Genomic DNA, 81282 nt, shown 5'->3' with positions numbered 1-81282 from the left:
CGGGATATATCTCTTTGTGCCTGTAGATTCATGAACAACTCCTGAAAACAGTTTCAATTTATCAAAACTGTCAACCGAAGTCGTCATATTCATATCTTATGCTATTTTCTTACACCTTTCCTCGCTCCTCCGCACATATCAAATACACTCAAACTCCTTCCTGATTATTCATAGCACTCGTAAGCTAACTCGGCCCATATCCGGTCAATGGCGAACAATGCCAAGGCGGGTCCTGGTAACCGGGGGGGTGCTGCTGCAAGGATGCCAGTTTGGAACAAAATTTCCACTTTCTCGTTCGCTAGATATCTAGCGCTCCCCTTGTCGTTAACAGGCGGTGTGCAATCATTCATTCCTGCTGCTCTGTTGATCTGATCGAGGCCTGATAATCATTCTCAAGGATTGATCTTTGGTGAAAAAAGCAACTACCCAGTTTGATAATGTCATAAACCGGTTGCGATAAGTGACAAGAGAAAAAAGGTGTACAAATAACCAGATTACCCATGCCATGAATCCCTCAAGATGCAAGGCGGGTTTGGGAAAGTCGGCCACAGCCTTGTTTCTCCCGATAATAGCTAGCGATCCTTTGTCATTGTATGTAAACGCTGTCAAAGGTTGGTTACGGATGACGGCAACAAGATTGGCAGCCAGGTTTCTGCCTTGCTGAAGCGCTACTTGTGCAAGCTGGGGATGTCCCTGGGGAAAATTTCTATCCGAGGTCAGCAGGCAAGTATCGCCTATGGCGTGGATGTTCCCTGTTCCGCTGACTTTGTTATATTCATTTACCAGCAGGCGGTTACCTCGTCCATAACATTCCTGAGGCAGGCCTTCGAATATCCTCCCAGTCACGCCTGCAGTCCACAGCAGGATTTGCGTCTCTAGGGTTTTTCCGTCGGAGAAAATCACTGTATCGTTTATGTAATCCTTCACCTGGGTATTTAGATGTATTTCAACGCCCATTTTCAGCAGCACTTCGTAGGTATATTTTTGCGATTGAACGCTCATGGCGCCCAATAGAGCGGATGCACTGTCAACAAGATGAATCCGTGGCTGGAGACCGGTCAATTCAGGGTAATCCCTGTGCAGAATTCTCTTGCGCATCTCTGCCAGCATGCCCGCAATTTCCACTCCCGTCGGACCACCCCCGGCAATCACGACCGAAAACAGTTTTTTCCTCCTCATTTCGTCAAGCTCAATAGTTACTTCTTCCATTTTTTGAAGCATGTAATTTCGTATTTCTATGGCATCATCCGCCGTCTTCATGGGTAACGCAGTCCGGCGGATATTTTCGATGCCAAAATAATTGGGCTCGGTGCCCGTAGCGAGAACAAGATAATCGTAGGCCAACTCGCCCGTGGACAGGAGTACCTTGCTGTCTTCAGGCATCACCTTTTGCAGCTTGCCCAGCCGGAAGTGGACATTCGCCTTGCCATGGAAAAATTTTCGGAAGGGGTACGCAATATTGGACACGTCCAGGAAGCCGGTCGCAACCTGGTACAGAAGCGGAGGAAAAAGATGATAGTTATTCATGTCAACCAGCGTCACATCAAATTCCTCTTTCCCAGCCAAATGCTTGACCAAGTTCAGTCCAGCAAAGCCGCCACCGATAATAGTGATTTTGGTTTTCATCATGGGGTAATTGACAGAGATGAATAGGAAGGCAGCTTCAGTTTTCTATCAATGCCGCAATCTGGAGCAGAAGATTCGAGCATGATGCGTAGTTTTTTGATCTTGATCCACTAAAAAATCAGGAGTGCCTGTTTGAAGCGTGTACGGTACCGTACAGAATTAGTCAAAAAACACCTGTAGGTTTTAATTTCCCAATTCGGTTAAACAGGGTGAGGTAGATTATGAGATACGATTTCGTTTTTAGAAATTTGATACGATCAATTTTGATCACGGTTATGGCGTTTGGAGCCACCACGTTAGTCCAAGCCGAGAAGAATCCTTCCACTGACAGCGGTAGTTCGTCATCCGGCTCGTCTAAAAAGGAACAGAAATCTGGGGATCAATCAAAGACTACGCAATCCAAAAAGCAAGGCAACTCCGCACAAGCACAGGACAACTACACTTACGGCAAAGACCAGACAGCCGACTACTGGAAGGCACAAGGCATCAGCGCTCATACATATGGCAAGGACGCTGCGAGCGACTACTGGATATCTCAAGGGAAGACGCCAGCCGGATCAACTCAAAGGGGTTCTGCTGGGGGGGATCAAGTTCTTCCCAAAGTGATTACGATTGAGACCGCGAGGAGTTTGGCGTTTATCGGACTTTCTAGTGGCAGGTCAGTGCCGCAAGGTTACGTGTAAATCTGTGCATCTGGAACCCTGAGTTCTTCAACAGATAAGAGTGATGCGAGTAGCATATCCTGTTTGAATGTTGCGCGAATTTCTGGGCAACAATTAAAAAAGTATATCTTGGATATATGGTTATATAGATAACCATTGAGGGATTGAGCGAGGTGGGGCATCGAAGAAACCCAAGCCCCTATAGGACAAGGGGCTTGGGGTGGGTAGATAATGGCGTCATGTTATCGTCCCACATGCCAATACTATCCTTTTGCTAATTATCTTATCGGTGAATAAAAGTCGCTTCAGCGGTGCTATTCCATGGATTGATTCTCTTCTAAAACTGCAAAAAAAGCCCGGCGTGAACCGGGCTAGGGGAGTTGCATTGGATTCGTTTCCCTGTTTTTGGGAGGAGGGAAACGAGTAGGAAGTTTAACCGTGCGAATAAAATATTACCGTTAAATAATTAACACAACCTGAAAAAACCGGTGGAAGAATGTGGAGGCAATAAAAAACCTGCCGAAGCAGGTTGCGGTTATTTCTCATTTTCAAGTACTGTCACTCTTTTATAGTCGTCCGCTGCTTGTTTGGTGAGGGCATTTCAATACTGACGCTTTTCCGCGAGGGTGACGGTCTTGCTCTGTCCGATATTCTCCACCTCGGGGTTGAGACTGGCGTTCTCGATGCCTACTGAACGGTGCGATGTGATGTGTACTGCACCCGGGACTTGCGACCGGTAGACAGGTGCTGTCAGCGTACACTTCCCTGAATTGCAGCAATTGCAGCGTGCGTCCGCCTGCGTGGGAAGTTTTCGGAATGGAGAGATTTTTCTTCACAGCCTTCTGTCCTCGCTGCAATTCCTTCTCTCTCCCTTTTCCAAAACAGCTTCTCATTTTCCTGTGAAACTTCGTTACAAGAAGCCGATGCTCTCGCTTCTTGAGCTTGAGCATCGGCTGATTGATTTGAGCGAACTTTGAGTTCTAGTATTGTGGATCAGTATTATTTTTCTCTCCGTCCTTCCTTGGACATGAAATACCAAGCAGCAACAGCACCTATACCTACTACGAGAATTGCCATTTCCATGATAACCCCCTTTCAGAATTAAGATGATATGCTAAAAAATACGATCAACTTGATGACCAGCCAAATAATGTCAGGCCACCAATATCTACACAAGCGGACATAAAAAAAACGACGGCCCGCATGATATTTGATGCGAGCTCAGAGTAAAAAGTTTCTATATTTTTATAAGTTTTCGTAAAAAATGTGAGTTCAATCCAGACAAAGATCAGCGGGATTGATAATGATTTTTGCTGGCAAAATTGGGTGAGGGGTTTTGCATAATTGGAGCCCCAAGAAGATAAAGGACTGAATTTATAGCTGATCTTTCCCCTGCGCTTAAATCCTATTCTATGAGAGTCCACATATTGAGAATATCGACTACCTGGTTTTCGCGCAGATTATTTTTTCCGGATAACGCAGAAACGCGGTCGTATTCCCATTTCAACGCCCAGGGGTGATCATAGGAAATCGCATTTTTCACAAGCGTCGGGTCAATACTGTCCTCCACCTTAAGTTTTTCGAAGACCTCGCTCAGCATTAATAGAATAAGTTTTTCACCATCACTCAGCTTCATTCCCCCCCTTGCTCTGTTAACACGCTTTCATCTTATAGAGTTCAAGACCCATTACCATTGGTCTGAAGTACATCGTACGGAAGTACAACATCTTCCCGTTGAAGGCTACGGGGTATACCGAGGAGAGATGAGCGCGCTCCTTGCAGTTTTCGCTATGAATGCTGTGGGGTGCTGTTGCCGAGGACTGTTCTCGCTTGCGGTCTTGTCTTCTGAGCGGGTCTGTGACCGAGGGTGCGTTAGCGCACTGAGGATTTCAGAGAAAGGAGTATATCTATTGTCCCTGCAAGCGTATTGCAGGCTGGCCAGAATTCGCCAGCCTCCCGCTTGGAGGATGCAATGTTAGAAAGCATTATCTGTATTCGTCACCCGAAACTTGCACTATTTCATCTGCCACCCATTTACTTATAGGAGTTCGACATGAATAAACTCACATCGATAGTTGTTCTGGCGTCCTTCACGGCGGTTTGCAGCTTCAGCGCGCTCGCTGGATCGCATGATTCGGATAAGGGAGCAATGGACAAATCTTATCAAGACATGGGCAAGAAGGACAAGAAGGACGTCGACAAGAACGCGCCCAGCTCAACCTCTGAGATCACGCGGGAGAAGATGCCCAAGAATTTACCGGAGGGAGTGAAGCAGGAATACAGAGATCAGGAAGTAATGAACAAGAAACCGTATAAGCAGCCGCACCAATGATATAAAGGATCAGAGGCGATCGTTTCCTGAGAAACCGCCTCTGATTTTTTCAATTCTTTACGGCTTGAATTTTCCGGGTTTGCCTCGCCACGCACTGTGAGATAACCTGCTAACCCTTTCTCCATACGCGACAGCGCGTGATCAACCAGAATATAGCGGCCTGGATAATCGACCTTGAATTCCACAATGGTGGCACCGCCGGGCGGAACGAGCGTAGTTTGCACATCGACAAATACCAGTTTACCCTCGCCGATGTCCGTACGAAGGGTAAAGGTAACATCGGGTCGGTAGGTAACACCAGTGTTGCTGCCCTGTTCGGCAGCGACCGAGGACAAGTAACCGAACATTGCGCAAACGGCCGTAAGCAGTAAAAAGGTCCTTCACGTGCTTTTTCTCCCAGTAAACGGATACAAAGACTGCTAAGCTCGTACGGGCAGCAGGATGTTCTTCCTGCAATGTTCCCCGATATTCCGGGCCACGTGCGCTGCAGGCCGAAAGGCGTGGTCAAGGCCGGGGAACACATCGAGCGACCGCAAGTCAAAGGAGGTTATACTTGATCAGCTTACACTCGGCCGGTGCAACTGATGTGGGCCTGTGGCGGGATAACAATGAGGATAGTTATCTGATCATACCACAGGCTCGCGTCCTGGCACTCGCAGACGGCATGGGTGGTGCGGCGGCCGGCGAGATCGCCAGTCAATATTTTGTCGACATGGTGCGAATCGCATTTTCCGAACTGGCTTCCCCCCCGGAAGAGACCGTTCCTGATCGCATTCAACACGTATTCGAGTCGGCAAATGAGCGCATGCTCGAACACATCATTCAGCACCCCGCCGATGCAGGAATGGGATGCACAGCAGATCTTCTCGTGTTCGACGGCGAGCGGTATATTATCGGCCACGTGGGCGATAGCAGAGTTTATCTGCTGCGCGACGGAAGACTGCAGCAGTTGACTAAAGATCATTCGCTGGTACAGTCACAGGTGGATAGGGGCATGCTTACGCCCGAGGAGGCGAAGCATCACTTCCGAAAAAACATTCTCCTGCGCGCCGTGGGAACCGATTCGTCGATGGCATGCGATATCGTGCAAGGAGCGGTAGTCGACCGCGATATTTTTTTATTGTGTTCGGATGGATTGACCGACATGGTGGAGAATGCAGACATCGAAATTGTGCTCGCTTCCGCGGAATCTCTTGAGCAAAAAGTGGAGAGACTGATCTCGGCAGCTTTGGAAGCTGGGGGAAAAGACAATGTCACCGTGATTCTCTGTGAAGTAGAGGATGTGTAGATTGCGATTGAAAGCGGCAATTATCGGCAATTGCTGGCAATTGTCCGTTGTTACCTGTAATCCAGAGGGGCAGCTGCCGTTCGACCGGGCGAGGAAGCAGGATGTTCAACCTCTGCTCCTCTCCTCGTAACGCCAACACAGCTATTGAGCTATACTCCCTATTCACGTCGTTGGAGGTATCATGAAAATCCATGAATACCAAGCCAAACATATCCTGCATCAGTTTGGTATACCCATACCTCGAGGGCATTCCTGCTTCAGCGTGGATGAAGCAGTAGCAGCCGCTAAAAAACTGGGTGGAAGCACATGGGTGGTCAAGGCCCAAATCCATGCAGGGGGACGCGGGAAGGGTGGCGGGGTGAAGATCGCCAGATCGCTTGACGAGGTGAAACAATTTGCCGGGAAAATACTCGGCATGACGCTTGTCACGCCGCAGACGGGTTCGCAGGGTCAGGTTGTACGACGGCTGCTGATCGAACAGGGCCTTGATATCAGGAAGGAATTTTACATCGGGCTGGTGGTGGATCGCGGTCGCCGCCGTGTCTGCCTGATGGCGAGTGCCGAAGGGGGGATGGACATCGAGCAGGTCGCTGCCGATCATCCGGAAAAGATCCACAAAGTGTATATTGATCCGGAGGCGGGACTGACCGCTACGGAAGCGGAAGATATCACGAACAGGATGGGCTTTTCCGGTGCGGCAGTGGCGGAAACGACTGCACTGTTGCAGAATTTATACCGCGCTTACGACAGCACGGACGCATCGCTCGTCGAAATCAATCCGCTGATACTTACCGGCGAAAATCGCGTTGTCGCGCTCGATGCGAAGATGAATTTTGACGATAACGCGCTGTTCCGGCACCCTGATATCGCCGACTTGCGTGATCTTGACGAAGAAGATGCGGCAGAGATCGAGGCGTCCAGATACGGTCTTTCCTACATTTCGCTCGATGGCAATATAGGTTGCCTGGTAAATGGAGCCGGTCTTGCGATGGCTACCATGGATATCATCAAGTTCTACGGAGGAAATCCAGCCAATTTTCTCGATGTGGGGGGAGGCGCAACCACTGAAAAAGTCACGGAAGCATTCAAGCTGATGCTGCGCAATCCGAGGCTGCAAGCCATACTGATCAATATATTCGGTGGCATCATGAAATGTGATGTCATCGCAGAGGGAGTAGTGACAGCAGCGCGTGAAGTGAGGTTGAATGTTCCCCTGGTGGTTCGTCTCGAAGGCACGAATGCGGAGATCGGGAAAAAAATCCTGACCGAATCAGGTCTTGCCATCATTTCAGCCGCGAATATGGCGAATGCCGCGGAAAAGGCTGTTACCGCAGCCGCATCAGCCGCCTCGGCCGCCTGGGCCGCCATGCCGGCCACAGGGTCATGAACAGAATCGGCAAACGAGGGAAATCAGTATGTCGATCCTGATCGACCGTAACACTCGTATCATGACGCAGGGGATTACCGGCAAGACCGGGCAATTCCACACGCGGATGTGTCGCGATTATGCTTATGGAAAAGAATGCTTTGTTGCCGGAGTCAATCCGAAGAAAGGGGGCGAGGATTTTGACGGCATCCCGATTTTCGGCACGGTAGAGGAAGCAAAGCAGGCAACAGGAGCCACCGTTTCTGTAATCTATGTACCGCCACCGTTTGCCGCCGCCGCAATCGATGAAGCGGTGGATGCGGAACTGGATCTGGTAATCTGTATTACCGAAGGTATCCCTGTGCGCGATATGATACGTACCTGCCACAGGATGGAAGGACGAAAAACGCGGCTGGTAGGACCGAATTGTCCCGGCATCATTACGCCCGCCGAGATCAAGATCGGCATCATGCCAGGTTACATTCATCGGAAGGGACGCGTCGGCGTGGTCTCCCGTTCCGGGACACTGACTTACGAAGCGGTGGCGCAACTGATGGAGCAGGGATTGGGTCAATCCACCTGCATCGGTATCGGCGGCGACCCGGTGAATGGGTTGAGGCACCTGGACGTGATGAAGCTGTTCAACGAAGATGACGAAACCGAGGCTGTTTTAATGGTGGGAGAAATCGGCGGTACCGATGAGGAGGATTGCGCCCGCTGGGTCAAGGAGAACATGCGTAAACCAGTGGTAGGATATATCGCAGGTTTGACAGCGCCTCCGGGCAGGCGCATGGGCCACGCCGGCGCCGTTATTTCGGGCGGCCGAGGAACCGCTCAGGAAAAGCTTGCGGTCCTGGAAGAATGCGGAATTAAAGTCGCGCGAAATCCCGCTGAGATGGGCAAGGTTCTCAAGTCCGCATTGAATTGAATAATGCTTATCCCTGAAACTGCTTTGAAGGAAAGCAGCATGATTTTCTCGCAATGAATTTTCTTTCGTTGATTTTTGCTCTTCTGCTGGATCAATGGCGCTCCGGCAGTGCGCGCAAACATATTGTTTCCTCTTTCCTTTCCTATGCCGATTCGCTGGAGCATCATTTCAACACCGGCATCCATCGGCACGGCATCATTGCCTGGATGGCCGCGGCAGGACCTTTCCTTATACTCTCCCTCCTGGTTTATTATTTATTATATGGAGTCAGTCCGCTGCTGGCATGGGCGTGGAATGTGGCAATACTTTATCTCACCACGAGTTTTCGCCAGTTCAGCTATTCCCTGACTGAAATAAAGGAGGCGCTCAGGAACGAAGATTTGCCGCTTGCACGCGATCTCTTGAAGGAATACTACGGGATGGAGGCGGAGAGTGCCAGCAGTGAGGATATTTCACGGATTGCCATCGAGCTGGGGTTGATCCATGCTCATCGTAACATGCTTGGCGTCATCGTTTGGTTCGCCTTGCTACCTGGACCGCTCGGGCCCATGCTCTACCGCCTTGCGGAATTATTGAATGACACTTGGGGAGAGCGCCCGGATGGTTTTGGTGTTTTTGCGGTAAAGGCGTTTTACGTCATCGATTGGCTGCCCGCGAGGGTAACAGCGCTGAGTTTTGCCATTGCGGGCAACTTCGAGGATGCGGTTTATTGCTGGCGCGCGCAGGCGGCATCGTGGGCGGATCAGAACCAGGGAACCATTCTTGCCAGTGGGGCAGGTGCGCTTGGCGTGCGCCTGGGAGATCCGTTGCGGGAAGAGACCGGCGCATATCACCGTCCCGAGGTAGGCGTGGGTGAAGAAGCTGACATGGATTTTCTGCAGGGCACCGTCGGCCTCATCTGGCGTACCCTGGTACTATGGCTCGTCCTGTTGCTGTTGCTAGAGATCGCTGGCTGGACGAGGTGAGCAAGTAAGGAAAAACTGATACAGTTCGCATAAAGCCAATATACAGAGCTTGTAAGCCGATTTATGAGGGCACTATGGCACAACCGTTGCTGATCGCGCAATCAGACCATCCCGTGGGTTTATTGCCTGGCTTCGCCAACCGGCATGGCCTGATCACGGGCGCGACCGGCACAGGCAAGACCGTTACGCTCCAGGTGCTGGCAGAACGCTTCTCGTCGATCGGCGTGCCCGTATTCATGGCGGACATAAAGGGTGATCTGGCGGGCCTCTCCTTTTCTGGCACTGATTCAGCCAAAATGAAGGAGCGGCTTGCGCAACTCCACCTTCCGGAACCTGAATGGACTGCATATCCAGTTACGTTTTGGGATATTTATGGAAAAGCCGGCCATCCCGTGCGAACCATCATATCCGACATGGGCCCGCTGCTGTTGGGTCGATTATTCAATCTGAACGAAACGCAGCAGGGTGTGCTGACACTGGTATTCAAGATTGCGGATGATAACGGGCTGCTGCTGCTCGACACCAAGGATCTGCGCGCGCTGCTGCAATTTGTCGGTGACAAGGCGAAGGACTTCACGGTGCAGTACGGTAACATTTCCGCCGCCTCGATCGGTGCCATCCAGCGTTCGCTTCTGCAGATCGAGCAGCAGGGCGGCGATATCCTGTTCGGCGAGCCGATGCTCGATATTCATGACCTGATGCAGGTGGACAGCAGAGGGCGGGGGATGATAAACATTCTCGCAGCCGACAAATTGCTGAACGCTCCCAAGTTGTATTCCACCTTTCTGCTGTGGATACTATCAGAGTTGTTCGAGCATCTTCCTGAAATAGGCGATCCCGAGAAACCGAAATTGATATTTTTCTTTGATGAAGCCCATTTGTTATTCAATGATGCGCCCCGCCCTCTCCTGGAAAAAATAGAACAGGTCGTGAGGTTGATACGATCGAAGGGGGTGGGGGTGTATTTTGTAACACAAAATCCTCTCGATGTTCCTGAAACCGTTCTGGGACAGCTCGGCAATCGCGTGCAGCACGCCTTGCGCGCGTTTACACCGCGCGATCAGAAGGCGGTGCGATCGGCTGCCCAAACCATGCGGGCGAATCCCAGTCTGGATACCGAAAAGGTGATCAGTGAACTTTCGGTGGGTGAAGCGCTCGTTTCGTTGCTGGACGAGAAAGGCCGTCCCGCCATGGTTGAGCGGGCGTTTATCTTGCCGCCTCAATCGAGGATAGGACCGATCACCGATGCGGAACGCGCAGGTATCATCAAATCCTCGATAATTTTCGGCCATTACGAGCAACAGGTGGACCGTGAGTCCGCATACGAAATACTCAGAAGCCGGGCTCCGATGACCCAGAATACCGGGAATGAGGGAGCCCCCATCCGTGCCAGGGCAAAAAAGACCGAATCCGAAGAGGGTATGATGGATGCGCTGGGTGATATGCTGCTCGGCAAAACCGGTCCGCGCGGTGGATATAAACCTGGCATTCTCGATACCGCCGCACGCAGCGCGGCGCGCTCCATCGGTTCGCGTGCCGGCCGCGAAATCTTCCGCGGCATTCTTGGAGGCATGTTCGGCGGCAGTAACCGCAGACGTTGAAAAAACAGAATGCGCAACGAACTCAAATGCCTGCAAAATATCTCATTCTGAACGAGGGAAGCACAATGCGAGCAATCGCGGCAATTCTTTTGGTCACCACAATTCTGGGTTGCGCCCCTACCACTACAGGTCAGAAGGACTCGCAACCTCCATCTCCGCCTCCGCCGTCACCTCCGACTTCGACGGCACCTCCGACTTCGACGGCGCCTTCATCCCCGCCGCCACAACCTACCCGCCGGCCGGTTTACAACCTTACTGGTTATTCGCCGGGCTTCAAGGATGGCTATATCGACGGTTGTGAGACTGCGAAGAAGACTGCAAATGGAGCGAAGGATGAGCAGAGGTTTGCAGAAGACAAGCAGTACCGGCTGGGATGGAGCGACGGGTTCAGTTTGTGCGGGCGTAACCGCGCTGAAAAATAGGATCGGCAAGTCCGTCCGGAGCGAGCATTTCTAATTCGCCCGTCCTGCTGAAGAGCCGTGGGCGGCCTGCAGCCGTGCGGAATAACCTTTGACTGATTCAGAACCCCGGCGGATAACGTCTTCGATATGGCTGGGATATAATAGCGCTTTTTTGCAGATCGCCATGAGACGCTTGCTTCCAATATCGCTGTGTCTGCTTGCCCTGCCACTGGCTGCTCAGCAACCCCAGTTTCACGCGCCGCCGCAAACTCTCTCCGTCGCCGCCAAGTCTTATATACTTGCCGATCTTCAGAGCGGACAGGTGCTTGTAAGCAAGAATGCCCATGAACGCGTCGATCCGGCATCGCTGACAAAGCTGATGACGGCTTACGTGGTTTTTGTAGCCCTGTATCAGAAACGTGTTACCTTGACGCAAGCTGTGCCAGTCTCGACACGTGCATGGCGCGCGCAGGGCTCCCGCATGTTCATCGAGCCGAAGAAGCCGGTAACGGTCGATGAATTGATTCGTGGCATGATCGTGCAGTCAGGAAACGATGCGTCCATTGCGCTGGCGGAGGCCGTTTCAGGGTCAGAGGAGGCATTCGCTCAAGCGATGAACAAGGAGGCGGCGCGCATGGGCATGAAGAACACTCGTTTTGCCAATTCAACCGGACTTCCGGACCCGGATCATTACACCACCGCGTATGATCTCGCCTTGCTCGCAACCGCCATCATCCGCGATTTTCCGGAATATTATCCACTCTATTCCCTCAAGGAATATACCTATAACAAAATCACTCAGGCGAACCGGAACCGCCTGCTCTGGCTTGACCCGAATGTCGACGGGATGAAGACAGGACACACTGACGCAGCTGGTTACTGCCTCATTACTTCAGCCAGGCGGGGACAGCGTCGGTTGGTTGCGGTAGTGATGGGAACCGCCTCGGAGAGCGCGCGCGCGATGGAAAGCCAGCGCCTGCTGAATTATGGTTTTCAGTTCTACGATACGGTTCGTCTCTATCCGGGAGAGCGGGAGGTGGTTGCCATTCCACTATGGAAAGGCGCCCAGGACAAACTCAGGACGGGATTCGGAAATGATGTTTATTTTTCGCTTCCCCGCCATCAAACTGACAAGCTCAAGGCAAGGATGGAATATAAGCAGCCACTTCTCGCTCCTGTCGCTGCGGGTCAAAAAGTTGGCACAGTGAAGTTTATGCTCGAAGGGAAGCAGGTGGTTGAACATCCGCTGGTAGCGCTCGAAACCGTCAGCGCCGCGAATATTTTTGGCCGGGCATGGGATAGCATGCGGCTTCTGTTTAACTAGAAGCAAGAACCCGGAGCTATCCAGGCTGATCATGATCTATCTCAACGGCGATTTCCTCAGAATTGAAGAAGCACGCATCTCTGTGCTGGATAGAGGTTTTATTTTTGGTGACGGGGTATATGAGGTTATTCCTGTCTATTCCCGCAAACCTTTCCGTCTGGCGGAGCATCTGCGCCGGCTCCAGCACAGCCTCGATGGCATTCGCCTGCAAAATCCGCATTCGGACAGCGAATGGACACATTTGCTGGAACAAATCGTCGCCTTGAATGAAGGTGAGGATCAGTATATCTACCTGCATATCACCCGCGGTGTCGCCCGGCGCGACCATGCCTTTCCACAAGGTGTCGCCCCCACCGTCTTCATTATGAGCAATCCGTTGCTGACCCCGCCCCCCGGGTTGCTGCATACTGGCGTGGTGGCGATTTCGGCCGATGATAACCGATGGTTGCGCTGCGATATCAAGGCAATCTCGCTCCTGCCCAACGTATTGCTGCGGCAGATGGCGATTGATGAAGGCGCCCTGGAAACGGTGTTGTTTCGTGACGGTTTCATGACTGAGGGGGCGGCAAGCAATATCTTTGTCGTAAGAAGTGGAATTCTGCTGGCTCCGCCCAAAAATCACCTGATGCTGCCGGGCATCACCTATGACGTAGTGCTGGAACTGGCACAGGCGAATGGCATTCCCCATGAAATTCGCGCGATTACGGAACATGAGGTGCGCACCGCCGAGGAACTTTTGCTGACATCCTCAACCAAAGAAATCATGCCGATTACCCGTCTCGATAACCAATCGGTGGGTGAGGGAAAACCCGGCAAAATGTTTGAATTGTTTTACCAGCTCTACCAGAGTTATAAACAAACCACCATGCGAGGCAACTCTTCGATATCCTGAAGGTCGTGAAACCTGTGACTTCGTCTGACGAGAGCACCCTGATCGAATATCCCTGCGATTTCCCGATTAAAATCATGGGACGTGTCGGATCGCCGTCCGGTATTCCACCCAGTGCCGCAACACTGGAATACCGGCGGCAGGATTTTTCACAGAACGTACTGGCGATTGTGAAGCGCCACGCCCCGGATTTTGACGAGGCGACCATGGAGGTAAGAATCAGCAGAAAAAGCAATTATCTCAGCCTCACGTGCACGATTCGCGCTGTTTCTCGCGAACAACTGGATGCGCTATATCAGGAACTGTGCGATCATCCCACCGTGGTAATGGTACTTTAGCGAGTTTTTTATTCCTGTTCCGCGATTCATGTTCCGGATTCCGGAAGCTTCTATCCGTGATACAGCCCTTAGCCTGGAGTCTGCGCCCTCTCCTGTGCAGAGGATTACTTCAGGACTTGAAATCAGATATGCTGCTGTGGTGGATTATCTTTCCATCTGGCAGGCGATGAAGGCGTTCACGGCAAGTCGCACCCAAAATACCCCTGACGAAATCTGGTTGCTGCAACATTGGCCGGTCTATACCCAGGGTGTTGCCGGCAAACCCGAGCATTTGCTCTACAATTCAGGCATTCCCGTAGTACGTACGGATCGGGGTGGTCAAATCACCTATCATGGTCCGGGTCAGGTTATTGCGTATCTGTTGCTGGATATGCGGCGCCTCAAGTTAGGCGTGCGCGACCTGGTCAGAAAAATGGAGGGCGCCGTGGTAGACTTGCTGGATGAGTATCGTGTCGATGCCTGCGGCAACGAGGATGCGCCGGGTGTATACGTTGGCGGAGCAAAAATCGCGGCACTGGGGCTGAAGATAAAAAATGGATGCTGCTACCATGGCCTGGCTCTGAATGTCAGCATGGACCTCACCCCGTTTATGGCTATCAACCCTTGTGGCTATACAGGGTTAAGGGTTACGCAAACCAGCGATCTCGGTATAACCGACGAGCTGGAAACGCTGCAAGGAAAGCTTGCCGAAAAACTGAAGGCCAGGCTGAAGCAATGATTTCGAGAATATTTTAAAGATGGATTATCAACCGATCCGGATATTCCGGATTGATATGGATCAATATCAAGAAGACGTTTCTTCCTTATCATGACAATTGAAAGTCGCCAGAAAGGCGTTGCAAAAACCGCGCGCAATCCGGTCAAAATCGCGCCGCAATCTCCCGATCAGTTGCTGCGTAAACCTTCCTGGATCAGGGTGCGATCCTCCAACAGCCAGGAGTTTTATGAGGTCAAGCGGATTTTGCGGGAGCAGAAGCTGCACACGGTATGTGAGGAAGCTTCCTGTCCCAACATCGGCGAATGCTTCGGCAAAGGTACTGCAACTTTCATGATACTGGGCGATCTCTGTACCCGTCGTTGCCCTTTCTGCGACGTGGCGCATGGCCGGCCGCGTCCTCCGGACCCCGAAGAACCTCTGCACCTCGCGCAATCCATTGCCGCCATGAAGTTGAAATATGTAGTTATCACGAGCGTTGACCGCGATGACCTTAGGGATGGCGGAGCTCAGCATTTCGTGGATTGCATCCGCGAGGTTCGAGCCCATTCGCCTCAGACAAAGATAGAGATCCTGGTGCCGGATTTTCGTGGGAGACTGGATATTGCGCTGGAAAAATTATTCGTCTGCCCGCCCGATGTTATGAACCACAATCTCGAAACGGTACCCCGACTCTACCGGCAGTGCCGTCCGGGTGCGGACTACACGCATTCGCTCCGGTTATTGAAGGAGTTCAAGGCGCGTTTTCCGGGCATCCCCACCAAATCCGGGTTGATGCTGGGACTGGGAGAAACTGACGAGGAGATCCTCGACGTGATGCGCGACTTGCGCGAGCATGATGTCGAGATGCTTACCATTGGCCAGTATCTGCAGCCAAGCATCGGACATTTACCTGTCATGCGTTATGTCAGCCCGGGGGCATTCAAGGAATTTGAACGCGCCGCGATCGAAATGGGTTTCAGCAACGCCGCGTGCGGGCCCATGGTCCGGTCCAGCTATCATGCGGATCAGCAGGCGCATGAGGCAGGCATCATACAGAGGTAGCGGTTTTAGCGAAGAGAATCAGCGAGGAGAGGAATTTCAAGGCCGGTTATGCAAACCCGACAGGAGTTACTCCAATGCGCATCATTCCTGCTATTGTTGTCTGCTTTTTCGTTTCTATCCCTGTTTCCGCTGCAAGTGACACCCTTGCAGATGAAGAGGCCGCCGGTCTGAAGCAAGCACTTACACTGAGTGTGAATGCGGCAATAGATATACTGGGAGTTCCAAACGGTTTTCTCCATAACCCCAAAGCAAAAATCCCGTTACCCGTCTCTCTGCAGAAAGCAGAGGGTTTGATGCGCTCCGTGGGTATGAACAAACATGCTGATGGGTTGATCGCGGCCATGAACCACGCCGCCGAAACGGCGGCGTCGGAAGGACGGGCCCTGCTGATAGATGCGGTGCAGAATATGCCTGTAGAAGATGCGAAAGCGATACTTGCAGGCGGAGACGATGGAGCGACGCAGTACTTTCGTAACACCTCATCCGACTCGCTTTCCGATCAATTTTTGCCGATTGTAAAAAAAGCCACCGAGCAGGCGGGCGTGCTGAAAAAATACAATGACTTTGCCGGGAAGGGTGCGAAGCTCGGATTGATTTCGGAAAAGCACGCAAATATAGAAAACCATGTCACGGAAAAAACCCTGGACGGAATTTATTTGTTGATGGCAGAGAAGGAACAGGCCATACGCTACAACCCTGCGGATCAGGATAGCGAACTAGTCCGCAGGGTGTTTGGTACGCTCAAGTAGAGGGATCTGGAGCTGCCTGCTTATCTGAGGCTGGTTTGTGTCTTCCTGACGTTGACGTATTTGCTGAAGATATCTTCGAGCTTTTTCTGGTAGATATCGGCCTGCGGGTTTTTCCTGTACGCATCGGCGAGATCGAGGATCGCCATGTTAAAGGACTCATCACCAGGGACAACCGATAGCGTAATCGCCCCATGAGTGGCGAACTCGTTTTCCCACCGTTTGCGCACATCTGCCCAGAAGGCGGAAGTATCGTTCCAGTAGTTTACCGCAGGTTGAAAGTCATAGCCTTTGATCCGACGGTATTCATTGAAGCCGAACTCGCGTACCAATACCGCATCCTTATCATCTTTCGTCTGGATAACCTTGGTATTGTCCTGCTCATGAGTCCACCCCTGAGGTGCAATGGTATGGCGATTCTCCGTACTGATGATCTGGTAGTCGCTGCGCTTGGTGTACTCGCGGCGCGGTAATGGCCGCCAGTTGCGCTCCGAAGTCCAGGTCGATACATCGTATCGATGGTTCCATTTGCCATTGCCCGAGTAGCGGGGTGCGTCGTTTACTTCGTAAACCAGTTGTGTCCATGTTCCCGGTATTTCAGCAGGATCACGCTTTTGTTGCTCGAATCGCTGGCTGCCGGTGTAGACCCAGCGCGTCGGCGCTTCATAGATCCAGTCCTGGCGCCAGTGCTTGGTGACTGTGCCACCCCCCATCACCAGGATGTGTTGCAGTGAAATCTTGCGGCCAGTATCTTCCACTAAGAGCACGAACTCGAACCCCATGCTGCGCTTCGGTTCCGAACGCTTGTAGCCCGGTTGCAGTACGACGGTTTCGTCGAATTTAAACTGGACCTCATATCCACCCTGCATAGCGAGTATAGCGCGCCGGTCGCAATCAAAAGGCTTTTCACCCTCTGCGCATCCCGCGACCAGCCGCTCTATGGTCGGATAGGCGGATTCAGCGGATTTTGTGGATGGGCTGCTTTTCAGCAGGGGAACCTTGCCTGCGCAAGCGCTGAGCAGTGACAGCGCAAGCAAGCTCGCGGCCAGAGTAAGCGAACGTTTCATAGATATTTCCTCATACAAATGCAAATGTGGTACCTGAAAGATGACGTTTGAGGCTTAAAGGCGTTCAGGCTGACAGGGCGACAGGTTAGCAGTTTAAACCGGGTTTGTGTCTGATTCCCGTACTCGCGCTGTCATACCAGCTGCTCGTTATGATAAAGGCATGGGGGATTTTGCAGCGGGGGAGCGGTGTGACTGGAGCTCCGTGCTTGGGGCGAATCGAGCGGGGAAGCAGCAGATGCCGGAGCAGAGGCCATTTGGCCATGAGTCTCAGGCTCATGAAAAACATCATCCTTCCGAAAAACCTTCCTTTCCTTTATCTCGAAGTTCCTGCTCAAGCCATCCGATCAGGCTTTCAATCAACTGATCGCTTGCCTCCGTAAGGGCTTTTACGGCGCCCGCGGCATTCGCCGTTGGCGCGGGCAGCTCTACCCCAAAGCTGCGCTGGGAAACTGCGTAACGGGTGGCGCGATCGATAAGGCTGGCGCGAAGTCTCACAATGGCGCTGCTTCGGGAAGGCGTATCGAACACCTGGGCAAATTCTTCGAGGTCGAGCCGCAATGTGTAATCTGCGCGCGTACCTTCGCCAGTGTTCATCACTCCCCGTTCATTAATGGCGGCAATGCGTGTTCTGACGCGTTGCGTGAGTAACTTTGCAGGTGTCGAGGCCCAGCGGCTGCTGCGATAAGCGAGAAACCGTGTGGGGTCATCGTAGGCTAGCCGGTAATGAATCGCCGTGCTATCGAGCCAGGCAGGTGCAATGGTCTCAGCGACCAGCAGACTTGTCCGCAGTTGCTTGTTTCCCCCCGCATCGACCGCACTGGGCTGGATAGGGAAGGGCTGTAATCCAAAATCATATACCGCTACCGGCGCTGGATTACGAATAGCGGCGCACGCTGTCAGCGCTGCAATTGCCACTGCAAGAACCAAGTATTTTTTCATCTCATCTACTTCCTGGCGGCACAAAACCTGTCTCACCGGGACCCGGTGGCGGGGGAGGACGGCCAAACAGCAGGCTTGTCGGTTGATCTTCCAGCTGGAGTAGCACCCGGTCGACACTGCGGGTGGTATTTTTGATACCTTCCGTTGCTTCCCGCAATGATCGCATGGTTTCGCCCAGCTCTACCGTGGCTACGGAAAGGCCATCGATGGCTCCTCCTTGCCGGTTCAGCCTCGATGTGATCTGGTTGAGGTCGACTACAAGCTGGTCAGCATTTTTCATTACGGAACTTGCATCGGCAGCGAGTCCCGGGATTGCCTTGAGCCCCGGCTCCAACTGGTTGAGAACCCTGGAGAGGCGGCCCGTCGCCTTTTCCGTATTTTCCAGTATATGCATGAATCGCGTTCGATTCTCATCTTCGAGGAGGAGATTCATTCTTTCGATCAATACGCTGGCAGTACCGAGCAGGTGCTGGCCCGAACTGGTGATGCTGTCGAATAACGAGGGGCGCAGGGGAATTCGCGCGGGTTCATCCGAATCAGTTTCCAGTTGTTCGGTTTCACCGTCCTCGTCATTCAGCTGCACGTATGCCAGGCCCGTCAAACCCTGATAGCCCAGTTGGGCAAATGCATTCCGGGTCAAAGGCACGTTCTTGTCCACTGCGATCTGAATCAGAATCTTATGCGGATCCTTTTTATCCAGCTTGATGTTCTCGACTTTACCGACCGTTACTCCCCGGTAACGTACTATTGCCTGAGAATTCAGGCCCGAGACCGGAACCTCCGACACGAGCATGTATTTGTTGCGCATCATGGTGTCCCCACCGAACCACAGGACGGCAGCCGCCAGCGCTGTACCTAGAATAATTACGAATAAACCAGCCGCAAGGGCGTGGGCCCGGTTTTCCATAATCGCCCCCCTATAAGATACTGTTGTTTTCCAAAGTTTTCCTGCCGCGCACGCCGCAGAAAAAATTGGAAATGAAAGCGTGTTTGGTGTTTATTACCTCTCGCACGGTTCCCAACGCCACCAGACGTTTGTCGGCCAGCACCGCGACACGATCGGAAAGCGCAACCAGTGTGTCGAGGTCGTGAGTCGCCATGATGATCGTAAATGTCAGTTCGGATTGCATCGTCTTGATAAGGCTGACGAATCCCTCACTGAGCTCTGGATCGAGCCCGGCCGTTGGCTCGTCCAGAAACAGGAGCTCCGGATTAAGCGCCATCGCGCGCGCCAACGCGATGCGTTTGATCATGCCGCCGGAAAGCTCGGCAGGCATCTTATTTGCATGGACAGGCGCGATTTCCACCATTTCAAGCTTGAGCATCACGAGATCGCGAATCATCTCTTCGTCCAGCGTGCGCAGCTCGCGCATCGGCAAGGCGATATTGTCATAGACCGACAACGCGCTGAACAGGGCGCCTTTCTGGAACAATACCCCGCAGCGGTTTCGCATGTTCTGTATCTGCTGGCGATTTCGGTCGCGCAATGGTTCTCCGAAAACCTTCACCGTGCCTTGGGCGGGGGTTTCGAGGCCGAGCATCTGCCGCATGAGCGCCGTCTTTCCGCTACCTGAGCCTCCGACCAGCGTCAATACTTCTCCACGCTGCACGCAAAGTCCGATATTTTCATGCACGACGTGGTTGCCGAACTGGGTATACAATCCCTCCACCTCGATAATGCAGTTATTTTTCGGCATGCGCCTCCCGCTTTATCTTAATCCCACATCCGAAAAGATCACGGCAAAAATTGCATCGATAATAATTACCACGGTAATGGATGTGACGACCGAGTTCGTTGTACCTTCGCCCAGGCTTTCCGTATTTGATTTGATCCTCAAACCGAAGTGGCAAGAGATCAAGGCAATTGCCATCCCGCATACAATCCCTTTGCCCAGCCCCAGCCATAAGTTGGAAACGGCCACGGCATCCGGAAGCCTGCTCAAAAAAAACTTGTAGCCCAGCCCAAGCTGGAACTCGGCAACGGTCATTCCTCCTATCAGTGCAACAGCACTGGTCCATAGCACAACGAGTGGCATCGCAAGACCGAGGGCGATCACTTTCGGCAGGATCAGCCGAAGACTGTGGGGAATACCCATGACCGTCAGCGCATCCAGTTCCTCGGTTACCCGCATCACACCCAATTGTGCGGTCATCGATGAACCGGAACGGCCGGCAACCAGGATAGCGGCAAGCATGGGTCCAAGTTCCCGGATAACGCTGATGCCCAGGATGTTGACGATGAAGATATGCGCTCCAAATATTTGCAGTTGCCGGGAAGAGAGATAGCTCAATACTACACCGATGAGAAATCCCACCAGGGCCGTGATACCCAGCGCCTGCGCCCCGGTCCGGTACAGATTCGCGGAAATTTCGCGCCACGGTATTCGCGAGGGGTGGCCTGCCAGATACTTTATTTCCAGCACCAGCTGGCCCATCAGAATTACGAGGCCGACCAGATGCTCCCACAACAGGAAAACTGCCTTTCCCAGCACCATGATTGGCCACAGCCGATCCGGTGTTGCTTCAGAAGGAGGGGTCCAGGTTTCTTCCAGCCGATCGAAAAGCCTTTCATGCTCAGGTCTTACAAACAGATACCGAGGCCGCTGATTACCCCAGCCCCGCCATAGGAGAACGGCTCCTGCGTCATCCATCCGGGCTATCTGTGTAAGATCCCACCGCAGTTCCGGTGCGGTAGCGTACTCGGAAAGCTCCGCAGCAATCGGTCGAATTCGCTCACCTAAAGCAGTGAGAGTGCAGTTCCCTTCAACAATCACGCGCGGAATTCCATCAGCGCCGGTAACGCGGCGCAATACCATCGGTGAATTGCTGCCTTGAATCTCCGACATCATGATTATCCTCAGGAAACGCTTGTCAGGATAAGCTTTTCCGCTCTTTCTGGTGTCAGCCTTTGCCCGGTATTGGTTACTTTATTCCTCGTGGCGCAGTTTGTCCCTATAAAGTATAGCTGAACAGTTCCGCTGCAATACCACCCATTCTCCTAGTAAAACGCATTCGGGCTTTTGAGGCAAGCGAGGGGCGAACAGAAGCAGAAAGAGAAATAGCGAAGTTCATGGAAGGAAAATGAACGAATACGCCTCCAACGAAAGCTTGAAGGGAAGCTGCGGTTTTTTCCGCTTTTGCCAGCCAGTATGACCAGATGGACCCACTATTTGCCGAAATTTCTTACACTTGTACATCTTGAAAATAGAGGTTTATAGATAACCATTTGTTTTAAAAATATTTAAATAACTGGCACGGCATTTGCTTATTATATTATTAGCTCCCTTTTAATAACAGGCGTACTGAACGTGTTCCATGGCTTCCCAAGTGCCTGATCAACTTCAGGCGACGAGAGACAAGAAGCGAAATGGGCAGTATACGCCTCGTCCTCGGCAGATTTCTCGAAGCTGAATGATGGATAAATACAGAGGAGGGGAGCAGTAATAACAATAACTACGACAATAATAATAAATAGAAAATCAGGATCGGAGCAGTATCTTCTAAAGCTGAAATACAGCTCTGATTCTGATTATTTTTTCCTTATTACCCCGATCGCATGGATTCATACGCGACCGCTTTCCTGCTGCCGGACAGCAGGTTTATCTCCTTCATGAAGGATGGAGGGGAGCAAAGCGCAGATCATCATTCGAAATTATTCTTCATCGAATTTCATATCGCCTGCTCTAATTCTACGCAGCTCGCTTGGTTTGATATGCTGGTTTGAGGTGCTGGTTGCGTTGATGTAAGTGGGTTAAATTGAGCGCTTCGTTCGTATTGAAGCCTGACTACCAACCCGGCAAAGTTGGCGTCCTCGAAAAATTCTGCTATGCTGATATCATGTCGCCCGCGGTAATCCTCTCGAAGATATTACCATCCTCGAAGATGCCTCCTTCATTATGAAGAGCGGCAAGATGTACCGCAGCGATATCGCAAAGTAACTTAGGAACGGCTGAACAATCCTCCGTCGTGCCTATGAGGGTTTTGTTCAGCGCTTCCTCAGGCTAATGGTGGTCGTGAAAATGTTCTGCCGCTGGTGCACCACCTGAGGGGACATTTGACTGCTCTGTGAGGCGAATCTGGTAAGTGACATGGCAAGTGGAACACTTCATCATCGATTCGCTTAATTGCCGCAAGGTATGCCGCGAGTCTTTCCGGGACTCGGCATCAGCGGCGATTTCGTCGAACGCCTTGTGCACGGACATGCCAAGTTGCATGAATTCCTTAGGCAGCACCGACTGGAGATGATTTTCCCCCTTATGCGCCATGCCCATACCCAGTGCGCGAGCATGCCCTGCTACCGCCAGCATGTCTTCCTTGGAGAGGGCCTCGAGAATACGTTGAGTTCCTGATAGCAGGGCGCGCATTTCCGTTAATACGTGATCGCGCTGAAGCTCATTCAGCGTGAGGACCTGACGTTTGTCGATTTCACTGGCGGTGGCAGTAGCGGCTATAAAAGCCAGTAGAGCAGTAAAAACAGCCAAAATCTTTTTCAACTTGATCTCCCGTCCGTTCGGTTTCTACTCACTCACCTGTTATTGCGTCATGATTCCTGCAATCAGCTTTTACCGGGATTATCGCTCTAATGCTGAGCTTGTCAACCGATAGCCACTCGAGATTCCTTACGTCCAGTTGTCGCTGACCTGTCGCGCGTGCAGATCATGCGCGTCGGAGCGGGTAATTTCAACTTCAATAAATTCACCCGGTTTTACGTTTTTTGCTTTGTCGATATAAACCAGGCCATCGATTTCCGGAGCGTCGGCAGTACTGCGGGCGACAGCCTTGTTTTTGCTTATGTCGTCTGTCAGTACGATCATGCGTTTGCCGATTTTGCGGGCCAGGCGTTCAGCACTGATTTTTTCCTGGGTTGCCATGAAGCGCGCCCGTCGCTCTTCTTTCACCTCTTCCGGCACAGGATCGGGGAGCGCGTTCGCCGCCGCGCCCTCGACAGGTGAATAGGCAAAGCAGCCCACACGATCGAGTTGCGCTTCCTCGAGAAACTCCAGGAGCTGTCCGAATTCCGCCTCCGTTTCTCCGGGAAAGCCGACAATGAAAGTACTGCGCAGCGTGATATCCGGGCAGACTTCACGCCATCGCCGAATGCGGGAAAGATTGTTTTCGGAGTTGGCCGGACGTTTCATCGCCTTCAAGATACGCGGACTGGCGTGCTGAAACGGCACATCGAGATACGGAAGAATTTTCCCCTCGGCCATGAACGGAATCACTTCATCGACATGCGGGTAAGGATAAACATAATGGAGGCGAACCCATACTCCTAATTCCCCCAGCGCGCGCGCCAGTTCGGTCATCCGCGTTTTCAGCGGCCTGCCTTGCCAGAAACCGGTACGGTATTTGACGTCTATCCCATAGGCGCTCGTATCCTGCGAAATGACGAGCAATTCCCTGACCCCTGCGTTTACCAGGTTTTCCGCCTCCTCCATGACCTGATGGATGGGGCGGCTGACGAGGTCTCCGCGCATCGAAGGGATGATGCAGAAGGTGCAGCGGTGATTGCAGCCTTCGGAAATCTTGAGATAGGCGTAATGCCGGGGTGTCAGCTTTATACCCTGTGGAGGAATGAGACTGGTATAGGGATCGTGTGGCTGGGGCAGATGCATGTGGACCGCAGCCATGACTTCGGGCATGGCGTGAGGTCCTGTCACCGCCAGTACTTGTGGATGGGCTTGCTTGACCACATCCCCACCTTCTTTTGCTCCAAGGCAACCCGTGACGATCACCTTGCCATTTTCCGCCAACGCCTCGCCGATAGCGTCGAGTGACTCTTCCACCGCGCTATCGATAAAACCGCAGGTATTGACGACTACAAGGTCCGCATCCTCATAGGTAGAGGAAGTTTCATAGCCTTCGGCACGCAGCTGGGTAAGGATCTGCTCGGAGTCCACCAAGGCTTTCGGGCAACCGAGGGAGACAAAGCCGATACGGGGAGTCTGTTGTTTCAGAGATGCCATTTGATTTGTAATATCGCTTTCCTCGAAGGAAAGTCAGAGTGAGAAGAATGATGTATTTTTGCAGAGACAAAATATCTGGATAAGGATTCCCCGGAAGATTGGGAATGCGCTTCAGGATTTTTGTGGAGTGAGAAGGGCTTGAGCAAATGAAGCTCACGCATGATGAGCAAACAGGTTTCCAGCTAACCAGATCGAACTGATGCCGAGCGTGATGAGGGCGACCTGCTTGATGGTCGCGTCGATTTCCGGGCGCCTGTGCAAACCCGGTATGAGATCCGACATTGCCACATAAATCATGGCCGCCGCTGCGAGGCCCAGCAGCGACGGAATCAGGTGTCGCATGTCCTGCAGCATGAAGTAGGCCGACATGCTCCCAACCAGGGTGGCCGCGCTGGACAGCAGATTGAAAAGCAGTGCCTGTTTTCGGGTATAGCCGGAATTGAGCAGTATCAGAAAATCGCTGGCTTCCTGGGGAATTTCATGGGCAATGATGGCAATGGCGGTGACAATACCCAACTGTATGTCGGCCATGAAGGCGGCAGCAATCAGTATGCCGTCGACGAAATTGTGAAACGTGTCGCCCAGCATGATCATCATGCCGCTGCGGCCGTGATCGTGCTGATGTGTTCCGGCGGCGATTACGCTGCGGGTAGGATCATGGACTTCACATTCTTCCGAATGGCAGTGACGCCACAATACCAGTTTTTCCAGAATGAAGAATAGCAGGATACCGAACAGCACCGTGGCCGTCATTTGCCCCGGGTTTTTCGAAAGTTCGAGCGCTTCCGGTAGTGCGTTGAGGAAAGCGGCCCCCAATAGCGCCCCGATGGCATACGAGATCAATATCTGAACCCAGGAGGCGCGCGTGTTGAGCGTCAGCACGGCAGCGAACAGTACGCTCAGGATACCCCCGAACAGGCTGGTGACGATGATCCAGGCAAAGGTCGACATCGATGCTATTGAGACACTCGCGGGAAAAGGCGCGATTATACGCTGTTGCGCCCAAATTACGGTGACGGCGCGAGTGGATCCGGCCACAAGACATTCCAATCGGCATATTATCGCCGTTATCGCTGCTGTACCGGCCGATTTATACCAGCCAGATCAGGGCGGCCATACGCCCTGTGCTGCCATCGCGCCGATAAGAAAAAAACCTTGCGGGATCGCTGAAAGTACATTCCCCTCCGCCATATACCTCGGTAATACCGGCATTCTTCAACTGCTGCCGCGCCAGCAGGAAAAGGTCGGCATACCATTTCCCCTTGTGGGGACCCGGGCGAAAGGCGAGGGCGGCTTCTTCATCGCGCCGGGTAAAAGCCAGGCGCACTTCCTCCCCGACTTCGAAATGCCTTGGACCGATTGCCGGACCGAGCCAGGCCATAAGAGAAGACGGATTTGTTCCCATCGCAGATATGGCCTGTTCCACGATTCCTCCGGCCAATCCGCGCCACCCGCCGTGAAGCGCGCCCACCGTGGTTCCTTCGCGGTCACACAACAGTATGGGCAGGCAGTCGGCTACAAGAATCGCGCAGATGTGACCGGAGCGCTCACTGAATGCAGCGTCGCCGCAGGATGAGGACGTGCAATCATTGCGGTCGATACCGATCGTACTCGTCCCATGCACCTGCTTCAGCCACCGAGGTTCGGCGGGTAAAAACCGCCGCAGCAGGGCGCGGTTTTGTGCGACCGCTTCCGTTTCGTCGCCCACATGCCCCCCCAGGTTAAGGCTGGCATAAGGGGAATGACTCACTCCACCGTTGCGTGTAGTGAACAATGCTTTGACATTGGGCGGGGCTGGCCAGCCGGGAGTGATCCAGTCGTTCATTTGATCATGATTGGAATTGCACGGGATTCTTTATCATGCGCTTTCTGAAGCATCAGCAGCAGATTGCTCATGTCTTCCGGCAATGGCGCTTCCCATCCCATTCTCTGGCCATTCTGCGGATGCGTCAATTCCAGTCTGTGGGCATGCAACGCCTGTCGGGGAAAAGCAGCCAACTGCATCGTCGCACTGCTGCCTTTTTTTGCTTTGCCGCCATACAACGGATCTCCCACCAGGGGATGGCCGAGAGACTGCATGTGCACCCGTATCTGATGGGTGCGCCCTGTCTCCAGGCTGCACCTGAGCAACGTGCAATCGGTGAATTGCTCCAATACCTCGTAACGTGTACGTGCTTCCTTCCCACTCGCGACTACTGCCATTCTGGTCCGCTGTACCGGATGGCGGCCGACTGGTGCGTCAACCCATCCGTGGGAGGAAATACTGCCCCAGACCAGCGCCAGATAATCCCGCTTGACCGTGTGCTTTTGCAACTGCCGCACCAGGCTGGTTTGGGCCTCCAGGGTTTTTGCCACTACCAGGAGACCGCTGGTTTCCTTGTCCAGGCGGTGAACGATACCGGAGCGCGGTATGCCGCTTAATTGCGGAGAATGGTGCAGCAATGCATTGAGCAGGGTGCCCTGCCAATTTCCGCTGCCGGGGTGGACCACGAGCCCTGCGGGCTTATTGATGATAATGATGGCGTTATCTTCGTGGACAATATCCAGTGCAATGGCTTCCGGCGCGTGGGCCGTTTCAGCAGAATCACGTGCGGGATAGAGCTCGATCTTTTCCCCACCCCACACTTTCTGCCGGGAAACGCTGCTTGCGCCATCTACTCTTACCCTCTTTTCCAGAATCCATGATTGCAGCCGACTGCGAGACCATTTGGGCAACAGTTGCGCCAGGGCCTGATCCAGGCGGAGGCCGGCGCAATGGTCGGGAATGATCAGTTCGACAACCCTCTCGGGCGATTCGGGCGTCGGATGCGCGGGTTCGGGCACTATTGGCTTTGGGCTATAATGGTTATTCCTTTTTCCTGGCACTGAATTCATCATGTTACGTAGTGTAGCTTTATTTCTCGCATTGCTGCTATCGGCATGCGGTCTGTTTCCCAAGGAAATGGAGGACACCAAGGCGTGGTCGGCCAGTAAATACTATACCGAGGCAAAGTCGGAATTGAACGACGGCAATTACGCTGCCGCCATCAAACTGTTCGAAGCGCTGGAAGCGCGCTACCCTTACGGGCGCTATGCGCAGCAGGCGCAGCTGGAAATCGGCTATGCGCATTACAAGGATGGCGAGCAGGCGCTGGCGATTGCGGCTGCCGATCGTTTCATCAAGCTTCATCCAAACCATCCCAATGTGGATTATGCGTATTACCTGAAGGGTCTGGCGAATTTCAACGATGACCTGGGGTTGATGGGTATCGTCACGGAAAAAATTCTCAACCAGGACATGAGCGAGCGCGATCCCAAGGCATCGCACGAATCATTTGAAAATTTCAAGGAGCTGGTGAATCGTTTTCCCAAAAGCAAGTACGCGCCCGATGCAGTGCAACGCATGAAGCATCTGGTCAACGTCGTGGCGCTGAATGAAATACAGGTGGCCCGCTACTATATGAAACGGGGAGGGTATGTTGCCGCAGCCAACCGCGCCCAATATGCCTTGAAGGAATATCCGCAAACACCGGCGACGGAAGAAGCCTTGTTCATCATGGTGAAGGCCTACGACGCCTTGGGCATGGCTGATTTGCGCGATGATGCCGATCGTGTCATGAGAAAAAACTTTCCAAACAGCCGTTTCCTATCCGACTCGACAGGGGTCAGCGGCGAGCCCTGGTGGAAATTCTGGTGATGCCGGCAATGTCACTGAGGCGGTTGAATAACTGAGTTGCAAAATAGAGGGCTAGGAACGTCTGAACAAGTTTCCCCGAGGGTGACGGAACTTTGCAGGATGGAATGCGCTAAAGGCAACGACGCAAAGGTGTGGTTTGGTAGCGGAATATCGGCAACAAAGTGGAGATGGGATGGAACCGTAGTCATGACGATCCCAGTTTTGCCACTTCGTGCGCTCCTTTGTACCGTAGTCCGAGTTATGACCTTCGTCGCCTGCCTTGTGATCATCCTAATTTTGATAACAACGTACTCTGCGAAGCTTGTTCAGCGTTTCCTAGATGTAGGGCAACAGCTTACCTTTGCGTCGTTCCCTTTATTTGTTCGAGTACGATTTGATCCAAGGCACTAGAAGTGCTCCTCGCCGTACAGCTTCCAGTTCCGCTGGCAGCTTGGGTACCTAGAACATCTGCAGCAATGTTACATACGGCAGCAGCTACAGAAACAGGTGCCTGCACAGTGACCGGGATCTGGCTGACATCAACATTGATGTTTTTCGCAATATTGTTCGCGACGTTTCTGATGTCCACACTGATCAGGCCAGATTGCGCTTGCGCAATTGTACTTGGCCCCATACTGAACAGTACAGCTGCGCCGATTCCTGCTAGTACCGTTTTTACAGTTTTCACGATAAATCTCCTTTTCCCTCTCTTATATAAAGATTTCTTAGCTATTCAAAAATCATAGCCAGGGATGCAGCTTCCAGGGCTTTTTTAGGTATAGCACCTCATACCCGGAGCGCAAGAGAACAATTCGAAATTATTTAGACTAGGATGCCAGGGGATCGAGCGCTGATCTCTCCAGTATCGGTTCCTCGCTCGTTACCTCATCCTGCAGGCGAATGGCGATAACATCGCATTTCGCATGATGGAGAATGCTGTTTGCTGTCGATCCCAGCAGTAGTGCAAGGCCGTGGCGTCCGTGCGAGCCGACAACAATGAGGTCGACCTGTTCCTGCTCTGCTACGCGAACTATTTCCTGTGCGGGCACGCCCCATACCAGCCAGCGCTGGCGGACATCCACTCCCAGACGGTCAGCCACCTGTTCCAGCTTCTTTTTTTCCGCTTCCAGCAACTCGTAAGCTGAATATTCCTCGAGGGGGACAATGGTTCCATAAGCCATGTCAGGCATGGGAATGTTATCCAGCACATGAATGATGCTGAGCTTTGCCTGAAATGTTTCCGCCAGATACCTTGCTTTTCGGATAACGTGATTTCCGTGCTCCGAAAAGTCCACTGCCAGGAGAATATGTCTGTAGCTACCGATCATTTTCTTTATTCATATTCGCAGGGCGAAAACTTACCAAATATTGATTTCCGGGTCCTCTCCGATGATGCTATTCCCGATAAGGCTTGAGGTTACATTACCTCAATTTTTGAATAGCGACAAACTCCGCAGGCAAGCGGATTCCAACCGGTGGCTTCACCGCGCACCCGGAGAATCGTAAGCAAGCGGTGGTGAAGATTTCTGGGGAGCCGCGAGCATCGTTTTCAACACTTTCCAGACATTTTCCACGATTTTTTCCTGGGCCCGAGCGGTGGGATGTATTCCATCTGCCTGAAAAAATTCGCGTTTGTTACCGAAGCCATCCAGGAGGAACGGCACGAGTTTGATGTCGTGGCGTTTGGCGAGTTGAGGGTAAATATCCTGAAACTTTTGAGTATATGTTATGCCATAATTTGGCGGCAATTGCATTCCGGCCAACAGTACAGTGGCATTGTTCCGCTTGCAGGCTTCAATGATGGCTTCGAGATTGTCCCGGATGGATCCGATGGATGCTCCTCTCAGCCCATCATTACCTCCCAACTCGACAATGACGATGTCAGGACGATGGGTCTTGAGCGCTTTCTCGATCCGGTTACGTCCTCCCCATGCGGTTTCGCCACTGATGCTGTTATTGATCAGATATGTCTGTGATTGGGTTTGCAGCCGGTTCTTGAGCAGATTGACCCAGCCTGCATCCGGAGGCAAGCCATAACCGGCAGATAAACTGTCGCCGAATACCATAACGGTCGTGGTTCCGGAGGTGGGTGCAGGCGCCGGCCCCACGGTTGCGCCCAAAGAGGGGGTAAAGAATGCCGATACCAGATAGAGAATAACCAGGAAATTTTTCATGACAGATAATGTTGTAGTACGGCCCATCGTGCAGGCGATTGGATTGACCAAGCAAGTGAATACCGGCGACGAACAACTCACCATTCTGGAGAACATCAATTTAAGCGTTAATGCTGGCGATTCCGTCGCCGTAGTAGGAGCGTCGGGTTCAGGAAAGTCGACATTGTTGGGGTTGTTAGCAGGATTAGATACGCCTTCGAGCGGTAAGGTTCACCTCGATGGCGAGGATATTTTTCTGTTGGACGAGGATGCCCGGGCCGCACTTCGCGGACGCATGCTGGGATTTGTCTTCCAGTCATTTCAACTGTTGCCGGCGCTCACTGCGATCGAAAACGTGATGTTGCCCCTGGAGCTTGCAAATATATCGGACGCAGGCAGCGCATCGCGCGAATTGCTTGAACGAGTGGGGCTTGGACAGCGTCTAAAGCATTATCCGCGCCAACTCTCAGGAGGAGAGCAGCAGCGCGTCGCCATCGCGCGCGCCTTTGTTACCCAGCCTCGACTGGTATTGGCAGATGAACCGACAGGCAACCTTGATTCTGCGACGGGCGCCCAAATCATAGAGCTCATGTTTGAACTGAACCGCGAGCGCGGGACAACGCTCATTCTGGTAACACACGATGAAGCCATCTCCAGCCGTTGTGCAGAGAGAATACGGCTTGCCGGAGGAATAATCGTGGATTGAAGAAGCCGAGAAGTATCTTCACGGTGCGGGCAATTGATAAGACGGTGCTTCCCGCTGTACTTCTTGGTATGCTCCTCTCCCTTTCCGGATCATAATTCGATCGCATTCGGCTAAGTCTCCCTGATGGAAGCTATTTCTGAAATAAAAAGGGTTACGCCTGTCCGGCGCCTGAGAGTCACAATCCTTGGTCTTATACTCGCTGCCCTGATAGCAGGGGTCTGGGTGTGGCGTAACCCGAGTGGAGCGACCGAGGCGAAGAAGAAGACTTCGGAACCTACGCCGGTAATAACAGCGGTCATCAACCAACAGAATGTACCGGTGCAACTCGCTGCCAACGGTACCGTGTCTGCGCAGCAGACGGTGGCCGTGCGACCCCAGTTGAGCGCAATGATCAGCGCCGTGCATATCAGGGAAGGTCAATTCGTTCGAAAGGGCGAGCCGCTTTTCACGCTCGACGCTCGCACCGAGGATGCCAATGTGCGCAGAACAGAGGGGCAACTGGCGAAGTCACGCGCCGATCTGAGAAATGCGGAACGTAATCTTGAACGCCAGCGGGAACTGTTCCGGCAGGGTTTTATTTCGCAGGCGGCCCTGGATGTGGCGGAGAATCAGGTGGATGCGCTGCGCGCCCAGCTTACGGTCGATGAGGCTACAGCTCAGGCGAATCGAATCGCCCGCGGTTTCAGCGAAATCACTGCCCCGATCTCTGGTCGTTCGGGCGCCATTTCGGTATATCAGGGCAGCCTGGTGCAGCCCAACGATGCTTTGGTGAGTATTACCCAGATCGATCCGATCAACGTCAGCTTCACTTTGCCGGAACGCGAGTTCATACCTTTGCAGCAGGCTTTTGCGAAAGGCGAGGTGCTGGTAACCGTCGAACTGAATGGGCCACAAAAACAGACAAGAACCGGCCGTCTGATATTCATCGATAATACCGTCGATACGGCAAGCGGTACAATTCGTCTCAAGGCAGAGTTTCCCAATGCGGACAGGCACCTGTGGCCAGGCATGTTTGTCATGGTGTCGCTCGCGCCCCAAACTTTGATCCATGCCCTGACGGTGCCGGTGCAGGCCGTGCAGAATGGACCGGAAGGAAAATTCCTGTATGTACTGGACGAAACCGGAAAGGTAAAGCCTTTTTCGGTCGAGGTGCGCCTGGTACAGGAAGGGTTTGCGGTAGTAGAGGGAAAGGCTATTACTTCCGGGATGCATGTGGTGGCGGAGGGGGCGCAGAATCTCCGTCCGGGCAGCGCCGTAACGGAGGCGAGTTCCATCAAGACCGGTGCCGGGCCAGCGGGTAGAAACTCCGGATGAGCAAATTGTTTTGGCAGGACCGATCTGCAACCCGCATGAAGTCAGCGCGATGAATCTCTCGGAACTGTGTATTCGCCGTCCCATCATGACGGTGCTGTTATCAGCCTCGGCTATTCTCGCCGGCATTATGGCTTACGGTAATTTGCCTATTGCTGCCCTTCCCAGTTATGACTCGCCCACCATTTCGGTGGCAGCGGTATTGCCGGGTGCCAGTCCCGAGACAATGGCTTCCTCTGTGGCCACGCCACTGGAGCGACAATTCTCGACGATCTCCGGTCTTTCGGTAATCAGCTCCACCAGCACGCTTGGCAATACCGCGATTACCCTGGAATTCGACCAGAGACGGGATATCGACAGCGCGGCAATTGACGTACAGGCGGCCTTGCTGCGAGCCGAGCGCGCTCTCCCGATTGAGATGACGTCGCCACCCTCGTATCGCAAGATCAATCCTGCGGATTCGCCCATCCTCTTCCTTACGCTGACATCGCCTTCGATGTCGCTGTCGGAACTGAACAGTCTTGCCGAAGACCTGATTGCTCCCACTTTGTCAACGCTGTCGGGCGTTGCGCAGGTCCAGATCAACGGCCAGAAAAAATACGCCGTACGTATCCATGTCAATGCGGAAGCGCTTGCTGTCCGCAATTTGACGCTGGACGATATTGCCACTGCGCTGGGGACTGCCAACGCCAACACGCCGATCGGCACTCTCGAGGGTCCGCGCCAGACTCTTACCATTCAGGCCAACCGCCAGCTCGGAAACGCGGCAGCCTTCGCGGATCTGATCGTGGCGACCTCTGACGCAGGCAACCCCGTGCGCCTCTCGGAAGTAGCGGAAGTTGAAGACAGCGTTCAGTCGGTCAAGACCGCAAGCTGGGCCAATGGCGAGCGGGCAATAACCTTGTCGGTGCAGCGCCAGCCGGGCGCGAATACGGTGGCGACCGTGGATGCCATAAAAGCTGCCCTGCCGACGCTGGTCGCGCAAATGCCTTCATCGGTGCAACTCAAGCTGACCAGCGACCGCTCGGTTTCGATTCGCGACTCGATTCATGATGTGCAGGTCACGCTGGCGGTAACGATCGTACTCGTTCTGCTTGTGATTTTCCTGTTCCTGCGGAAGGCTTCCGCCACGCTGATTCCGGCGCTGTCGCTGCCGATCTCGCTGCTTGGAACCGTAGCGATGATGTATCTGCTCGATTACAGCCTGGACAATATTTCGCTGCTGGCAATCACGCTTGCGGTCGGCCTAGTCGTGGATGATGCCATTGTAATGCTGGAAAATATCGTTCGTCATATCGAGGAGGGGATGCCGCCCTTGCAAGCGGCTCTGGTGGGGTCGAAAGAGGTGAGTTTTACCATCATGTCGATTTCCCTCTCGCTGGTGGCCGTCTTCATCCCGATTTTTTTCATGCCCGGAGTAATCGGCCTGCTTTTTCACGAGTTTGCAGGAGTAGTGGGCATCGCCATCATGATGTCGGCGCTTGTCTCGCTCACGCTGGTGCCCGTGATGACAAGTCGGTATATCGTCCAGCACGAGCCCGAGGGCAGAAGTCTGAAGTGGACTGCCTGGTTCGAGCGGGGATTCATCCGTACCCTGGGAGTCTATGAACGCTTCCTCGATCTCGCATTGCGTCATCGCCGCACCGTGCTCGGCATTGCCATGGGCACCTTCATTGCCACGGCAGGCTTGTTCGTGGTCTTGCCCAAAGGTTTTTTCCCTACGGAGGATATCGGACAGGCGCTGATCACGGTGGATGCGGTTGAAGATATTTCCTTTCCGGCCATGACGGAATTATTGCAGCGAACGGGGGAAATCATGCGCGCCAATCCAGCTGTTGACACACTCATCGTCAATGCGACCGAAAGCAATAGCGCGCGGTTGTTCATGACCTTGAAGCCGCGGAGCGAACGTCCCCCTCTCAACAAGGTAATGGAAGATTTGCGGCGCGAGGTCAGCGCTATTCCCGGCGTCAACGTTTTCATCAATCCCATTCAGAATCTCAGGCTGGGAGGGCGCACCAGCAAGAGCCGTTATCAGTATGTCATGCGCAGTGTGCGCGCGGAGGAATTGCGCGGTGCGGCAGAGGGTCTGATGGCGCGCATGCGTGCCGATCCAATATTCCGCGATGTCACCAGCGATTCCCAGTTGAAGGGCCTGCAGGCGCAACTCAATATCAATCGTGACAAAGTCAATCTGCTGGGCGTGCAGATGTCCGATATCCGTTCTCTGTTGTACAGCGCGTTTGGTGAGCGCCAGGTGTCGACGATCTATACCTCCAGCGACAGTTATCCGGTTATCCTGCAGGTAGCCTCGGAGGACCGCGCTGACGAGAGTGCGTTCGATAAAATCTACCTGCGTGGCAAGAACGGCATGCTGGTGCCACTCTCCAGCGTTGCATCGGTTGAACGGCAGGTGGGACCCCTTGCGATCAACCACTCCGGTCAGCTCGAGTCGTTGACCATCTCGTTCAATCTCGCGCCCGGGGCCGCGCTGGGGGAAGCCTCTGTCCGAATAGAGAAGTTCAAGCGTGAACTGAATGTCCCCGCCAGCATTCTCACGAGCTATGCGGGCGATGCCGCGGCATTCCAGTCCTCACAGGCAAGCCAGGTGATACTCATCATCGGCGCGTTGCTGGTCATCTATGTTTTGCTGGGTGTGCTGTATGAAAGCTATATCCATCCCGTCACGATCCTTTCAGGATTGCCATCGGCTGCGGTTGGAGCTTTGGGAATGCTATGGCTGTTCAATATGGAACTCTCGATCATCGCCATGATCGGCATCCTTATGCTGATCGGCATAGTTAAAAAGAACGCCATCATGATGATCGATTTCGCGCTCGATGCCCAGCGCAACGAAGGGATGACACCTCAGGAAGCGATCAGGACCGCTTGCCTGCTGCGATTCCGGCCAATCATGATGACCACTCTGGCGGCCCTGATGGGCGCGCTTCCTATCGCTCTGGGATTGGGAGCAGGCGCGGAATTGCGCCAGCCGCTGGGCCTTGCCGTGGTAGGTGGGCTACTGTTTTCTCAGGTGATCACCTTGTTCATCACACCGGTGATCTATCTATACCTGGACCGATATTCCGGCAAAGGACCATTGAAGCTCGAGACGGGGGACCTGGCGGGACAGCGGGCGTAGATCGTATCCTTATCTCGTGATCCATGGCGGTGAGGTCACAAGGAATCAATGGGGTCCGACTCTGAGCTATCCCCATAAAATATTTTTATATGGCAAGGGCTTATGATATACACTTAATCTGAAACTGCGAGTGCATGAAACTTTTTCCTGAATACATACTTTTCAGGAGGTCCCATGCACTCTGTCGCGATATTACACAAACACCCTCAAAAAGCGGTACCGTCCATCCACCGTACCCGCCTGCAAACATTAATGGCTGCTGTCGGCGCGGTCTTATGCGGCGCTCAGGTATCGATCACGTCCTTAGGCCGCAGCCTTTCCAGTGCGGCTTTCGTCAAACACAAGATCAAGCGCATGGATCGTTTGATCGGCAACACCCGGCTCTATCAGGAACGCTGGAGTCTTTATACTGCACTGACTCGATGGCTGGTACAGGGGTTGTCCCACCCCATTATTCTCATCGACTGGTCACCCTTGCGCGCTGACCAGGAGCATCACGTATTACGTGCATCGTTACCGGTGAGAGGCCGGGCACTGACATTGTATGAGGAAGTGTATCCCCGCTCCAAACTGGGCAATCGCAGAGTCCAACAGGACTTTTTAGCAACACTCAAAACCATGCTGCCGCTGGCGAGTCATCCGATCATCGTAGCGGATTCCGGGTTTCGTGTGCCGTTCTATCGTTACGTCGAACACACACTGGGCTGGCACTGGGTGGGGCGTATCCGGAATCGTGATTTTATCAGTTGGCAGAATCCCGCCGGTGCATGGTTCAGTGCAACGTCGCTGTATGCGAAAGCCACCACCAAACCCGCTGACCTGGGCACGGTTCAGTGGGTGCGGCGGCAGCCGCTGCAAGCTTTTCTCGTTTTGGTGCGGCAACCCAAAAAAGGGCGGCAGCGGTGCAACCAATCGGGCCGCCAGAGTCAGTCACACCACAGTAAGAAACAAGCCAGGCGCGAAAAAGAACCTTGGCTGCTGGTGGCCTCCCTCTCGCTGCAAGCGTTCACCGCCAGGCAGATCATGAAGCTGTACCAAGCGCGGATGCAAATCGAAGAAGGCTTTCGCGACAGCAAAAACTATCGCTATGGCTTGGGCGTGGCCCACGCCAATCGCATTGGCCAGCAGCGCCGCACGAACTTGCTGTTGATCGCCGCATTGGCTGCCTTCCTGCTCTGGTGTATCGGCGTTGCCGGAAAAAACCAACCGGCCAGCGCACACTTCGCTAAGTCCGCCAAGTCCAGGAATCCATCCTCGTTATTTCACCTTCATTCCGGGACGTGCACCTTCATCGGGAGAGAGCAGATGAGGGCCTTCACCGTCTCCCACGGTCCGCACCATTTCCTCGAATCAATAGGGCCGGAATAATTTACATCCAGTGAGATCAGTCGCCTCGCGAAATTTCTCTTTCGCCTCTTCAGGTCGATTCAGTTTTTGGAGAGCATTGCCCCATCCGTTATAGGCCGGAACATACTCTTTATCGATATAGATAGCCTTTTCATACTGTTCGATTGCTTCTTCGGGCCGATTGAGGTTTAGGAGAGCATTGCCCCATCCATTATAGGCGGGTGCATACTTCTCCTTGATATCGATGGCCACTGTTTGATCGCATCCTTTCGACGCCCGAGGTCTAGGAGAACGTTCCCTAAGTTGTAGTAGGCTTGGCCGAATTTCGAATCGTGCTTGATGGCCTTTTCATACTGTTCGATTGCTTCTTCGGGACACTTGAGGTCTAGGAGAGCATTGCCCAATCCATTATAGGCGGGTGCATACTTCTCCTTGATATCAATGGCCTTTTTATACTGTTTGATTGCTTTCTCGGGTTGCTTCATTACTAGGAGAGAGTCGCCCCAAAGGACGTGGATTGGGGAATCACCTGTCTTCGATGGATGATTTAAGCAATACTCAAAGATCTCCACAGATTCGCGATACTCTTTCTCCTGATCCGTGGAAGACGCTAATTTGTGATACCTGTATTGGGCAAGAACTAACGGGTTCGTGAGCCGCCACAGAGCCTCTCCCCCTTTTTCGAATAATTGCTCGACTCGCTCGACTCGCTCGACTCGCTCGACTCGCTCGACTCGCTGAGGAATACGCACGTGTGGTATCTCCGGGGACATGTTTCGCAAGGTCAAAACAAGGCCACCTTTCTCATGCACGAGGTCACCGCGAATATGAACGAGCAAACCAAGCTCTTGCCGAATAAATCGTGAGATGGTTCGCATTGAGAATTGTGTTCCGGGTACCGATATATCCTGTATACGGGCGCTTATTTCAAATTGTTGCAGATTTATGTTCTTACCCCGCCCTGTGAAGGAAGTCTTACCTGGCTCTTCGACGGAAGAGGAGCGCTCGACTCCGCGGTAGGAAAAAGCTTTCTGCGCGTGCAATTCATGCTGGATATTAAGCGCTGCATCCGCAAGCTTCTCGGCAACAACAATGCCCGTATATCCTGATTTCGCAATATCCTCAGGTACCTCTATAGGATCTAAGAAAACCTCGAGTCGCCACACCTGATGGATCACTGACCAGATTCCAAAAGACAAACCAGCAATTAAGGTTAGATCAAAGATAATTTTCCGGCAGCATGAAATCCGTCTCGCAGATAAGGTTTTTTTGATTAGATCAAAGATAAATTTGCAGCAGGATGAAATCCTTCTCGCAAATGATTTTTTTTTGATAGGTTTTTTATCTCTGGGGACTTCTACAGGATCTGGAATTACTTGGGCGCGAACTGCTTGCTTGAGCTTGATAAGGGAACTGAAGCCGAAAAGCAGCAAAACAGTTAATCCTAGACCTCGAATAGGTTTTCGGAATGAAGAAATTCTCTGTCCAACTCCAGTTTTTTGGTAGGTTTTATCCACCTTTGCTTCGATATGATCTTGAGAAAACAAACTAGTAGAAGCCCCGAATTTCTCCTATTTTCTGAGAGAGCAGGAAAACCTATATTGATGAGGAAAATGAGATGAAGTATTTTAGCTCGCGGTGGAGGTCCTCCCCTTTATGCGTCACCTGCGGTTGAGTAAACTTTCATTTCGCTAGCAGATGAATTTCGCCCCAAATTCAACCTGATTCAACCTTTCATACTATCTAAATACATCATTCTGACGAAAACGCAAGAAAATAAAATCAAGGTTCATAGGACCATGATTTCGACACGGATTGACATTCCCGGCTTAAAAGCTTCTCAGGAAGTTTTCCAATTCGTACCTGTATGATATCGAAAGCATCCATACCGCATGAAATTGCTCATTCCTTACGTTTTTCAGAGTTTCTGCTAATTGTTAAATAGTAATTTACGATGAGCACCAGTTTCCGCACAGGCTTTTAAAGCTGTTAAACAAGAGCAAAAGGAGACGCAATAATGACGAAAATTCATCATCGTAGTCGTTCACTTTTCCTTGGGGGTGTACTGGCACTACTGGCTAGCGCCTGTGCTACATGAACGCGGTGAGCGACGTGACGTTGCAGGGGGGCGACAGACAGGCTGGAAGCTTTTCAAAAATACCAAATTAGGCCTTACACGTCGCGCTCTTCAATCGCTGAAGGAATTACTTAGAAGAAATGGAGTTGCTCCAACCAATGACCTGACGCTAAAAATCGATCCTGACGGAGCTTCCTGCACGGCAAAATGTGCGGGCGGAGCGTCGCAAAATTGCGATTCGTCGGAATGCGGAGCGGTTGACGGGGCGGGTTGCTGGGAGCAGGGCGCAGGAGGTAACCCGAACTTCAAGCTTTGCATAACTGCCGAGCCGCCGCCCCAGTAAATGGATGAGACTGTCTAGCGGAGTTATTTAACTTTCATTCCCGGCCGGGCGCCTTCATCGGGAGAGAGCAGGTAAGGACCATCACCGTCTCCCGCCGCCAGTACCATTCCCTCGGATACACCGAACTTCATCTTGCGCGGCGCCAAGTTAGCAACCATGATGGTCAGGCGTCCCTTGAGCTGCTCGGGATCATAGGCGGATTTTATGCCCGCAAATACGGTTCGCTGCTCGGATGCGATATCCAGGGTGAGCTTGAGCAGCTTGTCGGCGCCCGGCACATGCTCCGCATCGAGGATTTTCGCGACCCTGAGATCGATTTTGCCGAAATCCTCGATGGAGATGGTCGACGCACTGGCTTGACCTGCTTCTCCTGCTTTTGCAGGCGCAGGTGTGGCGGAAGAGTTTTTTTCCATGGTTTCTACAGCTTGTGCAGCCTGCTGTGACTCTGCGGGCGCCAGGCTTTCCTTGTTTGCATTGGTAAGCATTTCGATCTGTTTCGGATCGATCCGGGTCATCAAGTGCTCGTAATCGTTGATCCGATGTCCCTCCGGCAATAATCTGTGCTGCGAATTTGCATCCTTCCATGTAAGAGGATCCAATCCCAGGAACTGCTCCGCTTCCATCGCAAGCTTCGGCAACACGGGTTTCAGATACACCGTCAGCATCCGGAACATATTCAACGCGACGCTGCATACTTCATGCAATTCCCTGTCGTTCCTGCTGTCTTTCGCCAATACCCAGGGTTTCATCCGATCCACATATTGGTTGGCCACATCCGCCGCCGACATGATTTCCTTGATCGCTTTGCTGAACTCCCTGCGTTCATAGAAATTTGCAATGGACATATGACGACCGAGGAAAGTATCTCCCTCTCCCAGTTCGCAAAAAAGAAACTGATTGAACCATTTCCGGCTTGCTTCCGAAATGTTGTGCGTAAGCTCGCCACCGAATTTTTTGATGATGAACCCTGCGCATCTGCTGGCGATATTGACATATTTCCCTACCAGATCGCTGTTCACGCGCGCGACAAAATCCTCGAAGTTGAGATCGATATCCTCCATGCTGTCGTTGAGTTTGGCAGCGTAGTAATAACGCAACCATTCCGGATTCAGACATTGCTTCAGATAGCTCTCAGCGGTAATGAAAGTCCCCCGGGATTTGGACATTTTCTGGCCGTTGACGGTGAGAAACCCGTGAGCATAAATCTGAGTAGGGGTGCGATATCCCGAGAATTCCAGCATTGCCGGCCAGAACAGGGCGTGAAAGTAGAGAATATCCTTCCCTATGAAATGCACCATTTCCGTATTGCCACCAGGACGCAGGAATTCATCGATCTCGGCCTGGGTTCGCTGGTTCTGCTTGAAGTAATTCTTGAAGCTGCCGAAATAGCCGACCGGCGCATCCAGCCACACATAGAAAAATTTCTTTCCGCCGGTATGTGGAATAGGGAAGCCGAAATAGGGTGCATCACGCGAGATATCCCAATCCACGAGGCCCGCTGAAAGCCACTCGTTCATTTTATTGGCAGCTTCAGGTTGAAGTCGCGGTCTCGTTTCCAAAGCGACGCCAGGTTGAGCCGGAATCGATTCAAATATCCAGTTTTTGAGGAAAGTTTCGCAACGCACATCCGAGAGTTTGAAGAAATAGTGATTCGAAGTGCGGCGCTCCGGTTTGGCGCCGGAGACGGCAGAGTAGGGGCTGATCAGGTCGGTGGGCGAATAGGTGGCTCCGCAAACCTCACAGGAATCTCCATACTGGTCGCCGGCATGACACCTTGGGCATTCGCCCTTGATGTATCGATCCGGCAAAAACATCTGCTTGACCGGATCATAAAACTGTTCCACCGAACGTTTGGCAATCAGATCCCTTGCCCTGAGCTGACGGTAGATATCTTCGCAAAACGCCTGATTCTCAGGCGAATCGGTAGTGTAATAGTGGTCGAAGCCAATATGGAAACCATCGAAATCCGCCTTATGCTCATGCCATACGCGGTCTATCAGCTGTCGTGGAGTGATGCTTTCCTGCTCTGCGCGAAGCATGATCGGCGTGCCATGCGCGTCGTCCGCGCAAACATAATGGACCTCGTGCTCTTGCATTTTCTGGAAACGAACCCAGATGTCAGTCTGTATGTACTCCACCAGATGGCCGAGATGGATGCTGCCGTTGGCATAGGGCAGGGCCGAGGTGACGAGGATTTTCCGTTTGTTCATCAAGCGATTAAGAAAGGGGTTCGGAATGATGCAAAATGATAATTGTAACAAACTGTGGGGCTTGCGGTCTTTGGGGCTGACGAAAAGGATTTTCAGCACCCGGATTTCCAGCACCCTGGCTCATTTCTGTTTACCTTGCACCTGTGGCCCTTGACGGATTTATCCTGATGGCGTTCCTGTCTTCGACAAGCCTGTCCTGAGCACGGGTCGAACTCGATCTCTCGACAGACTCCGGATCAGGACGAGCGGGAACGAAGGGCTCAGGGGCGCATAGAGGATGAAGGCTTCAGGTCGAGGGGGACGAAGGTTTAAGGCGGAGGGGGCAAAGGGTTGCCTGACGGTATGAGCAGCAATACTTGCTACTCGAGGCACTATCCTCCCCCCCAGCATAACCCCAGAACCCTGTTCCGCTTCAGGAGAGGGAAACGTCCCCTCTTTTCGGAATGAGCACTGCAGCACCTGTCAGCTTTCCTTCCCCCAACCTTGTCAAAGCCGTATTCGCCTCGCTGAGTGGAAAGGATTCCGTAGTCACGCAAATTGGCACTTGCGGTGCCAGTTTTAAGAATTCCTCGGCGTCCCGCCGGGTAAGATTGGCAACGGAAACCAGACGTTTTTCGCGCCATAGGATGTCATAAGGAAAAGCGGGAATGTCACTCATGTGAATTCCCCCGCAGACGACGATTCCGCCGGGACAAATAGCGCGCAGAGCGATAGGCACAAGGGCTCCTACCGGAGCAAAGATGATGGCCGCGTCGAGTTCTTCGGGGGGCACCGTATCCGAACTGCCCGCCCAGACTGCACCCATCTTGTGGGCGAATTCCTGCGCGGTCGCATCACCCGGGCGTGTAAATACAAAAAGTTTGCGCCCTTGGTAATGCAGAATTTGAGCGACAATGTGTGCCGCAGCGCCAAAGCCGTAGATACCTACCCGCTCGGCATTGCCGGTCATCTTGAGTGCGCGGTAGCTGATCAATCCCGCGCATAGCAACGGAGCAGCTTCCGAGTCGCTATAACGGTCCGGAATGCGAAAACAATAGCGGGCGCCTGCGACGGTATATTCCGCATAACCCCCGTCGATCTGATAACCGGTGAATCTGGCATTCGGGCACAGATTTTCCCGCCCATCGAGACAATAGCGGCAATGCCCGCATGTCCAGCCCAGCCAGGGAATACCAATCCTTTCTCCCACTGCGAAATCCCGAACATCCGCTCCGCGTGCAATTACGCGTCCAACGATTTCATGCCCCGGGATAATAGGCAGTTTCGGGTGAGGCAATTCGCCATCCACTACGTGCAGGTCGGTGCGGCAGACTGCACAGGCGGCAATCTCGATCAATAACTGATCAGGACCCGGCTGGGGGCGCGGGATACAGCGCATCTGAACCTTTTCTCGGGGGGCGTCCAACACCATTGCCTGCATCAAGCCGTTTTGGTTTTGCATAGCCATTCTCAAAAAAACAGAAAGCTCAGGATGCTGAACCTGTCCCTACAATAGCGGTTCTATTCACCAATGTGGCGGCACAAGGACGCCTCCCTTCAAGCCCACGTTTGAATAATCTTGCAGCACCGCTTCGGAAATCTGCTGCAATGACCCTGGCTTGCATAAGGCGACGCACGCCCCCCCAAAGCCTGCTCCTGTCAAGCGCGCTCCATAAACATCAGGATGAGCCTGAAGCAGCGTCACCAATTGATCAAGTTGAGAAACCGAGACCTCATAATCGTCGCGCAAACTGGCATGGGATGCGTTCATCAGCATGCCGAACTCCTCGGCGTTGTTGCATTCCGCCGCTCGCAGTACGCGCGCGTTCTCGCTTACGATATGGCGCACTCGTCGGCTCAGGGGCTCAGGCAAAGCATCGGCCAGTGATACATCCTGGAGGTCACGAAGTGTACTCACCCCAAGTTGGCGTGCCGCTTCCTCACACTCGGCACGCCGCTGGTTGTAGCCGCTTCCGGCCAGTGTCCGTGCAACGCCCGAATCGAGTACCAGCACAGCTGAAGCGGGCGGTAAGGGAACCAGCCGTCGCTCAAGCGTAAGGGTGTCCAGCAACAAGGCCTCCCTGGTTCCCGCAAGACTAGCTGCCATCTGATCCATGATGCCACAGCGCACTCCTGCGTACTGGATTTCCGCGCGCTGAGCGAGTTGTGCGATTTGCACATCATCCAGGGGAAAACCGGTCAGCACACGCAGGACTCGCAATGTAGCTACCTCAAGTGCTGCGCTGGAGGACAGGCCGGCTCCCATCGGCACATCTGATTGAATGTAGATATCCAGCACCGGCACCTTCACCCCAACCGCACGAGCTTCCATCAAACATCCATATACGTAGGTCGCGAAGTGCTCAGTTGGAGATTTGCCGAGAGTAAAGTAAACGATGTCATCGAGCGTTTCCGAATACAATGCGTACTGCTCGCTGTTGCTATGACTCACACTCACGCTGACGCTCGTTTGCTGCTCGATCGCAATCGGCAGTACATAACCTTCGTTGTAGTCGGTATGCTCTCCCAGCAGGTTAACGCGGCCCGGCGCACGTGCCACAACCTCAGGCGAATTTCCAAATACAGCCTCGAAACTGCTCACCCCGCCTCCGTAAAATCTGAGCTGCATTGCTTGTCTCGCCGATTTCGAGCCTCAAAGAAAATTCCAGATCGATTGTCGGGAGAACGGCGAAATATATTCATTCGACAGTAACCTCTACCTGCTGAAGCTCGCGCGCTTTTTCCTCAGGCAACGCGTCCATCGCAAAGAAGCCTGCTGCGATTTCTGTACCTGCAAGATATTTGAGCCGATCACGGGTGCGATAGGGGGGATAGAATTCTGCGTGCAGGTGCGATTCAGGATGAGTTTTTCCATCGATCGGGGCCTGGTACCACGCCATCAGATAAGGAAAAGGCCTCTGCCAGAGGCCTTCATATTTGAGCAGAACCGTCTTCAATGCTCGCGCCAGGTCTAACCGTTGATCTGGCGTGAGGTGGATAAAACTTTCAACCGGTTCCGTTGGTGCGACCCAGACCTCATATGGATAACGCGCGCATACCGGGACGAAGGCAACGGCGTGTTCACCCTCATAAAGCATGCGCACACCCGCCTCCCGCTCCCCGGTAATGAGATCCTGTAGCACTCCACTGCCTTTCGCTTCATGGTAGCGTTGCGCCTCCTGCTGCATGCGGCTAGGTACAGGCGGCACAAGGGGGTAGGCGTAAATTTGACCATGTGGATGGTGCAGTGTTACACCAACCTCTGCACCCCGGTTCTCGAATGGCAATACGTAAGCTATATCTCCCCGCTGCGCCATCACAGCGGTACGGTCTGCCCATACTTCCATCAATAATTCGATATGAGCGAGCGGCAAGGCACCAAGCGAAGCTTTGGCATCTTTCGTGAAAACTACTACCTCGCAATGCCCTACAGCCGGCGCGCTTGGCACGATAAGCAAGGGAGGCTCTCCTATTGGCCCCAGGGACGGGAAACGGTTGTCGAAGACAGCCACATCCCAATCACCGGCAGGTACCTCGGTGGGATGAGCGGGATCAGTTGTTATGCCGAGCGGATTATATTCAGGTGGTGGCAAAAATGTCCGCCCCTGCCGATACGCTGCATACGTTACCCACTCTCCGCGTAACGGGTGCCATCGCAGGTGAGGGTGCGCGTTCAGCGGCTCCGCGAAGGGGCTGGGCGCAACGATATCAGGATTAATAGCCTCACGGGAATACAGGGTCAGCCGGCGGCCATCCGGTTTGGTGAGCTCAAGCGAATACACCTAAACACCCCCAGGTATGTAGGTGGGTGAGATGCGCGTGACACGCGCGATTTGTTCAATGGGAATCTTGGGAGTACGATCCGCGCACAGCAGCCCGTTCGCTTCCTGAAAGGTATCGGCAAACTGAGTATAGCAAAAGCCGCTGAAGAGAGCCGTGTGAATCACTGTATGCATCAACTCAGTATACATACGTGCAAATTCCTCTTCGGTGTGGGCAACAGTATAGCCCCAGGTATGCTCGACGCCCGGTTGCGGGCACTTGGCGAAAGCAATCCCGCCGAACTCGCTTAACATGATCGGCTGGCCCCTGTGCGGGTAGCCATCAAGGGTTAGAATTCGCCCGCCCGGACGCCGACGGTCGAACAACTGTTCAGGCTTTATTTCGGCGCCATAACGCTGACGCAGGTGTTCAACGTTGGCGTCATAATCGTGAATACCGATGATATCCGTAGCGCTGCTTTCCCATCCATCGTTACCGATTACCGGGCGCGTTGCATCTAGCGTTTTCGTCAAGTGATACAGCGCTTCGACCGCGTGCCGCTGTTTACCCACCGCGGTAAGTTCGGGTACTCCCCAGGATTCATTGAAAGTTACCCATACAATGACGCAGGGATGACTGTAATCCCGCTCGATAGCTTCAGTCCATTCCCGCACCGTCCTCTTGATGGCGCTGCGAGTGAAACGATATGCGGAAGGCATTTCTTCCCATACCATCAGCCCAAGCTTATCCGCCCAATAGAGATAGCGCGGGTCCTCTATCTTTTGATGTTTGCGCACTCCGTTGAAGCCCATCGCCTTTGCAAGTTCCACATCGCGGCGGAGCGCGTCATCACTCGGCGCGGCTAGCAGTGTCTCCGGCCAGTAGCCCTGGTCAAGCACGAGTCTCAGCGTATAGGGGCGTCCATTTAGCATAAAGCGATCGCGCAAGATGTTGACGGAACGCATTGCAGTGTATGAGACGAACTCGTCCAACACCTCCTCGCCCCGCATCAACCGTACCACTGCATCGATCAATGTGGGACGTTCCGGGCTCCATAGCAACTCATTACGAAAATCATCAATTCCAGGGTCAGACAATATGATGACGCGGTCTACTTCCCGTTCGACTACCCGATAGCGGTCATGCGCGAGCAACTGATCCCCATGGCGCAAACATACGTCTACTGCCAGTTCGTCGGCCTCTTCTCCTATCACGCGCGCTTCGAAGCCTATCGCATATATCTCGACCTGGGGCGTCCACCGAATCTTTTCAATGTAATTTTTGGATACCCGCTCGATCCAGACGGTCTGCCAGATGCCGGTGGTACGGGGATACCAGATGGCATGAGATTCGAGCTGCCAGTCCTGCTTTCCACGCGGCTTGGCCAGTTCGTGCGGATCGTCCTCCACCTGTACCGTCACCTTCTGTTTTCCGGACGGATCGAGCAGAGGGGTGATGTCGCCCCAGAATGGGGTATGCCCCCCTTCGTGGCTGGCGGCAAAACGATCGTTGACCCATACCTTTGCGGAATAGTCTACGGCACCGAAATGCAGGATTACCCGCTCCGAGGAGGGCTCGAAATCAAAATCGCGCTCATACCAGCAGAGTGAATGAAAACTGCGGTCACCGATTCCACTTGCCTCAGATTCGGGTGGAAACGGCACGATGATTTCCATCGGCCAGGACTCGATCTGGGATGGATGTGTGAAAGTACGCGCATCATCGTAGCGAAAGCGCCAGACTCCATTGAGCGGGGTCCAGTTGGAGCGCTGCATCTGCGGTCGAGGGTGCGCGAACTTCAATGCATTCTCCTCCTAAAGCGCTGCATGCTTGCTCATCATTGGGACGAGCGGCTACTCAAGTATGACTGATATCTGCGATAAACTTGGGACTATTAGATAAATATAGTAGATAGCAACCGGCTTGGTTAGCTACTTAGCCCCGGTTGACAAACAGCGACTGCTTTAATCTGGTAGGTGGCGGAGAGAGAGGGATTCGAACCCTCGATAAGCTTTTTGAGCCTATACTCCCTTAGCAGGGGAGCGCCTTCGACCACTCGGCCATCTCTCCAACAAAGCCGCACTAGGATAGCGGTTTAGAACTCCTGGGTCAAACAAAGGTTATGAAAGGAACGCGGTAAGCGGAATATCATGATATCTGATCGAGTTCGAATACCTTGTGCAAGACACGTACCGCCAACTCCATGTATTTTTCATCCACGACTACGGAAATCTTGATTTCGGAGGTGGAGATCATCTGAATATTGATGCCTTCTTCCGCCAGCGTACGGAACATTCTGCTGGCAATGCCCACATGCGAACGCATGCCGACACCCACTACCGAGACTTTCGCGATTCTGTCGCCTCCGATCACTCCCCGGGCGCCGATGTGAGGCTGCACCTGATTTTTCAGGATATCCATCGTTCTCGCAAATTCATTGCGATTCACGGTAAATGAAAAATCGGTCATGTCATCGTGGCCGACATTCTGGATGATCATGTCCACATCGATATTCGCATCCGCCACGGGACCGAGAATCTGATAGGCGATACCGGGACGGTCCGGCACACCCAGCACCGTAATCTTGGCTTCGTCACGATTGAATGCGATGCCTGAAATAATCGCCCGCTCCATGTTTTTTTCTTCCTCGAAAGTGATGAGGGTACCTTCTCCTTCTTCCTCGAAACTGGAGAGCACCCGCAATTTAACTTTGTATTTACCCGCGAACTCCACCGCGCGGATCTGCAGCACCTTGGAACCGAGGCTTGCCATTTCAAGCATTTCTTCAAAGGTAACAGTCTTGAGTTTGCGCGCTTCGGGCACAATTCGGGGGTCGGTCGTGTAAACCCCGTCTACATCCGTGTAGATCTGGCATTCATCCGCCTTGAGCGCTGCCGCGAGGGCAACAGCCGTAGTGTCCGAACCGCCTCGGCCCAATGTGGTGATACTGCCTGCCTCGTCCACTCCCTGAAAGCCCGCTACTGCCACCACATATCCCGCATCGAGGTCGGCGCGTATCCTGTCCTCATCGATTTTGAGTATGCGCGCCTTGGTATAGGCGCTATCGGTGTGAATGCGCACCTGGGGGCCGGTGTAGCTTTTCGCCTTGATGCCCAGATCCATCAGCGCCATTGACAGCAGAGCGACAGAAACCTGCTCCCCGGTGGAAACCATGACATCCAGCTCGCGGGGGTCCGGATGAGCCTGGAATTCCCTCGCCAGCGCAATAAGACGATTTGTCTCTCCGCTCATGGCGGATACCACGACCACCACCCGATCGCCGCGAGCCTGGAATCTCGCCACCCGGCGGGCGACATTCTTGATGCGCTCCGTGCTGCCCACCGATGTGCCGCCGTATTTTTGAACGATAAATGTCACGATAACCTGCTTAACTGAGAATGGCAAAGCCGTGGCCGAAATGCCACATGTCGGATCAATTTAGGGGTTTAAAGTCCTGGCATGGATATTGTGTTCGAATTTTACCTTATTACCGGAAAGAAAACCCGAGAACCTTTGCAGAAGCTTTTTTCAGGTTCCGCGATATGCAAAATGATAAACGGAAAAACCCCAGGATATTGACGTAGGTCAAATTCAGGGCCTGGAGTCGCTCCATTCGGGGAAAACCTGATTGATTCAGGGGTTTCTTAATACTTGCATAGAATAAAAAAACAAATTAAATTTATGTATGTGCAATACTCCTATAACATAAAAGCGCGTCTATTCTAACTACATAACCTGTCGAGATGCCCCCATGAAACTCTTCGAAGAAATATCCAATCCTCGTGAAATTCGACGCAAACTGGGTCTCAATCAGCATGATTTCTGGAGCAAGGTCGGTGTCACCCAAAGCGGCGGCTCCCGTTATGAGAGTGGACGAAATATGCCCAGACCGGTAAGGGAACTGGTACGGCTGGTGCATATCGAGCACATCGATCTTTCCAAGATCAAGAAAGACGATCTGGCAGTTGCAGCCTTACTGAAAAGCAAGGATCCTGAGCTGTACAAGAGTCTGAAGAAAGCCTCCAAGGCCAAGCAGTAGGACAATATCGAAGCCTGTCCGGATCACTGCTCAAGCTTTCATCGGAGAATCAGGAAGGAGAAAAATTCAAGCTATGGATTCAGCTTTACAGCGAGTCCCCGGCGTCTTATTTGTTCCGAAAATGCCTCCATCCACTCCTGCCTGATCTTCGTGAGCCGAGATGCTTCCGGCTGCAAGGATGGACGCGCAAGACCATACAGAAGCACGCCTTCGAGTACTCCCCCCTCGCTCAGGAATTCCTCGATAAATCTCAAATACGCTTCAGATTCATTTCTGGAAGGTGGCATCCCGTCGATTTGAAATACGCAGGTCTGCAACCATGTAGGGCACAGGGATGCAGACAGTTGCAGATTCCTGCGCATTTTTTTTAAGCTCATGCGTGTGTTATTGATCAGCTGCCTTCCCTCGCGGGTGACGCTGTCCAGTTTGAACCATACTTCGCCACTGAGCGTGGCCATCCGGCTCAACCCGCGCTGGACACTGTCGCGATCTATCAGACTGCCATTTGTGATCAATACCAGCTTAAGCGCTTCGGGCAGATCGAAATCATTTTTTACCCGTCCGAGCAGTTCGATGACTTGCTCGAATTCCCTGGCGCTGGTCGACTCGCCATTGCCGGATAAAGCGATATCATGGAGACGTCTTGCCTCAGCAGGTACCTGTCTTTGCATGAAATCGCCATATACGATTCCGTGCAACAAAGCCCGCAACTCGGCTTCGAGTTTTGCCAGGTCAATCGCGGGAGCAGTGCCTCGCGAGAGATTCGGTACCTGGCAGTAGATGCAACGCCAGTTACATGCATTGTTCGGATTAAGATTGATTCCGATCGACACACCCCCGGCACGGCGCGAAATAACCGGATAAACATAGGTCATCCCGGTTATATCGCGGCTATGATCTGCTACATCCAATCGTTTGGAAATTTGCTGCAATGCTACAATCCCGATAATGTTAATTACACGCAGGCTGGAATTCGACGCCGGCCACCGTATACCTTCCCACAAGAGCCAGTGCCGGCATCTGCACGGCCATCGTTACGCCATAGAAATCACCCTGTCAGGCGAAATTATTACTGAGCCCGGCATCTCCGAGCAAGGCATGGTCATGGATTATTCGGAGGTCAAACGCATTGCGAAAGAAGTGCTGGTGGATAAATGGGACCATGCGTTCCTTGCATATGCGGAAGACCACAAGTTGCTGGAATTCCTCCAATCCCTCGAAGACCATAAAACCGTGGTGCTGCATACGCCACCCACGGCGGAAAATCTGGCTCTGACCGCTTTCCACATACTCGATGAAGCATATCAGGATCGCTATGGCAATCATCTCAGGCTGGAGCAAGTGCGCCTGTTCGAAACTCCCAACTGCTGGGCGGATGCGGTGCGAGGGCAACTTTGATTGTCCATCTCATCCCATATCCCCTGTTTGATGATCGATCACAACATGGCAGTAACCGGAACAGGCATTCATGAAATCAAGAGGATCGAGACTATCTGTTTTGAAGGTGAGGAATCTTCTCTTCGTTGCAACCGCACATGCTTTTTTTGCTAACATGACATCGCGAGTAACCACTGAGGATTGAAATGCTGAATCAACCCGTTCCCGATTTTGAACTTCCTTCGACCAGTAATAAGACATTTCGTTTATCCGCAGCCCGTGAAAAAAACCTGGTCATCTATTTCTATCCAAAGGACGATACGCCGGGATGCACCACCGAGGGCCAGGAATTCCGGGATGCTTACACCGAATTTACCGACGCCGATTGCGACATAGTGGGTATTTCACGGGACAACCTCAAGTCTCACGAGAAATTCAAGGCAAAAATGAATTTTCCGTTCGAGTTGCTGAGCGACACGGACGAGACGGTTTGCAACCTGTTCGATGTGATGAAGATGAAAAACATGTACGGTAAGCAGGTCCGCGGCATCGACCGGAGCACATTCGTGGTCGATACGAAAGGGATACTTCGGCGCGAATGGCGAAGTGTCAAAGTGACGGGACATGTCCAGGAGGTCCTGGAGTTTGTGAAAACCCTGCCCAGCGAGAATCATGAGTCCTAGAAAGTCTGGTTCTTCCACGGCTTCCAAGTCATCTGCTTCCATCGCTCCAGTCACCCGTCTGATGCCCAAGCTGTTCGTGCTCGACAGCAACGTGCTGATGCATGATCCCATCAGCTTGTTCCGCTTTCAGGAGCATGACATCTATATCACGATGACAACCCTTGAGGAACTCGACAACAACAAGAAAGGGATGTCGGAGGTTGCCCGCAATGCACGTCAAACAAGCCGTTTTCTCGATGAAATCGTCAGCAGCGCGATAACCGATATTGACGAAGGCATTTCTTTACAGTCGCATGGCACCAAGAATGCAACCGGCAGGCTGTTCCTCCAGACGCAGGCGATCACGAACGTTCTGCCGGTATATCTGGCAAGCGGCAGCGCGGACAACCAGATTATCGGAGCAGTCAAGTTTTTGCACGATACCCACCAGAACCGCGTTGTCACACTGGTTTCCAAAGACATCAACATGCGCATCAAGGCGCGGGCCTTGGGGCTGGCGGCCGAGGATTATTTCAATGACAAGGTTCTGGAAGACACCGATGTCCTCTTTTCAGGCATCCAGGAACTGCCAGAGGATTTCTGGGATGAACACGGCAAGGATATGGAATCCTGGCAGCAGTCGGGGCAGACATTTTATCGTGTGACGGGTCCCCTTGCCGGGGGCTTTGTAATCAATCAATTCGTTTATCTGGAGCATGACAAACCGTTTTACGCGCAGGTCAAGGAGACTAGCGGAAGAACAGCCGTTCTGCAGACGCTGAAAGATTATACTCATCAAAAGAACAATGTGTGGGGCATCACGGCGCGGAATCGCGAGCAGAATTTCGCGTTCAATCTGCTGATGAACCCGGAAGTAGATTTTGTCACCCTGCTGGGACAGGCAGGTACCGGCAAGACGTTGCTTACGCTGGCAGCAGGTCTGATGCAGACACTGGAGCACAAGGTGTATTCTGAAATCATCATGACGCGCGTGACAGTGCCGGTGGGGGAGGATATCGGATTTCTGCCCGGAACCGAGGAAGAAAAGATGACTCCCTGGATGGGCGCACTGGAAGACAATCTGGACGTGCTCAACAAGACAGATAGCAGCGCCGGAGAATGGGGACGAGCAGCGACACTCGATTTGATTCGCTCCCGGATCAAGATAAAATCGCTCAACTTCATGCGGGGGCGCACTTTCATCAACAAGTTTCTGATAATCGACGAAGCGCAGAACCTGACACCTAAGCAGATGAAAACCCTTATTACCCGTGCCGGCCCTGCCACAAAGGTCGTGTGCCTGGGTAACATCGCGCAGATAGATACGCCCTATTTGTCGGAGGGAAGCTCAGGGCTGACCTACGTGGTGGACCGGTTCAAGGGATGGAATCACAGCGGCCATGTCACGTTGCAACGCGGCGAGCGTTCCAGGCTGGCGGATTATGCTGCAGAGATACTGTAAGCGCTATCCCTGCCAAGACCCGCGCACCTTCTCCGCTCTTGGCGGTAGGTCGAGCTAGCCGGATAAGTCTTGGTCGTCGGGCAGAGCCCTGATCTACACTTCCAAAAGTTTACCCGGACAATAGCGAAAGATAGTTCGACTGTAGTCTTAGTAATGACCTGATCTGGCGTAGCTTTCGAATCGGGTATATTCGCCCAGAAAAGTCAGATCGACCTTGCCGATCGGTCCATTCCGCTGCTTTCCTATAATGATTTCAGCGATTCCCTTGTCCGGTGTCTCCGGGTTATAGACTTCGTCCCGGTAGATGAAAAGAATCAGATCGGCATCCTGTTCGATCGCGCCGGACTCGCGCAGATCGGACATGACCGGACGCTTGTTCGGACGCTGCTCGAGGCTTCGATTCAACTGGGATAACGCGACAACGGGCACATGCAGTTCTTTTGCCAGTGCCTTGAGGGAGCGGGATATTTCGGAAATCTCCGTGGCGCGGTTCTCGCCCTGGCTGGCGGCTGACATCAACTGGAGATAATCCACCACGATCAAGCCCAGTTCCCCATGCTGGCGATGCAGTCGGCGCGCGCGCGCCCTTAGTTCCAAGGCATTCAAAGCGGCACTTTCGTCAATAAAAAGCGGAGCGTCGTTCAGCTTACCAAGTGCATGCGTCAGACGGGACCAATCCTCGTCCAGCAGGCGGCCGGTGCGCACCTTGTGCTGATCCAGCTTTCCGACGGAGCCCAGCATACGCATCGCCAGTTGCGCGCCTCCCATTTCCATGCTGAATACCGCTACCGGTTTTTGGAGCGTGAGTGCAACATGCTCGGCAATATTGAGCGAAAAGGCGGTCTTGCCCATCGATGGCCGGCCTGCAACAATAACAAGATCGCCAGGCTGAAAGCCCGAAGTCTTTTCATCCAAATCATGGAAGCCGGTTGCGATTCCGGTCACATCACTTTGATTATCCTGGTTGTAGAGCGTCTCTATACGCTCCACGACCTCCTTCAGCAGCGGCTGGATATCGATAAAACCCTGCTTGCCCCGCGCACCCGCCTCGGCAATTTCAAAAACCCTGGCCTCGGCTTCATCCAGCAGCGTGGCGGCTGAACGCCCAGCAGGGTTGTATGCCGAATCCGTGATGTCGGTCCCCACCTGGGCAAGCTTGCGCATGATTGCTCGTTCGCGCACGATTTCCGCATAGCGGCGGATATTCGCAGCCGAAGGCGTGTTCTGTACGAGGATCCCTACGTAAGCGAGCCCACCGACCCCCTGCAATTCCGCGGATATTTCAAGTGATTCCGCTACTGTGATGACATCGGCCGGTTTGCTATGCTCGACCAGTTTGCAGATATGGCGGTAGATGAGCTTGTGATCCTGCCGGTAGAAGTCATCTTCCGTGATCACGTCCGCTACCTTATCCCATGCGTGATTGTCCAGCATCAATCCGCCCAGTACCGATTGCTCTGCTTCAACCGAGTGCGGTGGCAATTTGTATGATTCGAGTAATTGCTCGTTTGAAGCTGCCGTTACAAATTGAGGCATGGAGTTACGTGACGTTACAGGCATGTCTGGATTTTAACACTGGTTGCAATGAGCCAGAAATCAAAAAGGGCTGTTGCCAGCCCCTTTTGAAAATGAAAAAACAGAACCCTTTCAGGAGACCGATTCACCCAGAACAGATACGACGATATGCGCAGCCACATCGGTATGCAGCACGACCGTTACCGGGTGATCACCCACCTGCTTCAATGAGCCCTGAGGCATGCGTATCATGGATCTTTCAACTTCAAAACCCTGGGCCTTTAGCGCATCCTCGATATCCGCATTGGTAACTGAACCGAACAGCTTACCGTCCACACCTGCCTTTTGAGTGACCTGCAGCATTAATCCTTCCAGCTTGGCAGCACGAGCCTGTGCCGCTGCCAGGATATCCGCCTGGGTTTTCTCCAGTTCTGCACGCTTTGCCTCGAACTCGGCAACGGCCGCCTGGGTGGCGCGCTTTGCCTTGCCCTGCGGGATAAGGAAATTCCGTGCGTAACCGTTTTTAACTTTTACAACATCGCCCAGTTGACCCAGGTTGACAACTTTCTCCATCAGTATGATCTGCATATCAACTCTCCTCAGTGCAAATCAGTATAAGGAAGCAATGCCAGAAAGCGGGCGCGCTCCACGGCAGTACTCAGTTGACGCTGATACCTGGACTTCGTCCCCGTTATGCGCGCCGGAATGATCTTGCCGTTCTCGTTGATGAAATCCTTCAATAATTCGATGTCCTTGTAATCGACTGTTTTGATGCCTTCCGCAGTAAAACGGCAGAATTTCCTGCGTTTGAATAAAGGGCGGTTGGCTTTTTTGTCCTTATCCTTGTCCTTGCCATCCTTACGTTTAGAAATAAAACGAGCCATAATTTTTTCCTGTCTGTAAATAAAGATCCATTTAGATGGGATCGATCCGGTTTACATGCAGCGCCAACTGCAAACTCATGCGGCTTTTTCTTGCAAGAAACCCGGCAAGCTTTACTGTCGCCCCTGGAGTCAGGCCTGCAACAATCTCGGCCATCTGCGCCAAGGCTACGGCAGAAACTTCACACTCCACCTGCCTTGGCTTTCCTGCCTCGACCTGGCGGGAAACATGTCTGATCTTGAGTTCGACTACTGCCACTCCGGCCGGGCTATAACGCAAGCTACCGATTTCCGTAACCGTTCCGCAAATTTCAGTCCGATTGCAATCCAATGACTTGGCAGCCTAGGTTGCAAGCGTCGTTTCCTTGGCTTCCTCTGCGGGCTGCGGAGCGGATTTGGCCTTCTCTTCGCGCATCATGGGTGACGGTGCGGTAATCGCCCCATCCATTTTGATGGTAAGGTGGCGCAATATGGCGTCATTGAATTTGAATGCGTGCTCCAGCTCGTCCAGCGCTTCCTGATCACATTCAATGTTCATGAGTACATAATGTGCCTTGTGAACCTTCTGGATCAGGTACGCGAGCTGGCGCCGTCCCCAATCTTCCAGGCGATGCACCTGCCCGTTTCTGGCGGTTACGATGCTGCGATACCGCTCGATCATTGCGGATACCTGCTCGCTTTGATCGGGATGAACAATGAATATAATTTCGTAATGTCGCATGCAGTCTCCTTATGGGTAAAGCCTCCCGATGCGGGCACGGTGAGGCAAGGTCGAATGTTTCAAGAGGCCGGTACTATACTCAACCCGCTGGAAAATATCAATTTTAATCGGGGTTATAGGAGGGCAGTTAACACTTGTTTCGCGGTCCGCGTGCTGCGATGAAAAGCGTGGGGGCAGGGCGCGAAACAAGTGTTAACCGGCCCTGGGGGCATATCTCTGGCGGTACGTTTCAAACAGGCAAATGCCCGCGCTCACGGAAACGTTGAGGCTTTCCACACTGCCCAGCATGGGAATCGAAACCAGCTGATCGCAGTTTTCCCGCGTCAGCCGCCGCATTCCTTTCTCTTCCGAACCCAGTACCCATGCGATGGGTCCATCAAGCTCGAGGACGCCAAGCTGAGTATCGGCATCGGCAGCCGTTCCCAGAATCGTTACCCCCCGCTGCTTCAACCCGCGCAGGGTGCGAGTGAGATTCGTCACGGAAATATAGGGAACGTTATCTGCCGCCCCGCTTGCCACCTTGTGCACTGCAGCGGTGAGGCCCACAGCGCGGTCTTTCGGCGCAATCACAGCATGAACACCAAAAGCATCTGCAACACGCAGGCAGGCACCGAGGTTATGAGGATCCTGAATACCATCCAGCACCAGAAGCAGCGCGGGCTCAGTGAGGGTATCGAGCACATCGTCGATATCCACATACGCACGGGCGGAGTCGATACGCGCGACTACGCCCTGGTGCCGGGCACTGCCCGCCAAAGCCATGAGCCTCGCATTGTCGCATGCAATCAACCGTATGCCCTGGGTTTCCGCCAACGTCGCCAGATCGCGGGCACGTTGATCTCTTCGCTCCGCATCGAGGAAAATCTCCCGGACGCTGGCCGCATTCTGGCGCAGCCGGCTGGTAATCGCATGGAAACCGAATATAAAACGCGAGCCTGACATCTATAGTAATGAGTAATTGCAAAAAATGATAAACGGGAGGCGGACACTCACCCCGGAAATCAACTCGCTGCCCCGGTTTTTATTTTCCCCGCATTCGGGGCGTTTTCGGCGAGCACAAAATCTATCTTGCTGGATTCCAGATCGACTCGAACCAGCCTGACTCTGAGCCGATCACCCAGTCGATAGCGCTTCCCCGTGCGCTCCCCCAGCAACATGTGCCTGACTGCGTCAAAATGGAAATAATCGCTGGGCAGCTCTGAAACATGCACGAGTCCCTCGACATAAATTCCGTCCAGAGCCACAAAAAGACCAAAACCGGCGACACCACTGACAACTCCCTCAAAGTATTCTCCGATTCTGTCCTGCATGTAATAGCACTTGAGCCACGTTTCGACATCGCGCGTAGCCTCGTCTGCCCGGCGCTCCGTCTGTGAACAATGCTCGCCCAGTTCGTACCAGTTGCCGGGAGAATATGCTGCTTTGCTCAGGACAGCCTTGATGGCCCGATGTACCAGCAGATCCGGATAACGCCTGATGGGGGATGTAAAGTGCGTATAGGATTCATATGCCAGGCCGAAATGGCCGACGTTGTCCGGACTGTACACTGCCTGGCGCAAGGATCGAAGCATCACGGTCTGCAACAGCTGCGCATCGGGCCTATCCTTTATTGTAGATAACGTACGAGCATAATCTTTCGCCTTGGGGTTATCCCCTCCACCTAACTGAACACCGAATTCCTTGAGAAAATCACGCAGAGCGGCCAGTTTTTCCGGTGTCGGACCTTCGTGGACGCGATAGAGAGTCGCCTGCTTGTGTTTCTGTAGAAAATCGGAGGCACATACATTAGCGGCGAGCATGCATTCTTCGATGATGCGATGCGCGTCGTTGCGTTGTATCGGCAGGATGCGCTCGATTTTGCCCTCATCGTTGAAGATCATGCGCGTTTCGATCGTTTCAAAATCAATCGCTCCACGCAGGTTTCGCGCTTTCAGCAATACCTTGAATAATTTGTAGAGCAACTGGATGTGCGGCAAGAGATCCTTATATTGCTTCGCTTCCTCTCCCTTGGGATTCTCCAGCATGGCCGCCACTTTTGTATAGGTAAGCCGGGCGTGAGAAAACATGACTGCGGGATAAAAACGATAGCCTTTGAAGTCGCCTGCAAAATCCAGACTTATTTCACACACCATAGATAAACGATCTACCTCCGGGTTGAGAGAACAGAGCCCATTCGATAGCGCTTCCGGCAGCATGGGGATGACGCGTCGTGGAAAATAGACAGAATTCCCACGATTATATGCCTCCTGATCGAGAGCGTCGCCCGGCTTTACATAATGGCTGACGTCGGCGATGGCGACATAAAGCTTGTAATCCTTTCCATCACGTTCGCAATATACGGCGTCGTCGAAATCCCGCGCGGTTTCGCCATCTATTGTCACCAACGGGAGATGACGCACGTCTTCCCTCTTGACCAAGTCTTTTTTTAACACCTTGGATGGAAGACGTTCTGAAAGCTTTTCTACGTCCTGTGGGAACCGGTAAGGCAAGTCGTGTTTGCGAAGCGCAATTTCAATCTCCATTCCGGGGGCCGTGTACTCGCCCAGAATCTCCTTGATGCGACCGATCGGCTGCGCATGTTTGCTTGGCTGCTGGAGGATCTCCACCATAACGACCTGGCCCGGTTTTGCATTCATCGATTCTTCCTTGGGTACCAGAATATCCTGGCTGATACGTCTGTTCTCCGCCTCCACGTAGAGAATTCCATAATCCGCATGCAATCGTCCCACTAGCTGCGTCACCGCACGTTCCAGCACCTCTACGATAGTCCCTTCCCGGCGGCCTCGTCGGTCAACCCCGATTTCACGCACCATTACGCGATCACCATGCATCGCCTTATGCATTTCCTTCGCACTCAGAAACAGATCAGGACTGCCGTCCTCAGGCACCAGGAAACCAAATCCATCCGGGTGACCCTGAATCTTGCCTTTGATGAGATCGAGCTTCTCCACCATGCAGATATCGCCCTTCCGATTGCGCATGATCTGGCCTTCGCGCAACATGGCAGAAAGACGGCGACTGAAGATTTCGTCTTCTTCTTCGGTGATTCCGAGCAGGTTCTGCAATGCTTCCTCGGGTACCGGAACGCCTTGCTCTTCGAGTATCCGGAGTATGAATTCCCGGCTGGGCAGCGCATGCCCATAACGCTCTTTTTCCCGTTCAAGATAAGGGTCAAGCTTGCGGAGCTTTTGTTTCTTCTTGATTGTCAAAGCTGATTTCCTATAGAATTGCGCCTCTGTCCCATCGTTGGACAGATTCGCTCATTGCCCAGATGGCGGAATTGGTAGACGCACTAGGTTCAGGTCCTAGCGGTGGCAACACTGTGGAGGTTCGAGTCCTCTTCTGGGCACCAATCAAAACATTTCCGCTGATTCCACCTGTACTAACTGTACCGGCCCAAAAGGCACAAGGAGTGCTGCTTTTCTCAGTATAGCAGGACAGCGCAGCACACTCCCGGAATTACCCCTGCTATCTATTTTTTCCTTTCGTTACACTCAGGCTCTGCGGTGATTTTAGCCGGAAGATTCCAAGGAATAGCTAGCTGTAAAATTTTACAGCTATTCACGCCCCGGGATCTGTTGTCTCATAACGTGCTCGTGTCCCAAAAGAAACTGCGGCTCCGACTACCGCAATAGGTTGTCTTGCTGCGCATGGACTACGCTTTGGCGAATCCAGAAGGCGATGTGTTCATCCGCCATCGGAAGGGGCAGGAAAGCATGCTTGATAAGCTGATGGGGTAAGCTGGTTGGTAAAGTGAATCCGATTCTCGCCGTTAAAGACTTGTGTTCAAGAAAATCCAGCTTGTGTCTCTATCATGATTAGTAAATATATTCCAGCTGCCTGTTATCGTTGGTTACGAACTCTGGCAAGAGATCCAATAAGGCGAAAACAACGGGATTGGACCAGGAAAACAAGGATATTCCGACGAGAATACCTGCTCGTACGCCGCTTGAATTACCCCCTCCGGAGGCAATTTTAAATTCTTCCGACTTGAATTACAGTCACTTGAGCTCATCCAGATGAACGACATCGTGGCCGCCTTTAACGAATATTTCGAAGTTATCGATGTCGATACCCCGGAATTGTTGCGTGACGCATTCCGGGTTCGCTATCAGGTGTTATGTGTCGAACAACGTGCTCCAGGTTTTCCAGCATCGCGCTATCCAGAGAAAATGGAAAGCGATGATTATGACCGCCACTCATCTCATATACTTCTGCGTCACTGTCCTTCTGGTGCCATTGTTGGAACAGCTCGCCTGATCCTACCAGATCCGCTCGACCCCGAAAAACCGTTTCCGACTGAGCGATACATGACGCTCAATTCCGATCCTGTCGACCTCGGTAAAATCTCCCGGCAGAACATAGGGGAAATATCACGCCTTCATATTGTCCGAGCGCTTTGTCGTCGCAAGGAAGACCATGAGAGAAGTGAAGAAGGAGTGGCTGTTGAAGAAAGCGAAATAAAAATACGGCGACGTTTCCCTCACCCGATACTGGCTCTTGCCGTTGGGCTCATACGGGCATCCGCTGCTCATGACATTACTCACTGGATTTCGATCATGGATCCCGCGCTGAACAGATTGTTAAGCCTCTACGGGTTACAGCACGATTCCATTGGCCCGCTTACCGAGTACTATGGTCAACGAGGCCCCTATTATTCCAACCTCACCCACATGCTGGATAGGATGAATAAAAAACATAAAGATATCTGGGAGCTGGTTACTGATTACGGCAGGGTCATCCCAAAGCCTCAGAGGGATGAGATTGCCTCGACACCTCATCCCTCTGCTCTTGTCAATATTTAAAGCGGTTGACGCCCGAATCACGCTCACGATAAAGCGGGACTTCCTCGGAATTGTGATATCCCCATTTTTCATTCGAACTTCCCAACGACTCAAGCTGTCCTGAGCGCTCCCCGTGACGCACGCAAGGTAATGTCTACGGGGCAGATAAAAAAACTTGTGATAATTAAAATAAAAATCAGTCATCTGATTTCGGCTATATGCCTGCTACTCGGCCTTTTATTCGTGGCGGGTAAAACGTGGGCAGTCGAGCCCTATGAAATCGTGACTAACTCCGGCGTCAGCGAAAAAACCCTTTCCAAAAACGCTTTGCGCGCCATCTTCGGTATGCGCCTGCATACATGGTCGGACGGCAGTCCCATTCATGTGTTCGTGCTTCCAGATGAGGCCCCTCTGCACATTACGTTCTCCAAGGAAAAACTGAATGTTTTTCCATATCAACTCCGGGCAGCATGGGACCGGCTGGTGTTCTCGGGTACGGGACAGGCGCCGGAAACAGTCGCTTCTCCAGAGGAAATGCTTGCAAAAGTCGGTAGCACACCCGGAGCAATTGGCTATTTAACTCGATCCAGAATGGATGGCAGCGTCAATGTTCTACACGTCAAGTAACCACATTCGCCGCTGTTTGATGCGAGAGGTTATCCGGCTCGTCGTGGTGTCTGCCGTCCTTTCGAGTTATGTTGCTTACGCACAAAAACTGCCAATTCCTCAGAACCTCCCAAACAATCTGCAAATTCACGGCTTTGCCAGCCAGGGTTGGCTCAAGAGCACGGACAACAATAACGTTTTCGGGAAAAGCAGTTCCGATAGCGGAAGTTTTGACTTCAGGGAACTGGGACTGAATGCTTCCATGAGGCCCAAGCCCAACCTCCAGTTTTCGGCTCAGATGATTTCCCGCACTGCGGGAAGGGGGAGTCCGGGCAACATCCGGCTCGATTACGGATTCATTGACTATGCGTTTCTATCGGAAGAAAACAGCAAGATAGGAATACGCCTGGGCAGGATGAAGAATCCGCTCGGCTTTTATAATGACACCCGCGATGTTCCCTTCACACGGCCCAGCATACTTTTACCTCAATCAATCTATTTTGATCGCGTACGCAAAGTTGCAATTGCTGCGGACGGGGTACATTTATACGGTGAATACCGTTTCGATCACGGTGTCCTATCTTTCCAGGGTGGACCGGTACGTCCATTAGTCAGAGGTGCTGAAGCAGAGGTAGCGCTGTTGGGCCGGGGGGGGGCAGGCCATCTTGCTCCAGACATCTCCTATATTGGCCGTATAAGCTACGAACTCGATGAGGGCCGACTTCGTTTTGCATTCAGCGGAACGGATTTGAACATAGATTATGACCCCGCAAGCGGCGATCGGCTTGGCGCGGGCTCAATTCGCTTTACACCTCTCATTTTCTCCGCGCAATATAACGCAGAACGCTGGAGTTTCACTTCGGAATACGCGCTCCGCCATTTTGAATATAAAAATTTTGGCGTGGCGGCCCTCAATCAGGATTTCTTTGGCGAAAGCTATTACCTTCAGGGAGTCTATCGAATCACGCCAGAATGGGAAGCGCTCGCTCGTTACGATGTACTGTATACGGACAGCGATGACCGCAGCGGAAAAAAATGGGCAGCGGCTACAGGCGGCGCTCCGCATCGACGGTTTGCTAAAGACATTACCGTAGGGCTGCGTTGGAACGTCACGCCTGAGTTCATGTTGCGCGCCGAGTATCACCGCGTGAATGGAACAGGCTGGCTTTCGACTCTTGATAATCCCAATTCGGGAGACCTGTCGCCGCATTGGAATCTGTTTTCCATCCTCGGCTCCTACCGGTTCTAGACATGCTGCAGGATAAGTATTTTCATAATCAGGCTATGCAGAAAAATGGAGCGATAGCACCTGAAAAGCCCCAAAAATTTCTGGGGCTGAAGTGGAAAGTTCTGCTGCTGAGCAGTCTTATACTGATTGCCATCGTGGTTTCATTCACGGGAATTACCTATCTGAGTCTGATGGATGACTTCGAGAGCCGGAGAAATGCCCAGCACCAGCGCTATGCCAAGGAAGTTGAAGGACTGATTGACCAGGTTTCGATAAATTTGCATCAACTCGCCGGATTGATTCCTTTCCTGGAAGGAATGGATAAGAGTCTGCTCTCAGGTAACAAAGAATACGTCACTCAAGCATTTGATCCATATTGGGGGCCTTTGCAACTCAACAAGGGTATCGAATTGCTGCGTTTTTACGATAGCTCAAATCAACAACTGGCAGGTTGGGGGACTCCCCAGCCTGATACTCACGACGTATTGCTGTCAGCTTGGGTGCATGAGGTGAATGCCCAGGAAAAGCCGATGAGCCACCTCAGCTGCCCCACCAGCTGCATGCAATTTGCCGTGGCGCCTCTGCTCGTGGAAGGTAACAACGTGGGCGTGATCGTCATCGGGACACCCCTGGTCGATGTGATTCTGGGTTTCAAGGATATCTCGGGCGCCGATATCGCATTGCTGGTGAGCGAAAAAGGCGATTTGCCCGAAAGCAACAAGGTGAAAATTGCGAACTGGAATGTCACGATTGCTGCACACAGCAGGGAAATGAACATTACTGTTCTGGATGAAGTTGCAGCGAGTTATCCGGACCTGGAGAGTCTGGAGGAGGGCATCCTGGTTTCGTGGCGCGATAGACACCTGCAGATAAAGCCGCTGTTTCTGGAGAGAATGGCTGTGTCGGAAGACGGTGCTCACTTCATGGTTGTAACTGACATTACCTCCACGATCCGTACCATTCATAGCTCGACACAGCAAAACATGATAATTGGCCTAGTCGGGCTCATATTCTCTGAAATACTGTTGTTCATCATTCTCACCAAGCCGCTGTCGCGGCTCAAGCACATCGTTTTTACTCTCCCTCTTCTGGCCCGCAGCAGTTTCAAGAATTTTCGCCTGGAGCTTCGCTCTGCCGGCCAGAAACGATGGATGAAAGATGAAATTGACCTGCTGGATGAAACAGCGGTGGCTCTGTCACATCAACTGGAGAAGCTCGAGGATCAGGTGGCGGACAGGACCCGTATACTGGCGAGCAAGATGGACGAGCTAAGCAAGGAGAGGGATTTCATTAACAATCTGCTGGACATTGCGCAAGTGATCGTAATCACGCAAAAGGCGGATGGTGAGATTCTCACACTCAATGCCTATGGTGAAACGCTTATTCAGTATACTGAAAAAGAACTGCAGGGAACGCCTTTTCTCCATCTTCTGGCACTCGATGGAAATCTGCACGATCTTCCCGTTCACTTGGAAGAGGTACGGTGCCAACGAAGAGATCAGCTTCGGCACGAAGCGAATATCGTATGCAAGGATGCTTCCATTTGTAATATTCTGTGGCTGCATTCACGCCTGACCCGGCACAACGAGGATGACCCCGCAATGTTATCGGTGGGTCTCGACATGACGGAACACAAGCGTGCTGAAGGGCGTCTTGCCTGGCTGGCGGATCACGATCCGCTCACCGACCTTTTCAATCGCCGCCGCTTTCAGGAAGAGCTGGAACAGATGCTGAATCTCGCCGCGCGCTACGGGTATTCCGGAGCCTTGCTCTTTTTCGACCTTGATCAGTTCAAGTATATCAACGATACCAGCGGGCATCAGGCGGGGGATGCCTTACTTAAAATGGTAGCGCGTTTGCTGCTTGGCAATATTCGCAGCGTCGACATACTCGGACGTCTGGGAGGCGATGAATTCGCAGTGATTTTGCCCCAAACCACAGCCGAAGGGGCGATAGAAGTGGCAAAAAATACGCTTGCGAGCCTGAATCAGGGAAAGATTACGATAAATGGTCGCACTCATAAAGCGTCAGCCAGCGTCGGTATCGCACTTTTTCCGGAGCATGGTAGCAATGTCCACGATCTCCTGGCCGCAGCCGATCTCGCCATGTATCAGGCAAAGGAAGCCGGACGAGGAGGATGGCATTTGTTTTCTGATGAAGAGAAAACACGTGAACGGATGCATACACTCGTCTATTGGAAGGAGAAGATTGAGTATGCCCTTTCACACGAACGTTTCCTATTCTATTTCCAGCCTATCATGCATGTTCGACGCAGAACCATCGATCATTACGAGGTGCTGCTCCGCATGATCGACAATGATGGAACCATTCTTGCGCCCCAGTTTTTCATCCCCGCAGCAGAACAGACAGGTCTTATTCATGCCATCGACCACATGGTTTTACGTAAATCGATTGCGCAATCAGCTGAAATACAGCGCGCCGGTCAGTGCATCCGTTTTTCCATAAACTTGTCGGCGCACGCATTTCACGATCCGGAACTGCTGCCGATACTGAAAGGTGCATTTGCCGAGTATGGCGCGGATCCATCGAATTTCATGTTTGAAATAACCGAGACAGCAGCGCTCGAGGATTTGCCCGCGGCGCGGGAACTCATGGAGATGATTAAAAAGCTGGGCTGCAGTTTCACGCTGGATGATTTCGGAGTCGGTTTCTCCTCCTTCTATTACATCCGGCAACTGCCGATCGACGTTGTAAAGATCGATGGCTCATTCATACGAAATCTGGCAGACAGCCCCGATGACCAAATACTGGTGCAGGCTTTGTGCGATGTGGCAAGGGGATTCGGAAAGAAGACAACAGCGGAGTTCGTGGAAAATGCAGCGACTTTTTCAATCCTTGAGAAAATGCAGATCGACTATGCTCAGGGATTTTTAATTGGAACACCTTCTCCCGCTTATGACACATCGTTCAGCAATTTCGTGAAGATGTGACGGAAGCCATGCTCTGGTATGTCGGGAATGTGTTGAAGAGAGCAGGTCTTGATCTCGAACCCGCCATCGCCATCTTTTGCGAGCAGACTCGTCTTTCACGCTTCGTCCGGCTCGGGATCGTCCGCAAACTCCACTTTTGGATTGCTATCTGATGGGTCTTCTTCCTGGCCTTCCCTAGGGTCAATCTCGCCGGGAATTTTTGGAGTTGTGCACGCAACATCTGCGTTTTGTGCCCTGTGGCGCAGCGCATGGTCCATCAATACCAGTGCGAGCATTGCTTCCGCGATGGGCGTAGCCCGGATACCGACACAGGGATCATGCCTGCCGTGAGTTTCCACTATTGCCGGGTTGCCCATCTTGTCTACTGAGCGGCGCGGCAGACGTATGCTTGAAGTAGGCTTGACAGCGATATTCACTACGATATCCTGACCGGTGGAAATCCCGCCCAATATGCCTCCTGCATTATTGCTGAGAAAACCCTCGGGACTGATTTCGTCGGAGTGCTCGGTTCCCTTCTGACTCACAGCAGCAAATCCGGCTCCGATTTCGACGCCTTTGACGGCATTGATGCTCATCATGGCATAGGCGATTTCGGCATCCAGGCGGTCATATACAGGTTCGCCCCACCCCACGGGCACACCTTCGGCAACCACACGAATCTTGGCGCCCACCGAGTCGCCCGATTTCCGCAGCTTGTCCATGAATTCTTCCAGGCTTGGCACGATGTCCGGGTCAGCCGAAAAAAAAGGATTCTCACCCACCGCTTCCCATTGCTTGAATGGAATCTCGACAGGTCCCAGTTGCGCCATGTGACCTCGTATTACCACTCCATATCTTGCACGGAGCCATTTTTTTGCTATGGCCGCTGCCGCCACCCGTACGGCAGTTTCGCGCGCGGACGAACGTCCTCCTCCCCGGTAATCGCGTATGCCATATTTTTGCCAATAAACATAGTCCGCGTGCCCGGGGCGGAAAGTGTCCATGATTTTGCTGTAGTCCTTGCTGCGTTGATCTTCGTTGCGAATCAACAGTGCGATCGGCGTTCCCGTAGTCTTGCCCTCGAACACGCCCGACAGGATTTCCACCGTATCGGACTCGCGTCGCTGGGTCACGTGACGGGAAGTACCGGGCTTGCGCCGATCCAGATCCTGCTGGATATCCTCAGCGGACAGCTCCATTCCCGGGGGACAACCATCCACTACGCACCCTATGGCAGGGCCATGGGATTCCCCGAAAGATGTCACGCAAAACAGTTTGCCAAAAGTATTGCCGGACATTTCACTTTTCTAGCCAAATCAAGGCTCGAAGTTTAACATATCCCCATAGCCTTACCGTCCTCCGGTACGCCTTTCATTCCTGTTCCACTCATATCCGAGGATCGACCAGCAATCCAGAAAGAAGAATAAAGGGAAATCATGAAAGCGATCCTGATGAATGTTCCGGGTGCACCAGAGGTATTGACCCCTGCCGATGTTCCCACACCCGATCTTGCCGGCGCGTTCGATGTCCGGGTGAAGTTGCACGCGGCTGGTGTAAATCCAATCGACACCAAGGTGCGCAAGGCCAATATGTATTACCCGGACAGGCTTCCGTCTATCCTCGGATGTGATGGGGCAGGTGTGGTTGAAGCCGTTGGCAGTTCAGTGACTCGGGTACGCGCAGGCGATGAAGTCTTCTTTTTCAATAACGGTCTAGGTGGGGCGCCTGGAAGCTATGCAGAATACGCGGTAGTGCATGAAGATTATCTGGCATTGAAACCCAAGAACCTGTCAATGGTGGAAGCAGCCGCTGTTCCGTTGGCTCTGATTACTGCATGGGAAGCACTGATAAAGCGCGGCAATCTCAAGGAGGGCCAGACTGCGCTGATTCATGCGGGTGCGGGCGGCGTAGGCCATATTGCCATCCAGCTTGCCCGATACCTGAAAGCCCGAGTTGCCACGACAATTTCCAGCGAGGAAAAGGCCGCCTTCGTGCAATCCCTGGGAGCCGAGCTTGCAATCGATTATCGCCAAAATGACTTTGTGGACACTGCGCTCGAATGGACGGAGGGGCTGGGTATGAACCTCGCTCTGGATACTGTCGGTGGAGAGACGTTCTGCAAATCCTTCTCCGCCATCCGGCTGTATGGCAGGATAGTGTCGCTGCTTTCAACGGCCTGTGATGCAAAGCAACTCAATACTGCCCGGCTGCGCAACCTGAGCATCGGTTATGTGCAAATGACCGCTCCCCTTTATTTCGGTTTACATCCGGCGCGTGTAGTTCAAACCAGCATACTTGAACAAGGTGCGAGGCTGCTTGAACAAGGTATTCTCAAGATTCACGTCAGCCGCACGCTGCCTCTGACGGAAGCCGCCGAAGCGCATCGTTTGATCGAAGCGGGACATACTCTGGGCAAGATAGTGCTGAAGATTGCGTAGCAATTTCATTCTTCCAGGCATTCCTGCCGAGCTTGGGTTTTCAAGAAGAATCCTGGATTTCCAGAGTTCCTCCCGTTTTCAGCTTTTTCCCTCGTCGGTTGAAGTCCCCACTTTCGATCCCAGATCCATCGCAAGTCGCTGGAGTGCTTCGCCTTCATCCAGGCCATCGAGGAAGCGCCGGGGTATCCCCGACAAGCCGACCTGGGCTCCAACGAGTGCACCGGTTAAAGCGGCCCGAGCCTGATTTTCGCCGCCGCCATTCACTGCGTGGAGCACAGCCGATTCGAAATCATTCGGAAAACGGGCAGTGAGATGATAGGCCGCGGGAAGCTGATGATAAATGGCGCAGGTCATGCCATACACAATGGAGACTTTCCATGCCGGTTCTATCCGGATATCCGGGTCTAGCGCAGCTGCCGCTATATATGAGGGCGTGAGCAGGGCGTCCGGAGAGACAGAATATCCACTTTCGCACGGAAGGTCCTCTTGAGGCGGCTGCAAGTCGGTGTGGGCCATCGTATGGAAAGGTAATTTTCCCGCCTTTGCCAATCGCATGAGCTTGCCGGAAAGACTCCTGTTGAGCTGGTGCCCCTGCACCAGGAGACCCAGCACTGACCCGTATGCGACAGTCAGGGTAACCACAGTACCGTCGATCTGGGTAAGACGGGTATTGCTGGAGATAACGGCCGCCATCTCTTGCGGTTGGAAGGCGTAACGGACGGCCAGGGCCAGCGTGCGTCCTATTGCTTCAGTGGTATCGGCCTGACCTCCTGTTTGCCCCCATGGCAGGTTCTGCTGGACACGCTTGCGCCAAGCGTCGCGAATCGACTGCTGGGTATATCCGCCAGGGCCGTTCACGGGCATGCCGTTAAGAAATGGGAATATTTCCTCATCCATCCGCTGGCAGAAATCCGCTTCGTCATAGCCGCCGCGCTCGACGAGCGAGCGCAGCATGAGCCGGAGAATGATACCGGTCTGGGACAACTGGCCTGCCTTGAGATCACTATGGTAGCGGCCGGGCTTGGGATCGGTATAAGTTGTGATCCAGTCGCCGTAGTCGCGGCGGAGCACTGCCAGATCGTAGTACCAGTGAGGACCGAGGCCCAGGGCATCCCCGATAAAAGCGCCCATGATGGCGCCGGCAGCGCGGTTCTGTATGGCAGGGTCGGACATGTTCTGATCCTCCTCTTCGCAGGAAATACACAAGTTTCAGCTTCGAATCGTGAAGCGTAACAGCAGGCGGAAGAACCGTTTTGTTACACTGACCGCATGAGGGTCTGCAAAACCCGCTCAATCAGAAAGGGGTATGTATCCGAACAATTTTGATAAACGGGAACAGGATAGGATCTATATCCACCTATTCTTGTTAAAGGTTAAAGGGAGCCTGAAAATAGAACCCTGAGCATCTCCATACCCCACGCCACACCAAACCCGGTCACCGGGCTTCCCACCGCGCCCAGCCCTTCCTTGTGATTGCTCGCGGAAAGGTCCATATGCAGCCAGGGAACGTCATCCACGAAGCGATTGAGAAATCTGGCGGCGAGAATATGATCGGCCTCGCCCTCCAGGGTGCACTGCCTGACATCGGCAATTTTGCTTTCCAGTTCGACATCATAATCGGCATCGAGGGGAAATCCCCAGACCCGTTCGCCTGTTACCCTCCCTGCTGCCAACGCCTTCTGCATCAACTTTTCGCGATTGCTGAAAATGCCGCTGTAGCGCGATCCCACCGCCACGTGCATGCTTCCTGTCAGCGTTGCGAAATCCATCATCATATCGGGCTTCTCTCTTGCTGCCATCGTCAGGGTGTCCGCGAGCACCATCCGACCTTCGGCATCCGTATGGACGATCTCTACAGTAGTCCCATCGAGCGTCCTGATGACATCATTCTGCTTGTAGGCATGCGGACTGATATGATTCTGTGCGATGGCAAGCCAGCAATCGATATTCACGGGGAGGTTGGCGCGGGTTGCAGCCAACAGTATGCCCAAGGCAACAGCGGAGCCGTTCATGTCCTCGTGCATGCCATGCATGTAACGTGCCGGCTTCAGGTTATGCCCTCCGGTATCGAAGCAGATGCCCTTGCCCACCAGGGCGACTGTCTTGTCCACTTTTTTCATCCGGCGCCGCACGTGCACTATGGCTGCATCTTCGGGATCGCTCCCCTGGGCAACCGCGACAAAAGCGCCGGCACCCATCTCGCGCAGCGTTTTCACATCGAAGTCCTGATAATCCCAGCCTTCCCTTGTCGCCAGTTCCTGGAGGCGCTTGCGGTAGAGTCCCGGCGTCAACTCATTGGGCGGCAACACTGTAAGCTCCCGCGTAAGCAGATTTCCTTCCGCCGTGGCTTTCAGCAGGGCAAAATTATCCGCTTCCTCGTGCCCGTGCAGCACGATTCGTTCGAGCCCGCGGTAGCTCTCCTCCTTTTTACCCGTTTTGCGCGATGGCAGTAATGAACCGTTGATCCACGCCGCGTAGAGTGCCAGTTGTGCCGCCATTCGCCTTTCGCCGGAGTCGCCATAAACGGTAACGCTTATTTCCGAAGGGCTTTCTTCCAGCAACAACTGCACGGCTTTGCGCATCGATACTTGCTGTTCGAACACGGATTTGACCGGATCAATCCTCACCCATGCGCATAATTCGCCACTCGCGAGATTGGCTGAAACCGGCGTTCCGCTGATTTCTTCCGCCTTCATTTTGCGCCGCGACAACAAGATGCTCAGCAAATCTTTTCCGAAAAAATCGAGCTCATCCGATGATTCGGCCCGTACTGGCAATACCACCAGGATATGAGTGGCTTTGCCTGCGTCGTCAAGGGAGGCGAGGGGAGCATTTGTCTGTGTGAGCGCTGCAAGCATGGAGCCACCTTTATTCTGCTAGAATGTCCATTATACTCGGGGTGTTTCCTTTTACTAAATTCCGCAGCCTTCCGCAGCCCGACAATAGACTTCGATGCGCCAGTACCTCGATCTCATGCAGCATGTTCTGGAGCACGGACAAAAAAAATCCGATCGCACGGGTACTGGCACGCTTTCGGTTTTCGGCTACCAGATGCGCTTCGACTTGTCTGAAGGTTTTCCCCTGCTGACGACAAAGAAACTGCATCTGAAATCCATCATTTACGAACTGCTCTGGTTTCTGAAAGGGGATACCAATATAGGGTATCTCAACGAAAATGGCGTTTCCATCTGGGATGAATGGGCGGATGAGAATGGCGATCTGGGGCCGATATATGGGCGCCAGTGGCGCTCGTGGCCGGACGGGAAGGGAGGCCATATCGATCAGATCAGGCAGGTAGTCGAGCAGCTCAGGAAAACGCCCGATTCCCGCCGCATGCTCGTATCGTCCTGGAATGTGGGTGAACTGCAGGAAATGAAGCTGGCGCCTTGCCACGCACTGTTTCAGTTCTATGTGGCGGATGACAAGCTTTCCTGCCAGCTTTACCAGCGCAGCGCTGACATCTTCCTCGGTGTTCCGTTCAATATTGCCTCCTATGCTCTGCTTACGCTCATGATGGCGCAAAGCTGTGATTTACGCGCGGGTGAATTCGTCCATACTTTTGGCGATGCCCATCTTTATCTCAACCATCTGGAACAGGCACGCGAGCAATTGGGGCGGGCACCGAAAAAACTGCCTATCATGAAATTGAACCCGGCAATCCGGGATGTTTTCGACTTCCGGTATGAGGATTTCAACCTGGAAGGGTACGGTCCTCATCCGTCAATCAAGGCACCCATTGCAGTATGACACCTCGACTCTCCGTTTTGGTGGCGATGGCGCGAAATCGCGCCATCGGTAATAACAATGCAATCCCCTGGAGACTGCCGCACGACCTCAAGCATTTCAAGGAGCTCACGATGGGGCATCCCATCATCATGGGACGCAAGACGTATGAATCCATCGGCAGGCTTCTTCCCGGCCGCACCAGCATCATTATCACGAGACAACCGGATTATGAAGTTCCGGGCGCACTGGTGGTCAGATCCATAGGAGAAGCGCTCAGCGCCTGCAGGCAGACAAGAAGCGGAGAAGAGGGGCGCCTCGATCAAGTGAACGAATGTTTCGTCATTGGGGGTGCAGATATATTCCAGCAGATGCTGCCGCTATGTGATCGCCTGTATATGACCGAGATCCACAGGGATTTCGAGGGTGACACGTATTTTCCGGAATTTGACAGAAATGATTGGTGGGAGGTCTCGCGCGAAGAGCATGTGGATGACAGTGGGTTGGAGTACCATTTTGTCACACTCGATCGCAAGGCAAGTCAGCAGGAACAAGGCGCTTAAGAACCTGAATCTCGGATTTTTGAATCCCGATTTCTGATTCCTGACAAGCGTTCCTGCAAAAAAAGTGGCGGGCCACAGATAACTGTGCCCCGCCTTTTTTATTATTATTGTCCGGTTGCGCTGCCTGACCGTCCCGGAACCTGCTTGACCAGCCCGGGCTGGCAAGCGGGAATCCTTATTTTATTGAGTTACAGGACGACGACCTCTGGCAAAGGAAAGCCGTTGAAGTTACTGGCATAGGCTGTCGTATAAGCGCCGGCATTGGGTATATAGATGAAATCACCTTCCTCAATATCCTCCGGCAGCAGTTCATCGCGCATGAGAATATCGACCGAATCACAGGTTGGCCCCGCTACAGACCAGGGGATGCTCGGTCCCCTGCGATCAGAAAGAATTTCATACCGTAAGCCCTCCGTGACCTCGATCACGCCCCCAAAGACGCCTGCATCCCAATACATCCAGCGTTTGCCGTTGCGAGTGGCCGTTCCTACTACGCGGCAGACAAAATAGGCCGCATCCGAGACGAGGTAGCGCCCGGGCTCAGCCATGATGCGAATGTTCTCCGGCAGGTTCGCAATCGCTTCGTTCACGACTTCACCGATAACTTCTATCGATGGAATGGGCTTGACATGCCGCACCGGATAGCCGCCGCCGATGTTGAGCAAACGCGGTGACAATCCTGCCTGGCGCATGTCGGCGAATACCTTGATTGCCCGCTCGATGCCCACCCGCCAATTCTGTGGATTGCGGCATTGCGAACCGACGTGGAAGGTCACTCCGGCGAGATCAGCCTGGAGGTTCGCGGCTTCGTCAATAATCTCCTTGATCTCGGCCACATGCGTGCCGAACTTGCCGGCAAGCGGCCAGTCGCTCCCGATGTTAGGCGTATCTATCCGCAAATACAGTTTCGCATCCGGCTTCACGCTGATGATCTTGCGTAGCTCCTCGACACTATCCAGTACATACCACTCCACACCTTTGGCTGCGGCATATTCCAGGTACGCCCGCGATTTCATCGGATTACTGTAATAAATATCCGCGGCAGGCACATTCAGACTGAGCAGGAGGTCAAGCTCTGAAATGGAGGCAATTTCAAATCCAACGCCTTCCTCGATCAGCGTTTTCAATACGCGTGGATCAGGATTGGCCTTGACCGCATAGTGCGGCTGCACACGCGGCATGGCCGCTTTGAATCTTCGGGCCTTGTTGCGGATGATATTACTGTCAACCAGCAGGAATGGCTTGCTGTAGCCCTGTTTGAGGGCTGCCTGAACGTGTTCAAAATCCAGGCTGACTTCGGGGTGAGTGTCGAATATTTCTTCTACTTCTACGGCTTGCCGTAGAGCGGTATTACGCATTTGCATGAGATCGCCCTTCCTTTTGAAGACGCTACGTTACGGGAGTATGGATATTTACCAGATCAGCCGTGATGAAGTAGTTTGCTTTGCCTGTCATGATGACCTCCTGTCCTTCGATTTGATAACGTAAAAAAATGCGGATTATAGACTTGATTCCAGCGGAATCAAGCGTTTTTTTGAATGTGAAAAAGACCCTGTGTTTGCCCTGAAGTTCCTCCTCGACGTATCGTATTCACGCCATTGCGCATTTTGCAAGTAAGGAAAATACAGGGAGTGAAGTAGACAGGCAAAGGGATGCCCGGCCTCGTCTTGCTGCCCGAAGCTTGCATAGATGATCAATATCTTTCTACCTGAATTGCGAAGGATAAAGAGCCCATCTTTTGCCCTGATACTGGGGCTGTCGATGGATCGAAGGTCGAACGGTGTTCAGGATAGGCCTTCGAACCCTCAGGGGCTCGGAACAGGCGTGTGAAGGGAGTACCGGATGTGTTCAGATTTTTGGCAGTGTCACCCCATGCTGGCCTTGGTATTTCCCCCCCCTGTCCTTGTAAGAGGTTTCGCAGATCTCGTCAGATTCGAAAAAGATTACCTGGGCTACCCCTTCATTCGCGTAAATCTTTGCGGGAAGAGGCGTGGTATTGGAAAACTCCAATGTAACGAAGCCTTCCCACTCCGGCTCGAAGGGGGTGACGTTGACAATGATGCCGCAACGGGCATAAGTGGATTTTCCGAGGCAAATGGTCAATACATTTCTCGGAATGCGAAAGTATTCAACTGTGCGGGCAAGCGCAAAGGAATTGGGCGGAATAAGACAGATGTTGCTTTTCACATCGACAAAGGAGTTGGAATCAAAGTTTTTAGGATCCACGATGGCGGAGTTGATATTGGTGAACAGCTTGAATTCATCCGAGCAGCGAATGTCGTATCCATAACTCGAAGTGCCGTATGAAACGATCTTGTGTCCGTCAGGGGCATGCTTGACTTGGTTCGGTTCGAACGGCTCGATCATGCCGTGCTCCATCGCCATCCGGCGAATCCATTTATCCGACTTGATTGTCATGTTGAAAAAAGAATGCGAGGTGAACAGAATGTACAGGTGGGGGAAGACGGAAAGCGGTCAAGCCTTCCCGCCTCCTTCCAGAGACCATCTTTCCATTTCCGGAATCAGGTATCCTCAACCACAATCCTGGCGAACAGTGCGGAATGATCCAATGACAACTCGTCGATTTTCACGGCGAGGCGGCGCGCGATACTGCGATAAATTTCCGCTATTCGCCCGTCAGGCTCTGCAACAACTGTCGGATTGCCAGAATCGGTATGTTCGCGAATTTTTATATCGAGGGGCAACGCTCCCAACAATTCCACATCGTAATCCCTGCACATTTTTTCCGCACCGCCTGCGCCAAAAATATGCTCTTCATGCCCGCAGTTCGAGCAAATGTGCGTACTCATATTTTCGATGATGCCAATTATGGGAATGCCTACTTTCTGGAACATCTTCAATCCCTTGCGCGCATCGAGCAACGCGATATCCTGAGGTGTCGTAACAATGACGGCTCCCGTCACCGGCACTTTTTGTGCAAGTGTCAACTGGATATCGCCCGTTCCCGGCGGCATGTCCACAATGAGATAATCTATTTCCTCCCACCGGGTATCGATCAGCAACTGCTGCAGTGCCTGGGTAACCATGGGCCCGCGCCACACCATCGGCGTTTCCGCATCGATCAGAAGCCCGATGGACATAGCCTGAATGCCATGCGCTCTCATCGGTTCGATGGTCTTGCCATCGGGAGAATCCGGCCTGCCGGTAATGCCCAGCATTTGCGGTTGCGAGGGGCCATAGATATCGGCATCCAGTATTCCGACAGAAGCGCCTTCGGCAGCCAGCGCCAGCGCAAGGTTGACTGCCGTGGCGGATTTGCCTACCCCGCCCTTGCCGGAGGCCACGGCAATGATATTCTTGACTCCCGGGATGAGTTTCACCCCACGCTGAACTGCGTGGGAAACGATCTTGCTTGAAACATTGGCATTTACATCGCCAACCCCGGGAATGGCTTTGAGCTTTCCAATCACCTGATCGCGAATATCCGCCATTACGCTTTTTGCAGGATAGCCAAGCACAATATCCAGCGATACATTATTGCCCTCGATGATGATATTGCGCGCCTCGTTGGTGCTTATGTAATCCTTGCCCGTGGTGAGATCGGTAATTTCCCTGAGTGCGACCAGTATTTGCTGTTCTGTAATAGCCATTTTTTGAACTCCTTTGATCTGGGGCTACTGATGACCCGAATATTAACAAATATCAAGGGTTCGCGAATCCTTCGAGGATGAGAACGGTCAGCCGGCGCTTGCTCCTCTCTTCGATGCATGGAAGAGGGGCAAGGAAAAAACTCATGGAACGGGAAACATTCTGCTCATTGGTGTTCTGCTATATCGTTTTCGGTTCTGCAGCGCGGTTTTCGGAAAAGATGGGCTTCGGATGAATTGTGATAAATGCATCAGAATATGACCAGGTAGCGTTTCAAAGATAAGATCAGATGGAATGCTTTGACTCGGAAGTGCATCAGTCTGATATAATCACGCACGGCATTGGATATGCCAGAGTAGTTACCAGTCATAGCGCCCGTAGCTCAGTTGGATAGAGTACTTGGCTACGAACCAAGGGGTCGTGGGTTCGAATCCTGCCGGGCGCGCCAGTTTTTGTTAGGAAATTCAATCGCCTATGTGTAATTGCACTAGGCGATTTTTCTTTTTAGAATTACGAGTGCAGGAGTTTTGCGTGAATCAGTTCCGCACACTTTGTTGGCCGCATCTATCAGTTCCCCGATCTCAGGTGCAGAGTAGTGGCTCGTAATGCCGCCGTTCTTGTGCCCGAGCAACACCTTCCTTGTTTCGAGCGACACACCAGCAGATCGTAGCCTGCGGCCAAACGTGTGTTTGAGGTCGTGCACCCTGACATTTCCAAAACCTGACGGCGCTGGGTCTCCGAATGCTTCCTTGTAGCCCTTTGCCGCTGCCTCACGGCCGTTCTACTACCGATATTGTTCATTGAGTCAGTGGGTTGCGGTTTGCGCTAAGGCAATAAGGAAGAAAAGGCCCGGCGGTGAACCAGGCAAAGGAGAGTCCACTACATAATAAACCCAGATCTCAAAAGAAGGAGAAAGAGCCGGGGAGCGGCAGTGATGGTAGCTACTAACCGCATGGCTATCTTAGCTCAGCAGTAAAGCCTCAATTAGCCGATTAGAACCGAATTTTTGGTGCTTATTTTTGGCGCTTATTGTCGGAAGAGTGGAGGGCAACAAAAACCACCAAAACGAGTTGCCAGATAATAAGATACTTGATTCCCGCGCCCCTCAAATTGATGTAAATCAGTTATGAGGCATTCGTGAGTTCGAATGCGGAAACCACAGATGGTTATTAGTCGTTTTGGGCGACAACCAAGGCAGTGAAAGAGTAGAGAAGCGGCCGGTACAATACAATAAAAAACTACCCATCAGACAAGGGGATGTTCAGCGTCTTGGCTTTTGCTTCGACTGCTGTGGAAGTTCTGCCAAGCTTCAATGCGATCCGTCTATGAGGAATCCCTTGCTTTGCCATGATCTCCAGTATCTGGATGTCCTCTGACGTCCATGGAGTTCCAGCGTTGCATAACCGTTTTCCCTGATCACTTTGACGTCGATCGTTACGTCGCCTATCGGAGATTCTGCGTTCCGGTTGGTATGGAAGAGGTCTCGATGAATGATCGTCTCTACATACCGTGGCCACTATTTTTTCAGCTATCGGCCTAACCGAGGATTGCTGTTTTTGGGAAGTGCCGTCTTCCACGAGAATTTGCAGCAACCCAAAAAGCTCCCTTTGTCTCTTGGAGGGCAGTGTAGCAAGAACCTTGGTGAGTATCTGGCAGGACTGCTGAAACTCTTCATCTGACAGATTTGAAATGTTCGAATCTTGTTCCTTCTCGAAGCTGATTTTCTTCTTTAAATTTGCATCATTTTCCATGGCTCGTCCTTGTTTATGCTACCCCCTAAAATTCGGGACGATGCGAACTTCCTGTGTCCAGCTCTGATATGACACAACCGGATACAGCAAGCCTCGGTAGAGGGCAGTCTCAGTGAGGAGAATTGATTTGCAGCGTAAGCAAGAATGTGGGCCCGACAGTAAGTCGGGGTAAGCCCCACATAGGGTCCATCATATTTCACATATGTGAAATAGAAAGGGAGAATATAGGGGTAATCCCATTGCTGTTTACGAGGACAGGGAAATCGCGTTCTTCTTTCCTGGCCAAAGCTGGATTGGACTCAGCAAGAGAAGCGATGAGGGGATAGGTGCAGACGGTGCAGCGGCAGGAAACAAAAAACAATTTGCTGTATGGGCTACGTGGAAGTGGATGTGGATGCGGATGTGGAAAAATATCTTTCCGGACGGTCCGGTTGAATATCTCGTTGCCAGAAGGCCTGCTTTCTAGTATTGACGAGTACGCTCGTGCTCATCATATGACCCGGTTTGGGTTCCTGGCAAAGGCAGCTCAGGACGCGATGAGAGTTAGAGTAAGTCACCAGTGATTTAATGCACATCTCTCTAACCTGGCAGAGGAAGCAGCAGTCACCGTCATCCGAATTACGGCGATTTAAACTGTTGCTCCTCTGCAATTCAAAGATAGGAAAAGAAGACCAGTAGTTCAAGGCCGGGCAGACTCAATAAAAAGGCCCGGACGAACGCCGGGCCGGGAGTGAGTTTACCGCAATCGCTTCCCCGTTTGGAGGAGAGAAACGAGTAGGTAGAATAACAATACAGGAAAGGTTTTACCGTTAAATACTTAACGTATGAAAACAAAAAAATACCGGTTCAGCCAATCGGCTACGAACTAAGGGGTCATGGGTTCCAATCCTGCCGGACGCCCCAATTCAAGTAGTACAATCAATCGCCTATGTGCTATTGCGCTAGGCGATTTTCTTTTCAGGTTGCCAAGTGCAGGAGTTTTGCATGAATCGGTTCCGCACGCTCTGTAGCCACATCTATCAATCAGCTAGTCGGTTTCGGGGGGTGGAGCAGTGCGTCGTAATATCCCCTTTCTCGTGCTCCAGCGACTCTGCAGCTGAGGGGCCGCTCCTGTCGTCAGAACCAAGGGATCGCTTGCATAGGATGCGGTATCCCATCGTCCATTGAAACCGGCGGACAGTCGACGAATGGGACTGTTTTGCAAGGGAAAACAAAGCACTCGAATGGAAACAGCAACGGTTCGAGGTACGTGTTGCCTTTATCTCAACATCCTTTCCTGAGAACTGATCGCATGCCTCCGTCAGCGCCTTGATCACTTTCGGCTCTGCTTTGATAAAGCCGAGACCCACGTCTTGTTTCCTCTGTACCAAAGTCCAGGATGTACTTAAGTCCAATAGCGATATGGCGTGCTTTAAGTAAGATGGCGTCCGATTCTACTGTTGTCTTTTCAATACCCAGGGGGGAGCATGAATAAATTTCTTCACAATACAATTGTATCGGGGATTTTTGCGGCGGCTGTATCGGCTACTCAGGCAGCACCTATTTATATGACTGCCGATTTCTCAGGTGGGATTCTCGCCACGGGTGGACTGGCTAACAGCCTTGGCTTGCAGGGAACCAATACATGCAGCGGCTGTGCCGCCGGCAGCGTCAGCGGCAATGTGTTATTCGATCAAAGTCTCATACCCGGGAGCGGTACTGGTATTGTGAACATCCCACTCGCAGCAGTTACCGGCGCGCCAAGCAGTACTATCTTCAGTATACAATTTGGGAGTTCCCCCCTGGAGTTTGAATTTGGAGATGCGAATATATTAGGCAGTCCGTCCATACGGTTCGAGAACGGCGTATTCAACGGGTTTTCCTTCGTAAAAGATTTTGTGGTCAACGGAAAAACTTACGAACTCAACATGCAGGGGGCGAGCTGGACTATGAGCTGGTTAAAAAGCAATTCCTCTTCGGATCTTGTTGCATCCGGGTATCTGAACGTAGGTAACCAGGGGTTGGCGAACCAGACGTATTTTGATCCTATACCGGCTCAATTGCCTGGTGGCACAGTCCCGGAGCCTACTGTCATCGCGCTTGTCATGATCGGCATTTTGAGCATCTTTATGGTTCAGCGCGTGAACAGACGTACAGAGGGCTCGGTTTAGTACGCTTTATTATTAAATCATTTTGTTGCAGCACATATGCAGAAGCCTTATGCCGTACAAAGTTGGTGGACGAATGGGATTCTCCCCTGAACGATGGCCTGGACGTTGACAATCAAGAGTATAAGCGTAGTGTGCCGCTTTTTATTTTATGGGGAGTAACCCGAATAAATCACTCTCCGAGTTGACCTGGATCAAAACAGTAAAGGGTAGAAGGGAACATTATTCTTTCCGTAACAATTACAAGAGCAAATATTCCATTTCTTACGGAGAACGGATAAATGAAACTCACATTTCTGGCTGCCGCATTGGTGTAGTTCACTGCTGCCGGCTGCAAACCTTCCACCCCGGAATCACCTGATCCGTCGGCCTACGGGAAAGTCATTACTCCCGACCATCACGTCCTGAAAGAGCATCAGGATCCTCAGGAAAAAACGTGAGAAAATTTTGGTGAGGGACTCTGCGAAGGGGCTGGAGCATGCGTACTTTCCGTGCATAGAAAAGGGTTGGGCAGTTTTGCCCAACCCTTTTTTGTATCGGGGAGATTCTTCGAATGGATGAGTTGCCTCGATATCAGGCCGACTCTCTTTTAACCAGGGAAAGGTTTGCATCGGCTGTCAAGCCACCGAGAAAACGCTGAAATTGACCGTCTGCTTTCAATACGGCACGGACGTCGATTATGAGACGTAACTGGCCGCTTTTCAGCCTCAGGAGCTTCAAATAGTTAGGGAAGTCGGGATGGGCAGGCACGGCCACACCATGACCCGGGTCCGCGGGATAACCGAGCCAATCGGGTACCAGGCCGGACTGACGCAGGGCTTCCTCCGATTCTTCGAATATGTAGGTAGTAATACCGATTGCAGCGCTCGTCCAGCAGCTGAGCGGTACGGGTGACTGCGTCGTCTGAGGATTGGACTTCGCGCCTTTTAGCGGTTCGCGCTTGGGTTTTGCGTTCATAAGACTCCTCTGTGAGAGCATTCCTGTCAGCGTTCAAAACTTGCTCTCTCTGCCAACGGGTAGAACAGCCCGGGATCGGTCCCTTACAGAGCAGCCTGACATCCAAGATGTAAAGGGTGAATTATCCGAGAGAGATGCGTGCGTATTCTACTGGTTTTCAACCATGTTGCCCATTGGACTCTAGTACACCCTATCCTTTGATTGAAACCGGAATAACGGGAGAAGCTCTTCGGACAGGCGAGAGCGCATTGACAACGGACAATGGCAATGGCAGCAGTTGCCCGCACACAGTTGCTGCGACCGATTCGGCCGAAAGTCCCGCAGTAATCAGTCCACGCGTTCCATGGCCGAGGCTGGTATACAGCCCGGGCAAAAGTTCGCCGACGAGCGGCATGGCGCCTGGAACAGAACCCCTGATAGATGTGCGCCCATCCAATTGCTCAAGCTGCCTGGTATCTTGACTTACATCGTCACTCAGCCTGCGGAGCACGGGAGAAATTTCTCGCAGTCTGGATAAGTTTTCCGCATGCTCCGATATGTTCAAGTTAATCGATGTATCGTTAAAACGATGGGTTGCTCCCACCACATGTCGTCCTGCAACAGCAGGAGCGAGATAGCCGCTTCCGCATACGATGGTGCGGAGATTCCGGCTTGCGGTTGTTGCAGGGATCAAGGTAAGCTGCCCGCGTACCGGGGTTAGCGGCAGGTTTGCCAACGCTGGAAGCGATTTCACCTGATATCCGGTGCAAACCACAACTATCTCGGCCTCCAAGAACCGCGCTTGCTTCCTCTGATCTTCCACTTGCGCACGCCAGCCGTGACTCATTGGAGTAAGTGATTTTACCGTGCGACCGGTATACAGGGTGATAGCCTGACTGCCAAGCAATGCTGCACAAAGTTGAGGCGGAGCAAGCCAGCCGCTCCCGGGGAACCAAAGTCCACCATATGAAAGCTCAATTCCCGCAAGAGCCGATGCTTCAACTGCATCTACTGGCCGGAACACATGC

At 52.7% G+C, this 81282-nt stretch carries 74 protein-coding genes and 3 tRNA genes (1 of these 77 cut by a window edge); 34 read left to right on the top strand and 43 right to left on the bottom strand.

What is annotated here, in order from left to right:
- Positions 1-342: 342 nt before the first annotated feature.
- A complete protein-coding gene (locus tag BMY01_RS08045; RefSeq protein WP_217638632.1) occupies positions 343-1629 on the bottom strand; it encodes an NAD(P)/FAD-dependent oxidoreductase in 1287 nt (428 codons plus the stop codon).
- Positions 1630-1847: 218 nt separating this feature from the next.
- On the opposite strand from BMY01_RS08045, the gene BMY01_RS08040 reads away from it, so the two are divergent.
- Positions 1848-2309, top strand: coding sequence for a hypothetical protein (locus BMY01_RS08040; RefSeq protein WP_074745979.1), 462 nt, complete (start codon positions 1848-1850; stop codon positions 2307-2309).
- A gap of 1384 nt (positions 2310-3693) precedes the next feature.
- Here BMY01_RS08040 and BMY01_RS08030 read toward each other — a convergent pair.
- A complete protein-coding gene (locus BMY01_RS08030) occupies positions 3694-3924 on the bottom strand; it encodes a YfbU family protein (protein ID WP_074745975.1) in 231 nt (76 codons plus the stop codon).
- A gap of 417 nt (positions 3925-4341) precedes the next feature.
- Here BMY01_RS08030 and BMY01_RS17375 point away from each other — a divergent pair, with 417 nt between their 5' ends.
- A complete protein-coding gene (locus BMY01_RS17375; RefSeq protein WP_139176803.1) occupies positions 4342-4620 on the top strand; it encodes a hypothetical protein in 279 nt (92 codons plus the stop codon).
- Here the strand turns inward: BMY01_RS17375 and BMY01_RS18300 are convergent.
- Positions 4575-4967 (bottom strand): multicopper oxidase domain-containing protein, encoded by a 393-nt coding sequence (locus BMY01_RS18300; RefSeq protein WP_074745973.1) that lies wholly within the window; start codon positions 4965-4967, stop codon positions 4575-4577. The two genes, BMY01_RS17375 and BMY01_RS18300, sit on opposite strands and share 46 nt — an antisense overlap.
- Before the next feature lie 206 nt (positions 4968-5173).
- On the opposite strand from BMY01_RS18300, the gene BMY01_RS08020 reads away from it, so the two are divergent.
- The 12 genes from BMY01_RS08020 (at position 5174) to BMY01_RS07965 (ending at position 16228) form a co-directional block, all read left to right on the top strand.
- Positions 5174-5908, top strand: coding sequence for a Stp1/IreP family PP2C-type Ser/Thr phosphatase (locus BMY01_RS08020; RefSeq protein WP_074745971.1), 735 nt, complete (start codon positions 5174-5176; stop codon positions 5906-5908).
- A 181-nt stretch (positions 5909-6089) separates the two neighbouring features.
- Positions 6090-7295 carry an ADP-forming succinate--CoA ligase subunit beta gene (sucC, locus tag BMY01_RS08015; RefSeq protein ID WP_074745968.1) on the top strand — a complete coding sequence of 402 codons (1206 nt, stop codon included), beginning with the start codon at positions 6090-6092 and terminating at the stop codon, positions 7293-7295.
- A gap of 28 nt (positions 7296-7323) precedes the next feature.
- Positions 7324-8202: a succinate--CoA ligase subunit alpha gene (sucD, locus tag BMY01_RS08010; RefSeq protein WP_074745966.1), complete on the top strand. Its 879-nt coding sequence runs from the start codon at positions 7324-7326 to the stop codon at positions 8200-8202.
- A gap of 53 nt (positions 8203-8255) precedes the next feature.
- Positions 8256-9167, top strand: a complete 912-nt coding sequence (locus BMY01_RS08005) for a CobD/CbiB family protein (RefSeq protein ID WP_074745964.1) — start codon at positions 8256-8258, stop codon at positions 9165-9167.
- Between the two features lie 74 nt (positions 9168-9241).
- A complete protein-coding gene (locus BMY01_RS08000; RefSeq protein ID WP_074745962.1) occupies positions 9242-10768 on the top strand; it encodes a helicase HerA-like C-terminal domain-containing protein in 1527 nt (508 codons plus the stop codon).
- 26 nt (positions 10769-10794) lie between these two features.
- Positions 10795-11190 carry a hypothetical protein gene (locus BMY01_RS07995; RefSeq protein ID WP_074745960.1) on the top strand — a complete coding sequence of 132 codons (396 nt, stop codon included), beginning with the start codon at positions 10795-10797 and terminating at the stop codon, positions 11188-11190.
- A gap of 163 nt (positions 11191-11353) precedes the next feature.
- The gene (locus BMY01_RS07990; protein ID WP_074745958.1) at positions 11354-12493 is read left to right on the top strand and encodes a D-alanyl-D-alanine carboxypeptidase family protein; all 1140 of its coding nucleotides are present in this window, start codon (positions 11354-11356) and stop codon (positions 12491-12493) included.
- 31 nt (positions 12494-12524) lie between these two features.
- On the top strand, positions 12525-13385 hold the full coding sequence (locus BMY01_RS07985; protein ID WP_074745956.1) for a D-amino acid aminotransferase: 861 nt from the start codon (positions 12525-12527) through the stop codon (positions 13383-13385).
- Positions 13386-13390: 5 nt separating this feature from the next.
- The gene (locus tag BMY01_RS07980; protein WP_074704011.1) at positions 13391-13720 is read left to right on the top strand and encodes a YbeD family protein; all 330 of its coding nucleotides are present in this window, start codon (positions 13391-13393) and stop codon (positions 13718-13720) included.
- A gap of 94 nt (positions 13721-13814) precedes the next feature.
- The gene (gene lipB / locus BMY01_RS07975) at positions 13815-14438 is read left to right on the top strand and encodes a lipoyl(octanoyl) transferase LipB (protein WP_139176801.1); all 624 of its coding nucleotides are present in this window, start codon (positions 13815-13817) and stop codon (positions 14436-14438) included.
- A gap of 90 nt (positions 14439-14528) precedes the next feature.
- Positions 14529-15479, top strand: a complete 951-nt coding sequence (gene lipA / locus BMY01_RS07970) for a lipoyl synthase (protein WP_074745954.1) — start codon at positions 14529-14531, stop codon at positions 15477-15479.
- 74 nt (positions 15480-15553) lie between these two features.
- On the top strand, positions 15554-16228 hold the full coding sequence (locus BMY01_RS07965) for a DUF4197 domain-containing protein (RefSeq protein WP_074745952.1): 675 nt from the start codon (positions 15554-15556) through the stop codon (positions 16226-16228).
- Between the two features lie 20 nt (positions 16229-16248).
- On the opposite strand, the gene BMY01_RS07960 is transcribed toward BMY01_RS07965, so the two are convergent.
- The 10 genes from BMY01_RS07960 to rluD form a co-directional block, all read right to left on the bottom strand.
- Positions 16249-17292 (bottom strand): DUF6607 family protein, encoded by a 1044-nt coding sequence (locus BMY01_RS07960; protein WP_081353839.1) that lies wholly within the window; start codon positions 17290-17292, stop codon positions 16249-16251.
- Between the two features lie 285 nt (positions 17293-17577).
- Positions 17578-18231 carry an ABC-type transport auxiliary lipoprotein family protein gene (locus BMY01_RS07950; RefSeq protein WP_074745948.1) on the bottom strand — a complete coding sequence of 218 codons (654 nt, stop codon included), beginning with the start codon at positions 18229-18231 and terminating at the stop codon, positions 17578-17580.
- Between the two features lies 1 nt (position 18232).
- A complete protein-coding gene (locus BMY01_RS07945; protein ID WP_074745945.1) occupies positions 18233-19138 on the bottom strand; it encodes an MlaD family protein in 906 nt (301 codons plus the stop codon).
- A gap of 10 nt (positions 19139-19148) precedes the next feature.
- Entirely contained in the window at positions 19149-19928 is a 780-nt protein-coding gene (locus tag BMY01_RS07940) for an ABC transporter ATP-binding protein (protein WP_074745943.1), read from the bottom strand.
- Positions 19929-19940: 12 nt separating this feature from the next.
- Positions 19941-21077 carry an MlaE family ABC transporter permease gene (locus tag BMY01_RS07935; protein ID WP_074746029.1) on the bottom strand — a complete coding sequence of 379 codons (1137 nt, stop codon included), beginning with the start codon at positions 21075-21077 and terminating at the stop codon, positions 19941-19943.
- A gap of 1155 nt (positions 21078-22232) precedes the next feature.
- Positions 22233-22724 (bottom strand): hypothetical protein, encoded by a 492-nt coding sequence (locus BMY01_RS07930; protein ID WP_074745941.1) that lies wholly within the window; start codon positions 22722-22724, stop codon positions 22233-22235.
- Positions 22725-22850: 126 nt separating this feature from the next.
- Positions 22851-24197: a 30S ribosomal protein S12 methylthiotransferase RimO gene (gene rimO, locus BMY01_RS07925; protein WP_074745939.1), complete on the bottom strand. Its 1347-nt coding sequence runs from the start codon at positions 24195-24197 to the stop codon at positions 22851-22853.
- A 153-nt stretch (positions 24198-24350) separates the two neighbouring features.
- A complete protein-coding gene (locus tag BMY01_RS07920) occupies positions 24351-25148 on the bottom strand; it encodes a ZIP family metal transporter (RefSeq protein WP_074745937.1) in 798 nt (265 codons plus the stop codon).
- A 139-nt stretch (positions 25149-25287) separates the two neighbouring features.
- The gene (gene pgeF / locus BMY01_RS07915; RefSeq protein ID WP_074745934.1) at positions 25288-26022 is read right to left on the bottom strand and encodes a peptidoglycan editing factor PgeF; all 735 of its coding nucleotides are present in this window, start codon (positions 26020-26022) and stop codon (positions 25288-25290) included.
- On the bottom strand, positions 26019-27074 hold the full coding sequence (gene rluD, locus BMY01_RS07910; protein ID WP_074745932.1) for a 23S rRNA pseudouridine(1911/1915/1917) synthase RluD: 1056 nt from the start codon (positions 27072-27074) through the stop codon (positions 26019-26021). Before rluD ends, pgeF begins: the two co-directional genes overlap by 4 nt.
- Here rluD and BMY01_RS07905 point away from each other — a divergent pair.
- On the top strand, positions 27073-27873 hold the full coding sequence (locus BMY01_RS07905) for an outer membrane protein assembly factor BamD (protein WP_074745930.1): 801 nt from the start codon (positions 27073-27075) through the stop codon (positions 27871-27873). The two genes, rluD and BMY01_RS07905, sit on opposite strands and share 2 nt — an antisense overlap.
- Positions 27874-28207: 334 nt before the next feature.
- Here BMY01_RS07905 and BMY01_RS07900 read toward each other — a convergent pair whose 3' ends face one another.
- The 3 genes from BMY01_RS07900 to BMY01_RS07890 form a co-directional block, all read right to left on the bottom strand.
- Complete coding sequence (locus tag BMY01_RS07900; RefSeq protein ID WP_254772661.1) at positions 28208-28540, bottom strand: hypothetical protein; 333 nt, start codon at positions 28538-28540, stop codon at positions 28208-28210.
- A 139-nt stretch (positions 28541-28679) separates the two neighbouring features.
- Positions 28680-29180 carry a universal stress protein gene (locus BMY01_RS07895; RefSeq protein WP_081353837.1) on the bottom strand — a complete coding sequence of 167 codons (501 nt, stop codon included), beginning with the start codon at positions 29178-29180 and terminating at the stop codon, positions 28680-28682.
- Positions 29181-29333: 153 nt separating this feature from the next.
- Entirely contained in the window at positions 29334-29918 is a 585-nt protein-coding gene (locus BMY01_RS07890) for an arylesterase (protein ID WP_254772670.1), read from the bottom strand.
- A 106-nt stretch (positions 29919-30024) separates the two neighbouring features.
- On the opposite strand from BMY01_RS07890, the gene BMY01_RS07885 reads away from it, so the two are divergent.
- The 4 genes from BMY01_RS07885 (at position 30025) to BMY01_RS07870 (ending at position 36532) form a co-directional block, all read left to right on the top strand.
- A complete protein-coding gene (locus BMY01_RS07885) occupies positions 30025-30711 on the top strand; it encodes an ABC transporter ATP-binding protein (RefSeq protein WP_074704033.1) in 687 nt (228 codons plus the stop codon).
- Positions 30712-30834: 123 nt separating this feature from the next.
- A complete protein-coding gene (locus BMY01_RS07880; RefSeq protein ID WP_254772660.1) occupies positions 30835-32025 on the top strand; it encodes an efflux RND transporter periplasmic adaptor subunit in 1191 nt (396 codons plus the stop codon).
- A 10-nt stretch (positions 32026-32035) separates the two neighbouring features.
- Positions 32036-35164, top strand: coding sequence for an efflux RND transporter permease subunit (locus tag BMY01_RS07875; RefSeq protein ID WP_254772659.1), 3129 nt, complete (start codon positions 32036-32038; stop codon positions 35162-35164).
- A 252-nt stretch (positions 35165-35416) separates the two neighbouring features.
- Positions 35417-36532, top strand: a complete 1116-nt coding sequence (locus tag BMY01_RS07870; RefSeq protein ID WP_217638630.1) for an IS4 family transposase — start codon at positions 35417-35419, stop codon at positions 36530-36532.
- Here BMY01_RS07870 and BMY01_RS18770 read toward each other — a convergent pair.
- The 9 genes from BMY01_RS18770 to BMY01_RS07825 all read right to left on the bottom strand — a co-directional run bounded on the left by BMY01_RS18770 (position 36515) and on the right by BMY01_RS07825 (position 48260).
- Positions 36515-36763 carry a tetratricopeptide repeat protein gene (locus BMY01_RS18770; RefSeq protein ID WP_074745922.1) on the bottom strand — a complete coding sequence of 83 codons (249 nt, stop codon included), beginning with the start codon at positions 36761-36763 and terminating at the stop codon, positions 36515-36517. The genes BMY01_RS07870 and BMY01_RS18770 overlap by 18 nt on opposite strands.
- Entirely contained in the window at positions 36700-38028 is a 1329-nt protein-coding gene (locus BMY01_RS07860) for a tetratricopeptide repeat protein (RefSeq protein WP_139176797.1), read from the bottom strand. Before BMY01_RS07860 ends, BMY01_RS18770 begins: the two co-directional genes overlap by 64 nt.
- A 926-nt stretch (positions 38029-38954) precedes the next feature.
- On the bottom strand, positions 38955-41141 hold the full coding sequence (gene metG / locus BMY01_RS07855; RefSeq protein ID WP_074746021.1) for a methionine--tRNA ligase: 2187 nt from the start codon (positions 41139-41141) through the stop codon (positions 38955-38957).
- Between the two features lie 412 nt (positions 41142-41553).
- Positions 41554-42582, bottom strand: coding sequence for a zinc-dependent alcohol dehydrogenase family protein (locus BMY01_RS07850; protein WP_254772658.1), 1029 nt, complete (start codon positions 42580-42582; stop codon positions 41554-41556).
- Between the two features lie 63 nt (positions 42583-42645).
- Positions 42646-43749: a galactokinase gene (gene galK / locus BMY01_RS07845; RefSeq protein ID WP_074745918.1), complete on the bottom strand. Its 1104-nt coding sequence runs from the start codon at positions 43747-43749 to the stop codon at positions 42646-42648.
- 70 nt (positions 43750-43819) lie between these two features.
- Positions 43820-44902, bottom strand: a complete 1083-nt coding sequence (galT, locus tag BMY01_RS07840) for a galactose-1-phosphate uridylyltransferase (RefSeq protein ID WP_074745916.1) — start codon at positions 44900-44902, stop codon at positions 43820-43822.
- Complete coding sequence (locus tag BMY01_RS07835) at positions 44903-46684, bottom strand: glycoside hydrolase family 2 protein (RefSeq protein WP_217638628.1); 1782 nt, start codon at positions 46682-46684, stop codon at positions 44903-44905.
- 175 nt (positions 46685-46859) lie between these two features.
- Positions 46860-46952: transfer RNA gene (locus BMY01_RS07830), tRNA-Ser, on the bottom strand.
- A gap of 78 nt (positions 46953-47030) precedes the next feature.
- Positions 47031-48260, bottom strand: coding sequence for an aspartate kinase (locus tag BMY01_RS07825; RefSeq protein ID WP_074745912.1), 1230 nt, complete (start codon positions 48258-48260; stop codon positions 47031-47033).
- A gap of 373 nt (positions 48261-48633) precedes the next feature.
- Here BMY01_RS07825 and BMY01_RS07820 point away from each other — a divergent pair, with 373 nt between their 5' ends.
- Positions 48634-48921 carry a helix-turn-helix domain-containing protein gene (locus tag BMY01_RS07820; protein WP_011381257.1) on the top strand — a complete coding sequence of 96 codons (288 nt, stop codon included), beginning with the start codon at positions 48634-48636 and terminating at the stop codon, positions 48919-48921.
- A 71-nt stretch (positions 48922-48992) separates the two neighbouring features.
- Here the strand turns inward: BMY01_RS07820 and BMY01_RS07815 are convergent, their stop codons facing one another.
- Positions 48993-49796 carry a radical SAM protein gene (locus BMY01_RS07815; protein WP_074745910.1) on the bottom strand — a complete coding sequence of 268 codons (804 nt, stop codon included), beginning with the start codon at positions 49794-49796 and terminating at the stop codon, positions 48993-48995.
- A 73-nt stretch (positions 49797-49869) separates the two neighbouring features.
- Here BMY01_RS07815 and queD point away from each other — a divergent pair, with 73 nt between their 5' ends.
- The 3 genes from queD to BMY01_RS07800 all read left to right on the top strand — a co-directional run bounded on the left by queD (position 49870) and on the right by BMY01_RS07800 (position 52422).
- Positions 49870-50319 (top strand): 6-carboxytetrahydropterin synthase QueD, encoded by a 450-nt coding sequence (gene queD, locus BMY01_RS07810; RefSeq protein WP_074745907.1) that lies wholly within the window; start codon positions 49870-49872, stop codon positions 50317-50319.
- A 185-nt stretch (positions 50320-50504) separates the two neighbouring features.
- A complete protein-coding gene (locus BMY01_RS07805) occupies positions 50505-50981 on the top strand; it encodes a peroxiredoxin (RefSeq protein WP_074745905.1) in 477 nt (158 codons plus the stop codon).
- Positions 50971-52422 carry a PhoH family protein gene (locus tag BMY01_RS07800; protein ID WP_074745903.1) on the top strand — a complete coding sequence of 484 codons (1452 nt, stop codon included), beginning with the start codon at positions 50971-50973 and terminating at the stop codon, positions 52420-52422. The genes BMY01_RS07805 and BMY01_RS07800 overlap by 11 nt, the downstream gene beginning before the upstream one ends.
- A 147-nt stretch (positions 52423-52569) precedes the next feature.
- On the opposite strand, the gene dnaB is transcribed toward BMY01_RS07800, so the two are convergent.
- From dnaB to rnr, 7 genes are all read right to left on the bottom strand, one after another.
- On the bottom strand, positions 52570-53958 hold the full coding sequence (gene dnaB, locus BMY01_RS07795) for a replicative DNA helicase (RefSeq protein WP_074745901.1): 1389 nt from the start codon (positions 53956-53958) through the stop codon (positions 52570-52572).
- Between the two features lie 111 nt (positions 53959-54069).
- The gene (rplI, locus tag BMY01_RS07790; protein ID WP_074745899.1) at positions 54070-54525 is read right to left on the bottom strand and encodes a 50S ribosomal protein L9; all 456 of its coding nucleotides are present in this window, start codon (positions 54523-54525) and stop codon (positions 54070-54072) included.
- A gap of 11 nt (positions 54526-54536) precedes the next feature.
- Entirely contained in the window at positions 54537-54821 is a 285-nt protein-coding gene (gene rpsR / locus BMY01_RS07785; protein ID WP_011381264.1) for a 30S ribosomal protein S18, read from the bottom strand.
- A 31-nt stretch (positions 54822-54852) separates the two neighbouring features.
- A complete protein-coding gene (gene priB, locus BMY01_RS07780; protein WP_074745897.1) occupies positions 54853-55149 on the bottom strand; it encodes a primosomal replication protein N in 297 nt (98 codons plus the stop codon).
- 12 nt (positions 55150-55161) lie between these two features.
- Positions 55162-55539 (bottom strand): 30S ribosomal protein S6, encoded by a 378-nt coding sequence (gene rpsF, locus BMY01_RS07775; protein WP_074745895.1) that lies wholly within the window; start codon positions 55537-55539, stop codon positions 55162-55164.
- Positions 55540-55731: 192 nt separating this feature from the next.
- The gene (gene rlmB, locus BMY01_RS07770) at positions 55732-56481 is read right to left on the bottom strand and encodes a 23S rRNA (guanosine(2251)-2'-O)-methyltransferase RlmB (RefSeq protein WP_074745893.1); all 750 of its coding nucleotides are present in this window, start codon (positions 56479-56481) and stop codon (positions 55732-55734) included.
- A 59-nt stretch (positions 56482-56540) separates the two neighbouring features.
- On the bottom strand, positions 56541-58748 hold the full coding sequence (gene rnr, locus BMY01_RS07765) for a ribonuclease R (protein WP_074745890.1): 2208 nt from the start codon (positions 58746-58748) through the stop codon (positions 56541-56543).
- Between the two features lie 56 nt (positions 58749-58804).
- On the opposite strand from rnr, the gene BMY01_RS07760 reads away from it, so the two are divergent.
- The 5 genes from BMY01_RS07760 (at position 58805) to BMY01_RS07740 (ending at position 65108) form a co-directional block, all read left to right on the top strand.
- A tRNA-Leu gene (locus tag BMY01_RS07760) sits at positions 58805-58891 on the top strand.
- Between the two features lie 667 nt (positions 58892-59558).
- On the top strand, positions 59559-60344 hold the full coding sequence (locus tag BMY01_RS07755) for a PEP-CTERM/exosortase system-associated acyltransferase (protein WP_074745888.1): 786 nt from the start codon (positions 59559-59561) through the stop codon (positions 60342-60344).
- A gap of 156 nt (positions 60345-60500) precedes the next feature.
- Positions 60501-60950: a substrate-binding domain-containing protein gene (locus tag BMY01_RS07750; protein WP_139176795.1), complete on the top strand. Its 450-nt coding sequence runs from the start codon at positions 60501-60503 to the stop codon at positions 60948-60950.
- A complete protein-coding gene (locus BMY01_RS07745; protein ID WP_074745886.1) occupies positions 60931-62178 on the top strand; it encodes a porin family protein in 1248 nt (415 codons plus the stop codon). The genes BMY01_RS07750 and BMY01_RS07745 overlap by 20 nt, the downstream gene beginning before the upstream one ends.
- A gap of 2 nt (positions 62179-62180) precedes the next feature.
- Positions 62181-65108 (top strand): bifunctional diguanylate cyclase/phosphodiesterase, encoded by a 2928-nt coding sequence (locus BMY01_RS07740; protein WP_081353833.1) that lies wholly within the window; start codon positions 62181-62183, stop codon positions 65106-65108.
- 95 nt (positions 65109-65203) lie between these two features.
- Here the strand turns inward: BMY01_RS07740 and aroC are convergent, their stop codons facing one another.
- Positions 65204-66385: a chorismate synthase gene (gene aroC / locus BMY01_RS07735; protein ID WP_074745883.1), complete on the bottom strand. Its 1182-nt coding sequence runs from the start codon at positions 66383-66385 to the stop codon at positions 65204-65206.
- Positions 66386-66523: 138 nt separating this feature from the next.
- Here aroC and BMY01_RS07730 point away from each other — a divergent pair, with 138 nt between their 5' ends.
- Complete coding sequence (locus BMY01_RS07730) at positions 66524-67525, top strand: zinc-dependent alcohol dehydrogenase family protein (protein ID WP_074745881.1); 1002 nt, start codon at positions 66524-66526, stop codon at positions 67523-67525.
- 78 nt (positions 67526-67603) lie between these two features.
- On the opposite strand, the gene BMY01_RS07725 is transcribed toward BMY01_RS07730, so the two are convergent.
- Together BMY01_RS07725 and BMY01_RS07720 are read right to left on the bottom strand one after the other, a co-directional pair.
- Complete coding sequence (locus tag BMY01_RS07725) at positions 67604-68698, bottom strand: ADP-ribosylglycohydrolase family protein (RefSeq protein ID WP_074745879.1); 1095 nt, start codon at positions 68696-68698, stop codon at positions 67604-67606.
- A 200-nt stretch (positions 68699-68898) separates the two neighbouring features.
- Entirely contained in the window at positions 68899-70383 is a 1485-nt protein-coding gene (locus BMY01_RS07720) for a M17 family metallopeptidase (protein WP_074745876.1), read from the bottom strand.
- A 94-nt stretch (positions 70384-70477) separates the two neighbouring features.
- On the opposite strand from BMY01_RS07720, the gene BMY01_RS07715 reads away from it, so the two are divergent.
- A complete protein-coding gene (locus BMY01_RS07715; protein ID WP_074745874.1) occupies positions 70478-71272 on the top strand; it encodes a thymidylate synthase in 795 nt (264 codons plus the stop codon).
- On the top strand, positions 71269-71811 hold the full coding sequence (locus BMY01_RS07710) for a dihydrofolate reductase (protein ID WP_074745872.1): 543 nt from the start codon (positions 71269-71271) through the stop codon (positions 71809-71811). The genes BMY01_RS07715 and BMY01_RS07710 overlap by 4 nt, the downstream gene beginning before the upstream one ends.
- A gap of 188 nt (positions 71812-71999) precedes the next feature.
- On the opposite strand, the gene BMY01_RS07705 is transcribed toward BMY01_RS07710, so the two are convergent.
- From BMY01_RS07705 to apbC, 3 genes are all read right to left on the bottom strand, one after another.
- Entirely contained in the window at positions 72000-73175 is a 1176-nt protein-coding gene (locus BMY01_RS07705) for a type III PLP-dependent enzyme (protein WP_074745870.1), read from the bottom strand.
- A gap of 484 nt (positions 73176-73659) precedes the next feature.
- Entirely contained in the window at positions 73660-74229 is a 570-nt protein-coding gene (gene dcd, locus BMY01_RS07700) for a dCTP deaminase (RefSeq protein WP_011381280.1), read from the bottom strand.
- Positions 74230-74333: 104 nt separating this feature from the next.
- Positions 74334-75422, bottom strand: a complete 1089-nt coding sequence (gene apbC / locus BMY01_RS07695; RefSeq protein WP_074745867.1) for an iron-sulfur cluster carrier protein ApbC — start codon at positions 75420-75422, stop codon at positions 74334-74336.
- Between the two features lie 369 nt (positions 75423-75791).
- Here apbC and BMY01_RS07690 point away from each other — a divergent pair.
- Positions 75792-75868: transfer RNA gene (locus BMY01_RS07690), tRNA-Arg, on the top strand.
- A gap of 39 nt (positions 75869-75907) precedes the next feature.
- On the opposite strand, the gene BMY01_RS17365 is transcribed toward BMY01_RS07690, so the two are convergent.
- Entirely contained in the window at positions 75908-76123 is a 216-nt protein-coding gene (locus tag BMY01_RS17365; RefSeq protein ID WP_139176792.1) for a tyrosine-type recombinase/integrase, read from the bottom strand.
- A 535-nt stretch (positions 76124-76658) separates the two neighbouring features.
- Complete coding sequence (locus BMY01_RS18055; RefSeq protein WP_074745865.1) at positions 76659-77171, bottom strand: hypothetical protein; 513 nt, start codon at positions 77169-77171, stop codon at positions 76659-76661.
- Positions 77172-77497: 326 nt separating this feature from the next.
- Between BMY01_RS18055 and BMY01_RS18765 the strand changes: the two genes are divergently transcribed.
- Both BMY01_RS18765 and BMY01_RS07670 read left to right on the top strand, forming a co-directional pair.
- A complete protein-coding gene (locus BMY01_RS18765) occupies positions 77498-77734 on the top strand; it encodes a type II toxin-antitoxin system HicB family antitoxin (RefSeq protein WP_081353831.1) in 237 nt (78 codons plus the stop codon).
- 903 nt (positions 77735-78637) lie between these two features.
- Positions 78638-79321, top strand: coding sequence for a PEP-CTERM sorting domain-containing protein (locus BMY01_RS07670; protein WP_074745863.1), 684 nt, complete (start codon positions 78638-78640; stop codon positions 79319-79321).
- Between the two features lie 570 nt (positions 79322-79891).
- Here the strand turns inward: BMY01_RS07670 and BMY01_RS07665 are convergent.
- On the bottom strand, positions 79892-80275 hold the full coding sequence (locus BMY01_RS07665) for a hypothetical protein (RefSeq protein WP_074745860.1): 384 nt from the start codon (positions 80273-80275) through the stop codon (positions 79892-79894).
- 190 nt (positions 80276-80465) lie between these two features.
- A protein-coding gene (gene mnmC, locus BMY01_RS07660; RefSeq protein ID WP_254772655.1) for a bifunctional tRNA (5-methylaminomethyl-2-thiouridine)(34)-methyltransferase MnmC2/FAD-dependent 5-carboxymethylaminomethyl-2-thiouridine(34) oxidoreductase MnmC1 crosses the window boundary here: on the bottom strand, positions 80466-81282 show its end. The gene runs 1079 nt beyond the window's last position; the window shows 817 of its 1896 coding nt (coding positions 1080-1896); its start codon lies off the right edge, out of view; its stop codon occupies positions 80466-80468.

The sequence above is a fragment of the Nitrosospira multiformis genome (genome assembly GCF_900110185.1).
Taxonomy (GTDB): Bacteria; Pseudomonadota; Gammaproteobacteria; order Burkholderiales; family Nitrosomonadaceae; genus Nitrosospira; species Nitrosospira multiformis_A.
The sequence above is the reverse complement of the archived record's forward strand: the minus strand, read 5'-3'. Positions and strand labels throughout refer to the sequence as shown.

What these genes read in the sequence shown, in the direction of transcription:
- BMY01_RS17375 (WP_139176803.1), top strand. Translation starts at nt 4,342, where the DNA reads ATGAATAAACTCACATCGATAGTTGTTCTGGCGTCCTTCACGGCGGTT.
- BMY01_RS07850 (WP_254772658.1), bottom strand. Translation starts at nt 42,582, where the DNA reads ATGCAAAACCAAAACGGCTTGATGCAGGCAATGGTGTTGGACGCCCCC.
- pgeF (WP_074745934.1), bottom strand. Translation starts at nt 26,022, where the DNA reads ATGAACGACTGGATCACTCCCGGCTGGCCAGCCCCGCCCAATGTCAAA.
- BMY01_RS07705 (WP_074745870.1), bottom strand. Translation starts at nt 73,175, where the DNA reads ATGCAAATGCGTAATACCGCTCTACGGCAAGCCGTAGAAGTAGAAGAA.
- BMY01_RS07710 (WP_074745872.1), top strand. Translation starts at nt 71,269, where the DNA reads ATGACACCTCGACTCTCCGTTTTGGTGGCGATGGCGCGAAATCGCGCC.
- BMY01_RS07820 (WP_011381257.1), top strand. Translation starts at nt 48,634, where the DNA reads ATGAAACTCTTCGAAGAAATATCCAATCCTCGTGAAATTCGACGCAAA.
- BMY01_RS07905 (WP_074745930.1), top strand. Translation starts at nt 27,073, where the DNA reads ATGTTACGTAGTGTAGCTTTATTTCTCGCATTGCTGCTATCGGCATGC.
- BMY01_RS08005 (WP_074745964.1), top strand. Translation starts at nt 8,256, where the DNA reads ATGAATTTTCTTTCGTTGATTTTTGCTCTTCTGCTGGATCAATGGCGC.
- BMY01_RS07805 (WP_074745905.1), top strand. Translation starts at nt 50,505, where the DNA reads ATGCTGAATCAACCCGTTCCCGATTTTGAACTTCCTTCGACCAGTAAT.
- apbC (WP_074745867.1), bottom strand. Translation starts at nt 75,422, where the DNA reads ATGGCTATTACAGAACAGCAAATACTGGTCGCACTCAGGGAAATTACC.
- BMY01_RS07920 (WP_074745937.1), bottom strand. Translation starts at nt 25,148, where the DNA reads ATGTCGACCTTTGCCTGGATCATCGTCACCAGCCTGTTCGGGGGTATC.
- sucC (WP_074745968.1), top strand. Translation starts at nt 6,090, where the DNA reads ATGAAAATCCATGAATACCAAGCCAAACATATCCTGCATCAGTTTGGT.
- metG (WP_074746021.1), bottom strand. Translation starts at nt 41,141, where the DNA reads ATGAACAAACGGAAAATCCTCGTCACCTCGGCCCTGCCCTATGCCAAC.
- BMY01_RS07670 (WP_074745863.1), top strand. Translation starts at nt 78,638, where the DNA reads ATGAATAAATTTCTTCACAATACAATTGTATCGGGGATTTTTGCGGCG.
- rpsR (WP_011381264.1), bottom strand. Translation starts at nt 54,821, where the DNA reads ATGGCTCGTTTTATTTCTAAACGTAAGGATGGCAAGGACAAGGATAAG.
- BMY01_RS07965 (WP_074745952.1), top strand. Translation starts at nt 15,554, where the DNA reads ATGCGCATCATTCCTGCTATTGTTGTCTGCTTTTTCGTTTCTATCCCT.
- BMY01_RS07730 (WP_074745881.1), top strand. Translation starts at nt 66,524, where the DNA reads ATGAAAGCGATCCTGATGAATGTTCCGGGTGCACCAGAGGTATTGACC.
- BMY01_RS07940 (WP_074745943.1), bottom strand. Translation starts at nt 19,928, where the DNA reads ATGCCGAAAAATAACTGCATTATCGAGGTGGAGGGATTGTATACCCAG.
- BMY01_RS07745 (WP_074745886.1), top strand. Translation starts at nt 60,931, where the DNA reads ATGTTCTACACGTCAAGTAACCACATTCGCCGCTGTTTGATGCGAGAG.
- BMY01_RS07880 (WP_254772660.1), top strand. Translation starts at nt 30,835, where the DNA reads ATGGAAGCTATTTCTGAAATAAAAAGGGTTACGCCTGTCCGGCGCCTG.
- dnaB (WP_074745901.1), bottom strand. Translation starts at nt 53,958, where the DNA reads ATGCCTCAATTTGTAACGGCAGCTTCAAACGAGCAATTACTCGAATCA.
- BMY01_RS07815 (WP_074745910.1), bottom strand. Translation starts at nt 49,796, where the DNA reads ATGACCTATGTTTATCCGGTTATTTCGCGCCGTGCCGGGGGTGTGTCG.
- BMY01_RS07960 (WP_081353839.1), bottom strand. Translation starts at nt 17,292, where the DNA reads ATGAAACGTTCGCTTACTCTGGCCGCGAGCTTGCTTGCGCTGTCACTG.
- galK (WP_074745918.1), bottom strand. Translation starts at nt 43,749, where the DNA reads ATGCAGCTCAGATTTTACGGAGGCGGGGTGAGCAGTTTCGAGGCTGTA.
- BMY01_RS07985 (WP_074745956.1), top strand. Translation starts at nt 12,525, where the DNA reads ATGATCTATCTCAACGGCGATTTCCTCAGAATTGAAGAAGCACGCATC.
- BMY01_RS07870 (WP_217638630.1), top strand. Translation starts at nt 35,417, where the DNA reads ATGGCTGCTGTCGGCGCGGTCTTATGCGGCGCTCAGGTATCGATCACG.
- rpsF (WP_074745895.1), bottom strand. Translation starts at nt 55,539, where the DNA reads ATGCGACATTACGAAATTATATTCATTGTTCATCCCGATCAAAGCGAG.
- BMY01_RS08045 (WP_217638632.1), bottom strand. Translation starts at nt 1,629, where the DNA reads ATGATGAAAACCAAAATCACTATTATCGGTGGCGGCTTTGCTGGACTG.
- BMY01_RS07725 (WP_074745879.1), bottom strand. Translation starts at nt 68,698, where the DNA reads ATGTCCGACCCTGCCATACAGAACCGCGCTGCCGGCGCCATCATGGGC.
- rimO (WP_074745939.1), bottom strand. Translation starts at nt 24,197, where the DNA reads ATGGCATCTCTGAAACAACAGACTCCCCGTATCGGCTTTGTCTCCCTC.
- BMY01_RS07800 (WP_074745903.1), top strand. Translation starts at nt 50,971, where the DNA reads ATGAGTCCTAGAAAGTCTGGTTCTTCCACGGCTTCCAAGTCATCTGCT.
- BMY01_RS08030 (WP_074745975.1), bottom strand. Translation starts at nt 3,924, where the DNA reads ATGAAGCTGAGTGATGGTGAAAAACTTATTCTATTAATGCTGAGCGAG.
- BMY01_RS07890 (WP_254772670.1), bottom strand. Translation starts at nt 29,918, where the DNA reads ATGGTATTCGGCGACAGTTTATCTGCCGGTTATGGCTTGCCTCCGGAT.
- BMY01_RS07990 (WP_074745958.1), top strand. Translation starts at nt 11,354, where the DNA reads ATGAGACGCTTGCTTCCAATATCGCTGTGTCTGCTTGCCCTGCCACTG.
- BMY01_RS07755 (WP_074745888.1), top strand. Translation starts at nt 59,559, where the DNA reads ATGAACGACATCGTGGCCGCCTTTAACGAATATTTCGAAGTTATCGAT.
- BMY01_RS07945 (WP_074745945.1), bottom strand. Translation starts at nt 19,138, where the DNA reads ATGGAAAACCGGGCCCACGCCCTTGCGGCTGGTTTATTCGTAATTATT.
- BMY01_RS07740 (WP_081353833.1), top strand. Translation starts at nt 62,181, where the DNA reads ATGCTGCAGGATAAGTATTTTCATAATCAGGCTATGCAGAAAAATGGA.
- BMY01_RS07720 (WP_074745876.1), bottom strand. Translation starts at nt 70,383, where the DNA reads ATGCTTGCAGCGCTCACACAGACAAATGCTCCCCTCGCCTCCCTTGAC.
- BMY01_RS07895 (WP_081353837.1), bottom strand. Translation starts at nt 29,180, where the DNA reads ATGATCGGTAGCTACAGACATATTCTCCTGGCAGTGGACTTTTCGGAG.
- aroC (WP_074745883.1), bottom strand. Translation starts at nt 66,385, where the DNA reads ATGTCCGGCAATACTTTTGGCAAACTGTTTTGCGTGACATCTTTCGGG.
- rplI (WP_074745899.1), bottom strand. Translation starts at nt 54,525, where the DNA reads ATGCAGATCATACTGATGGAGAAAGTTGTCAACCTGGGTCAACTGGGC.
- BMY01_RS18055 (WP_074745865.1), bottom strand. Translation starts at nt 77,171, where the DNA reads ATGGAAAATGATGCAAATTTAAAGAAGAAAATCAGCTTCGAGAAGGAA.
- BMY01_RS07935 (WP_074746029.1), bottom strand. Translation starts at nt 21,077, where the DNA reads ATGTCGGAGATTCAAGGCAGCAATTCACCGATGGTATTGCGCCGCGTT.
- BMY01_RS07995 (WP_074745960.1), top strand. Translation starts at nt 10,795, where the DNA reads ATGCCTGCAAAATATCTCATTCTGAACGAGGGAAGCACAATGCGAGCA.
- BMY01_RS07665 (WP_074745860.1), bottom strand. Translation starts at nt 80,275, where the DNA reads ATGAACGCAAAACCCAAGCGCGAACCGCTAAAAGGCGCGAAGTCCAAT.
- rluD (WP_074745932.1), bottom strand. Translation starts at nt 27,074, where the DNA reads ATGATGAATTCAGTGCCAGGAAAAAGGAATAACCATTATAGCCCAAAG.
- BMY01_RS08040 (WP_074745979.1), top strand. Translation starts at nt 1,848, where the DNA reads ATGAGATACGATTTCGTTTTTAGAAATTTGATACGATCAATTTTGATC.
- BMY01_RS08000 (WP_074745962.1), top strand. Translation starts at nt 9,242, where the DNA reads ATGGCACAACCGTTGCTGATCGCGCAATCAGACCATCCCGTGGGTTTA.
- dcd (WP_011381280.1), bottom strand. Translation starts at nt 74,229, where the DNA reads ATGACAATCAAGTCGGATAAATGGATTCGCCGGATGGCGATGGAGCAC.
- BMY01_RS18300 (WP_074745973.1), bottom strand. Translation starts at nt 4,967, where the DNA reads ATGTTCGGTTACTTGTCCTCGGTCGCTGCCGAACAGGGCAGCAACACT.
- sucD (WP_074745966.1), top strand. Translation starts at nt 7,324, where the DNA reads ATGTCGATCCTGATCGACCGTAACACTCGTATCATGACGCAGGGGATT.
- queD (WP_074745907.1), top strand. Translation starts at nt 49,870, where the DNA reads ATGTTAATTACACGCAGGCTGGAATTCGACGCCGGCCACCGTATACCT.
- BMY01_RS07950 (WP_074745948.1), bottom strand. Translation starts at nt 18,231, where the DNA reads ATGAAAAAATACTTGGTTCTTGCAGTGGCAATTGCAGCGCTGACAGCG.
- BMY01_RS07885 (WP_074704033.1), top strand. Translation starts at nt 30,025, where the DNA reads ATGACAGATAATGTTGTAGTACGGCCCATCGTGCAGGCGATTGGATTG.
- lipA (WP_074745954.1), top strand. Translation starts at nt 14,529, where the DNA reads ATGACAATTGAAAGTCGCCAGAAAGGCGTTGCAAAAACCGCGCGCAAT.
- BMY01_RS07715 (WP_074745874.1), top strand. Translation starts at nt 70,478, where the DNA reads ATGCGCCAGTACCTCGATCTCATGCAGCATGTTCTGGAGCACGGACAA.
- rlmB (WP_074745893.1), bottom strand. Translation starts at nt 56,481, where the DNA reads ATGTCAGGCTCGCGTTTTATATTCGGTTTCCATGCGATTACCAGCCGG.